The organism is Eubacterium sp. An11 (assembly GCF_002161065.1).
Classification (GTDB): domain Bacteria; phylum Bacillota; class Clostridia; order Lachnospirales; family Lachnospiraceae; genus Anaerobutyricum; species Anaerobutyricum faecale.
Window position 1 is genome coordinate 1 of sequence record NZ_NFLV01000003.1, and the last position, 115343, is coordinate 115343.

Genomic DNA, 115343 nt, shown 5'->3' on the forward strand with positions numbered 1-115343 from the left:
TCCATTGTTCGCAGCGGACTTTATGAGTAATTTTATCCATGAGTGCGATAACCCTCCCTGAAAAATCTTAGATTTTATAAAGGGATTATCTCATAAAAACTAGCATTTGACACGGTACTGAATATTCTGCGGTGGCAGAGCCACCAAATCTCCTGGAATAGAGCCATGGAATCCGTTATTGAGAGCCAGTCGTCCGATGGTGGGAGCCATGACCTGTGTCGTGGCTCCCAGTAGGATGATCTAGTTTTTGATCTTCCTTTTCCTTTGCCGCATGGAAACATCCCCGTCAATCCGCATGGTATAGGCAGATGGGATGATGCGGTCAAGGATGGAATCGGCAAGGGCACTGCCCCCTAATCTTTCATGCCAGCCTTCTGGCATGAACTGGGAACAGAAGATGGTGGAAACCTGGCCGCAGCGGTATTCCATCAGTTCCAACAGATCCCTTTGCTCCTGATCGGAAGCAGGGATCAAAAGAAATTCATCAAGAATCACAAGTGGGAGCTTTTGAAACTGCTTCATCACTTGATGATATTTTCCCTGTATCCTCGCTGCTTCCAGTTCGCTGAACAGTTCCAGCAGACGGATATATCTGGTCTTATATCCGGATTGGCAGGCGTTGACTCCCAGTGCATTAGCAATAAAACTCTTGCCGGAACCTGTGGCTCCGATCAGAACGACATTCAGCCCTTGGCGGATGTAGTCATTATCCGCCAGGCTCTCCAGAAGATCCCGGTTCAGATGCCGGTCCGGCAGATAATCAATGTTTCCAAGAAATGCAGATGAATCAGAGAACTTCGCGTTCTTGATCAATCTTTTGATATTGTTATTATGCCGGGAATCGTATTCCGCATCAACCAACAGCATGAGACGCTCATGGAAGGACATGGAGCCGTATTCAGCTTCCCGGTCGATCTGTTTTTCATAAGCTTCCGCAAAGGCAGGCAGCCTCATAGACTTTAACTTTTTCACTGTATCATTTTTCATGGCTGCCACCTCCGTAATAAGAAGCTCCACGGACCAGGGCATAGCTTTCGTCATGGATAGTCTCAGAGGATCGGTCTGATGGGCCAGCAGCCTTGTCATTGCCGGATTCCAGGATCAGGCGGATATTCTTATAACGCGGGCTGGGGATCCGCTCTAAAGCTGCTTTGCAGGCATGTTCCAATCTTTCCGGAGTATATTTATCCGCCAGTTTCAGGAGAGACAGGCAGCCCTTATAAGCCTGTTCTTCAATCCGGTAGGAATCAAAGATCCTCTGGATCACCTGATGGGTTGACTCACCGATACCAGATGCCCACTTAAGGAACCTCGCCTTATCCCATTCACTGTACAGCTGATGGTTGACAGGCATATGCTCCGGGATTGTGGAGTACTGCCCGCGGCGACCATAAAGGCGTTTGTGGCTGCAGATCCGATTCCCTTTGTAATAAACCTCAATGCTGCTCTTGGTGTACCGGACGTCCACTTTCTTGCGCACATACTCATAAGGGACCGAATAGTTCTGAAAATCTATGGCAATGTGATAGTTCAGCTGAACGGTAGCGGATTTCCAGTGGGCAAACTCATATGGATATCTGGGAAGCGGCTGTAAAAAGGGAAGTTCCTCTTCCAGAAATACAGAGTGACGGGAACCGTCTTTTTTCTGGAAAGGAGCCTCATTAAACTGATCCAGTTCCTTTCGGATCGCTGCATTCATGGTATGGATATCAAAAAATTTCCGGTTCCGCAGACGGGCAATGATGTGGGAAGTCAGATTCCCAACACTCCCTTCTACAGCTGCTTTATCACGCGGGGCCAATACCCGGGCCGGAAGCAATGCAGTGTGATAGTGATCCGCAAGCTCCTGGTAAGAGTGGTTTACGACTGGATCTTCGTATTTTCTGTTGCTGAGGATGCCAACCTTCAGATTATCCGGGGTCAGGATCCTGGTGGCACCGCCGAAGAACTCATACATAGCGATATGCGCATTGATCCAGTCCTCCTCTTTCATGGTCCGGCATGCCTGCGCATAGCAGTACATGCTGAAAGGCAGCGTTGCTACAAACAGATAAACCTTGCTGCTGTTCCCAGAGATCTTATCATAAAGGGGCAGCGCGGTCCCGGCCCAATCGACCATCAGTTTGTCACCAGGTTTATGCCGGATATGCATGGTAAGCTTATTTTTCAAAACATAATCCTGATATAACTTGCAGTATTGGGAGTAGCCGTATGGTGGTTTTCCGGCATCCCGGCAGGTATCAACATACTCCTGCCACAACAGCTTTAATGTTACGCCGCTTTTCAATAATTCCTTATGGATATAAGGAAAATCCGGTGTGACCAATGCTGGGAGCAATGCTTCTTCTGGAAAAAGTGTATTGTGGATTTCCATTTCTTCCATGGATTCCAGTGCCTCTTTCGATAACTGATGATTTGAGGCTGCTTTTACCACCTTAGCAACCGTATTCCTGGATACGCACAAAGTACTGGCAATGCGCCGTTGGCTATAACCGTCCTGCAGCATCTGTAAAATTTGTTTTTCTTTGGACATTTGATCGTCCTCCTCTCAAAGTATTACGGATTCATCCGTTAGGATGATTGTATTGCTTCAAGAGGTGGCTCTCAACAGCGGATTGCCCTTATAATTTAGGTGGCTCTATCGTTCGGAATAGATGGCTCTCTGTAACGGATTGAGTGGCTCTGAAGCCACGGAATACTCAGGTACTTGCTATTATGCGTTTACATTTTTATGAAATTGCTTTTGCGAAATTAATTATACATTATTAATAAATACCTCATAATTCTCCTTTCCGCTTCTGTACATCATGTTCAAAAGCAATAAAAAAGGCAGCTACAAATCTCTCGACTTATAACTACCCTGACGCTATGCTATATTATTGATAATATCAGCAAATATACCAACATTCACTTGTTATATCCAATATGTTTTTAAAATCATCGAACTCTATTTTTTTATCCAATCCAATTTTATATGTTGCTGCAGTATCCAAACATATGTCTAGATGATTTAGCGGATGCATTCTCCCATTTTCATGTTCCGAATCAATATCATATCGTATATATCCTAAATCATATTTTAATAAATGCGAAATAAGTAACCACATTTCTTTTGTAGTAAAATCATTATCATTTACCTCAGGTTCCATAATTATCTCAAAAATTGTTTCAAAATCCATTTCTTTTCGATTCATCTTCTCGAATGCTTCTATAAGAAATGACACCACCATTGGATTAATTATGGTTCCTGTAATATTATCATAAATTATAATATTATCTTGATTGCTACTATCATCAATACAAAATGGAAACTGCATTGAAAACATTTTTTCTTCAAGCAAATAAAATATACGATTCATTTTATCAATTGAAATTTTTACCTTTTCGCTACGCTCATCTGTCAAAAAAATACTAACATCAAACATTCTAATAGTATATAATAATAATAGAATTGCTTCTTCCCTTGTTCTTAGTGGCTTTATTGACATCTCGGAAATCTGTTTACTCATTCTAAACGTAAGTTCTTTTCCCATCTTACTGCTCCATCATAGAGAAATTAGTTTGAATAAATTCTTCTAATTTATCTCTATCCACTTCCTTATTAAACCTTGTCTTTGTCATTTCATGAATTATTTTACGATTCTCCTTATTAGTCACACCTATTTCATCCATAATTTCTGTAGCCATATCAAACAATGATTGATGCAAATTAGTTCTCTTAATTATTGCATTAGCAAGTCTTGTTTTTTCTTCATCCGATGGTTCCTCAACTTTAAGAAATCCTTCTCTATTAACAAAGTCTATTCCTGGCTTTAGTATTTTGATATTCTTTGCCTCACTTGGCAATATTAAATAAGAGGTTAAAAAGGACCTTGTTAACATCATATAAATAGAATTTCTTATTGAAAAATCATTTGTAAGAACATTTTGCATAATACAAATTACAAACGGAAATTCCAATCCCTTAACATTATTCCTATTACTTATAAAAAGAGTTCCCTTTCTCTTCTCCTTAGTTTCATATCCTATATTCACCGTCCAGTTATATTTTTCTTTTATCATGGATTGTAAATTTGATGCAAGTTTAAAGTTGGCATCAATATTTTCCATAAATATAATACCTATATCATCCGGAAGAACTGTTGGATTACATGCTCTTATATTATCAATAATACCTAACACTGTAGAAAGATACTTATCCTCTCCTGATGGAATAATTGTAATCCCATCGGATTTAGACGTATCTATATCTTCAAAACGTTTTAAGGGTTTTCTATATAATTCGATATACTGTCCTTCTCTTTTTACATCATATCCACAAGCTTCCCACTCATCATCTTTAAGCCATCTTAATTTTTTCTCAAATAATCCCATACCAATTGCATGGGCGCCCATTAATGTTCTAGGATCTGTTCTATAACATTTATTAAGCAAAAAATCCGGATTTACAACAGTTAATGACTTATTTTCAAATATATCTTGAAAGATATCACCTGCAACATATACACATTTCTTAGCTACTTTCTCGCATAATGCAAAAAAACCCTCAGAAAAATCCTGGCTCTCATCAATCAATATATAATCAAAGCAAGTTTGAAAATCTTCTATTTGATTTAGCCTTAATAATGCTTCCCTACATATAGTATCAAACGACTTATTATATGAAAATCCGCTAAACGGAATATCATAGTGATTGCAGATATAGCTATATACTCCAGAATCAGGATTTCTATATGATCCCCAGCTTCTCATAACCCAAAGTCTTTTTTTCCATTGAATCTGTTCTTCAACTTTCATAAAATCAAAAAATTCTGGCACTCTTTTTCTTAAACTATCAGCCAATATGACATTATGACAGGTGAATACTATTTTACATTCATTGTCATCAGTATATAATTCCTTTATTTTATGCAGTAACAACTCTGTCTTACCGGTTCCAGCAAGTCCCTGAATTGTTATACGCTTTTTCTTAGGCTCATCAAAAATAAATTTTGTTTGTTCTCCATCAAACAAAATAATTTTCCTTTTTATCTGATCCAAAATATTATCTGGGATACCTGTTCCCAAACGCTCGGCTTCATTAATGCTACCTGTAGCCAGAGAAATAAGAATATCACCTTTCCTTATTAATTCATCGCCCGTTATTTCATTTTCTTTTAATATATTTTTGAAAGAAAACTCTTCTGGTGAATATTGTATCTCTGATACAAATTCCTCTCTCCATTGTCTAGGTCTGCCCACTATATTAATAAAATCATATTTTTTTGCAATATATCCTATATCATCAATAAAATCATCTTGGAATTCTTCAAATAATTCTCCTTCATCACCAAAATTAATAAATATCATCTTGTGTCTTGGCATAAGAACCACAAATGCATCTTGATAGTCATAATCTGCTTTTTTGTCAATTATCGGTTTCTTAAGCAAATATATAGGATTCATAATATCATCTAATCCTATTCTTTTGATTGCTTCAACACACCTTTTTTGACTATTTGATGAAACTTCAAAGTTCATATAAAACATACTATTTTCTATCATCATTTCCTCCCATTTTTAAAAGTCTTTCCATTTTCATTTTATACTGCATAAGTCTTAAAACATAGTTTGGCATTTTTCTTTTTCCATGTTCCCAATCTTGAATAGTCCTATATGGTATCTCATAGTATTCAGAAAACTGTTTCCAGTTCATTCCACTTTTATTTTTCAATTCTATCAATTCTTCCCGTTTTCCCATCATCATCCCTCCATGTTGACTATTATATACCAGACAACGCACTGCGTCCACATGATTTTCATGAACTATATATGGCTTCAATTTTCTCAAAATAAGGACAGCAGCAAACCATTTGTTACGGCCCGCAACTGCCCCACGTTGTCATAATGAAAATTTATATAATCATATCTAAATTGTGACTTGCAATATTCCTTTTATTTTGGAAATCAATAAAAAATGCTTTAAACTCTCTCCTCTCCATTTCTCCATCGCCAAGATAATCATAAATCTTCGTCAAAAGTCCCATTGAAAAAGTGCATGTTAATGAAAAAGTTGAACTTCCATCAACTGGATTTCTGATAGGTTTTAAACATATTCCGTTCTCATTGAAACTGATATCCATTGTAGAATTATATGCATGTGTTTCATACGATAACTCTCCATAAATACTATCATAATACTTTTCATACCCGGTTTCCGTCATCAGACCTTTAAAATTTGTCACATTGCTGCAAACCTCATACCATTTTATATACTTCTTTTTTTCTTTTTTCCTTTTTCTATCTCTATCAATTTCCTGAAAAACGGGCTTAGATTTAACAATTCGTTCAAAAGCTTCTCTCTTTTTCAGAAGCTTATTCATATCAACATCAAAAGCCTCTTGACCTTTGTTTGCAATAACTTGTTTTTTAAATTCAGATTCGGTATTAAATTTTTTTTCTCCCATTTCTATTTCTTGATAATGATGTTCTAAACAATATGCCGATGCTCTTTTTTGTATGTCTTCTTTTAATATAAATTGCAAACTAACAATATTCTCAACAAGAGACCTGAAAATAATTTGAGTTTGCTTAAAGGAACCTATTGAAAACAACAAATTTATTGCATCAATTTGTTCCATAATTTTTCTGATGAATAAACATACAACTGTATCGATAAAATCATCTTTTCTTGATGTCCCATAGCACATTTCATTTTCTAATTCACCAAACTTAGTTATTATAGATGCCAACACATTGCTTACTTGTTCTATTGTATTTTTGACATTGCTATTGTTATTAACATTATAAAAAAGGTTGTCAAAGGTATTTAAATAACTATCGTTCATATTGAAGTCTCCTTATCCCAAATTTATTTGTATTATATTCCATCAGCTTATATTAGTAAATCCCGAAACTAATGTTTTATTATCTCGTTAAAAAAATAATAATTATATAAGTTATTAGCCAAACTGTACAAAACTTATACCTAACAACTTCTTTCTACTTCTAGACATCGTATCCTAAAATACAAAAATGCAGTTACAAGTATTATTTCTGCCTTTTCAAATCCAGCTTTTCTATTCAGAAATTCCTCTTGTTCTTGACTCTCTCCTGGTTCACATACTTCTGTTTTACCTTATCCCGGAACACAGCTAAAGGGCTTCTGCTCCTGTGGGAACTTCTTTGCAGAAAACTCCTTAAAGGCTACGGTCAGCGCGTCATTCTGCCGGGTGGTAACAGCCTGTTACACGGCTTCAAATACGTTCAATAGGCAAATTCTCCTGAAAATCAGCAAAGATGGACAGGACTGTCAACGACGGCACAGAGCGATGTTCATTTTATCGTGGATTGGTTCGGCTGACTTTATTATGCGTTGAATCAGTTTTAACTGCGAAAGGTACAAATCAAACTAGTTGCGCCTGGTTTCTTCATCTGTGTTATCGGGATTTGGCATATTCACTAGCTCTAGTTATAGCTTCCATCTGGTTTTCGGCCAATCAGACCATCTTCATTCAATGGCATTTAGCAACACTGTCAAACAAATTGCCATGGAGAACTCCAAAACGTATAGATTGACACATCAAAATCTTGTGATAACAGTTTTAAGGTATCTGTATTTGGCTACGTTTCACCTGTTTCCCATCTACTAACCGCCTGTCGGATAACTTGCACACGCTCTGCCAGTTGTTTTTGTGTAAGATTGTTTTTTTATCGCAATTTTTAAGAATATCTTGTATTTTCATGCTAATCCCTCCTAAAGGATAATTTTTACTCATTATAGCCTCAAAACAGGATTTTTAACAAGCAACTCGCTGTTACTACGGAATAGTGGGCTGCTATCTGTCAAATTCTTGTGTGTTACTTTAAGGTACATGAGCATTAACACAAGGGACATAATCTCTCGTCATATGACGCATGTGACAGATTTTTTATTTTTGGCGAACAATTCCAAATATGTATTTGCCTTTAGGTGGGATGCTTTCACCAGTCAGCTTCTGATTATAATAGATTAGGTCGTCAAGTCCCACATCATACAGTCTTGTCAGTGCATCGCAATTCAAAATGTCGGGTACTGACTGACCGGATTCCCATTTTGCAACAGCTTGTCGTGAAACACCAATTCGCTCTGCTACATCTTCTTGAGAAAATTTATTAAGTTGTCGCAGTATAGCTAAATTGTAAGCGATATTACTTTTCTGCATTTTCATATTTATAATCCACCTTTCTGCGAAAGGTACCAATGCATCATGAAACATGTTGGATGGCTTTCGCTTTTTATTTTCTTCTGATATTATCTCCTTATAAGACTGACACACTACTCAACACGCGGAGGTGAGTGGCGGGGCTGTATAGCGGCGACCCCGTATTTTTATTTGTGTCGGTCATCCGTTAAGGCATCAATGATTGGCGCATACCCGTAGCCCGCAAACTTATCTCTTCCAAAGTCGACTCGATTTTGCCGGATGACCAGTCCCTGTCAGTTTTATAGTTACAAAATATCAGGAGGTTATTTTGTGTCATTCAAAATCTTAAAAAAACATTGCTGCGGACTTGATGTCCACAAAACATGGATCTATGCCTGTATCGGTATTACGGATTCCAACAAACGTACGTTTTATAAGCAATCCCGCTTTTCTTCCTTCACAAAGGGATTACAAGCATTGTGTGACTGGCTTGCCAAATACAATTGTACTGACGTTTGTATGGAATCTACCGGAAAGTTTTGGATCCCTGTTTTCAATATCTTAGAGAAGAATAACATCTGGGTCACTCTTTCTCATCCTAAATATACCAAGCCTCAAAAAGGCAACAAGACTGACCGCAAAGATGCCGGTGGATCTGCGACCTATATATGTGCGGGATGGTGAAACCTTCTTTTATCCCACCTGCCGACATCCGTGCGTTAAGAGACCTTGTAAGATACCGATTCAAGCTCACCTGTATGATCACCGGCGAGAAGAATCGTGCCCATAACTGTCTTACTGTATCTAACTTAAAACTTGATGATGTCTTTTCGGATATATTTGGTAAATCTTCACGTTCTATCACTGAACAGATCTTACAACACCCGGGGGAAACTTTCGATGTGGCACCTTTTGTGGATAGCAGGTGTAAAACTCCGATTGAAGAGATACAGGATGCTGTTGATGGTGCCATTTCCACAGAACAGGCTGTAAAACTTAGACAATGTCTCAATCACATCGATGAATTAGAAAATCACAAAGCAGAAATAGAACGGGAAATCTTTCGTCTCAGTGATAAATACGAAGAAGTCCTAAATCTTATACGAACCGTCTCAGGATTCGATAAGAACCCAATGACTGCCATTCAGGTGCTCTCTGAAATCGGAGGTGATATGTCTGTCTTCCCCACAGCGAAAAACCTCGTTTCATGGGCTGGATGTTGTCCTCGCAACGATCAAAGCAATCAAAAAATCAAATCCACTAGGATTTCCCGTGCTGGTTCCTATTTTAAACCAGTTTTGGTGCAGATTGCAAATGCTTTGATCAAATCGAAGAAACATCCGGAATTTACTATCCGTTATCGACGCATAAAAGCACGCCGCGGGCACAAGAAAGCCATCATTGCCATCTGCCGTATGATCCTGACCGCTATCTGGCACATACTCACAGATCTAAAACCATATACTCCAGAAGGCTTTCTTGAACAACGTCCTGTGAAAAGATTAAAAATACTGACGACTTCACAAGCACTTAATCTGCTGAAACAGAGAGGTTATATCATCAAAGAGGATACCATTCCTGTTACCTGATTTGGTGTTGTGTCCATATTTCTCTTTTAAACCACCGAAAGATGGTTTATTTGCTATGCCCTTTATTTCTTGGCTGTCCACTATTTATTTGTTTCAAACTTTTCACACCTCCTTGCCTCATTATAATCTCAACTTTTTGAAAGTTCCACCAACTATGGAAATCAAAATATGTCATGTTTTGTTGTGCAGAATCTCACAACTTATTAAAAATCCTTTTAGAGTAAAAAGATATCAACAATGAGGCTGTCGCAGCTCCCATTAAAACCACCCATGTATGCATAGCAAAAATATCAAACAGAACACCATAAATCGCCTGCCCGACCGGTTGTCCACACATTGCAATGGAAATCAGTGCTGCCATGATTTTTCCGACTAATTGAGGCGGGGTCTGTGTTTGCACCAGTGTGTAGATTTGAACCATAAAGAGCGTGGAAGCTCCCATAGCAATGAAGCTCATGAAAGTGATTGCCCAATACGATACGATGGCGGGCATATTCAGGAAAAGGGAAATACCCATAACCGCTACGGCAATCGAACAAACCAAAAGCAGCACATACGAATTTTGGATTTTCAGCTTTTCCGATACGATGGCAGTTAAGATTCCGCCGCACAGACCTCCAAGCGCCAGCGCCCCCTGCGTGAAGCCATACATGGTATCAGACATCCCTAATACCTGCGTAATGAGAATGGGAGTTCCAACAATCATCACTGCGCTTAAAACTAGATTGAAGATGGACACCAGAAAAACTACCGAAAAGAAAATGGGCTTTTCTGTCTTTACAAATTGATAGCTTTCTTTCAGATCCATTTCGATTATCTGAAATACACCGACTTCACGCGGGCGTTTTTCGTATGGGATATGAATAAAAATCTCCATGATAGCTGAAAAAGTAAAACACGCTGCGCTCAAAAACAAAATCGGATCAATCCCCCAGAGAGTAAACATCACGCCACCGATCACCGGACCCAATAGTCCGGAAAGTGTATTGACCTGATTGATTACTGCATTTCCGGCCATCAATTTGTCTTTTGCTACCAGCAGTGGAACGCTCGCCTGTACTGCTGGCTGGTATGTGCCGGAAATACCATAGAGTAGCATCAAAACAACGATAAAAAGCGGAACTGTGGGAATTTTCCCCAGCGAAAAGTAAAACAGCATAATAATGGCTGCCGTAGAGAAATCCAGTCCTACCATTATGTTACGTTTATTCACACGATCAGCCAGTACCCCTCCAGCCATAGAAAGAATAACCATGGGAGCAAATGAACAGGCAGTCACAATACCAAACAAAGTGGAAGAACCTGTTTCCCGCAATAAATACAGCGGCAAGGCAAAACGCAAGATGGCATTGCCAAAAAGAGAAATGATCTGGCCGATCACCACGAGAGTAAAATCACGTCTGAAAAGTTTTGTCTTCATAAAATACCTCCATTATCTAACTATTAAACCGACCGTCGGTTTGATATATGTCTAAAATAAACTGCTCATTTAGAGCAGCTCATTTTAGGGAGTCAGTCCGTGTGCTGGGACTTGCAATAGCTGATATAGCCTTTTATCATTTCCTCGTCCAAAAGTTGATGGATACCAACACCCTCTAACATGTCATTAAATGTTTCGCAACGATTACGCATCCCCGCTTTGTCAGTCATACTGACCAGTGGATTGAGCCATACATTTGATAAAACCATGATAGCTTCTGCCAGTTCATGGGGATTATCCGCCTGAATGGAACCATCGTCAATCCCCTGCTGTAAGATCGGCTGGATGAACTTTGGAGCAACAATCTGATAGAGCTGGGCAATCTGCATTGCCAGAAAGCGTGGATTATCCAACAAGCATGGCGTAACTGTCAGCATTAAGCTCTGGTTGGAGTTAAATAAAGCAGCTTTAAAGATTGCCCGTAGTTTTTCCAGTCCATTCAAGGATTTTTCATCCCGTACTTTTGCCAAAGCAGTTGTATTTTCTTCGCCTATCCGATGAAATATTGCTTCAAAAATTTCTTCCTTGGACGAAAAGTGATGGTAAATTGCACCTTTTGAAAGCTTTGTTTCATTGATAATGTCCTGCAAAGATGTTGCGTCATATCCTTTTTCAACAAACAAATGGGTGGCAGCATCCAAGATTAGCTTCACGGTTTCCTCCGGGTATTTGTTTCTTGCCATCTGACACCTCCATACAAACCAACGGTCTGTATAAAGTATATCAATATCGATTGTTATTGTCAAGCAGGTTATAGCTTGAAAATATCTTCTTTTCTACTACCCTCACGCGCTATGCCAATATCTTTCCTCTTTCTGCGTCTTGGCGCCAAAAACAGCCTCTGCATTCTCATCGCTCGCCAGCTGTTTCAGCAGATTCACGGTGTCGCAGATATCTTTTTCTGTTGTCCTCGGATTGATGGTACACATTCTGAGCACTTTCTGTCCATTTAATTCCGTGGTGTAGATCTGTGCGAAACCGCTCTCCGTGATTTTTCTGGATATTTCCTGATTGTATGCATCAATTTCTGCCGGCGTTGTGTTTCCATGCGGCACATAACGGAAATTGATGACTCCCAGCTGGGCAGGGGAAATGATTTCCCAGCCCGGGGTTTTCTGGAGAAGCTCTTCTGTCAGTTCTGCCATGGCGCAGCCATGATCAATGACTTCGCCCATGGCGCGGCTTCCCATGGTCTGCAGGGTGAGCCACAGTTTTAAGCCGCGGGCGGGACGTGTCAGTTCCGGACCCAGATCCCAGAATTCCACGCCTTCTTCGGAGGTTTCTGCATCTTTTAAATATTCCGGATGTGCGGCGAAGCTGTGTACCAGCGTGGATTCTTTGCGCACCAGAACTGCGCTGCAGCTGTATGTCTGGAGCATCCATTTGTGGGCGTCCCAGCTCATGCTGTCTGAATATTCTATTCCGGACAGTTTTTCTCTGTATTTTTCTGAAAGCAGTGCGGAGGCTCCAAAGGCTCCGTCCACGTGCATCCATATGTCAAATTCTTTGCAGAGCGCGGCGATGTCATGCATCGGGTCCACGCTGCCGGTATTGGTTGTACCGGCTGAGGCAATAACTGCAAATGGAATCCGTCCTTCTTCCCGGTCGTTAAGGATGGCGGCGCGCAGTGCGGTAATGTCCATACGAAACAATGAATCTACCGGGATAACACGAATCTGATCTTTGCGGAAACCAATGATATGCAGGCCCTTTGCCACGGACGCATGGGTCTGCCCGGAAACGTAAATGACAGCGCGGCTTCGCTCTTCGTAAGTCAGTTTCTGGTCTCTTGCCGCGGTCAGAGCGGTCAGATTGGCCATGGAACCTCCGGAAACGAACAGTCCTCCGCTGGTCTTCGGATATCCTGCGAGGCTGCACATCCAGTTGATCAGTTTCTTTTCCACCAGCCCGGCAGCTGGTCCATTGACCCGGCAGCTGGCATGCGGGTTATAAAAGCCAGTCATGACATCGCCCATCCAGGAAAGCAGAGACGCCGTGGACGGAACGCAGGAAAAGCTGCGGGGATGCTGTCCGAGAATCGTATTGGAATAAATGTCCCGGAGCATTTCGGAATACACTTCCTGTACCGGACGCCCCTCTGCAGGAATCGTTTGTTTTTCAAGATGTTCCAATGTTGCTTCCTTCGCCGGGCGGCATACCGGCTGCTCTTTCATGCCGTCATAAAATGCAACGGCCTGCCCGGTGAATTCCTGTATCAAAGTACCTATCTGTGCATTTTGTATTTCTGTATTTGTCTTCATCTGCAGATGCCTCCTTGACTTTCTTCTGAAAGAAATGGTACCATGAATCGTAGCATTTGTATAATTCATAGTTTTGATGAAAATATTCAATTTTTTTGAACAGTAAAGTACGGAAGGGCAAGGAAATGGAAATAAGAAATTTGATAACTTTTATCCGAATTGCAGAAGTCAGGAATTTTTCCAAGGCTGCAGAGCAGCTGGGTTACTCACAGTCTGCGGTAACCATGCAGATCAAACAGCTGGAAAAGGAACTTCACGCGCAGCTGTTTGAACGAATTGGCAGACAGGTAAAATTGACACAGGCTGGAGAACGGTTGCTTCCTCATGCACTGGATATACTGAAAGCCGTCAGTCAGGCTGAAAATATTGTCCGGGAGCCCGGAGACATTTCCGGAAAGATTCGCATCGGTACCTGTGAATCCTATGTCATCAGCGTACTTCCCCATGTGATCATGGAGCTGCAGGAAATCTGTCCCCATGTGGAAGTCAGTACCTATACCGCGTTAGTACCTGATCTTTTCAGTATGCTCCGCCAAAATGATATCGACATTCTTTACTTTCTTGACGAGAAAATGTATTTTCCCGAATGGATCAAGGTCTCAGAACAGCCGGAAAATATATATTTTGTGGCGTCTGCGGATTCTCCTCTCGCCGGAGAAAAACAGATTCCCATAGAACGGCTCCTGCAGGAACCTCTTTATCTCACGGAGAAGGGCATCAGCTACCGGAATCCCATGGAACAGTTTCTTGCGTCGAAGGGCTATGAACTGCATCCCTTCTGGGAAGTGGGCAATACTGATGTCATCACCCGCTTTTTGCTGCAAAACAGGGGAATCTCTTTTCTTCCGGAATACGTGGTACGTGATTACATAAAAAACGGACAGCTGGTTGTTCTTGATACCGAATGCCCCGACATCGTCATGTGGAGCCAGATCGTACACCACCGTCATAAACTGGTGACGCCACAGCTGCATCTTTGTATGGAACTGATGATGAAATATATGGGACAGAGCGCATATCCCGCGAACTGTCATTTATAAAACGCCCAACGATAGCAGCGGCTGCACTCTATGCATTTTATTCGGGGGATGACTCAAGGGCAATTCCTTCCTCCGCCGGGCCGTCTATCCGGTTTCCCTTATAATCAAAACGAGAACCGTGACACGGACAGTCCCAGGAACGCTCGTCCGGGTTCCATGTCAGCTCACATCCCATGTGAGGGCAGACGATATCCACCTGAAAGAGCTGCCCATCTTCGGTCTTATAAACCCCGGTTTTCCCCTGCGAGGTGTCAATGACGCCGCCATGTCCCCGCGGAAGTTCGTCCACAGTCTCCTGCGGCATATGAAAGAATCGTTTTGTCAGCCCCTTCACGGACTTCCCGGTATCCTCCAGGAGCTGAGGGATTTCCTCGCCGGAGAACCGGGACGGCGCAAATACCTCTGTGTAAGGATTATTTATTCCGCAGATCATATCTTTAAGCAGTATGGCAGATACCATGGCAGAGCTCATTCCCCATTTGCAAAATCCTGTCGCCACGTACCAGTCCGGGCGATCAGCGGCATATAATCCGATAAAAGGAACACGGTCTGTGGTCATACAATCCTGCGCAGACCAGCAGGCGGCGATACGGCTCTGAAGATACATTCTTCCGGCAGCTTCTTTCAGTTTCTCATAGCGTCCTCTCTCCCGGTTCTCGCCGGTCCGGTGCGCCTGCCCGCCGAGAAGAAGATACTGCTTGTACTGTCGGAAGGAAAGAACATCCTCGCCCTCTCCGATATAGAGCCCATCTACCGTTCCGGCGTTCTCCAGAGCGAGCACATAAGAACGTTCCTGATGCATTCTTGCAAAATACATCCCGGGAAAGTTAATAAAAGGAAAATGAACAGCAAAAACAATTTTATCTGCTCTCACACTGCCGCCAGGCGTTTTCACCAGATGTTCCTCCACTTCTTTCACGGGAGTATTCTCATAAATCTCCAGTTCCTCAGCCAGCGCCCCGATAAACTTCAGCGGATGAAATTCTGCCTGACCGTGGAAGCACACGGCGCCTGCGCAGGCGACCGGAAGAGAAATCTGGTTCTCCAGTACAACATCGACACCAAGCTTTTTGGCGGCTTCCACCTCTTTGGCTAATGTATCACCGTCCGCTGAATAAACGTAAGAATCACACTCCCTCAGATCACAGGAGATCCCCTTCTCCCGAATGATTTTTTTGTACTCTTCCACCGCAGCCTGATTGGCCTGCACATATTTCCGCGCTGTTTCTTCTCCTTTATTCTCGATAAATGTATGACAGAACATTCCGTGCTGAGACGTGATCTTCGCGGTAGTATTTCCGGTCTGTCCCCTTCCAATCCGGTCTGCTTCCAGAACAACTGCCCGCACACCGGCCTGCTTAAGCTGCCATGCCGTCAGTATTCCTGTCATTCCTCCGCCGATCACAGCCACATCCGCCCAGATGTCGCCTTTCAGAGAGGCTCTCTTTCTAATCGTAAAGGTTTTCGTCCATATTGAATCCATTTGATGTCTCCTATGCTTACTATTTAACCGTTTTTTATTTAATATTTCTCATAGGGGACATTTTATGCATGGAATGGGCAGAGGTGTTACTTTAAAATATCCTGATCTCTTTAGCCAGACTAAACGGAATAATCTCTCCGGAAGCAGTTTCTGTATATGCTTTCTCTTCATGCATATATGCAATAATTTCTTTTGCTTTGTAATACTTGAACTTTGCAACTACTTTATCCAGGATTATCTTTTCGTCATCACTTAATATTGAATAATCCATGTTTTTGCTTGGATATATGTGAAGCATCGATCCATAATTATCACTTACTTCTTCCTGGACATTTAATTTTTCAAGATTCATCAGACTATAGTGGCCAATAGGCAATGCTCCCATTGCCTCATGCCTGTATACCATTCCCGTCATGGCAAATCCATTTTTTATATATGCCAAAACATCAGAATACCAAAGCATTTTCATAAGTTTAACTTTATACAAATTTGAAATTTTCTCAGCTAAATAAGATATTATTGCTTCGATTTTGTCAATATCCAGCGTCCGAAAACCATTAGAATCGGAAGGCTCCTCAAAATTTGCATATTCACCTTCCAATGCCCGTCGCGTCAAATATTCCTTACCATAAGCATCTAATTTTTCAATAATCCTGGAATGGATTTCTCTTCTTTTTATATTAGAAAATTTATCCGCATTTTTCTTAAGAAATTCTAATGCCTGAAGCGGATTATCTTTAACCAGACGAAGCATTGTGTCATAAGCTTCATCCTGAATCGCTTTGCTCTCATACCGTGAAATAGTAGCTTCCCCCCATCCAAGCAGTCTTGCCAGATCCACTTGAGACAAGCCATAACTTTCTCTGATAGCTACAATCTCATCAGAAGTAAGCAATCCATGTTTTATCCGATAGGCATTACGGGCATTAAGCAGATTTTCATTTGTCATTGCACCCGTTTCAAATTCATTTTCATCTTCATCAGAATTCGCACAGAAATAAAATCTCTCTTCATATGTTACTTCTTCGCCCTTAAGAATCATCGTTGTAAAACGTTTTCTTTCTTCGACTTCGTGGGTTTTGCCGCACAGCGGACAATTCATATGGACCTTTTTATGTAATTCCTCCCAAAAATCATTAACTTCCGTCTTTTTCGATTGTACACCCAGTTTGATTTTATTCACCTCCAAAAATGTACTTGCTATCAATTGATAGTATATCAATCATTTGATAGGGTGTCAACATTGAGAATTTTTAAAAATGTATTTTTCTTATATCGTGAATCTTTCCTGGACATATGAGATATTTTGCCGTCATCTTCCTCTCTCAAAAACGAAAAGGAAAAGCAAACGATTCTATTGATACATTCGCTTGCTTTCCCTTATAGCTTTATGTTCTGTTTGCTTTTTTGATTCGTGGCAATCTGATATAATTTATGTATTTTATCCCTGCAAATTTTCCAAAGCAGAAGGATTATTGGCTATAATCGCTCCCACTGTTGAACAATTTGCCAAATCCGAACAATCGCCGCAGGTAGTGACGCCTTTTTTCAGCGCGCATTGACGAACCGCACACATACTCTCGCAAAATACGGTTTTAGCTCCGCTCATGCGGCAGCCCTCACAGTTGATATGCTCAGGAAGAATCGGGGCGTTATTTAATCCCGCCCAAAGCTTCGCGGTTTTTTCACGCAGCACCTGATCATTATGAATTGTGGCAATATATGCATCACATTTTTCACAATCCAGCCCGCAGAATCCAATTATATCTTTCATAAATCTTATACCTCCAATTATACATTTGCCTTCTCATTTTATCGTACACTAGTGTTCTTTTATCATTTGCTTTCTTCCTTTTTTTGACGGGAACTGTGCGATAGACAAACATGCCAAGCCTATGCCCAACATACAAATTGCGTTATCAGACTCAATTTCATTTAAAAATGATAAGACGACAACCGCGATTCCCATTGCCAATGATACACCCTTTAGAGCCAGAGTAACCACTTCAGAAATATTTTTATTTGTCGTATCATCTTTTGTATCTGTTTTTACCTGCATAAGTTCATCGACAGTCACATTATAAATTTCAGCCAATTTAGGAATAGTATTTATATCTGGAAAAGATAAATCCCTCTCCCATTTTGATACTGCTTTATCTGTAATGCCCAATTTTTCAGCAAGCTCGGCTTGTGTCATTCCTTGTTTCTTACGCAATTCTGCTATCATGCTTCCGAATGTTTGCTTTTCCATTGTGTACACTCCTTTGCTTTAATAGTTGCATGATAACATATTCTCCGGTCTCTACTCAACCGACCGCCAGTTTAGTCTGCTCGTCTGACGGTTTAAAGGCAGTTTAGTTGGAAAAATTGATATGTTGCATCATAAAAAATCATGATATTTATATACAGCGTCGTTTGCAACGAAAATATATTTTGGAAATTATAAAAACTACTCTTCTTCATAAATTAAAATGATTTATTTGCAAAAACCAGCTGGCACGAGAAGACAGAAAGTACGTCATTTGCTGAACGGTTCGTCCGACTTGATCCGTCGCTATTTTACCCTCTCGGTCGTATATGGGAACATATCCAAAACAAACCATAATCTGTCTCATTTAATCTGTAGCAACAGTGGCAATAATGCAATTCCTACGTCTACGCCCTTATCTGCAATCCATTTAATAACGCCTTTTACATTTTCCCATTTCTTCGATTTTCGATCTGAAGATTTAACTATTTTTTCCAATTCATCTATCTTGTGCAAAATTTCCTCTATTTCCGCATCCGGTAATGCTGACATATTTTCAATTTTTCTTCGCACATCGTTAAAAGAAATATTGATATCAATTTTATTTTCATTTGTATTTGTTATCTGAACCATCGGGGCACCTTGTGGAATTGTTTCTTGTAGAGAAGGAAATCCTAATGCCTTAAAAGATAACATCTTATTATAAACTTGTCTAAGATTATGAAATAGTGAGTCGCCCGACACATCATCATAAAATGCTTGCGACGAAATATAGAAATATAGTCCATCGCTAAGTTTGGGTATATACGGATGATATTTTGCAGTTACATCTTTGTATAACTGTAATTTTGCAAACTCTGGTGTCTCTTTATTTGCAGAATCAGAAATAGCATTTTTTAACGACTCCAAATCTTCTTCATACATAACTTTAAAATCAAATAACGGATCTTTATCCTTATCCGTTGCAATAATCAACTCAAGTTTTTCTTTAATTGCATTCAATTCTGGTCTGTAACTGAATTCACTGTCTTCAATAGCTGCTTTTCCAAATCCTTCAAAAATCCCGTTATATTTGTCAATTAATGTTTGATATAATTTTTCTGTGCCCTTATTGGAACTTTGAGCATCTTCGCACTGTTTTATATCTTCTTTCATTATTTTTAATAATTCTGTAGTCATTGTATTGCCTCCCATAAATTAGTATCTTCTTAAATCTTAAACAAATTATATCAAAACACGCCTTCATTTACACTTCTGAATGATTGGCGCATCGCAGGCATTTGATTTATGCTCTACATGGGTGAGATATCGCCTCAGTAAGATTTAGAAGAAAGTTATGTTATTCAGATTGAATATAACACAGTATTTCGGCTGTGCGCTGTTTCGAAATGCCTGATAGTGTTGTTTTCTTTTCCATGTAGATACATCAAAAAAACGCATTATTTCCTTCTTTTCCTCACACCACCCGTACTATCTGCTCATACAGCAGAAAATCTTGTTTTGTGAATCTTTTGTTCATATGCATATGTCCCATAAACCAGTATTTATAGTCGATGGTGCATCGTATGTCTTCCAGGTATTTTGTCAGGATATCCTGTTTGTAGGAGCCGAATCCCAGCAGGGCGATGATGGAAGCAGGCGGTGAATGGGTGATGATATAATCGACATGGTTGCCGGTTTTGTCCAGATTAGCCAGACCGTTTTGCAGTTCTTTATCCGATGGCAGTTCTTCTTTCCACCAGCTTAGGCCGTCGATCCGGTACATGTATTTTCCGCGCCGGTCCAGTTTTTTGGCTTCTTCTTTCCAGTTTTCTTTTTGAAGGATTCCATCGGAAATGTCGTGGGAAGAGGCTCCTCCGAAGGCAAAGACAGTATTTCCATCAATGCAGAAGGTCTCTCCGCGCATCAGATGGAGAATGGACGGACGAATCACATGTACATTTCCACCGTAGCGGTTTTCGATGGGAAATGCGGACAGCCGGTCGAAATTCTCATGATTTCCGCAGACGAAAAGCGTGGTAAAAGGTTTTTGATCCAGCCAGTCCAGCCAATAGTTTTCATTTCTCATCGCTTTTTTGTTATCTTCCTGGCACCAGATGCCGCCGAAATCTCCGCAGATGATAACAAAATCATCTTTCGTCATTTCTTTTTGTTCCGGAAAAATGTCCGTGGAAAATCGACGGAAGTCTCCGTGGGTATCTCCCGTGATGTAAATCATATAACCCCTCCTCCCTGTGCTGGAAAATTAAATCTTCCTATTATAAAGTATAAATATTTTATCATTTATAAACATTTTACCATTAAGGGACGGGAAAACCAAGCTGAGGTTGAATAATACAGGGGAATTGGCAGTATGACGGAGCGCCGTTCCGGGCTCATGTGACCTCTTCCAGAAAGGCAAGAAATGAATTCACTTCTTGTCCTCAGAGGCAAAATAGTATAGAATAGCATCGAGAAAATTTAAAGGAGCTTTCATTATGAATTCAGAAAATAAAACTCTGGTGAAAAAATTGCTGGTGCTGGTTCTTCCTATGGCGCTGCAGAACCTTATGGCGTCGCTGGTGAGCGCCTCCGACGCGCTCATGCTTGGATTTTTAAATCAGTCTTCTTTGTCAGCGGTGTCGCTGGCGGGACAGGTGCAGTTTGTTCTGAGCTTGTTTTTAGGTGCGTTTACTATCGGAGAGTCTGTTCTTGCCGCCCAGTATTGGGGGAAAGGTGAGAAGCATCGTCTGGAGGAGATTCTCGGGATTGTGCTTCGGTTTTCCATCCTTGTTTCTTTCCTTTTTACTGTGGCTGCGCTGTGTGCGCCGGACCTTCTGATGCGGATTTTTACCAACGATGAGGAGCTAATTCGCCTCGGCGCTTCCTATCTGCGGATAACCTCATTTTCTTATTTCTTTATGGGAATCTCGCAGATTTATCTGTGTATCATGAAAAATACCGGACGGGCTTTACTGAGTACTCTCTACAGTTCTTCTTCCGTCATTTTAAATATTATCATAAACGCCATCCTCATTTTCGGTCTGCTTGGCTTTCCGAAACTTGGCATTGCAGGCGCGGCTATCGCGACGAGTATTTCCCGTGGTGTGGAGCTGGCACTCATTCTCTCTGAAAATGTACGGCAGAAAGAGATCAGGATCCGCATGAAACATATCCTGCGTCCGCCTTCCTGGCTTCAGAAAGACTACATACATTATACATGGCCGTCTCTTGCCAATCAGGTCATCTGGGGCTGCGGATTTACCATGACGTCCGTTATCATGGGGCATCTGGGAACTGACGCGGTGGCTGCCAATTCCATCGCGCAGATTGCGAAGAATCTGGCTGCCTGTCTGTGTCTGGGTATCGGAACCGGAGCCGGCATCATCATCGGCAATGAGCTGGGACAGGGCAATCTGGCGCAGGCAAAGAAGACGGGAAACAAGCTGTGCATTATCTCTCTCATTACCGGCGCGAGCTCCTGCGTGATTCTCTTTGCCTGCATCCCGGTCATCCAGGGATTCGCAGGCACGCTCAGCCCGCAGGCGCAGGATTACCTGCGGTTCATGCTGTTTGTCTGCTCCTACTATCTGATCGGCAAATCGTTCAGTGCCACCGTCATCGGCGGTATATTCAGCGCCGGCGGCGATACCCGGTTCGGACTGATCTGCGATACGATCAATATGTGGGCTATCATCGTGCCCGTGGGATGCATCGCCGCCTTTGTCCTGCATCTGCCGGTTCCGGTGGTATATTTCCTCCTGAATCTGGACGAGTTCACGAAGATGCCGCTGGAAATCTGGTACTATCGTAAGTATCGCTGGGTGAAGAATATTACAAAATAAAAAAAACTGCTGCAAGCCACAGTTCTAGCGGGAAGGAATCGCACGTATGTGTCAATACGTTCATGTTCCTTCCCGCCGTCTGTGTATATTGCGGCAGTTTTTATGATGGAGTGAAAAGCTCATCCACGGTGAGCTGCAGCTCTTTCGCGAGGCGAAAGGCCAGCGAAAGGGTCGGATCGTATTTATTATTTTCAATGGCGTTGACGGTCTGACGGGAAACGTCACATTTTCTGGCAAGCTGTTCCTGTGACAGGCCCAGCTCTTTTCTTCTTATTCTTATGATATTTTCCATCTCAGCCTCCATGCTTCCTTCTGTAGTACATCAGGGCCGCAAAATAAATGATGGCCGCCACTTCCAGCTCTATAAAAGGATTAGCGGTCATAGGCTGCGACCGAACCAGATTCTCAATGATGTCCAGCATCTTTGCTCCTGCTGTCCCAAGCAACGTAAAGGTGCTGGCTTTCCACACGATAATCTGATTACGCTCATCTCCCGGCCGGGATAGCGATACCAGCATAATAACGTCCAGAGCAATAAAAACAATGAAAATAACCCCTAAAAATATCATGGCTCCAATCGGCATATGGTTTTTCTCCTTTCTGCAAAACAAAATGTAAAATACTTTTGACATTTTTAAGATAACAAAAGAGGAGCAGAATGTCAAGAGTTTTTAACATTTTGCTCCCGCTCTTTTTTCACAGAAAATGTATTTATCAGAAAAACTATAACTTCTTCTTAATGTGTCTCCACATGATCACCGACAGCACAACTGCGATATAGTCGGTGATACTCTGCCCGTAGATCACGCCATTCAGCCCAAACAGCCTGTCCAGGAGGTACAGAAGCGGGATCAGCAGGATGCCCTGGCGCAGCACGGAGAGCACGGTTGCCGGGAAAGCGTGTCCCACTGACTGCATGCAGTTCATGTTCATGAACAGGATGCCGATGACCGGGCCGGACAGCATGTAGCCGATGAGCATCTGTACGCCATAAGCGACCACGTCGTTGTCGTTGATGAATATACGGATGATCGGCTCTCTGCATACATAATACAGGATAACCGAGGCAATGCCCACGACAATGCAGCATATTTTTGTAAAACGCTCCACCGCCTGAAAACGCTGCATATTTTCCGCTCCGTAATTATATCCCAGCAGTGGCTGCACACCGTTGGCAAGACCCATCTGCAGGAAAGTGATAAACATGTTTGCTTTGAACACAATGCCGATAGCCGCCACCGGCGCATTGCCGTAGACCACCAGAATCTGGTTAAGGATAATAGTGGAAATGCTCATGAGGCCGGAAAAAATCGCTGTCGGCAGTCCAATGGTGCAGACCTTGACGAGAATCTCCTCGCCGCATGTAAAATATCGGGGGCTGATGGAGAAGATCTTCGTCTTCTTCAGGAAATACCAGAGATAATACAGGCAGGCCAGTACATTTCCTATGGTAGTGGCAATGGCGGCGCCCGCCGCGCCCATACCAAGCCCGGAGATAAAAATCGGGTCCAGCACGATGTTGGCGATGGTTCCAATCATATTTCCAATCATGGCCTCCTTGCTGGCTCCCTCCACGCGGAGTATGAAACTAGAGGCCGCGGACCAGATGATAAACGGCGCGCCGTAAGAAATGTGCAGCGTATACCCCCGCGCAAAGGCGTAGGTCTCGGCATTGGCGCCGAACAGAGTTAGTATAGGGCGCATGAAAACAAGCAGCAGGATCATGAAGACCACGCCCACAGCCAGCGACGCAAAAAATACAAACGATGTGACGTTTTTTACTCTCTTTTCTTTTTTCTTACCCAGTGCCACAGACGCCACGGCGCTGCCGCCCATTCCCAGCATGTTGGCAAAGGCCATCAGCAGAATAAAAATCGGGTTTGTCAGGCTGACTGCCGCCACCTGCAGGGCGTCGCCGGTCTGTCCCACAAAAAATGTATCGGCCATATTGTAGATTACGGTAACTAAACTGCTGACGACGCTCGGCACGGCCATCTTCGCCACCGCCTTTGACACTTTCATCTCTGCCATTAATTCATGTTCATTCATCGTTGTTCTTCCTCTCTTGTCATCTTATAATATGTTTTTACGGCATCGTCACTCCTCAAGATTGTGAAACATTTTCTCTGCCAGACGCAGAAACATTTTCTGTTCCTCGTCGGTGATGCCGTCCAGGAGCCGCCGCTCGGTCTCCACGATCTCTTCCTCCAGAGCTAAGCGGATCTTGTCCGCTTTTTCGGTGAAAATCAGTTTTTTCAGCCGGCCGTCGGTCTCGTCGGGTACCCGGGAAATCATCTCCTGTTTCTCCAGACTTCTTAAAATACTGCTGGCTGTGGGAGGACGCAGATCGAACTCCTCCTCAATATCTTTCTGATAGACATTGCGCCGGGAGCCTTCCGCCAGAATATAGTTAAGAATCCGTCCCTGCGCTTCGCTGATGCCGATAGATTCCTGCACTGCCTGGGAACGCCGGCGGAGGCGGTGGGATATTTTGTTGATGATCATTCCCGTTTCCATAAATGTACTCCTTCCTTCTGGTTTGCGTCCAAATTACAATTACTTAGTTTTCTAAGTATTTTAATACTGGTTTCCGGAAATGTCAAGAAATGAAAAAAGAGCCAGTCCGCAAAAAGCAGACTGGCTCGATGAAACAGAGAATTTCGCTCCTCTGCATCTATTTTATAAAATAACATATTGAAATCATTTTTTATAGAAAGATATTTTTATATTCTATGCATCTGCACCGGCAGCAAGCTGTTCTGTCACTTCATCAATAATACCCATGGCATTTAAGCTGCGGGGATATCCGATGTATGGCATGCACTGTTCCACCACGCTGTACAGCTTTTCTTTGTCATTTCCGACGGACAAGTTCCCTGCCGTGTGGCCGCGAAGCTGATTTTCACAGCCGCCCTGCGCGAGGATAAAACAAAATGTGATCATTTCCCGTTCCTGGTCGTTGAGGCCGGTTCGGGTGTAGTAGTCGCCAAAGCAGTTGTCGGCCAGCCAGCGGTTGATATTGCGCCGCAGAGCCGGAGCATCGGTCTGCTGTTTTTTCATGCCCGGCCCGAACAGAGCGACCTGTTTGTCGAGTCCCGCCTGGAAACGGCTCTCTTCGGTGGTTGTGCTCTGAGGAGCGAGCGGCAGTGTCACCCCGCATTTTTCCATAATCCGGTTGGTGGCAACGAGGAAATCGTAGACGCGTCCGATGCCAAGATAGGCGGTTGCCTGGTATACGGTTTCCTTGATGGTTACCGGGTCAACGCCGCTTTTTAATGCGGCATAGAGCATATTCTGATACTCGCCCAGGCCCTGGCATCCCAGCAACGCCGAGAGGATACAGAGCATTTGCTCCTTCTGCGTCAGTTTGCTTTCCTTCACAGTTTCATTCTGAGAAAAATTTGCCACAATATCCACCCATTCCGGGTCAGTGGCAGAAAGTGTATTTTCTTCCATGCCCTCAAACAAATCCTGCACTCTTTTCTTTGCTTCGTTGTTCATTCTATCGCCTCCTGATAGTTACCGCAATAATAGAAAGATTTTATTATATAAAGCACATTTATTTTAACGCCTTTCCATCGGAAAATGCTTTTCCTACGCAGTCGCCAAGTCTATAATATTTAAGTCCTACGGTGTCATAGGTGATCGGAGCAAATTTCTCCAGACTGATGGTTCCCTCCTGATCGAGGATACTTTCATCGGCACTGACGTTGACAATCCGTCCGAGAATCAGGCCGTCCAGAACTTTGATCATCTCACACTCCAGCGTCAGTGGCAGTTCGTTGATGACAGGCGCATTGACAAAATCACTCTTTGTTGTGGTAAAACCGGCTTTTTCCATCTTGCGCGGTTCGTCTTTTCCGGAAACCAGCCCCACATAGTCGCAGGCAGCCACATGATCGACATCCGCCATGCTGACAGTAAATGCTTTGTTTGTCATGATGTTATCGGTGGTTTGATGGCTGCCGAGGGAGATGATAATCTCATCCATGCCAACGATACCGCCCCACGCGGCGTTCATGGCGTTGGATTCTCCTTTTTCATTGTAGCTGCCGATGATCATTACCGGCTGTGGGAACAGAAAAGGTTTCGCACCAAAATTTTTTCTCATAATATATACCTCCATTTTTTAACGATAAGATTCTTTATAAATAGACACACAGTCTTCGTCGGTCAGTTCGCAAGGATCGTTCAGGAAATTGATGCCAAGCGTTGCTCGGGCGTTCTTTGCCATTTCTTCAAATTCTTCCGGTCTGATGCCATAATCAGACATTTTCAGATCTGCTACGCCGCATTTTTCCTGAAGATTCATCAGTGCGGTGATAAAGTCTTCCGGTTTGTCCGCGTCTTTCATTCCCATGAGCTGTGCCATTTCAATGAAACGATCGTCGCACACATGGCGGTTGACGAAAAAGCTGTAGTATGCTTTGGAAATCATGATAAGTCCAGCTCCATGAGGCAGATTTTCATGATAAGCGCTCATGGCGTGCTCCAGTGCGTGGGCGCTGGTACAGGAACCTACGCACATCTGAATACCGGACAGGTAGCTGCCAAAGGCCACTTTGCCCATGGCGTCCAGATCCTGCGGATCCTCAATGGTTGTTACCAGATTCTCTGCCACATTGCGGATGGCTTCACTGGCAACCATCTTGCTCATTTCATTTCTCTGTCTGGAAATAAAACCTTCTGTGCTGTGGAACATGGCATCAAAGCCCTGATACGCCTTAAACTTTGACGGGACGGTTGTCATCAGTTCCGGATCGATGATGGCGAGAACCGGCATGGTGCCTGGACCAAATACGCCGGTCTTTTCCTTTGTTTCCGGATTAGTGATCACGCCGCCGGCATCCGTCTCAGAACCGGTGCCTGCCGTCGTGGTGATCGCGACGATCGGGAGACAAGGATTAGCCGGCCACTGTTTTTTCCCGCTTCCAAGCATCACGTAATCCCACAGGTCGCCGCCGTTGGTCGCCATGAGACCGATGGCTTTGGCTGCATCCATGACACTGCCGCCGCCCAGGGCCACGATGAAATCACAGCCATTTTCACTGGCGAATCGTCCTCCTTCTTCCACAACCGGTTTGGTCGGGTTGGCTCCCACTTTATCAAAAATCACATAGTCCACGCCAGCCTGGGACAGCTCGTTCTCCAGACGGTCCAGATACCCGTTGGCCCGTGTGGATTTTCCGTTGGAAATGACGACCAGGGCCTTCTTACCATGCACTGCACCCATGGGTGAGCTGATCTGTGTATGAAGTTCACTGAGCTTTCCCGGCCCGAAAATTGCATTGGTGGAAACAGCGAAATTAAAACTCATAGCATTGTCCTCCTGCTTATATTATAAATGTATTGCTGTGACAGTTCTGACGGAAATTCCTCCGTGAGGAACTGTCGTTTCTCAATTTCTGCTTTCATTATAATGAGCGGCTTTTAAAATGTACAATGCCAATTATACAGTCTGCTCTAACTAAAACGCATAGCAGAAAATGCAGGAGGGCAGACAGACAGGGGCGCAGCCACTTCCGCCTGGTTTGGGAAGTGGCTGCGCCCCGAAGTCCTTCTTACATATCTATTCTTTTTCTTCCATAGAATCAATAATGGCGTCGGCCAGCATATCAAGCTCTGCTGCCTTGCTGTCATGCAGAGCGGACGCCAGACTCAGACGTTCATTGAGTACCGTCATATTTTTCATCTCTTCATCCACAAACTTCTGCATCAAATCTCCGGATTTACATGCCCACGAACCATTTTCGATGATGGCAAAGGTCCTGTGCTGCAGGTTCAGCGCTTTGATGTGCATCAGATAATCGTGCATCACCGGGTAAATTCCCAGATTATATGTCACGCTGGCCAGTACGATGTGACTCAGACGGAACGATTCCGATACCAGCTGGGAAACATGGGTGTTGGAGACATCGTAAACCCACACATTGGTCATTCCCTTTTCGCAGAGCCTGGAAGCCAGCGCCTGGGCTGCCGCCTCCGTGTTGCCGTACATGGACGCGTAAGCGATCATGACGCCTTTTTCTTCCGGCTCATAACGGCTCCATTTGTCATATTTGTCAATGAAGTACATCAGATTCTCCCGCCATACCGGTCCGTGCAGCGGACAGATGTATTTAATCTGATCCAGGATACCGGAAGCTTTCTTCAGCAGAAGCTGCACATGAGGGCCATACTTGCCAACGATGTTGGTCAGGTATCTTCTGGCGTCGTCAATCCAGTCTCTGTCAAAGTTCATTTCGTCTGCAAAGAGTTTACCGTCCAGTGCTCCGAAGGAGCCAAAGGCGTCGGCGGAGAATAAAGCGCCGTTGGTGGTGTCGAAGGTCACCATGGCTTCCGGCCAGTGTACCATCGGAGCCTCCACGAAGGTCACCGTATGGCCGCCGAAGTTGTAAGTGTCTCCTTCTTTGACCTCGATGAGTTCATGGCTGTCCACATGGAAACCGAATTGCCGCATGAGCATGAAGGATTTTTCTGTGGAGATGATCTTCACATCCGGCCAGCGCAGAAGAATCTCCTCGATGGACGCGCCGTGATCCGGTTCCATATGGTTAATCACCAGGTAATCGAGAACTCTCTCGCCCAGGAGATGCTCTACATTTTCCAGAAGCTGCCGGCAGGCGGACCAGTCTACCGTATCGAACAAAACGGTTTTTTCGTCCAGCAGCAGATAAGCGTTGTAGGATACTCCGCGGGGAATCGGGTGAATATTTTCAAATAAATGTAATCTATGATCGTTTGCCCCTACCCAGTAGAGGTCTTCAGTTATATTTCGTACACAATACATCCTCTTTTCCTCCTTTACGCTTCAATAAATTTATCCTTGCCTTCCGCACATTCCGGACATACCCACTCTTCCGGCAGTTTTTCAAAGAGGGTTCCCGGTGCGATCTCAGCATCCGGATCGCCAAGTTCCGGAACATATTCATAGCCGCAGCCGCCGCAGACATATCTCTTGCCGATCGGTTCCGGCTTAGGAGGCGTCGGACGTTTCATCTTCACCATAGGAGGCGCCGGCTGTTTTTCTCCGGTATCCAGTGCCTTTGTGAGGAGCGGAAGAAGCTCATTCACATCGCCCACAATGCCGTAATCGCAGTTTTTAAAGATCGGAGCCCCGGCATTTTTATTGATGGCAACGATGGTGGAAGCATCTTTGATTCCTTTCAAATGCTGCACCGCACCGGAAATACCACAGGCAATGTACAGATTACCGACAAACTTCTGACCGGACATACCCACGTAGCGGTCAAGCGGTACATACTGGAGAGTTTCCGCCACCGGACGGGACGAGCCGATGGCCGCGCCACTGGCTTTCGCCAGATCTTCGATCAGTTTCATGTTTTCTTTGCTGCCGATACCCTGTCCGGCGGAAACCACCCGCTCTGCCTGGGAGATCGGAGTATCTATCGGAATACCAACAGTAAAATCATGGCCGTCTTTTTTCAGGTGCTCTACCAGCTCCGCAACCTTTTCTTCGGCAGAGCCATCCCGGAAAATGTGATTCTTCCTGATGCCGGTCACCGGGGCCGGTTTCTTTGGTCTGCTGGAAGAACCATGCTCACTTTTCGGCGGTTTTCCCATGATGGAGGAGGCGATAACCACTCTCTGAATCTCGTTGGTTCCTTCGTAAATGGTCGTAATCTTCGCATCACGGTACGCACGTTCCACATCCATACCTTTCATGAAACCGGCGCCGCCGTGAATCTGCATGGCGTCGTTGGTGACTTCCAGAGCGATATCCGAAGCGTACATTTTTGCCATGGCGGCCTCGGTGCCGTAAGATTCATGATGCTCTTTCAGCTCGGCTGCCGAATAAACGAGGAAACGTGCGCAGCGCAGTTTTGTTGCCATATCGGCCAGCTTAAAGGAAATGGACTGCTGGAATCCGATCGGTTTTCCAAACTGTACTCTCTCTTTTGCATACTCCACTGCCGCGTCGTTGGCTCCCTGAGCGATGCCCAGCGCCTGAGCCGCGATACCGATGCGGCCGCCGTCCAGAGTAGCCATGGCGATTTTAAACCCTTCGCCTTCTTTTCCGAGGAGATTTTCCTTCGGAACGATAACGTCGTTAAAAATTAATTCTGCTGTGGAAGAAGAACGGATGCCCATTTTGTCATAATGGTCGCCAAAATCAAAGCCCTTCCAGCCCTTTTCCACGATGAATGCCGAGATACCGCGGGTTCCGATGTCCGGCGTGGTAACGGCAAACACCACATAGGTATCGGCCTTCGGTGCATTGGTGATAAAGATCTTTCCTCCGTTTAATACGTAATGGTCTCCTTTGAGAACCGCCGTTGTTTCCGTGCCACCCGCATCGGAACCGGCATTGGTTTCTGTCAGACCGAAAGCGCCCAGCTTTTCACCTTTTGCCAGAGGTACCAAATATTTCTGTTTCTGCTCTTCTGTTCCAAAAGCAAAAATCGGCCAGGAGCCAAGTGAAACATGGGCCGATAAAATAACCCCTGTTCCGCCGTCTACTCTGGAAAGTTCTTCCACTGCGATAGCGTAGCTGATCACATCCAGTCCCGCGCCGCCGTATTCCTTTGGATAAGGGAGTCCCATGAGACCCATCTCTCCCATTTTTTTCACGGCTTCTTCCGGGAAACGATTCTCCTTATCCAGGAGAAATGCGATCGGTTTCACTTCTTTCTCCGCAAAAGCTCTCACTTTCGCCCGAAAATCTTCGTGTTCCTGTGACGTTTTAAAATACATACGGGTACCTCCTTTTCTTATGATTTCCTGTTGTTTGTCTGTCCCTCCTGTGTGGAAGGCCCAAATATCAAATCATACAGGCTGTGACTCTTCAGTTCATTGTCCAGATTCCTCTGAATCACAGATAATCTCTGATGAATCTGGCAGATCTGCCTGTTCTGTTCCCGCCAGCTGCACTCATATCCCTGCTGCATACAGGCGGACAGCAGCGTCACTTCATCCATTGCTACCATCAACTCATATAAAGAAATGTCATGCAAATCCACCTGCAGGCGGCATCCTCCCTCCGCCCCTCGGGTCACCGACAGGATACCGGCACGATGCAGCTTCCTCACGATCTTGTAAGCAAACTGCTGAGGAATCAAATGTTCTTCCGCAATGTGAACGACACTTTTCTGACTGCCATCTGAAACCGCGCGTATAATTCGAAGCGCATAATCTGTCTCTCTTGTAAGAATCATCCTTTTCTCCTCCGATTCTGTCTCTGTTTTTAGATCTGCTTTTTCTTTTCTCAGGTGATGAGCTCATCATATCAATCTGGACAAAAATAGTCAAGATTAAATGCAGAGAAAATAGTAACTTTGTATATTGTGTTAAAAATTACTCGCATGTTTTTAGTTATATTTACTCATTTACTTGTTTTCCGAACAGCTTTGACCCTCAGCTACAACTCCCGGTAAATCACTTTTCCATCTCTCATCTCCGACTTCATAAGCGACACTTTCTCCACCACCATCTCCGCTCTCGGGAGTTTCGCCTGATACGGCTTTTTGGCTGAAGATTTTCTGACCAGCGTGATATGCGGCACAAAATGGTCATGGTCAAAAGGAATCTCGTTTTGCTGCAATGCCGTCCGCAGCTCTTTGACGTAAGTTTTTAGCTTCTGATTCCCTTTCACGCCAGCCCAGAGGAGATTGCCGAAACGGCCCTGCTCTGAAAGCGTCAGGCGAAAATGTGGCATCGGAACCTGCTCTATCACTCGTTTCACCTTGTCCGGATCTCCGTATTCGCCGATGAAAGCCAGTGTCATATGCAGATTCTGTGCCGGAACATAACGGCCCTCCACGCCTTGCTTCTTTAATTGGTGCATATAAGCGATGAGAGCATTTTTCATTTCTTTAGAGAGTGTTATAGCTATAAATAATCGCATGGATACCCCCCTTTATAAAATTCTATTTCTTCGTCGCGGTTGTAATGTATGGTTAATTCATAGAAGTACCCATTTGCTCATGACAACACTAACGCCGGCCGGAAATTCAGATAATCCCCCGACACAAGCATATAGTTGACGCCGCGATACTCTCCCCGGATACTGTCCCCGAAGCGGCTCTCGCCGTGGCAGTGAGAATATACCACTGTCTCCACACCGTATTCTTCTGCAATCTCCGTAAACGGGGACGTCTTTTCCAGGATGTTTGTCGGCGGATAATGAAGAAACATGATAAACTTCCGGTATCCTGCCGCCTTTGCCTGCCGGAACGAATCCCGCAGACGTTCCATTTCCCGGGACACCAGTTTCCGGGCATGGGCTTCTTTCTCTTCGTCCCAGCCCATAATCTGCCCCCGGCGGTTCAGATAGAACGGTCCCTCAAAGGTATAGCCCTTGGTTCCTACCAGCGCGTAATCTTCATACGGGACAAAATTATTCTGCAGAAAAAACAGCTTTCCGCTGTACATTTCATTGAGGCGATTGGTCTTTTTGGCGTCCCAGAACATATCATGATTCCCCCGCAGAAGAATCTTCTGTCCCGGAAGCTGCTCGATGAACGCCAGATCCTCCTCGCACTCCGCCAGCTTTCTCCCCCAGGAATGATCGCCGGTGAGCACAAGAGTATCCTCCGGCTTTACGATTTTATTGACATATTTCTCTATTTTTCTTTCATGATTCTTCCAGACCCGCCCGAATTTGTCCATGGATTTATCGGCCTGGAAACTCAAATGCAGGTCGCCCAGCGCGTAAAGAGACATGGCTGACACCTTCTTTCTTTTTTGTCAATCTATTATTCCGTTTTTCAGCTCCGTATATTTCTCCTTACTCCCGTAGGCCTTCTCCACGGGATACTTCTCCGCGTTTTTCTTCACCTTTTCCCGGATAATCTCATCCATGTCAAGGCCGCAGGCGTCTGCCATCAGGATACAATAATTGAGCACATCGGCCAGCTCCTCCCGGATTTTATCCATCTTATCCTCACAGCGGACATCTTCCGCGCTCCACTGAAATACTTCCAGCAGCTCCGCCGCCTCCAGAGAAATGGAGATGGCAAGGTCTTTGGGGTTATGAAACTGTTTCCAGTTGCGCTCATCTCTGAAATGTAATACCTGATTGATGGTTTCCTGGTTCATTTTTAGTCCTCTTTCTGTTTGTGTTATCGTTTTGCCGCCTCCAAAAGAGCTTTTCGCAGCTCTTCATCGCAGGCATAAATGTACAGACCTTCCACGCCGCGGGTCATCAGCACCCGAACTTCATGTTGAATGAGGGTTTCTCCAAACTTTCGCTTGCTGCCATCAGACAGCGTCCGGTTCCGCACTGCTTTTGCATTGCAGCTTTCCGATGGGTCAAATATGATCTCTCCGTTCCGGTATTTCACCGACGGCCCGAGAATGACGCCGGCATAGTTCAGATCAAATCCCTGTATGGTAAATGTGGAGCCAACTTCATCGATGGTCTGCGGCTGTTCTGCCCAGGAAAGGGATTTGTTGGCTTTTTTTGTTTTCTTATCCATATTACGCTCCAATTCCCTGTTCCACGGCTTATGCCAGTTTCCGATGATAACCTCCCAATACTGGGACATTTCATCCGCCCGCGCATTTTTCTGATTATATTCCCAGTCATAAGAGGCAATGATTCTGGACAGCTTATGTTTTTCATCGGAGGCCTTTTCCCGCAAAGCAGCTTCCAGATTAGCAGGCGTCTCAAAGATCTGAATATCATACCCTCCAAGATTTTCCGGCAATTTGAAAAGCTGCTGCTCTTTTGTAAATGCATCGAGCCAGTCCATCATTTCTTTCGATGCTCGCAATCGGAGCTGCTTCGTCAGTTCAAAATAATTATTCTGCTTTTTGGCCAGCTCCCGGTACTCTTCCAGAATCTTTGCCTCCCAGTACTGCTCCGTGGTGAGAATCTGGTTTTCATCAAACATGACGACGGTAACCTTTGCCCGTTCAATAATATCCTTTAGCTGATTGCTTCCCTGATAAGCCTGTTTGCCCTGAGTCAGCAGCAAATGTGCCTCATCGATAAAAGCCACGTCCACAGGGTCTTCCGGCGAATGGTGATTAATAAACGTCGTCGGTTTGCAGACGACTTCTCCATATTCATCCGTGAGTCCCAGCTTCCTGGCAATCTGCTGATAGACGCCGACCTGTTCGTCATGATTGACCATCATAAAACAGGATAGCGACTCCATCTTACTTTCTTTTGCCCGGACAAAAATCTCATAAAATGTACTGCTGTTCAATACGGTTTTCCCGGTGCCAGCCTCTCCCTCAATGAAGATCAGTTGTCTGCCCTGTCCGGTTTTCAGCGCGTCAAAAACCCTGCGAAGAATACATTCTTTAATGTTTTCCTGATCTTCCGTCAGTTTGTGAAGAGGCGAAGCCTTAAATACAGCCGAATCTTTAATGGCACTTTCCGTCGGAAATAATTCTTTATTATCCCTGCGAAGCCTTCTCCATATCATCTGAAAGATTCCGTCAGTCTCTCCATCCGGATAGTATCTGTTCTGGGGATTGCCCCTGAGATTATGAATTTTCCGCACCCGATCTGCGCTCATCATATAGTGCATCAGCCGGTTTTCTATATCCAATGTCATCGATTTATTAAAATGTTCATGTCCGATAATATAAAGACTTGCTTTATTCTCAAACAGATCATGCTGCCAGCTGTCAGTTTTTCTCCGGTCATCATAATGCTGTTTTGTCCTCTGGACAATGTCATTGGACTCTCCGATGTATACCTCATATTCCCCGGTCTTCTTCCAGTTATGGATATACACGGTTGGAAAATGCAGCAAAATCTCCTCTTCTTTGGAAGGCTCCTGCTGAACCAGCTCATCCTGAAACCGCTGCAGCTCCTGTATATTATCCTCTATTTTTCTGACGATTGGTTGTATCTTTCCTGCCATAATGCTTCCTTACATTTCCACTTTCTCAAACCGGTATTTCTGCTTAATCTCCGGGTATTTCTCCCTGTCCACTTCACTCATAAACATGGCGTACGGTCTGGCGCACACCTTAAACGGCGCATACAACGCCTGGTAAATGACCAGCCGCTCGCCGGTCTCCGTATGCTGCGCAAAGGCCAGAACCTTATAAAGATACTCCGATGTCTCCGCAGACACCCATTCTCTTTTAAAATGTCTCACAATATCTCCCACATGGATATCCCGCTGGATGTTTTCTGCATTTTCTTCTTTCGGCGCCTCCGGCTCTGTATCCAGTTCCGTATATTCCTCTTTATCCAGAGATACCGGCACTCCGGTTCTGCCGGAAATATGCACGCCGCCGTACCAGGTTCCCTCTATCTCAAAAATATCGCCAATCTCATATTCCGGGCTGAATTCGTCGTTCTTTTTTATGATTCTGATTCTGCTCATTTTTACTGCTCCTGTTCTGTTTTGCAATTATTTAACATTTTTCTTCTCATCCGGCACAAAACTGTCAAAAATGATAACCTGAAAGATTCCCTTCGCCCTTTCCAGCTCATCCTGATTTCTGATGGTCCAGCCTACATTTTCCACATCATAGATCTTCCTGCACAAGGTGTAAGCCAGGCTGCCACTCCATATGTGGTTAAAAGCGATAAAATCAGGCCTGGCTTTGAAATTCAGCAGCAAATTAGTCAGAATAAATTTTTCTGACCATTTCCGCCTTGGCTCGTCCAGGAAAAAATTAGTGCTGAGCTGTCCTCGAATCACAGCCGGCCGGTTTTTTCGGAACCATTCCACAGCAAGAGGATGGAAGGACTCCATACAATAACAGCCGGAGTAACCATCCATAATCTCTGCCATGACTTTTGTCGTTTCTTTCCAGTTCCCCTCCGGTTTCACCTCGACAATTAACGGAACTTTTCCGTCCACAACCTTCAGAACATCTTCAAACAGAGGAATCCTCTCTCTGGATATTCCCAGAAAATATTCCTGCAATTCGGCATATGTACAATCACGTAACAGGCGGTCTGCGCGACACAGCCTCCTCAGTGATTCGTCATGAAATACTACCAGTTTATGGTCCATTGTCAGCTGAACATCCAGTTCAATGCCATATCCCTGATCCACGGCCCGCTTAAACGCCGGAATCGAATTCTCCGGTATGCCGTTTTCATTATCAAACAGTCCTCTGTGAGCAATATACTGCTTCTCAAAAACAGCCATTTCCTGCCGCCTTGAAGTATTTGGCCTGATGCAGTATAAAAATACAATTGCAATCAAAATTATTACGATGCATATTCCAATAATTATTGTTGTCATTGTTTAAATCCCCTTTGTTATTATCCATTTTCCGCGGCTTCTTCCGTTGACACGCTGCAGAATGTTTTTCTTTTTTAATCTGCTTATAATCCTTTGAATGGTTCGTATTGATTTTCCCGTCCTCTCAGAAAGCATCTTCTGTGCGATGTCAGGATTTTCTTCAATAAAACTTAAAACCAGATTTTCATCTGACGTAAGCTCTAAATCGTCATCCAAACCGCCATTTTGGCGGTTAGAAGATTTTTTATTGGCGGTTAGAACTTCAGCAGTATTGTCTGCATCCGGAAAATAATCCAAATGCAGATATCTGTTCTTCAATTCAAAATTTGTTCCCAAAAGCAGATTACTGAAAAACAGTTCCAGATATTTTGTTGTAGAATAAATCCCTTTCCGCAGATTGCTGTAATTAGCTCTTACCAGTGCGTTTCTAAAATACCAGGAATGTCTCTCAAACATATTATTATTAATCTGAAAACCAAGAGTATTCAAATACTTAATCATGAATACCGCTGTTGCCTGCGTATTTCCCTCATAAAAAGGATGAATCTGCCAAATATCACAGGTAAATTTTGATAAATGACCAATGATCTCTTCCATGGAAAGCCCGTTATAAGAAAATTGCTTTTCCGTATTAAAATCATATTCCATTGTTTCCCGGATATTTGTATAAGAAGAATACACAACCGATTCTCCTTTTAAAACCTACTCCCGTTTGGAAATATTATAATCACGAATTTTTCCTGCTTCCTTCAAAACACCCTCAACTAATCTTCTGTGAATACCAATCCATTCCACACTGGAAAAATTAAACGATTTCTCACCGAGCAATCTGGCGATCCTGGAAGAAACAATATCTGCCTCCCGGGTTTTTTCTTCTATCTGATTTCGTTCCTTCCGCTCCTCGTAATAACTGAAAAGTCTTTTCTCTGCTTCGTCAATCGATATTTTACCTTCGATATGATTTTTTGCAGTATCCAATAAATAAGGAGACGTCTGCAACCCATCCACATCCTGAAGACCTATGGCTGTCATCCATGCTTCGCTTTTTTCTTTCTGCGAAGGTTCTCCCTGTCGAATGTATTCACTTAAATCCATTTGCCAGTTATTCTTTGATGACATGTAAGCCTCCCTTCGTTTCACATTCAATCCACACATTCATGAAATATATTGTAATAAAAACATTACTACTGTCCATACGCTCCGTAAAGCACATCTCTCCTCAACAATTCCCCGCATACACCCACTTCAAATGTTTTTCGGCACTGCTTTCAGCCGATATATTTTCTCCACATCTGTCGCCGCTTTGTCCGTCATCTTGTATCGAGGGAAGAACCTGGTCACATGGAGGGGCATGTCGGGATTGATGGAGGCAATCCACTGTGCTTCCTGTTCCATTTCTTCTTCGGAATCGTTTTCTCCGGGTACGATGAGGGTGGTCAGTTCCACATGGCAGCTGCCGGCGGCCCGCTCGATAAAATGTTTCACCGTATCCAGGTCTCCGCCCAGTTTTTTGTAATAGCCTTCGCTGAATCCTTTCAGATCGATGTTCATGGCGTCAATGTAAGGGAGAATCTCGTCCAGAACGGACAGCTCCGCCGTGCCATTGGTAACCAGTACATTTTTCATGCCGCGGGCGTGTACCAGACGGGCGGTATCCCGGACGTATTCGTAGCCGATCAATGGCTCGTTGTAGGTAAAGGCCACGCCGATATTTCCGTACATTTTGCACTGCTCTGCCAGGTCTGCCAGCTCTTCCGGCGACATATGGCGGCAGCCGGTTTCCGATTCGCTGCACATGGAGATTTCATAATTCTGGCAGAATGGGCAGGACAGGTTACAACCGAAGCTGCCCACCGACAGAATCTGACTGCCTGGATGGAAGCGGCGCAGTGGCTTCTTTTCGATGGGGTCGAGCATCAGGGCTGTAAGTTTTCCATAGCTTGTGCTGATGATCGTTCCGTTTTCGTTTTTTCTTGCCCGACAGCGGCCGTACTGCCCTTCTGCCAGAGAACAATGATGAGGACAGACCGGGCAGATGATACGATTTCCTTCTCTTTGCTTCATTAGAAATGTCTCACCACCTCAAACCGTTCCAGTTGAACAGCATCATCGTAAGTAGAGATGCCTGCTTTCTGTTTTGCAATGGTGATCTGGTCTTCGACGGTGTCCACTCCGTCCAGATTCGGCAGCAGCAGTCCCCGCTTGCGGCCTTTTGTTACGATCACACCGTAGCGTTTGACATCCAGTTCGTCCGGAGAGGTGATTGCTTCCGGTGTGCCTAGGACATCAACGCTGTAAACCAGCTTGTCAAGCTCGTCCGACTGTACCGGATGGAAACGCGGATCTTTTGTGGACGCACTGATGGCGTTAGCGATGATTTCTTCCGCGATATTTTTCTGTACCGGAGCAATGGTGCCGATGCAGCCCCGGAGACGTCCTTCTTCTTTCAGGGAAACGAAGACGCCTGCCCGGCTTTCATACATTTCTTCCGGCAGGTCTCTTGGGATAGAGATTTGCTTTCTTTCGCCCACGTAAGCCTCGATGGTCTGACGGGCCAGACGAACATATGCGTCTTCCGATTCTTTCCGGCGTTTGGCTTCATCTGCGATTTTCTCCTCGTACTGACGCAGAAAGTCCCGTTCCGGCGCCCGGCCTTCCACCTCATAGGTACAGACGCCATACCCGACGCCGAAGGTTCCCTCGTGAGATAGCTTTTCCGCTTTTACTGCCAGGCGATCCAGCGTTCCGGCCATGATAACAAAGGAACGGTGCCCACATTCCGCCGCTTTATCGCAGAATTCTTCCGTAAAATCAAAAAGCTGGTCAAAGGCGGCGGCTCCCATGACTTCCATGATGCGGCTGTCGTATTCCGGCCCTTCCTTCTGGAAACCGTAAGGCCCGTCTTCTTTGAGTTTGTGAGACAAATCGCCGCTGCCGATAACGACAATATTTCTTCCACAAAGCTCCGCCGCTTTCTGTATACACTGCCCCAGCATGTAATGCTGCGACAGTGGCAGACCGGACAGTCCGATGCGCACTGTCTTGTAATCCGTATAATAATGATTGAGAAACCAGAGGGGAATCATAGTGGCATGATCGAGCCTGCTGTCCCGCTCCCCCATGGTTCCGGCAGGAATTTCTCTGGCTTCGGCTTCCTGAGACAGGGCTTCCACCAATTCCGTGTCATACTGCACCTGGATTTTTACCTGCGGCGCACGGAACTGACCGAAATCTCCCCGGGCTCCTGTCCCCGGTGAAATGTGAAAATAATCTGCATACATAATAGAATGTGGCGACAGCACCACCACGGTATCCGGCTGCCATGAAGCGATTTTTTTCGCTGCCTCATGATACGCGTCGATGGTCGCCTGAATTGCCTTCTCCTGTCCTCGTCCCACATCCGGTATGATCAGCGGCGGATGAGGAACCATCACTGCACCTTTTACTGCCATAGTAACCCTCCTGTTCCAAATGATATTTTCGGTTAAAAATCATACCGCAGCACAGCGCAGTTTTTCACGCCGAATGCGGCATATTCTTCATTGGTCATCTCATAAAAATACGACTGTACCACTCTGGCAATGCCGTTATGAGCCACCAGTATGTATGTTTTCTCATCGGACTCTGCTTTTACATCGTCCAGCAGATTGTAAATCCTCTGCGCCAGGTGGAGCATGGATTCGCCGCCGTCATAGCGGCAGCAAAAGTCTTCTTTCGCCTTCTTAAATTCCAGCCCGTCTCTGGCAGTGGACTCCCATTTGCCGAAGTTCTGCTCGATGAGCCGAGGTTCCATTCTGGCTGGAATACCGGTGATCTCGGAGATATGCCGGGCAGTCTCCGCCGCGCGGCTGAGCGGTGAGTAGAGGATTTCATCAGCCTGTATGCCTTCCTCCACGATCTTTTTTCCTGTCTCGATGGCCTGCTGATGTCCAAGCTCCGTCAGCGGAATATCCGTTGCCCCGCAGATTTTATTTTCCACGTTCCACACGGTCTGACCGTGACGAACAAAATATACATGTCCCATTATACTGTCCTTTCTCCTTACATAATCTCGAATATCAATATCTTCTCCCGCGGATCTTTCCCTTCAAACAGATCTCCGCAGTCTATCTCGTCCACAAACATCAGCAGCTCCTGCGTCATCAGATACGCCACATATTCATCGGACGGATAATAAAAATAAAGCTGAATGTTTCTGGAATTCTCATAGTAAGAATCCAGAATCCGCGCCATCACTTTCTGCAGGATTTCCACAGAAAATGGATTGAAAAAATAACACCGATCCACTTCAGCGGGAACCGGGTACTGCTCTGCATTTACCAAAACGAAGGAAGCTCTCCTTCCGGACACTGCCGTCTGCTGATTAGACAGCGCACGTTCATACATGCGAGGGTCGTACTCGATTCCCATGGTGCGGCATCGGGTCTGATAAGACAGGTAGAAGTCCACCCGACCTTTCCCGCAGCCATAGTCCAGAAGTACATTTCTTTTGGAAATGTATCCGCTGCCGACCAGCCGTTCCAGGACAGAGTACGGCGTCGGTTCATAAGGATACCGGTACTGGTCCGCCATGGAATCATCCCGCCCGGTGGTTTTGATACGGAGAAGCTTGTCCCATTGCAGGGATAAGCTCTCTTCTGACTGTTGTTTTCCCATAAACTAAAACTTCCTTCCACATTTCGGGCAGTATTCATAATCTTCCTGGGTCTCGAAACCGCAGTTGCCGCAGCGCTTGTACCTGCTTCTCCAGCCAGTCTGCACCTCCGTCAGATGCTCAGGTAAGATCTCGATGTCCTCGCCCCTGGCAATCCGTTTGCCAATAACCGGGTCCAGAGCATAGAGAGTATTGCAGCAGGACATCTGCACATAATATTGTTTGTTCCATTTGAAAACGGGAAGGAAAAACAAAGACAGGCACATGTAAGTCATGTACACCTGATATCTGCCATAAGACCCGCAGTGGCTGCAGATGACCATCTGATTAAAGTTAAAGTCTTTTCTTCCCTGGGTGATACCCATAATAAAAAACATTTGTTGTCGCTCCTGTGTTATTTATCTGTCAGGCTCTTCTTACATACCTTGCATATCACTCCCTTCGGAGTCACAAACAAAATCCGGGCCTTCGCCTTATTACCGATCTTGTCATAAAGGCGTCCTGCGCTCAAAGATTCGCCCAGTACAGTGTAAGGGCTGTTGGCCACGTAACCGATTTTACCAACCCCCTTCAGCAGCACTTTGATTGCCTCCTGATCGTATTCATTGTCCGGTTCTTTTACCAGCCTCACCTTCATGCCCGGTTCCAGAAAGTCGGAACCAAAATAATGCTTTGTTCCTGTTAGGGTAAAATATATCTTTTTCATGCTGTCCTCCTTCATGATCTGACAGACTGTTTCTCTCTGCCAGTAATTCTATTGGAATGGCCGATGGCGTCATAGTTCCAGTGATACAGTGATTACTTATTACTATACGCATAATCACAAATAATTTCAACAGCCGCATTTTAAAAATTCTCGTTACTGGTCACTGCGTGAACAATAACAAATTCCCTCCTCCTGCCGGAAGCCTCCCCTTTTTCCTTCTTGCCAAGGCGAACCGGCTTATGTTAAGATTGTCGTGGCCTGCTGCCCGGGGCGGCAGCAGCGGCCGAATATCGTCAGCGAACGCTGAAGGGAAAATTATGACGGGCTTTCGCGCAGGCGCAGCCCGGGAAAAATACACAGGAGGTTTATGATGCAGACCATAAAGAAGTTTATTCATTATTATGGCCCGTACAAGGCGGTCTTTTTTCTTGATCTTTTGTGCGCGGCCTTTATCAGTCTGGCGGATCTGGCTTATCCGCAGATTCTTCGAACAGCGACCAATACTTTGTTTACCAGAGACAGCGCGGTGATTCTCCGGGCGCTTCCGCTGATTGCTCTGGGACTTTTTGCCATGTATCTGGTGCAGAGTCTTTGTAAATATTACGTGAGTTATCAGGGGCATATGATGGGCGCTCATATGGAGCGGGACATGCGCCAGCAGCTTTTTGACCATTATGAGAAACTTTCTTTTTCTTATTACAGCCAGAATAATTCCGGTCAGATGATGAGCAAACTGGTGTCGGATCTGTTTGATATCGCGGAGTTTGCGCACCATGGGCCGGAGAATCTTTTTATTTCGCTGGTGAAGATCATCGGTTCCTTTATTTTCCTGTTCCTTATCAACTGGCGTCTGGCGCTGCCGCTGGTTTTTCTTGTTTTCTGTATGTTTGTGTTTTCCTTCCGCCAGAACCGTCGGATGCAGGAAACATTTATGGAAAACCGGAGAAAGATCGGAGATGTGAACGCCAGCCTGCAGGATACGCTGGCGGGCATCCGGGTGGTGCAGTCTTTTGCCAATGAAGACATCGAGCGGGAGAAATTTAAGAAGAGCAACCATGCATTTCTTCTTTCCAAACGAGATAATTATAACTGTATGGGAAGTTTCATGGGCTGGAACCTGTTTTTTCAGGGTATGATGTATCTGGTGACCCTCGTTTACGGAGGCTATCTCATCGCCAGGGGACTGATGGCTCCAGCGGATCTTGCCATGTATGCCCTATATATCGGTATTTTCATTAATCCGATCCAGATTCTGGTGGAGCTGATCGAGACCATGCAAAAAGGTATGTCGGGATTCCGCCGTTTCCTGGATGTGATGGAAACGGAGCCGGAGATCACAGACGCGCCGGATGCACACGAGCTGGAAAATGTACAGGGACACGTTTGTTACGAGGATGTTTCCTTCCATTATAGTGATGATAATACGCCGGTGCTCTCTCATGTCTCTTTTGAGATTCCGGCCGGAAAGTCCATCGCCCTTGTGGGGCCGTCCGGCAGCGGCAAGACGACCATCTGCTCTCTTCTTCCCCGTTTTTATGATGTGACGGGCGGAAGGATCACTATAGACGGCCAGGATGTGCGCACGCTGACCCTGAAAAGTCTGCGCAGTCAGATCGGTATGGTGCAGCAGGACGTGTATCTGTTCTGTGGTACCATCAAAGAAAATATCGCCTACGGCAAACCGGGCGCTTCCATGGAGGAAATTATTGCGGCGGCGAAGCGCGCCAACATTCATGACTTTATTGAAGAGCTGCCGGATGGGTATGATACATATGTGGGCGAGCGGGGCACCCGTCTGTCCGGAGGACAGAAACAGAGGATTTCCATCGCCCGGGTATTCCTGAAGAATCCGCCGGTGCTGATTCTCGACGAGGCCACCAGCGCGCTGGATAATGAGAGCGAACGCTGGATTCAGCAAAGTCTTGAGGAACTGTCCAAAGACAGAACTACCATCACCATCGCCCACCGTCTGTCCACCATCCGCAACGCGGACGAAATCATCGTGATCACCGAGGACGGCATCGCCGAGCGAGGCACCCATGAGAGTCTTCTGGAACAGGGAGGCATCTACGCTCATTATTACAATATGTAGAATAAAAGATAAAATATGGCACTGTCCGCTAAAAAATCGCTGGCAGACACAAAAAAACTACCCTTGAATATTTCATGGGACTTATCTTATAATGGAACGGCACAGATGCCGGGGTATCGTTCTTCGGATATCTGAAAATGTAACTTATGTGCAAAAGAAAGAGAGGACACTATGGAAAAATTTTTTAAGTTGAAGGAAAATGGCACCACATTTTCCACTGAGGTTATGGCAGGTCTTACTACCTTCTTTACCATGGCTTATATCATTGCGGTCAATCCGAGCGTATTGAGCCAGTCAGGCATGGAATGGGGCGCTGTATTTCTGGCAACAATCATCGCGTCGATCATCGGTACGCTGGTGATGGGACTTTTTGCCAATGTACCGTATGCACAGGCTCCGGGTATGGGTCTCAATGCATTTTTCGTGTACACCGTTTGTTTCGGTCTGGGCTTTACCTGGCAGCAGGCGCTGTCCATGGTATTTATCTGCGGTATCTTTAATATCATCATCACAGTGACAAAAGTCCGCAAGTTTATTATCAAGGCCATCCCAAACAGCCTGCAGAACGCCATCGGCGGCGGTATCGGCGTGTTTGTGGCATATATCGGCCTTTTAAATGTAGGCATTATCAGTTTTGATTCCGGAGTTCCGGCCATTGCCACTCTGAATCAGCCTGTTTTCTGGCTGTTCCTGATCGGTCTTGTTCTGACCATCGTACTTCTTGTGTGCAATGTAAAGGGAGCTATTCTGATCGGTATCGTGGTGACGACCCTGATCGGTATCCCTATGGGCGTTACGACAGCCAGTGATTCCGTGAGCTTCTCGGAGGCATGCGCTGCTCTTCCATCCACCTTTGGAGCAATTTTTACGTCAGAAGGACTTCCATCCCTGTTCAATGATGTTTCCAAGCTTCCGCTGGTACTGGTAACTATTTTTGCCTTCAGTATCTCCGATACCTTTGATACCCTTGGAACCTTTATCGGAACCGGACGCAGAAGCGGTATTTTCAGCGAGGAAGATGAAAAAGCCATGGATTCCAGTTCAGGATTTAAGTCAAAAATGGACAAGGCTCTCTTTGCAGACGCCATCGCCACCTCCATCGGCTCTATCTTCGGAACATCCAACACCACTACTTTCGTGGAAAGTGCTTCCGGTATCGGTGCCGGCGGACGTACCGGTCTGACCAGCGTTGTCGTGGCCATCTGTTTTGCCATCAGCGCCTTCCTGGCAACCTTTGTGAGCGCTATTCCATCTGCAGCCACCGCTCCGGCTCTGGTTGTTGTCGGCATTATGATGACCTCCGCCTTTAAGGAGATCCAGTGGGAAGACTTTTCCGAGGCGGTTCCTGCATTCTTTGCCGGACTGTTCATGGCGCTTTGCTACAGTATTTCTTACGGTATTGCCTTTGGCTTTATCTCCTACTGTATCGTAAAAATCTGCAAGAAAGAAGCAAATACCATCCATCCGATTCTCTGGGTGGCAACGGTTCTGTTTATCTTAAACTTCGTGCTTCTGGCAATCATTTAGGAATTATGTCATGGAAAAATTGTCTTACAGGAAAATAATCACAGTGGCCAGCATGCTGTTCGGCATGTTTTTCGGAGCAGGGAATCTGATTTTCCCTGCCTCCATGGGCCAGCTTGCCGGACGGAATATGTGGCAGGCGTCGGCGGGATTCCTGATCACCGGAGTCGGTCTGCCGCTTCTTGGCGTGGCCGCTCTGGGCATCAGCCGCGAAAACGGCCTGCTGGGTCTTGCCAGCCGGGTCGGAAAGAAGTACGGCCTCTTTTTTACCTGTGCGCTTTATCTGACCATCGGCCCGTTTTTTGCCATCCCGAGATGTGCCACTGTTTCCTACACGGTGGGAATCGAGCGTATTCTGCCGGGAACGGGACAGTCTCTGGGGCTGGCAGTATTTTCTCTGCTCTTCTTCGGAGCTGTTCTTTTCTTTTCCCTTCGTCCGGGAGAGATTCTCACTTGGATCGGCAAGGTATTAAATCCGCTGTTTCTGGTTTTTCTTGCCATATTAATCCTACGGGCGCTGACGGCTCCCATGGGAGAAATCTCTGCCGTTGATCCGCAGGGCGCGTATCTGACAGGAGCCTTCGCCACGGGACTTCTGGAAGGATATAATACGATGGATGCGCTGGCGGGACTTGCCTTCGGCATCATTGTGGTGGATGTGATCCGCAGTCTCGGCGTCACGGAACCGGGTGCTGTGGCCAAAAATACGGTGCGGGCAGGTATTTTCAGCTCTTTTCTGATGGCAGTGATCTATGTTCTTGTCACCGCGGTGGGTGCTCAGAGCCGCGGGATGTTTGCGGCTGCCGCCAATGGCGGGGAGGCTCTTGCGCAGATCGCGCAGCATTATTTTGGAAGCGCCGGCGCTCTTATTCTGGCAGTCACTGTCACAATCGCCTGCCTGAAAACAGCAGTGGGCTTAATTACCAGCTGTGGGGAAACCTTTGTGAACATATTCCCAAATGGTCCTTCCTACCGGGTATGGGCCATCCTGTTCTGCCTGCTGTCCTTCCTCATCGCCAATCTGGGGCTGGACGCCATCATCGCTTACTCCATGCCGGTGCTGATGTTTTTATATCCTCTGGCCATTGTACTGATTCTTCTGACCCTGTGCGGCAAAATGTTTCATAATAATCAGACGGTTCTTCAGTGGACCATTGGATTTACAACCGCAGCGGCGTTCTTTGATCTGCTTCGGGCGCTGCCGGAAGGTACAAAAGCTGTTCTTCATCTGAACGGAGTTGTGGAGTTTGCCGCCGATGTGCTGCCGCTGGCAGAGGCCGGGTTCGGATGGCTGATTCCGGCTGTGATTGGATTTATAGCGGGGCTTGCTGTATCCTCTGCCAGAAAAAAGAGACATTTCCAGTAACTGTACATTTGCTCATTTAAGGCGTGTACCCGGATATTCTTATGTTCCGGACACGCCTTTTCTATTTCTCCTGACAATAAAAGATCTGCGTTCTGAAAGAATCAATCCCCCCAGCGTCAGTGCGATGCCCGCCGCGGTCATCCATGTAAGGGGCTCCCGCAGAATCAGCGCGGAGGCCGCCACCGTGATGACCGGGTCCAGATAAATATAAATACTCGTCGTTACAGCTCCCAGCACCTTCACCGCATAATTCCAAGACACAAAGCAGAGCGCAGAAGCGCCCAATCCCAGAAAAAGAATATTAAACAGATACACCGGATTGGCAAATCTTTCCGGTGCAAAACGAAAATCAAAAATAAAAAGAGCCGGAATCATAAAAAGGATACCGTAGAAAAAGGTTCGCCGCGTCGTCAGAATCGTATGATAACCAAAGCCGCTGATTTTTTTTGTGAAAATAGAATAGCAGGCCCAGAGAAAAGCGGCCAGCAGCGCCAGCAGATCGCCAAGCGGATTCACATGCAGGGACGAGCCGTTAAAGCTGATGAGGGCGATTCCTGCCATGGCCGCCAGAAAACCTGCAAAAAAACCAGCGCCGAGCTTCTCTTCATTTTTTAAAAAAATGCGGGATAAGATGGCGGTAAAAAACGGCGCCACAGAAATAATAATCCCCACATTGGAAGCCATAGTATAAGTCAGCGCGATATTTTCCAACAGATAATAGAGACACACGCCGCACAGCCCTGCCACCGCAAAGGTGAGTTCCTGTTTTAACGTGGTTTTCTTCATCCGGTGCGGATATATGAGCGACAATACCAGCAGTCCCATGACAAACCGGAAAAAGAGAATCTCCACCGGCTGAAAATCTGCCAGCATCACTTTTGTCGATATAAATGTCGTTCCCCAGATGAACGTGGTCAGCAGGGCACACAGATGACCGGCTTTTGTCTGTTGATTCATATTATTTCTCTCCCGTCTCTCCATTCATTGTCTGAGGCCGGCACGACTGCGGCAGCCTCATCTCAATGAACGGCATTTTTTTGCAAAATACTTTTACAAGTATAGCAAAAAAGAGAAACGGATTCAATGTTTTCGATAGTTTTACAATGAATGGCCGCAATAATCGGCCAGAATCTCCATGGCAATCTGCCGTGCATCCGTACTGGAAACGTCTTCTCCCTCATTTTCTCCCAGATACACACAGAAATACACATTTCCTTCCGGCGTTTCTGTAAAGCCGGTGAACCAGGCGTCTACGAGCACCCCATGTGCCTTCCCTGTTCCGGTTTTTCCGTACACCGTACAGTCCGCGATGTTCTGCTCTTCTGCCCGCATTACATTTTTCAGTTCTTCTATTGTATTCCCGGAATATATGGTATCCTTTCCGAAAATGCGTTCCATCACTTCTGTCTGCTCTTTCGGTGAGATCTGCAGAGAAGATTCAATCCAGAAGCCAGTCAGCGCGCGGTTGTCATTATTGGTATTCTGCCGTCCTTCCCAGTCGGAAATGTCACAGTTACCATAGGAAAGCGTATCAAGCGCTTCCTGCATCCGCTCTTTGCCAATCTCGTCAATGACTTCCCGGAAATACCAGACGCAGGAGGTTCGGAACGCTTCTTCAAAATCAATATCTTTATTCCAGTCCTCATTCCAGAATTCCTCGCCACTCCACGAGCGGGTAGAATCTTCCGGTACGATCGTTCCGTCCTCCAATGCTGTGAGGGAAGAGATGATTTTAAATGTGGAGCAGGGAGAACGCCTCGTGTTCGCCAGCTCTTCATTATAAATCATATATTTATTGTTGGAAGGATCGTAAATGACTGCCGCTCCGTTCAGGCCGTCAAAATACGAAGACCAGTCCGCTTCTTCTGTCTGCGGAGCAGGCGCTTCTGTGTCGGATTCCGGCGATACTTTTTCTGCTTCTTCAACCGGGACGCCGCTCATTCCTGTCCCTGTATTATTTTCCACTTCTGTCTGCTCATCACCATTCATTTGCTCCTTTCCCTCGCGGGACGTTTCCGTGCAGCCCGCCGATAAAACAGCACAGAGCAGCACCATGCAAATACATAATAAAAAATTTTTCTTTCTCATCATTTCCTCTTTCCTGACGCATTTACTGCGTCAATGATGGTAGATTTGGAAGTTTACTTCAAACCTTCCTCCATCTTACATTTGTAGTATTTATAGTTATGCCTATTATCTTACACAAGTAAGATTACAATGTCAAGAAATCCGGCACTTTTCTCTTTTTAAAAATGTACCTCTCATTACTGGTCACTGCACGAACAGTAACTACCTCTCTTCTTTTCTTGACGTTCTGCCCAAAATCCTTTACCATGAATGTAGAATGTGTACCAATGGTACCGATCACTATTTCTTACAGGAGGAGTTCTCTATGAGAATTTATGTTGACGCCAATGCCGGACGGGACGGCAACGGCACAAAAGAAATGCCTTTCAGACAGATTAATGACGCGGCGCAGATGGCTGTGCCTGGGGATGAAGTCCTGGTGGCCCCCGGCGTTTACCGGGAATATGTGAATCCTCTTCACGCCGGAACGGAAGAAAACCGAATTATTTACCGCAGTACGGAGCCCCTGGGCGCTGTGATCACCGGCGCAGAAGAAATGAAGCAATGGCAGCCATATGAAGGAGATGTATGGGTCTGCCGGGTATCCAATTCCATTTTCGGAAAATATAATCCTTATACAACCTATGTCTACGGAGACTGGTATTTTGCCGGCCGGAACAAACATACCGGCGCAGTCTATCTCAACGATAAGATGCTGTACGAGGCAGACAGCCTGGAAGACTGTCTTAAGGGCGAGGTGTACGAGTATTCCTGGGAGCCGGAAGCTTCTGTCTATAAATGGTATTCCGAGCAGGATACCGCCCGCAATGAAACTATCCTCTACGCAAACTTCCAGGGCAAAAATCCTAACGAAGAAAAAGTGGAGATCAACGTGCGCCGGGAGTGTTTCTTTCCGGAGGAAACCGGCGTAAACTATATCACGGTCAGCGGCTTTCGCATCGAGAAAGCAGCCACCACCTGGGCGCCGCCGGCGGCTTTTCAGGACGGAATGATCGGCCCCCACTGGTCCAAAGGCTGGATCATCGAGGACTGTGATATCAGCAACAGCAAATGTGCCGGCATCTCTCTGGGCAAATATCTGGACCCGGACAACGAGCATTATTTTACTAACAAGCATGTCAAAAGTCCGACCCAGATGGAACGGGACGCCGTATGCCGTGGCCAGTATCACGGATGGCTCAAAGAAAAAGTGGGCAGCCATATCATCCGCCGCTGCAACATCCACCACTGCGAGCAGGACGGCATCTGCGGACGGATGGGCGGCGTGTTCTCGATTATTGAAGACAACCACATCCATCATATCAACAATATGATGGAGCTTGGCGGAGCAGAAATCGCCGGTATCAAGATGCACGCCGCCATCGACGTCACCTTCCGCCGCAATTATATTCATCACTGCACCATGGGAATCTGGTGTGATTGGGAAGCTCAGGGCGTCCGCATCACGCAAAACCTTTTCCATGACAACCAGCGCCCGGCTTACGCCAAACAGTTGAAGGGAAGCATGATGAGTCAGGATCTCTTTGTGGAAGTGAGTCACGGCCCGACCCTCATCGACAATAACATTCTGCTCTCCGACGCCTCTCTCCGACTGGCCACCCAGGGCGTCGCTATGGTACATAACTTAATCTGCGGCTCACTCACCGCCGTGGGCGCCGGCACAGACAGCATAGTGGAAGGCGTAAACCGCGCCCGCTACACGCCGTACCACATGCCGCACCGCACGGAAGTCATGGGCTTTATGACCATCCTTCACGGTGACGACCGTTTCTATAACAATATCTTCGTCCAGAAATGGCCGGCAGAACCATTCCTGATCATCCGGGACAGCGAGGAAGGCTGCGACGAAGAAAACCGCGAAGTAGGCACCCATGTACTGGACGAATACCCGACTTACGAAGAATGGATCCAACATTTTGACATGGATACAGACACCCCGGATATGAAAAAACTGGAACCGTTCCATTTCCGCCATCTTCCGGTCTGGTCAGACGGCAACGCCTACTTTGGCGGCGCAAAAGCATGGAAGAACGAGCAAAATTATCTGTTCGACGCAGACCGTGACATAAAAGTGGAGCTGATCTCCCGGGACGATGCTCCATGCCTGTCCACCAATCTTTACGATTACCTGAACGACTTTTCCGCGGAAATGATCCACAGCGACACCCTCGGATGCGCTTTTGAGCCGGAACAGCGCTTTGAGAATCCGGACGGCACCGCCATCACCTTTGACCGGGATTATTTTGGCAGCCACCGGGGCCTTACGATTCTTCCTGGACCGTTCGCCAGCCCGGAAGACGCGAAGAAGCCGTTGTGGTAGAAGGATTATAAATGTAACATATGCGCGCTTAGATAAAAAGAAAACTTTTATCCAGCGCGCATAACTGCTCTTTTAATTCACATCCAACTTTTTATTTAGTTTTTTATCAAAGCTGATTACATTATCACCCAGTTTACGATGTCTCGCAATGAGAATGCAGTCTACAAAGTCAAGAGATGTTTCCGCAAATAACTGCAAAGAAAAACTCATCACCTCTTTGTCTTTCATATGGATTTCTTCCAGAAAATCAATCAAGGTATTTGCAATTTCTATTCGGGAAATTCCATATACCCTTTTTAATACATACACAACTTCTGCAAGAACCTCGGGTATAGTAAATGCGCCCCTTTCTATAATCTGTTTTGATTGTTCTGACATTTGGGGATGATCCGCAAGAAGATATCGCAATATGACATTTGCGTCAATCAGACTCTTCATGTTTTTCAGCCATCGCTTTCTCAAAAGCTATTTTTTCCTGCTCCATTTTCAGATAATCTGCATATTTGGCAAGGCGGCCATAAGAACTGCTTCGATTTGCCGAAACAACAAAAGGCATGCCATTCTCAAGCACACTTTGTTTGGTAAAAATACGTACTGCTTCTGCCAAGGAAGTTCCCATCTCCCTATAAAGTGCTTCTGCCTGTTCTTTTAATTCTGCATCCATCCGAACTTGTAATGTTGCTTCTTTTGCCATTGTATCGCCTCCTTTTTTGTAATACAATTGTATTACAAAAGAAATACGATGTCAATTCAAAAATAAAAATAAATGCTCATTTGTTTTTTCAATATTGAAACGTGCATTCTTTCTTACTCAAAACTAATTTTTCTCTCTTTTAACAACTTTTACAGAAACCTCCCGGTCACGCTCTCCGGCGTATTTTTTATCTCCTCCGGCGTTCCGGCGGCGACGATCCGCCCTCCCTCGGTTCCGCCGCCCGGTCCCATGTCGATGATGTAATCGGCGTTTCGGATCACGTCCAGATCATGCTCAATGACAATGACTGTGGCGCCGTGCTCCATCAACGTCCGGAAAACGTGGAGCAGAGTCTGAACGTCCAGCGGATGAAGTCCTATGGTCGGCTCGTCAAACACAAAGACGGAGGCCGTCTGTAATTTTCCCATCTCGCTGGCCAGTTTCAGACGCTGGGCTTCGCCGCCGGACAGACCCGGCGTCTCTTCTCCCAGGGTGAGGTATCCCAGTCCCAGTTCTTTTAGAACCTCTAATCTCTGACAGACAGTTTTCATTCCTTTACAAACGGTAAGTGCCGTATTCACATCCATGGACATCAGTTCCGGAAGGGAAAAAGCCGTTTCCCTCATCTGTGTGGACACAGCCACGGCTTTATCTGTCTGCAGGGATTCTGCCTCATTTTTCTTCTTCCGGCGGACTGCAGATTCTTCCATGTGATATTTAATCTCATAAGCTTCCCTGGCGTAGCGGGAACCCCGGCATTCCGGACAAGGGATGTCCACATCCGGAAGGAACTGCACGTCCAGGCTGATAACGCCGGTACCATCGCAGACCGGGCAGCGCAGTTTCCCCGTATTATAGGAAAAATCGCCTGCCTTATAGCCGGCCTGTTTCGCTTCCGGCAGCTTTGCAAAGGTCTTTCGCAGCAGGTCATGGACATTGGCGTAGGTTGCCACCGTGGAGCGGACATTGATACCAATGGGAGCGGCGTCAATGAGTTTTACCTGCTCCACGCCTTCCGCTTCGATGCTTTGCACATGCTCCGGCAGTTTTTCTTTTCGGGTCATCGCTTCCAGAGCCGGAACCAGACTCTCCAGGATCAGCGTGGTCTTTCCGGAACCGGAAACTCCCGTGACCACGGTCAATCTGCCCTTTGGAATGGACACATTTAGTGGTTTTACCGTATGGATGGCATCGGTGGAAAGACGAATACATCCTTCACCAAATATCTCTGTGTTACATTGAGTTGCTGCGGACCCGGGAACCTCTTTTTCATTTTTTCTCTGCAGATTTGCAGCCGTTTCCCCTGTCTCCGGTTCTTTTGTCAACTGTTTTTCTCCATCCTGCGTCTTCTTAGCGTTATTTATGTAAACCTCTTTCAGAAACGGCCCAATCTTTGACTGCACATTTTTTGTGAGAGAGGCCGGGCTGCCTTCCGCGATCACCTGCCCGCCGTCGACTCCCGCACCCGGGCCCATCTCGATGATCCAGTCAGCCTCTGACAGAATCTGCGTGTCGTGGTCCACCAGAATAATGGAGTTGCCGTCGGCGATGAGATCATGCATCACTCCGGTGAGACCCACGATATTGGCCGGATGCAGACCGATAGACGGTTCATCAAGAACATACAAAACGCCCGTGGTCCGGTTGCGGACAGCCCGTGCCAGCTGCATTCTCTGGCGCTCTCCCGTGGATAAAGTGGATGCGGCACGATCCAGGGTCAGATAGCCAAGCCCCAGGTCCAGCAATCGTCTGGCCGCCGTTTCAAAAGACTCGCAGATGCTCTCTGCCATGGGACGCATTTCTTCCGGCAGAGAAGCCGGCACTCCTCTCACCCATTCCGTCACCTCCGACAGCGTCATCTGACAGACTTCATCCAGGGACAGTCCGCAGATTTTTGGCGCCCGGGCTTTCTCAGAAAGACGCGTACCGCGGCACTTCGGGCAAGGCGTCTGCTTTAAGAACTTTTCCACCCGCTTCATACCCTTTTCATCTTTTACCTTTGCCAGCGCATTTTCCACCGTATAAGTGGCATTAAAATAAGTAAAATCCAGTTCTGTCCCCTGATCTGCGTTTTTCGGCATATAAAAAATGTGTTTCTTTTCCGCCGGTCCATTATATACAATATCTTTTTCTTTCTCCGTAAGATCCCGGAAAGGCACATCGGTGCGGACGCCCATGGCCCGGCAGACATCCGTCATCAGTGACCACATGAGGCTCTTCCATGGCGCTACCGCTCCCTCGTCAATGGTAAGAGATTCATCGGGCACCAAAGTATTTTTATCTACCGTCCACACGGTTCCCGTTCCGTCACATTCCGGGCAGGCGCCCTGACTGTTAAAAGCCAGTTCTTCTGCCGACGGCGCGTAAAAGGAAACTCCGCACACCGGACAAGTCAGCGTTTTCTCCGCCGCCACCGCCAGAGTCGGCGGATGATAATGTCCGTTGGGACAACGATGGCTGGCCAGCCTGGAAAACATCAGCCGCAGACTGTTTAACAATTCTGTCCCGGTGCCAAAGGTGCTGCGGATGCCGGGAATCCCCGGTCTCTGGTGAAGCGCCAGCGCTGCCGGCACATGAAGCACCTCATCCACCTGCGCTTTTGCCGCCTGGGTCATCCTCCGTCTCGTATAAGTGGACAGCGCATCCAGATATCTTCGGGACCCTTCCGCATACAAAACGCCCAGCGCCAGCGAAGACTTGCCGGAACCGGACACACCGGCGATTCCCACAATTTTATGCAGAGGGACATCCACATCAATATTTTTCAGATTATGTACTTTCGCCCCGCGAATGATTATTTTATCAATCATAAACTTCTCCCTGTTTCCTTGCAAAATAATTCCCCGTTTTTCAAAGTCGTATCAAAAACCTGAAACAGTCCCGACAAAAAAGAATACAATGTATCATTGGTCATCTTATTGATCTTCTCATCTTTTAAAAGCTCCTGCATGGGTTCCATGGGACTGCACTCACCGCAGATATCCACACCGATCACATTTTGATGTTCAAACACCTGAAGAAGCAGCTTCTCAAGGATTCGAAGTGACATACTCCCCTGATTCCAGTTGGTCCGCGCGCCGTTTTTGTCCAGAACATCCTTATCAATAGAAATGTACACCGGAAGTTTCATCTGGATCCCGGACAACTTCCCGTCTATGACTTGCTCATCGATTTCCTCCATGCTGATGCAGACCAGCCTGTCCGCAAACTCTGACGGAATCTCTTCTATGCTTTTTTGTTCCGGCCCCACAAGAATCAGCTGTCTCAGACTGGAGTGACTGCGCAGCAGCTCCGCCGCCCAGTTTCCGCAGCTTAACATCCCCGGAAGCAGTGATGGCTGCATATCACTGTGATGATCGTAAAGAACGAGCGAAAACGGAAAAGAAACCTTTTCCGCAAAAAACTTCGTCGCATAATGATAATTTCCGTTATCCAGAAAATGAATCCCATGGGGGCTGCAGGCGGCCAGACGCCTGCGGATCTCATTCTCCGCCTCTTTTGTACAATACATGTTTGTGCCTTCAATGTCACTTAAATCAATTCTTTTTAATCCTCTGATCTTTGATTCAATGTCTTTAGGATAAATATGTGAAAAATCAAGAATAACATTCTCGCAAATCTTCAAACTTCTGTCCTCCTATTCTTCATTTTCCTTTTTTTATTTTACTATTTTCACCGCCGGTAAACAAGGCAGAAATATATCACGCAAATAATCCACAAATAATCGATACCGTCGGGAAAGTTCCGCCAGAACATTCGGACAAAAGATCATCCGGCGTCCAATTCGAACGCCGGATGATCTTATACACATCTCTTCTTCTGTATCATTTATTTATTTTTTATTCTGGCGCCTTTCCGAAAAAAGCCTCATAAATCTGCGGCGTAATATCTTTATCTGTCTCATATTTTTTGCTGCAGATCATCAACTGATGCTCGGTCACGGCAAAAGAAATAATTCTGTTTCCCGCAGTCAGTTCCAGGGGATAGCATCCGCTCATCTCCGCTCTTTGACTTTCCCGCAGATTCAGAGATTGCAGCAGAGAAAAAATGGAAGCTATGGTCTCCTTGTTCGTGGTAGTGTAACATCTGCCATTTCGCCAGAACGAAAGCTCCGTGGTGTCCTTTTCCAGCTGGTTCGTAAAAATCGCTTTGGCACTCCGGTACTCTTTCGCATTGGCATTGGCAAAATGAGACACGATAAATCCTGACAAAATGAGAATAATAGCTGCGGCCACGGCTGGAACCAGGAACGTGTGTGTTTTTACTTTTTTCATAGGCGCCTCATTTCTGTTGATTTTTTGCAAAATCAACTCTGCTGTTTGTTATTTGGTTGCATTTTTGTACTAATGTGTTGTAATATATTATACCATCTCATAAACAGACAGGCAATTATTTTAGTTCATACTTCTTTCAAAAGATTTTCGAAGAAAGAGTTCTTTAATGTCTTTATAATATAAACGTTTGAGGAAGCGATTTTGTGACAAAAAAATGCAATTTATTTTACATTACTTGCCGAATCTGCTCATATACATTTTCTGCGTCTATCACATGGTACGGTTCCGTATAATGATTCCCGTCGGCTTTCGCGGTGACAAGGATGTACTCTCTGCCGTTAATCTCTGCCAGACTGGCAAGACAGAGCCCGGCTTTCTCCGTGTACCCGGTCTTGCCGCCCAAAATATTGTCATCGCTGATACCGGCGTTGTCCATGGCCTGAAACATGGTGTTATAAAAAGTAAATCCTTCCGGATGTTCATTTGTCGGTGGAACACTGTAGCGCCTGGCGGTAAGAGCCTGACGGAATGTCTCGTTCTTCAGCGCATATCGAAGTAAGACAGCCATATCTTCCACCGTGCTGTAATGCTTTTTATCCTGCAATCCTGTCACATTGGAAAAATGAGTATCCCTCATACCCAGTTCTTCTGCCTTTTCGTTCATTATATCCACAAAGGCTTTTTCTGAACCGGCGATATGTTCTGCAAAAGTCAGGCAGCATTCCGCCCCGGACGGAAGCAGAATACCATAGAGTAAATCTTTCCATGTTACTTCTTCCCCCGGCTGAAATCCCGCCAGAGAAGCATCTTCTGCATATAATGAAGAAAAAATATCTGACGGAACCGTTGTCTTCTCTCCCATCTTATCTGTATGCTCAATGGCCACAATAGCTGTCATGATTTTTGTCAGGGACGCCGGATAGATTCGAGCTGTACTTTTCTGTTTTGCCAGCACATTTCCGGATTCCACATCCATAAGCACCGCATAGGGACTATTCAGTTTTTTCAGATTGACGCTGCCTTCCGGAAGCACATCAGAACCGGAGGACAGATTTTTTCCGCTTTCCGTAAAAAATGGGATTTGGGGAACAGAAGAAGAAATCTTCATTCCAGCAGCGATGATCATGACGGCAATCGCAGCGGCGCAAATTTTTTTCCATTTTGATTTTCTGTGTTTTTTCATAAAAATACCCTGCCTTTCCTTGGTATACGAGGGAATGTCTCTTGCCACGCCGGATTTCCCGGCATCGACAGGCCTGGGAGCATATCCCTTCTTATACTCTATAGAGCAGGGTTCAAAAAATCAGGTTCATCGGTATCAGACATAACGTTTATGGAAATTTACCCTTTTACAACGAAAACAGAACTTTCATTACACCCGCCAGAAGCATCACCGCCACCGGGCTTACTTTCGTTTTGCGGAGCAGAATGAAACACAGAATGAAAATAAGTACCATTTCCCACTGAATGCCATTCAGTGTTATTTTCTGCCCGTTCTGGAAAAAAGCGGTCAGTAAAATAGACAAGCCAGCAGATGCGATCATTGCCACCACAGCCGGCCGAAGGGTTGTGAGAGCACCGTTTAAAAGGCTGCCATTCCGATATTTCAGATAAAGATTTGCCAGGATGAAAATGATGATACAGGACGGAAACACACATCCCGCCGTGGCAGCCACTGCTCCGGGGATTCCCGCAATGCGGATACCCACAAAGGTGGCAGAATTGACGGCGATGGGTCCTGGAGTCATCTGAGATATGGTGATCAGATCCGTAAATTCTGAAACGGTCATCCAGTGATGAAGTGTGATCACCTGATTTTCAATGAGTGGAAGAGCCGCATATCCTCCTCCAAAACTGAACAATCCAATCTGCAAAAAACTCAGAAAAAGCTGCAGGTATATCATAATCCCGCCCTCCTTTCATCCATCCTTATCGAATGTCTGTTCTTACGGCTTCCATTTTTTGAAATTGTCTGGAAAACGCCCAAAGCCAGACAGATAAGAATCACATAAATGACGTTCACGCCGAAAAAACTGGTGGCGGCAAAAGATACGCCCATAATTATAATAGAAGAAATGCGTTTTTCCCTCATCACTCCCGCCGCCATATCGTAAGTCACAGAAGCAATCACCGCGCCCACGCCAGCCTGCATTCCCGTGAGCATCTGACCGATAAGTACATTTTCCCGAAAAGTATCATAACACACTGAAATCAGGGAAAGTATACCAAAGGGCGGCAGTATGGTGGCAGCCACGGCGGTGACCGCGCCGGCAATGCCAGCCAGTTTATATCCCACTACCACTGCTCCGTTGACCGCGATGGCTCCCGGCGCCGATTCCGCGATGGCAATCAGATCCAGCATTTCCTTTTCCTCTATCCAGTGATATTGATCCACAAATTTCTTTTTCATCAGCGTGACAATGACATACCCTCCGCCGAAGGTGAAGGCACTTAAATAAAGAGTCGATATAAAAATCTGAATCAATATTTTTCTTTTTTCTCCCATGGCAGTTTCCTCCTTCTGCCAACAGTATACCGCCCCTTGACTCATAAGAAAAATAGTATTATTTTATGATAAAGATAATATTTTTATTATATATTGAAAATATATTTTATTTCAAGCAAATGTATCCCATGTAAATATCTTCATTTTTTCATTGGACTTAAAATGTAATCTACAATAACAGGGAAGGAAGGATTCTCATGACACTTCGCCATATGAAAATATTTGTGACTGTATTTCAACAGGGCAGCATCACCGGAGCCGCCAGAGATCTGCATCTGGCGCAGCCTTCCGTAAGTCTCGCCATCAAAGAACTGGAAAACTATTATGGGCTCCGACTTTTCGAGCGCATCGGCAGGCACATTTCCCCCACAGAAGGAGGAAAAGAATTTTATGGCTACGCCGTACACATCGTTTCGTTATTCCAGGAAATGGAAAAGAAAATGAAAAATTGGGACGCCGTCGGTTCCATCCGCATTGGCACCAGCATTACCATCGGCACGCATATCCTCCCCGCGCTGACCCGCCGCTTTCAAAGGGAATATCCAAAACTGCACCTGGAAGCCATCATCAGCAAATCTTCCGACATCGAACAGCATATTTTAAATAACTCCATCGACATCGGCCTCATTGAAACCCAGCCGGAACATCCGGAACTGACCTTCATCCCTTTCATGGAAGATACCATGTGCGCCATCGTTCCCTGTCATCACCCCCTGACCCGGCAAACAGATGTCTCCCTATCCCAGCTGGCTGAATACCCTTTTCTCATGCGGGAACACGGCAGCGCCGGCAGAGAAATCCTTGACGCCGCCCTTTCTCTGCAGCAGATTTCTGTCCGACCGGTATGGGAAAGTTCCAGCACTCAGGCTATTGTCCGGGGTGTATCAGAAGGCATCGGCGTGGCTGTGCTTCCCTATTTGCTGGTAGAGAGAGACATCAGAGAAAAACTTGTCGCAATGGTTCCCCTGACCGAACCCATCCGGAGAAATCTCAATATCATCTACCACAAAAGCAAATATCTGACGCCAAATATGCTGGCCTTTATAGATTTGTGTCAAAAGGAATCCTTCTCCAAAGATTTTTCAGTATGATAAAGACTCCTGTATTGATATAAAAAGTGGCAGGGATGATAGATCATCTCTGCCACAAAAAACTATTCTTATCACAATACAATTATAAAAAGAGTTGTCATCAGCTTTTATGAAAGAATCTCATCTTTCTTCTCAAAAATCGCCTCAATGGCAGCGCAGGCCGGGCAGTCACAATATTTTCCTCCTGCCTCTTTGATTCCCTTTGCGTGAGCAGCCACTTCTTTTGTCTTTTCTGCTCCAAATACCTGTGCGCCGGCGTCCGAAGATGCAAAAGCGATGAGAGTATCAATCGGCATGATATCTTCTTCCAGCTCCGCCATCAGATTCTTTGTCTCTTCTTCCTCTTTATCCGTTCCGAGGGCGTCCAGCCATCTCTGTCCTGCCTCTTTTGCTTCCGCACAGCAGGAAAATGATCCCATCATCTCTTTTACCTTCTGTTCCGTATACTCTTTCACGTCTTGTTTCATGCTATCCTTCCTTTCTGCCTGTATATTTTTGACGGAAAATATCAGCAAACGATATTATCCGTTTCTTCCTTATCCAATAATAAGAAAATCCCACATTACTCTTCTTCCGGCAGCAGCCCAATGCCCTCCAGCACCTGGCGGGCCCTGCCAACATTGATGTCCGCCACATAAATCTCTTCCCCAAATCTGGAATTACCGGTATACATGTTCAGGAAACCGGCGTTTCCCAGATCTTTTTTGTAAGCGGGAATATTCTGATCCTTCAAGGCTGCCAAAATCATCTCCGCCTGCAGATTATCGACGGTAGTAAAAATCTTTACAGCTTTATGTTCTTCCATACAAATACCTCCTCCGCCACATTTTTTATATTGCATTCTCCGAAGATCATGCCAATATTATAGCATAGATCATCTTAATCTTCCAAATGTATCGGCGCTTTGGAAATGGATGACGTCAGTTTCTCTTTTTCTGCGTTTCGCATTTTCTCGGCGAACTGGACAATCTTATTCTCGATCCACATGTAGGCGGTCGTTCCTTCACTGTAATCCGCCTCAGCGTACATATCGATGCGGCCGTCCCGGCGCATCTGCTCCACCTGCTGGAATGCATCCAGATCCCCCTTTGGGTAAACAGCAAAAGTGGCGCCGCCATTTTTATTGACAACGGAAAATGCCGGGATATCGCTGGGGCCATCCGCTATGTATATCATGTTCTCAAACCGGACGCGCCGCAGTTCCTCCGGCACCTTGGAATTCACATCAATCTCCGGATGTTTCGGCACCCCTTTATTGATTTCAAAAATAGCCCTCGTCTTAGATGTGTTATCAATGGTGTAGCCAATTTCACTGATGACTGATTTGCCATTCTTTTCCTTTTCAATTAATTCACAGCCCCAGATGGCATCCACATATTCGGCCACCGGAGAACCTGCAATGATTTCCTTCATTCCGGTGCTGACAATGTAATGTTCCACTCGGATATCGTATTCCTGGTAGGCGGGATTTTTGCGGATGATCTGCCTGGTCTTCTCAAAAATCTCCGGAATCCCCGGATAAAAGGTCAGCTCAGAGCCGAACTTCCGCAGCATTTCATTATTCAGTCCCTCAAAAATCCCTTCATTGGCATACTGAATGAAATGATTCAGATAAATGCTGTCCTTATTGACCCGCACTCCCTGCTCTTCCATGTATTTCTGAGGAAGGGCATGAACTTCCTTCCAAAACTGCCTGGAATCCACGCCATAGTGTTTAAAGATCGGATCCTGCATGTATCCGTCCACCAAGGTTTTATCAAAATCCCAGATTATCGCGATAATGTTCGCCACTGACCATCCCTCCCGTCGTTACTCATTCATTTTCTCATACCCTGCCAAATATTTCCTTCATTATATCATATAAATCATTTCTTTAAAAACAAAAATATTATATTTCTTAAATTTCTATATGTTTCAAATTCTTCTCAGCAATGCCCACAGGCCCATCATGATTTCATTTGGAATAAATTTGGCGGCAATCCGGTGCAGGGTACAGACGATTCCCGGTGTTGCCACCGGAAGGCCCACTTTGGCAGCAAACAGAGCTCCTGCCACCACGTTTTTCTTTCGGGATGCCAGCGGAAAATGACAGATATACCGACTGTTGTTTGTCTGTTTTGACACGCCGATAAACTCCGTATCTTTCACCCAGTAAGGACAGACGGCGGTCACATGGATGCCCCGCCCGAAAAGCTCCACACGCAGCGCCCGGCTGTACCTGTAGAGAAATGCCTTTGTGGACGCATAGACATTCAGATACGGAAAGCTCTGGAATCCCGCCGTGGACACGATTTCCAGAATCCGTCCGCCTTTTTCCATATATGGCAGCACTAACTGGGTCATCTTCACCGCCGCCTTGCAGTTTAAATCAATCATATCCTCGCAATCCTGCAGTGAAATGTCTGACCATGCACCGATTTTCCCGAACCCTGCCGCGTTAACCAGGATTTTCACATTGGGATTTTCTTTTTTTAACAGCTCATCTATCTGCATAAAAGATTCCTTTTTTGTCAGATCACAGCGCATAGCACGAAAAGGATGCTTTAATTCCCTGCCAATCTCCTCAAGACGATCCTCTCTCCGGGCTATGCCCCAGATGGCGTCCAGTCTTTCGTTTCTGTCAATCTGCCGGGCAAATTCCGTACCCAGTCCGCTGGAAGCGCCGGTGATGATTGCGATATCCATTCTGTCATTCCTCCCTGTCCCAAAATGAAATGTCATTGCAGTATACTGACAATTCCCTTTGCCATACGATTAACAGCATCCTGAAAATGATTGCCGGGATTTTCCTCATAAATCGTATCAATCCCCTGTATCTGATACCATCGGTAAAGCTCCCTTGTCCGCTCTTCCACAGTCTTCATGACGGGATTCTTCGTCTTTGCCTCTTTATTGCCCAGTGAAAAATACAGCCGGACTGGCTTTCGGCAAAATCTATGCTCTTTGACAAAATCCAGAAAATCCGGATACCAGAACGAACCGGATGCACTTACTGCACGATCAAACAAATCCGTCCGGTACAAAGCGTAAACAGCAAAAAGGCCTCCCAGAGAATATCCCGCCAACGCCATATATTCTGGCTTTGCAGAAATCTTCGCAAGGATATCCGGCAGAATGGTTCCTGTCAGTTCCTTCAGATATCCATCGGCTTTCCCGGCAAAATCCTCTCCTCCTCGCATCACCGCCGGCGCCGGCCACGGAGTCATCTCTCTGTTCCAGTCAAGGTTTCCGATCGCGGCCATAGAGAAATCCACGTCTGCCATACTGACCACGGAGTCATAAACCTGTTCACCCTCATTTTGTACAGTATTTAAAAGAATGAGAGGAGCAGTGGAAGATGTGCTTTCGAATATTGTAATATCTTTTTGTATTGTGGACATGAATGATTCCTCCATCATAAAATAAAACTTTATTTCTTATTTTCTCTGTCTTTCAACTCCCGATACGCCGGAAAACCATAGGCGCTCTCCGTATTAGTCACCGCCCGCACGATAGCCGCGCTCATCACCTCTGCAGCCAGTGTTCCCACCAGATCCTGGTCAGCTTTTATCTTTCCCGTCTCATTTCCAACCGACACTGCATAAATACTATCCCCGTCGGCACTGGTATGCACCGGACGAATAGCACGGGCGTAACCATCCTGCGCCATACCGGCAATTTTACAAAGAGCCGGCTTTTTAAAATCTGCGTTAGTAATGACGACCCCAATCGTTGTGTTACCGGTAAATTTGTTATCTACAACATCTGTTCTGGCATACATTATTTCGACTGTATCCCGAAATGACTTTCTATCTTCTGTCAGAAGCCCGGCAATTTTTTCTCCGGTTTTCCAATTATAAATATCTCCCAATGCATTGACTGCCACTACAGCGCCCACCTGCAGACTTCCGATCTGCACCGCATAGCTGCCGATGCCGGACTTCATGCAATAATCCATTCCGGCAAACTTTCCTACCGTGGCACCGCATCCGGCGCCGTAACAGCCATCTCTGTAATTTCCTTTTTCTGCATTCACGCAGGCCTGATACCCCATGGCTTTATCCGGCCGCACCGACATATCTCCAACGGTCAGATCGAATAAATCCGCCTGACATACCAGCGGAACCTTTGTCACACCCACATCAAAACCAATCCCTCTCTCCTCCAGATACTGCATGACACCACCAGCTGCATCCAGTCCGAAGGCACTGCCTCCGGCCAGCACAATTCCATGGATTTCCTGCGCCGCCGCAAGAGGATTCATCAACTCCGACTCCCTCGATGCCGGACCGCCGCCCCGCACATCAAGTCCGGCCGCCATGCCATTCTCCGCCAGAATAACCGTACAGCCGGTGCCGGCCGATACATTTTCTGTCTGACCGATTTTGATATCTTTGATGGATTTTACATTTATTTCACGCAATCCTTCCATTCTTTTTCATTATCCTCCACTTTCATATTCATGGTTTCTGATGTTATTTTTCTTTTGTTTTCCAGATACTGTAACATCCACTTTATTGCTTTATTATCATCACTACCCGAAAAGCCGTGACCTGCACCAGGCAGCACATGTAAAACAGCGGAAGGATACGTCTTTTGTGCACGCTCCGCATATCCAACCGGCACAATCTCATCCTTTCCGCCGTGAATGATCAGTACGTCTCCCGGATATTTCTGAATATTTTCATAAATATCATATACAAACAACCTCTCATAATACGCTCTTCCCAGTGTCATTCCCATATGGGAAACCGTATCCGGAACATTTTCCAGAGAACCAAACATTCTTTTTGCATCATCAAACAATACAAACGCCGGATACAGCAAAATCATACCTGCGATATCCTCACAATGGCTGGATGCAGTCATTGCAGAAACAACTCCTCCCTGACTGGCCCCAAGAAGAAATATCTGATTTTCATCCACATAATCCAGATCCTTTACCATACAGAGCACCGATTCCAAATCTTTCTGTTCCGAAAAAACGGACATATCAAAGACTGAGCCTTCACTGCGGCTACCCATACTGCCGCCACAAAAATCAAAACAATAAACTACATAGCCTGCTTTTGCCAGAACAGCGGCATACTCTTCTCCATTTGAAAAAGAGCCGCCAATACCATGAGAATAAATCACCGCCGGGAATTTTACATCTGTATTATTTTCGTTGCCGACGGGACGGTATATGATGCCGAATATTTTATTGCCATCTCTTTTTGCAAAGAGAGCACTTTTCATAAATGAATTTTCATCGGATGTTTTCATAAAAAACCTCTTTTCTACTAAAAGTAAATTTCTTCTCTGACTGCACTATACGGTTTTTGATCAGCAAATGACTTGCCAGGCTTAGAAAAGGTGGCATGAAATATCTTTTTGTCTGCTTTCCCATCAATCATCATAATTAATTCGCCCAATCTTAAAAATAACTGGTCTTATCCTGTCCGAACAGCAGGCAATCATTTCGTTTTCACGCTCCATCCAACCTTTCATGATGGAACCTCCCTGCAGTCCGGTATAAATGTATCGGCTGATGGAGTCCCAAAGTTCAGCACAGCGGGACATCTTAGGTCCGCCTGCCACAGTATCGGGATCCGCTGTGAGATGTGGCAGCCTACCACACCAGCACAGCAGACCTCAAAAAAATTTCTGCTCTCACATCTCTGCGAGATGTGACGGAGGAACCGGAGGCAGAGCCGCAGGAAGAGACAGCATTTCTACTCTCACATCTCTGCGAGATGTGACACTTATTACGAAGAAAGTAATAAGTCATATATGAAAATTTCTACTCTCACATCTCTGCGAGATGTGACGGAGAAACCACCAGAAAAGAAGCACCACCAGACCAATTTCTACTCTCACATCTCTGCGAGATGTGACCTGTCAGATTGCCACTGCCTGTCGCCTGAGATATTTCTACTCTCACATCTCTGCGAGATGTGACTATTGCAGTATACATATATTACGGCAGATTAATAAATTTCTACTCTCACATCTCTGCGAGATGTGACATATTTCACAATTACCATTTACCTTTGCTTCTGATTTCTACTCTCACATCTCTGCGAGATGTGACCGAAAATGTTTTTTTGAATCTGGAAGAATTTGCTATTTCTACTCTCACATCTCTGCGAGATGTGACTTGATTGCCTCACGGGGAACCCGTGCCGGATTGATTTCTACTCTCACATCTCTGCGAGATGTGACGGCGACCCGGGAGCCGGCAAGACGCGGCTCGCGAAATTTCTACTCTCACATCTCTGCGAGATGTGACATGGAGTTCGGGGCGTTCGACGGCGGATATGACATTTCTACTCTCACATCTCTGCGAGATGTGACCTTCGTAATCTAAAGATTTCCGTGCATTATACTCATTTCTACTCTCACATCTCTGCGAGATGTGACTTTTTGCCCGGAGTTTACCGCATTGGTAAAATCATTTCTACTCTCACATCTCTGCGAGATGTGACACAAAAACAAGCGTCCGGCCATACCGGACAGACATTTCTACTCTCACATCTCTGCGAGATGTGACAATCTTTTGAGCATTATTTATCTGAGTATAGGATATTTCTACTCTCACATCTCTGCGAGATGTGACTTGTGACATTGCCACCGAACAATGCGGACATATAAATTTCTACTCTCACATCTCTGCGAGATGTGACGGAGCGGAAGTAAAGGAAAGAAAAACCACCAGAATTTCTACTCTCACATCTCTGCGAGATGTGACCTTCACGGACTATACCGTGGATGCCGAAGTACTGATTTCTACTCTCACATCTCTGCGAGATGTGACCATAATGGAATTATCACCTAGAAAACGAATCGATAATTTCTACTCTCACATCTCTGCGAGATGTGACTTTATTGATTCATACAATAACTTCATTTCTGGAGATTTCTACTCTCACATCTCTGCGAGATGTGACGTCGTACAGTGGGCCATATACCTCCAAGTCAACAATTTCTACTCTCACATCTCTGCGAGATGTGACGATGTTCGTTAAACAACGTGGCGAGGGTATGCAATTTCTACTCTCACATCTCTGCGAGATGTGACTGGCATAGACACATCGTGTCCTCCCCATCTTCAGATTTCTACTCTCACATCTCTGCGAGATGTGACTACACCGGGACGGGAGTGGAAGTGTTCAACACCGATTTCTACTCTCACATCTCTGCGAGATGTGACCTGGTAAATCCCACTGGGCAGGCAACTGATGCGGCATTTCTACTCTCACATCTCTGCGAGATGTGACCGCTATATATAGTGATTAATAATTTTCAAACTACAAAATATTCGAATAGTAAAAAAATATTATTAGATAAAACACAAAAGTTTCTAAAATACTTGCAAAAAAAGTAATCTTTTTGGCGAAGTCCTTAGATAATAAAGTATAACTACAGGTTCGCCTTTCTACGTGTAAATATATAGTTATTCTTCTACAATTAATTCAATATAACACAAATTTGTATCCGGTTACTGATCATACTCAAATTAGTATTCTCATACTCATTCAGACTTTACTCCTTAAAGAGTTGTCCTTCAAGCCATACTAATTATTTCTACTTCTATATCTCTCATGGGACATAACTAAACACTTCCACATACTCGATGATTCAATCTCCATTTTTACTCCCATGCCCCTCGCGGGGCATGACCGGAAGCCACACTAATCACGGTTGGTTGGATAAAAATTTCTACTCCCATGCCCCTCGCGGGGCATGACGGACTAAGCCTATGGTTGTTCGATTGGAAGGCAATTTCTACTCCCATGCCCCTCGCGGGGCATGACACCGGGTAACGATTGCTGTTCCACAGCTTACCGATTTCTACTCCCATGCCCCTCGCGGGGCATGACGTTATACACCAATTGAAAGGGGTGGAAGTCGTAGATTTCTACTCCCATGCCCCTCGCGGGGCATGACAAGCTCTCGACAAAGGATTCGCGGACACATTAAAAAATTTCTACTCCCATGCCCCTCGCGGGGCATGACGACGAGATCGTACTGCAGCCAACTGCCCCAGAGAGAATTTCTACTCCCATGCCCCTCGCGGGGCATGACATACAGCGGATTGTAAAATCCTGCATTGAATCTTTAAATTTCTACTCCCATGCCCCTCGCGGGGCATGACAGACCCCGGGCCCGAAGGACACCGGAGTACGTTCCAATTTCTACTCCCATGCCCCTCGCGGGGCATGACGATGTAAATATCAAGTATTTAGATGCTGTGCTAATTTCTACTCCCATGCCCCTCGCGGGGCATGACGGCAGCATCCGGATCATGTACTCAAAATCATTCCATTTCTACTCCCATGCCCCTCGCGGGGCATGACGAAAAGCTGAGAAAGGAACTGCAGGGTGTCTCGGATTTCTACTCCCATGCCCCTCGCGGGGCATGACTGGCGTTTACCGAATCCTTGGCATGCAGATCAAAATTTCTACTCCCATGCCCCTCGCGGGGCATGACGTATAAATAGTTTGAAAATTGTGATGGATTTAGATTTCTACTCCCATGCCCCTCGCGGGGCATGACCAGTATTTTCAACATGTAATCCATCATTATCAAATTTCTACTCCCATGCCCCTCGCGGGGCATGACAAAGAAAACCTTGCCGCAATCATTGAATTTACCGATTTCTACTCCCATGCCCCTCGCGGGGCATGACGGACAACCCGCAGAACACAACCAGCGTGTGCTGGATTTCTACTCCCATGCCCCTCGCGGGGCATGACGTATTAACCGGATTATTCACCGAGGCGATAAAAAATTTCTACTCCCATGCCCCTCGCGGGGCATGACAACACAGCAGCCACGGAAGGTGGCGGCGACCGCATTTCTACTCCCATGCCCCTCGCGGGGCATGACCACCGGTCATCGGCTCCCCGCAATGGCCACAAAAATTTCTACTCCCATGCCCCTCGCGGGGCATGACGCTCATACTCTGCAAGCCGCGCCGCCCTTTTGGATTTCTACTCCCATGCCCCTCGCGGGGCATGACAACGAGGAAGAAATATCAGAAACACAATCCTATGATTTCTACTCCCATGCCCCTCGCGGGGCATGACGGATAATTTCTTCCGGGTGCCGTGGAAGGTCTGGAAAATTTCTACTCCCATGCCCCTCGCGGGGCATGACGGCGCAGGTAATGATCCCGGCGGCCACCTACACCATTTCTACTCCCATGCCCCTCGCGGGGCATGACACGGCTGGCCGGAGAAATCAGTTCTCTTTCCGGGATTTCTACTCCCATGCCCCTCGCGGGGCATGACACAGTACCGCTCTGAAAGACATTCAGGATATGATCATTTCTACTCCCATGCCCCTCGCGGGGCATGACAAATACGATATCGGAGACACAGGCGGCCTGACATTATTTCTACTCCCATGCCCCTCGCGGGGCATGACCGCCACAGAGGGCGATTCTGCCATGGGAATGCTATTTCTACTCCCATGCCCCTCGCGGGGCATGACTGGAATCCGGGGCGCTGCATTCTACACCGCCAAAGAAAATTTCTACTCCCATGCCCCTCGCGGGGCATGACATTTTACACACGGCAGACTGGCATCTTGGACAATTCAATTTCTACTCCCATGCCCCTCGCGGGGCATGACTTTCTGGAAGATGGGAAGGAGGTGGAACAAATAGATTTCTACTCCCATGCCCCTCGCGGGGCATGACGGCGCGGAGGTCAAAGCGTACAGCCGAAGAAACATTTCTACTCCCATGCCCCTCGCGGGGCATGACGATAAAGCCGAAAGGCCGTATAAATACAGGGAGATTTCTACTCCCATGCCCCTCGCGGGGCATGACCAACAGAGGAATTGATAAATTGCTGACATTCGGAAATTTCTACTCCCATGCCCCTCGCGGGGCATGACGTGCGCCTGGAAGACTGCCGGATGATCCTGCAGATTTCTACTCCCATGCCCCTCGCGGGGCATGACGAGAGTAACAGAGTGGTATGACAATGGGCTGCGCGATTTCTACTCCCATGCCCCTCGCGGGGCATGACTTCGAGGCAGATTGAGTATGACTATGACGCGGCGAATTTCTACTCCCATGCCCCTCGCGGGGCATGACGCTGCTTGCGGTGGAACTGGAGACGATGGAACTGATTTCTACTCCCATGCCCCTCGCGGGGCATGACTTCCGGCCGGCTGCTGCGAGGAGCTCGTTGAAGATTTCTACTCCCATGCCCCTCGCGGGGCATGACCCGGTGATTCTGCCGATATGGTGGACACAGCAGAAATTTCTACTCCCATGCCCCTCGCGGGGCATGACGCGGCTATGTGATGGCCTATGAACGGAAGGACGATTTCTACTCCCATGCCCCTCGCGGGGCATGACTGTAAGCATATTTGCGGAAATAATATTTATGATATTTCTACTCCCATGCCCCTCGCGGGGCATGACATGAAATCGGCTGCCTCTTGTTTAATCACAACAATTTCTACTCCCATGCCCCTCGCGGGGCATGACCGCTACATTTCGTGAACAAAAGCAATCACGCCACCAAATATGGAGAGGCAGACTTTATTTTTTGATTTTTAATAGCAAAAATGAAAAATATTCAATCGTTTTTACTATAATTATCGGCGAACCTGCTGGTATTTTTCATATTACCACAGGTTCGCCGAAAGGTTCAAATGATGATTACTCCTTCCGGGTCGTAAGTTTCTTTTGCTCCAATGTGTTCGACGCGGCGTTTCCAGTTGTTACCCAAATAGTAGAAACGCAGGCTGTCCATTTTTTTGTCTATCAGTTTTTCCAGTCTGTCTTTGAGTTTCAGAAAAGCAGAATAGTCCAGGTCAGCTTCAAAAACAGAGTTCTGTACGCGCTGTGCATGATTTTGACATTCTTTCGCCACTTTTCGCAGGCGTTTACGTCCAGATGTAGTGGCTGTGTTCACATCGTAACAGATCAAAACCATCATATTTCTCACCTGCCTTTTCATTTTCGATTATTTCGATTGACCAATACTCACCCTGTTTCACCCGGCTACATCATTAATTTATCAGATTGACCAATATTTTCCTGATTTGCCCTGCTATTTCATCAGAAAAGACGGATATTCCTCAATGTCTCCACGAACATATTTTGCCAGCAGGTTGCTCTGTACGTAAGGCAGCAGTCCCAGCGGGATTTTCTGTTTCAAATAAGGATGCTGCATGGTGCTGCGTTTTTTCTCCTGCCAGCGGGCCAGAACTTTTTTGCGTCCTTCTTCATTGAGATATACGGCGCCTGATATCTGTGTTTCAAAGTCATTTTCTTTGATGATCTGGAGATTCAGGAGGGTGATGACAAACCGCTCAACAATACAACGGGACTCCTCTACCATATCGCAGGCGAGAGAAGTCCGGCCGCTACGCAGAGAATGACAGTATCCGATATAGCTGTCAAGGCCCACTGTTTCCAAAGCGGCGGCAAATTCGCTGGTTGCCAATGTATAGACGAAGGAAAGCAGCGCATTTACCGGATCGAGAGGCGGTCTTTTTGTACGAAGTTCAAAAGTAAACGGCACTTTTTCATTGGTAATAAGCCTGTCAAAAATGGAAAAAAAGCTCTGTGCACAGTAGCCCTCAATTCCCATGACCTCCTCCGTGTTTTGGGCCTGATATACATTTTCTATTCCGTTGGACAAAATGTTCTGTACATTCTGGATTTTCTCGTCCTGGCGAAGAGCAGGATTATCATGGAGTGTACGGCGGATAAGCTGCCTGGTATTGCTGAACTTAGCTGCCATGGTATTTTGAGCCAGCTGAAGACCGTTCTCCCTGAAACAGTCGATCTGAGCAACCCGGAGAAATACATTTCCTTTCGTCTCACCGCAGACTTTCGCCAGAAATTTTCCCTGAGGCGAAATGAAATTAATGGGGATGGTTTTGCTGACACATTTTCCCATGAGAGCCGGGGAGCATCCGATATAATTAAAGCAGACAATGTTTTCAATGTTTTCAAATGGAATACGGAGCTTTGTCTCTCCATCGATTTTACAGACCAGATTTTCTCCGTCCAGAGTGAGGTAAGCCATTTCATTGGTCACATAAATAGTATTCAAAAGTTTTCTCATAGCTTTTCCTCCCCCATTTTCCGCATTTCCTCCCGCAGATTCGGTACCTTCTTCATAGACGGCATGCATAAATCTTTCATGGAACAGCCGCTGCATTTTTGTCCTTTCCGAATGGGCGGAATTCTGCCGGCGTTCAGATATTCCCGCATCTGCGTCAGCAGAAGACGCAGGCGTTGATCATATTGCTCGTAGTTTTCCTTCAATGGAAGTGCAACCCGCTTTTTCGTATCGGCATAATACAAAACACCATCACATTCAGAACCGAATACATAATCCACACAGATTTTCTGGGCAAAAACCTGCATCAGATCTTCTTCTCTGTACGATCCATTTTTTGGTTGTGACGGTTTGTATTCCACAATACATAACCTGTATGTTTCATCGCTGCCGTCGATGGAAACCCCATTTTTATCTTTTGTAAGCTCCAGACAGTCTGTCACACCATACAGATTGTATTCTTCACCATCATGGTAAACAGGAACAGAAGTAAATACCCTTTTGCTTTTGGTTGTATATGTCCTGTCCGGATCATGAACCCGCTCGTGCATGAGATTGGCCCGCGTCACAAAGAAATTTTCCGCCCAGGCTTTGTCGATTTCCAGCAGACCCCATCGATGGGGACAATACATGAAATGCTGGATTGACCGGATGGTGATTTCTGCTGTACTCATAATTTCTGTATCAGCTCCACTCCTTCCGGCATTGCGGTATCCATCACAATCTCATAATCATCAATGGAACGAGGAATGACATTTTCTTTCTCTTTGACCGTCAGCTTTTCAAACAACAAATGAGACGGACAATTGCCCAGAATATTACTGTGCTTGAAAATGTACAGTTTCCTCATGCACATTTTCCCTCTTGCAGCGCTGTGGTCGTTTTCAAACATATTTATAATGGCTGTCCAGAGCAGTTCCACATCTTCTTCTGATAAACCAGTCAGTTTGTTGGCAAGGGCAGCGGAAATGTATCCTTCTGCACGGTAAAGAGCATAAGGTATCACGCTTTTGCGTCCCATTTCGGTCTCTCCGGTTTCCTTCCTGTCTTCTGTAGTGCGCGCCTGGCGAGTGATAGTCACATCCTGAATATTAATCGGAGAAATGCTTCGGGCAAAATTAAGCTGCACGGGTCCGCGGACAATACCACACGGATCATCACCGGTAGACATGACAGCTCCGAAAGCCCGTACGTCATAATAATTACGGCACATATAGTCTCTGGCCATGCGGACATCATCCGATTTTTTTCCTTTTTTTCCTGTTTCAAGATGAAGTTCCTCATAAGCTTCCGTAAACTTAGCATTGAGAGATCTATCTGGTTTGATCAGGATATTATATCCCGGTTCTCCTTCCTTCACCAGTTCCACATAATTCCTGATTTTCCGTTTCAGACACACATCGGTGATATAGCCGTAGCCGGACTCCGCATCCATTCGCGGAGCGTTTCCCGCATCCGGGTCTCCATTGGGATTTCCGTTTTCCACATCAAAAAGCATCATAAAATCATACCGGTTGTTCAGAGCCATTTTTATCCTCCTCCTTATTCTTTTTTTCAAAAAAGCTTTGATACTGTTGATAATATCCCACAATAAATTCGCCCTGTTCTTTTAGGAACAGAGTGTCCGGAAATCCGCCGTCCAGATGGCCAATGATCTCTCCGGTCAATTTATTAAAATATACCGGACTTTTTACTTTGTTTAAATGATACTGAGAAAGACGGATCAGCTTTGGAAATACCACAGACGGCCTTGCGGAAGCCGAAGCAAAATATCCATCTTTGATAGTCCGGTTCAGAGAATTGCCGGAAGCCTCCTGCTGTATTTTCTCCAGCACAGCAAATAGTCTTCCGCACAAATATGCCGGACGATAATTTTCTCTGTCTAAAGCCACTTTCAGTTCCTCCTTTTTTGATGCGCGGTTGATCCACGCTTTAATGATACCTGCACGAACTGCATTTACTTTCTGGTCTCCAGGATCTGCCTTCACCCTTCGCAGTACATTTTCCATCAGCGAAACCGGCAGGCGGGTTCCATTTATCATCGACTCCATAAGAGAAGACAGTAGCGCAGGATTCACTTTCTCATTTTTACTCTTCTGTGACAGCAGTTCTCTTTTGATACGCATAATGGAAACGGAATGAAATTCCTTCCCCATCTGCAGATCATTCTGGAACCTTGCAATATTCCAGAGAATATCTGCATATTTCTTCCGGACAAGGAATTTCAGAGACAGCCGGGAAGAATTCGGTTTCAGTCCCATCATATAAAAATCCACATTTTCATCAATGCCATCCAGAGTGAGCCGTTCACCGCCCACGGTTCCCTTCCCTGCATCCTGGAAAAGCTTTGCAAGCATTCGTTCTGTCTGTTCCGCTTTCATCTTGTCAGACTGCCCAAGCAAAATATCCATCAACAAATTTTCGCAGGCTTCTCCGGTGTCCATGGCCCAGAAAACCACAGTCATATCATCAAGGAGCACTTTGTGACGGTCGCTGCTCAGCAGATAATTCAAAGCCTCCGTATATTTATTCATGGCTGTCTCAGAAATGTTGCTGTTATAAGACTGTTCATTTCCATAAGAATTCTCCGACGGATTATTAAATCCCACAAGAACACTTCCCGTCGCCAGCCCGCCGTATACTCCTTTGATTTTGTTGTGAATCCTCGCGATGGACGTCTGTTCTCCGGAAATGGCATCCTGGGCAATATGGCTGTCTTTTTCTTTCGCCTTTTTGTCCTGATACCATTGCTCCCATTTCTCTTTAAATTCCTTCTCTTCATGCAAAAGACATTCCGGGTGCCCCGATAAACAAAATGCATAGCCGGATTTCCCATAATTTTTCCCCAGGCCCAGCAGCCACAGATTTTCCGTCTCATCCTCCGGCTCCCAGTTCATCAGAAAAGCACGAAAGGCATCAATCAGCGGAGAATGGAGTCCTTCAATGAAATCCAGATTTGCTTCTACAAAAGCCTGATGGGATTTTTTGGCCTTACTGGTCCTGTCATCGGGCGTCAAAATATCCTTGTCCAGATTTAAACCAAAAATATACAGGGGGCGATGTTCTGCAATGTTGGCATCTATTCCGGATTTTTCCGTCCGTTTCGGCATCCGCAGGTCTTTTGGCACCTCTTTTTTCTTCATCTTTTTACCGGAAGGCACCTGAACCGTATCCTGATGATTGATAATACGGTCCATCCTTCCATCTTCTGTAAGAGAAATCAGATAATGAATCTTGACGCTGGAATATCCCTCCGGAAGAACCTTTCCTTCTTTCGCGAGAATATCATAATAATCACAGAGTGCATGTATCAGCATCGCAATTCCTCCCTATATTTTTTCACATCAATAATCCCCTGTATCATGTGAGGCCGGTAATACATGGTTGTTGCCTTATCCGAAAACTTTGGATGCTCCCAGTCTCCGTTAACAGGCTTTCCTCCATCGTCAAAGACCACTTTATAACTCATATATCCCAGATCCACATCACCCATCTCTAAAATGCGGCTGCTGATCAGGTTCATATCAAACCCTTCCACCAATTCTATTTTTCTGACAGGAAACTCGCTGCACCCCAGGCATGGCATGCGGTACCACTGTCCTTTTTCCAGTCTCCGCTTGATAATATTGTAGTGCTTCTTTTCACTGTCCGTCTCCGTATCGCTTTTAAGTCCGGTTAGCTCAAAATGAAATTCCACGCCATATTTTACATTTTTTAACACCATGGACGCCCTCTGGCTCCGACTCTCTGAGGCATAAATGCTTGGGTCTGCATCCTTTCCGCTCATCTGCCCTTTCACAGCGCTGAGCAGAACCTTATCTTTCACCTCATTTCTTCGGATATTCGCGTAATCAATATCATGAAATACGATGATTTTATCAATGACATAGGCAATGGCCGGCTTCCAGTAAACGCTTTTCAGCATTCCTTCCAGCGCTCCGGGCGTAGGCACATCGTAGCTGACTCTTTCCACCTTCAATTCCGGTCTGGTAAAACAGGCGTAATCGCCTTCCACCATGATTTTAAATCCATAGCTCATAATACATCACTTCTTTCTATTCACTTTTCTTTTATAAAAAATAGTCCTTTGCTTCAAATGTAATTCCCAGCTCTCTGTCATAATAATCGGTATTAGTAAGGCAATAAATGCCTGTTCCAAAATCTTCGACCGCGTACTGGCGGATTAAATCTTCCAGCTCCCAGCGCTGTATGGTACAGCAGTATTTCTGTAATTTTCTGATATTCCCTGCTTTCGTATATCGCAATGCTTCCACCAGATTCCGACTGTACTCATCCTGAGGAACAACCAGAGAAAATGTTCTGGAATCAATGATTTCAAATTTCTCCGCATAGGATTTAAACGGAATGGATTCCAGACGGCTTCCTTCTCTGCACAAGGTATTCTTTTGAATCTGTTCCTCGTTCATAAAATACAGACGATCATAGTATTCTTCAATGCATTTGTTGTCTGCAATGTCCGGATATCCGTCAAGCAGTTTTCTGGCAATGGAACGTTTCTCATCTTCCGGACCCCTCTTCGCCTCATCAGCCAGATCAAAGATAAATACATCCGCCATAGCACGTTTTCCCTCCCGATTGCATCTGCCTCCGGCCTGCAGGATACTATCCAGTCCGGCAGTCTCCCGGTATACAGTATGCACATCGAGATCAACGCCTGCCTCGATGAGCGAAGTGGAAACTATCGTGATCCGGCGTTCTTCCGGCACATTTTCCAGATTCGGATAATCTTCCTCCAGCCGACGCAGTTCCGTCCGGATATCTCCTAGAACTCTGGTCCGGTCCAGAGAAGTCATATACGTGGACAAATGAAATTTCAAACCGGAACATTCCTGATACAACTTTCTGGCAGTGGCCTTTTTATTGACAATCATTAATTTGGATGGGGAATTATGCGCATGAGTAAGCAGAGAAATGCTGTCTATTTCTCCCAGATATGTATATCGACATTTTTGAAACTGTTTAAATTGTGACCTGTCTTCTATCAAATCTATAATATTGGCGTCCGGCAGTGCGTATGTCTGAATCAGTCTCCGGTAATCCGGCATGGTAGCCGTCAGAAAAACCGCCTCGCTGTGCAGATATCTTGTCAGAAAGGCGATAGCCTGCAGACAAGGCTGCAGATAATCCTGCGGCATCAAATGCGCCTCATCAAAAATCAAAATACTGTCCGCCATATTGTGCATCTTCCGCAGTTTTCCCCGTTTATTAGAATACACAGATTCAAAAAACTGCACCGCAGTGGTAATAATAAAAGGTGCATCCCAGTTTTCCATGGCCGTCTTTGCCGACTCCCGGTAATCCTCAGAAATATTTTCTGTATCTTCATAAGAAAAGGTCGACTGATGACGCAGAATCTCCATATCATCGCCAAACAGATTACCAAAAACCTCAGCCGTCTGCTCAATGATACTGTTATACGGGATCACATAAATAATTCGCTTTTTCTTCCCGGCAACGGCTCTCTCCAGAGCAACCTTCACACTGGCCAGCGTCTTGCCGCTTCCCGTCGGCATATTCATGAGATAAATCTCTCCGTCTTTCCGCGCCCGGGCAAAAGCCTGCTCCTGCAGAAGTGAACGCGCCTTCTGGAGCTTTGTCTCACAGACAAAAGAATCAAACTTCCGGATCACCTTATCAAGACATTCCTCGAAATCTGCCCGAAGTCTTTTTGGCAGTTCTTTCGCCTTGCAAAAATCAGCCGTATCCATCGAATCCGCATCCACCAGGCAGGAAAACGCATACCTGGTCAGAAAAGCAAACTTGTCCACAAGCATTTCCGGACGCCGCTCAAAATCCCGGACTAAAAAAGAAACCCACTCTTTGGCATTGACTTCTGGAAGCTCTAAATCATCTTTATAAATACCGAAATCTTCAAAAGTCCTCTTCAATCTTCCTGCCAGCGTCACCACATCCGCCGTATCATTGGCAAAACCACCATCCGGAATACCGGAATGATGCCCGGCAATGCAGTACGCCATCATCAGGCTCATCGGAACCGGATACTGTTCTTCCGCCGCCAGAGCTCCACATCCCGAGTGCTCCACTCTCACATTTGCTCCCCGGATCCTCTTCTGAAATGACCGCTGATACTTTCCGATATCATGCTGCAACCCCAGCGCATACATAAAATCCGCCAGCTCCGGAACAGAAAACTCCCGGCAAAGCTTCGCGGTATTCTCGCTGTGTTCTTTCACCGACTGTACCTGTCCACTGTACTCATTGATATGAGCAATATATTCCTTCGAAGAAATCTGTTTACTATCCTCTGACATATCTCCTTCATCCCTGTCACTTTCTGCATTTCCTTCACAAAATGCGATATAATGATACAAAAATTCTGATACATTGATTGAAATATAAATATATTAGAACAAAACTGTTTATTATCATATATCATAACACGTTTTAGGGCAGATTGTCTATATAAAATCATTTTATTTCAATTTTTTTATTAAAAATGACAGGAATAGAGGGGCGGTGAAAGGAGTAATCACTCGGTTAAGCAGGAAGTTTGGTTACTTGTAGCCATAGTCACTCACACATCTCTACGAGATGTGACATTAATTTTTGTTGGAAAAAACAGGAAATAAATGATTTCAACTCACACATCTCTACGAGATGTGACATAAACTGTACATCTTCCAGTTCTTCATATAACCATTTCAACTCACACATCCATTCAGCTTCAATCTTCAGAGGATTTTCACAATGAAGCACATTAGCCAGGCTAATCAGACGCACCCGCTCATTTTTAGGTATAGAATTGACAACATATTTATTCTTCTGATGTAATTTTCTCGCTACACATTCTACCATATAGCACAGAAAATAAAGATCATTCTCTGTTATTTGTTCATCCGGGAAAAATTTATTTGTCATAGTGAATAACTCCCTTCAAATCTTATAGCCTGCAATGCTTTCTCTGTACAGAACACCATCTGATGTGTCGGATACTTAAACTTAACCAGTTCCCAGAAAGCCTCTTTCGAAATTCGTTCAGCCATATAATCCTCAACATAATCCCAGATTGTATCATCCGCCATTGGCCCCTTGACAATATCATAATCATGTTTTAAACCAAGCCGGCAGTTTACAACAAACTACAGCCATTCTTCTGTCATCTCATCATACATAAAACTTTCCCTACAAGCCGAAAACTGAAGACTAAAACTCATACCTTGTTCCATGTGAAAATAACAGTCCATCGGTTAATTCTACGCATAAAATTATCGTATTCTCATCATCAAAATTATTATGTCCATTGTCGATCCACTCACAAAAGACATCTTTCAATTTTTCGGCAATCCAATAATTTTCCTTTTTCCCGAAATATCCCAAATTGATACTCTTTCCATGTGACGTGAACCATTCACCAGCTATGGCAACAGTAGAGTTGCTTTCTATATGCTTCATTTTATTTGAAAGTGCATATGTAATAATATAAAATGCACCGTTCTCATAATAAGCGTTTACATAACGCACAAAAGGTACCTTATTTTCTACTGTTGCCAACGCAATGATGGTATCTTTTCCAAACCGTTCCGCCATTATTTTTTCAATATCTTCACTTAATTTTTTCACATGTCCATCTCCCTCATCAATTCCAATCAGCCAACCAATTTTTCTTCATTATATCATTCGTTTATTTCCATGTCATTTCATTTCTATCCTGTGAAAAAAGAGTGGAATACTATCTGTCCACTCTATATCCAAACGTTTTAATAAATAAATTGTTATTCTCCCACGCCCGTATGGGCGTGACGCGCAGGGGCCGAAGGGCGACAAAATGACATATGATTTCTACTCCCACGCCCGTATAGGCGTGACCAGAATTTACACCCGCGAAGCCATTGCACAGCTATTTCTACTCCCACGCCCGTGTGGGCGTGACCTATTACAGCTGTAACACTTTGATGCGTATGCTGGATTTCTACTCCCACGCCCGTGTGGGCGTGACGGGAAAGGGCAGGCGAAAGGTTGCAGACCTATCGCATTTCTACTCCCACGCCCGTGTGGGCGTGACTGGGACGAGGTGGCGAGTGATTATCGCACGGTAATTTCTACTCCCACGCCCGTGTGGGCGTGACCTATTACAGCTGTAACACTTTGATGCGTATGCTGGATTTCTACTCCCACGCCCGTGTGGGCGTGACTCAGAATCGGAGTTGTTGACAATGTCAAATTCTAAATTTCTACTCCCACGCCCGTGTGGGCGTGACTAACAGGAGCAATTGATTCTGATCAAATCAAAAATTTCTACTCCCACGCCCGTGTGGGCGTGACAACTCCTAAACGTTTTCCCAGTTCAGTCTGTGTTATTTCTACTCCCACGCCCGTGTGGGCGTGACGCGGATACCATGCGCATGCTACGGCAGATTGGGCAATTTCTACTCCCACGCCCGTGTGGGCGTGACTTCCAGCCAATGGGTACCTAATGAAGACGGATATGATTTCTACTCCCACGCCCGTGTGGGCGTGACCCGTTCCGCAAAAAGTCGCGCCTTTGATTGTGTCATTTCTACTCCCACGCCCGTGTGGGCGTGACGATTTTTCCGAGTACCTTATCCCTGTTGTGGTTAATTTCTACTCCCACGCCCGTGTGGGCGTGACGGTTATTCCATGTTGGAAGGGACGGTGGGTAAATGATTTCTACTCCCACGCCCGTGTGGGCGTGACGAAGAGAACGTACAGGTGACAGTGCAATTTTTAGAATTTCTACTCCCACGCCCGTGTGGGCGTGACAGTCATCCTGTATGTATACATCCCGATGGGACTTGGATTTCTACTCCCACGCCCGTGTGGGCGTGACGATAAGGCGGTCACTATCACCAACGCACAGGCGGATTTCTACTCCCACGCCCGTGTGGGCGTGACTATTACTCGGAATATGACCGCCAGCCGGATAAAGATTTCTACTCCCACGCCCGTGTGGGCGTGACGTGGCACCGGACACGGTCGCCAGGATTGGGCAGATTTCTACTCCCACGCCCGTGTGGGCGTGACGATGCGATCGGCGATGCAACGGCCAGAATATTAAATTTCTACTCCCACGCCCGTGTGGGCGTGACCATTACGGTACTTTCTGCGACTTTGGCATCATTCATTTCTACTCCCACGCCCGTGTGGGCGTGACCACTATATTTTGTGTCAGTCAATCACTAACATACAAAATACAGCAACCTTATCTCCTTATATTTATTTTCGCAGCCAAAAATTGCAAAAAAATAGAAAGAAATATCTTATTTTTCATGCGAAGCCCCATTCTATTTTAATGTTACTGCAGCTTCGCCTTCCGTTATTTAACAGTATATCATCTTTTTATTATTTTTCCATTTTTAAAATTATAATATATATTTTCAAAAACATCTATTGGTTCTTTCAAGAAAGTGAATCTGCTATCCTGCTGGCGTCTGCCTTGTCCTCCGCTTTAAAGTAATCCCCCGGTATCACAAATCCACAGTCATAATTCCCGTTCTTTCTTTTATAATAATATACGGTTCCTCCGTGAAGTCGTACAATCTGCCTGGTCAGGCGCATACCCATGATGTGGGGCTGACTGACCGCATTACGGCGCTGGCTGTCTTTCTGCATCTGACTTTTGTCTTCTCTTTCAGCTTCCAGACAGGAGACAATTTCGTTGGGAATGCCCGGGCCGCTGTCTTCAAAAAGATAATGGAGATTTTCCCCGTCAGATGACAGACGGACATTGACCTGACAGCCATCGGGATTATGGCGAATACTATTTCCCAGCACGTTGTGGATGGCCCGTTTCATGAGAGGCTCGTCCGCCGGAAGGCGAAATTTTTCCGCTTCATCGGTGACGATCAGCTCGATAGAAAACTGTGGCTGCAATCCACGGTTGTAGATATCTGCGATGCATTCCCGAAGCGTTTGTGCCGGAGCGCAGGTAGTCAGATGAAGGGGAAATGTATCGTAGCTGAGCTTTGATGTCAGATTCAAATCCTCAATAAGCTGTTTGATGAGGCCGCTCTGTCTCTGTATAGTCTGTGCCATGGCTTTTTCTTCTTCTCCCAGGGAAGGATTCTCCAGCAGTCGTTCTGAATATCCGACGATCAGCGTCAGCGGAGTACGGATATCATGAGACACGCCGGCAATCCAGTCAGCTCTGGCCTGATCTCTTCGGGACAGCTTTTCTTCCTGATCCCTCAGAATATCAGAAGTAGAATTTAGTTTTTCCGCCAGTTCCCGCGCAGAACCTTTTTCTTTTAAATGCACCGGCTCTTTCCGGGACAGGCCTTCAATTCCTTCAGAAATCGGTTTCACCGAAGCATAGAAACGCCATCCGAAAATTATTACAAAGAGAAGAATCACTGCCAGATTCACAATCACAAAAAGCTGCACATAATATGGAAATTTGACGATCTGCTGCACGGATACAGGCAGATTCAGTATGGCAATCTCATCCGGAGACTGAGCGCAGACGAGAAGCAGATCATTGACATTCCAGACGCGGACCGGGTAATCATTGAGATACCATCTGGAAAAAGACGCCACGTCAAAAACCGAATACTGCCGTGGCATGTCATCGGGCAATTTCCATTCCCAGATCACGGTTCCTTCTTCATTTAATGCCATTGCCCAGACAAATCCATATTCTTTCAGTGCATTTTTTCCTTTTTTGGACATTTTATATCCGTTTTTCGTCAGAGAAATATCCTGTCCTGCGCTCTCCAACGTATTGCGAAGCGTAATACTGCTGGTACCGTCCCCTCCTGTCGTGGAATACATCATATAAAAAAGCACGACAAAATTGCTGAAAAGAATCAAGACAATGATTAGAAAGGCAGATACCAGGTAACGCCGTATACCACGAAAAAATGTTCTCATTATATATTTCCCTCTATCATAATTTTAGAATTAACTTTTTACAGATGAAACCATATTTTTTAAAGCAGATTATTTTGCCAGCCGATAGCCAAGCCCTCTCGCCGTCAGCAGCCATTTCGGATGAGAGGGATCTTCCTCAATTTTCTCCCGCAGATGCCGGATGTGTACCATCAGAGTATTTTCATATCCATAATAAGAATCCTGCCATGCCGCGTTACAGAGAGCATCAAACGTCACAATACGTCCCCGGTTCTCATAAAGTTTTCTTAAAAGAATCAGCTCTTTTGCCGTCAACGGAATCTCCTGTCCATTGACCGTTACCGTTCCCTCCGCAAAAGAAATCAGGCGATTGTCAAGCTGAAAGCTATCCTTTTTCTCCTCTATTTGTTCCTGTCTGGCATAGGTTCTCTTCAAAATCGCACTCACCCGCAGCACAAGCTCCTGAGACAGGAAAGGTTTTGTGATATAATCATCTGCTCCAAGACCAAGACCAAAGAGCCGGTCATTATCCTCATCCTTTGCCGATAAGAAAAGAATTGGAATGTTGGATGTCTCGTGAAACTTTCGAAAAAGTGTAAAACCATCCCCGTCCGGTAACATAATATCAAGAATCGCCATCTCAGGCTTTTCTTTCACAAAACATTCCTCTGCTTCCTTTACATTTTCTGCTGTAACGATACGGGAATATCCGTTCCTTCGCAGAGTATCCGCGATCATAACCAAAAGCTCCCGGTTATCATCCACCAAAAGAATCTTTTTATCATATATGTTCATAAAATGTTTCCCCTTTAATACAAAACTTTTAAATGTATTATATCATCTAATGCCAGCGGGAAAGCTTATTTTTACCTTAAATTTTAAGAATCCAAAAAATACCGCACATCTGTGCGCTGAGAGTGATCAGAGCGCATAAATACGCGGTATTTGGACCGTGTACACATTATCTCTGGAGTCTTTTTATTCGTTTGTCCTAGTATTATCGTATTCTTTTTCCATTCTTGCATAAATAAGGGTAGTTTTTTTATTTCAGCAAATCATCAATGCAGATTGTCAGGTCTTTGAAAATTTTAGATGTAAGAATATCGACATCAACAGATAAGAAAGAATACTGCAAAGCAGGATTCTCCGCCTACGGCGGGTTTGATGGGAGAAAGATAATAAAAAAATGGAGCATACGGGACTTGAACCCGTGACCTCCACACTGCCAGTGTGGCGCGCTCCCAGCTGCGCTAATGCCCCAGTGAATAAATTATAACATAAGCAGGAGATTCATGTAAAGAAGAAATGACGAAAAGACAGGCCATATTTAAATTTAAGGTAAAAATAAGCTTCCCTTCAGCCCCTTCTAAGGTCCCCGTTGTATGATAACTCCCGAAAGGAGTTGAAGGATATGAATAATATAATCACAACAAATGCTTTGACGAAAGAATATGACCACAAAAAAGTAGTAAATACACTGGATCTGAATGTGCCGGAGGGAAGCGTATACGGATTTCTGGGGCCAAATGGCGCCGGAAAGTCCACGACGCTCAAAATGCTTTTAGGACTTGTGAAACCCACCGGCGGTCAGATTCAGATACTGGGTAAAAAACTGGCGCCGGAGAACCGGCTGGAGATTTTGCAGCAGACCGGCTCACTCATTGAGGCGCCTGCCTATTACGGGCATCTGAGCGGGAAAGAGAATCTGCAGATCATCTGCAAGCTGAAAAATGTACCGGAAAAGGAAATCGTGCGGGTGATGCATCTGGTACGGATGGAAAATCAGATGGATAAAAAGGTGAAAAATTATTCGCTGGGTATGAAACAGCGGCTTGGCATTGCCGCTGCTCTGCTGGGGAGTCCGCGGCTTCTTCTTCTGGATGAGCCCACCAACGGTCTGGACCCGGCGGGCATTCAGGAAATCCGGGAGCTGATCCGGAGTCTGCCGGAACATGGAATCACAGTACTGGTCTCCAGCCATCTTCTGGCGGAGATCGATCAAATGGCCACCGATGTGGGGATCATTGATAAAGGACAGCTCATTTTCCAGGACAGTCTCATGATTCTCCATGAACACAGCCGCTCCCGGATCCTTTTCCAGACTTCTGATAATGCAGAGGCTTTCCGTTTGTTAAACAGCTCCGGCATGGATGTCAAATGGGAAAACGATACCTTTCACATGGACAATGTATCTGATGATGTGATCATGGAAGCCGTACGACGCTGCGTCAACGCAGATATCGGTGTTTTCCGCGTAACAGAACAACAGAAAAGTCTGGAAGATATCTTCCTCTCTCTTACCGGAAAGCAGGTGAGTTTATGAGAATTCTGACAGCTTTAAAAGCAGAACAAATGAAACACAGGCACAGAAAACTTCTGCTGCTGCCCGTCATTTTGCTTCTCTTTGAATTTATCTGGGCCGTCTGGAGCCTTGATCCTAAAAAGCCGTCGGATCTGGTCCAGGGGTATCTCAGTTCCTTTTATCTTTTTCCGATCATAAATTCACTGATTTACCCGATTTTTCTTGCGGTGCTTACAAACCGCATCTGTGATATGGAGATTAAAGGCGATACGCTAAAACTCCTTTATACGCTGGAAGATAAGAAAACCTTTTATAATTGTAAGTATTTCATGGCATTAAAATACATTGTGCTGACGTCCGCCGGAACCTGTCTGATTCCATGGATCGTCGGAAAAATGTACAGATTTACTGATACTCTGGAACTGCATATGCTGCTTCAGCTGGCTCTCTCCACCTTTGTGGTCAGCACGGCTCTTCTGAGCATCCAGCAGCTGTTGTCCCTGTTGTCTTCCAATCAGATTCTTCCTTTGGTCGTGGGACTGGCCGGATCATTTTTATCTCTGTTTTCCATGTTTTTTCCGCCGGCCGCCGCAAGACTCGTCCTCTGGGGCTACTACGGAATCTTTGGATTTGTCGGCATGGACTGGGAGCGCTCCACGAGAATCACCACCTATTATGAGGTGGATTTTAACTGGATGGGACTGCTCCTCTTCGCTGTCTTCTCCATTGCTCTTTATTTTATATGCCGGGCCATTGCCCTCAGAAAGGAAGTGTGATTATGTTACTGCGTTGTATACAGGCGGAAAATATGAAATTAAAACATTCCGTCATTTATCTGGCGTTCATCGCCATTCCGATTATTCCTGCCATCATGGGAACATTTAATTATCTCCAGAATCTGGAATTGCTGAAAAGCAGCTGGTATTCTCTCTGGACACAGATCACGCTTTTTTATGCTTCCTTTTTCTATGCGCCGCTCATCGGTATTTACTGTTCCTATACCTGGCGGCTGGAACACACCCATAACAACTGGAATCACTTCATGAGCATGCCGGTCTCCATCGTGGACAGCTATCTGGCAAAGCTTTTGTGCATCATGAAAGTGACCATTCTGACCCAGCTCTGGATCAGCGTTTTGTACTTTATCGGCGGAAAACTGGCCGGACTGCCGGGAATCTTTCCCCCGGAAATCGTTTTCTGGCTGATCCGGGGAACGCTGGCGGCCGCCGCCATCGCCTCCTTGCAGCTGCTGTTGTCCATGGTGATCCGGAACTTTGCCATTCCCATCGGCATCGCTCTGGTTGGAAGCATTGCCGGCACGTTGATGACCAACGCTGATCTGGGAAATTTCTGGCCATACTCCCTGATGATGCTGGGCATGAATTCCAATCGGAATGAAAATGTGCTGGCATCCATGTCAGACACCGTGTCCTATTTTATTTCTGTCATCGTCTTCTTTCTCTTGTTCTTTGGCATCGCTATCTGGCAGCTCAAGACAAAAGACGTACGCTCTTAACTTCCTAAATACCGAAAAAACAGCCGGGGAGACCTTCGCAGTCAGATTTTCCAAATGGAATCTGCAGCAAAGTCTCCCCGGTTCCTGTATGATATTTTGATTGAGTCAGCTGCTCCCTCGCTTCTCTGGCCAATTGACCCGATCTTTAAAGGGTATATTCCGGCGCTGTCTCACCAAAAACTGCTTTAATGTGGGCAAGCGCAGCCTCCTGCAAAGCGATAGATTCAATGATATCGGTGAGGGCCTGTTCCCTTGTTCCCGTTCCCGGTGTGATGATCGGCATTCCCATATGATAGTCTCCTTATTTTCATTTCTGTCAGTCAGACGCTGATTTTTTCCTCGAAAAAAGATGGCAGTGATTCTTACCCGCCGCCGGCGGGGAATCTTGTTCATCAGTATTTCTTCTTGTTCATCGCCTGTCTGTACTTCTATCTTATGCGAAAACTGCCCTTTTGCCACAAATTATCCCAAAAATCGAGTTTTATTTCAAATGCCAGATATCCCTGTTGTACTCTTCGATGGTTCTGTCGGAGGAAAAGAATCCTGCTCTGGCAATATTCACAAGCATCTTCATTGCCCATTCTTTCCGGTCCGCATATGCGGCCAGTGCTCTTTCTTTGGTCTCCTTGTAAGAATCAAAATCCAAAAGCGTCATAAACCAGTCTTTATTGATCAGCTCATTTTTCAGACGATCAAGATTTTCTTTCTGTCCCACTTTCAACATGGCATCGCTGGTGATAAAGTCAATGGCAGCCCGGATGGACGGGTTATTCTCATAGTACGTTCTTGCCACATAATCTCCTTTGGCATAATGTTCGATCACCTGATCGCTGGACGCTCCAAACACAAAGATATTGTCATCACCCACAGCCTCGTGGATTTCCACATTGGCTCCGTCCTCTGTTCCCAGAGTCACAGCGCCGTTTAACATGAATTTCATATTGCCGGTGCCGCTGGCCTCCTTGGACGCCAGGGAAATCTGCTCAGAAATATCGCAGGCCGGAATCAGCTTCTCTGCCTTGGTGACATTATAGTTTTCCACCATGACAACCTTCAGATATTTATTGGCTTCCGGATCGTTGTTGATGATTTCCTGCAGACAGAGAATCAGATGAATGATATCCTTGGCGATGGTGTATGCCGGAGCTGCTTTGGCTCCGAAGATAGCTGTCACGGGAGCTGCCGGAACATTTCCTTTCTTGATCTCCAGATATTTATCAATGATATAGAGGGCATTCAGCTGCTGGCGTTTGTATTCATGGAGACGTTTCACCTGAATATCAAAAATGGTATCCGGGCTGATGGACAGTCCCTGAGTCTCCTGCAGATACGCACAGAGCGCCTCTTTGTTTTTATGTTTGATTTCCAGAAGATTTTGCAGCACCTGATCGTTTTCTCTATAGTCAAGGAGTCTGGAAAGTTCAGCGGCGTCCTTCTTAAATCCATTCCCGATCAACGTCTCAATGTAATCGGCCAGCATCGGATTACAGTGGAGCAGCCAACGGCGGAAGGTGATACCATTGGTCTTATTGTTAAATTTCTCCGGATAAATCTGATAAAAGTTATGCAGTTCCGAATTTTTAAGGATCTCCGTGTGCAGCGCCGCCACGCCGTTGACGCTGAAACCATAGTGAATGTCAATGTGCGCCATGTGTACGGTGTCATACCGGTCGATGATGGCGACACTCTCGTCGTCGAATCTTCTTCTTACCTTATCGTCCAGCACTTCAATGATCGGTACCAGCTGCGGCACCACTTTTTTCAGATAGGACACCGGCCATTTCTCTAAAGCCTCCGCAAGAATAGTATGATTTGTATAGGCACAGGTTCTTGATACCACGTCGATGGCCGCGTCCATGTCCATGCCTCTTTCCACCAGAAGGCGGATGAGTTCCGGAATCACCATGGTCGGATGGGTGTCGTTAATCTGGATCACCGCATAGTCCGGCAGATCATAGAGATTGCATCCTTTGGCCACACATTCGTCAAGAATCAACTGAGCACCGCTGCTGACCATAAAATATTGCTGGTAAATGCGCAGAAGACGGCCGCTTTCATCAGCATCATCGGGATATAAAAACAGCGTCAGATTCTTCATGATATCTTCTTTATTAAACTGAATCCCATCCTGCACCATGGATTCATCCACAGAATCCAGATCAAAAAGATGCAGCCGGTTGGTCTGGTTGTGATAGCCGGTCACCTCGATATCATACATTCTCGCCTGCACATCAAAACCGTTAAAAGATACCGGGTAGGTCACATCGGTCTTCTTCAGCCAGGACTTTTCTTTGATCCACGGATTCGGCACCTCTTTTTGAAGATGATTGTCAAATTCCTGCTTGAAAAGTCCCAGATGATAGTTAAGTCCGATGCCGTCGCCGGAAAGTCCCAGGGTAGCGATAGAATCCAGGAAGCAGGCTGCCAGCCGGCCCAGGCCGCCATTTCCCAATGACGGCTCCGGCTCCACCTCTTCAATCTCTGCCAGATTTTTTCCGTTTTCTTCCAGGATTTCTTTCACTTCTTTATAAATGTCCAGGTTGATCATGTTGTTGGACAGCAGTTTTCCGATCAGGAACTCTGCGGAGATATAATACAGTTTCTTTTTACTTTCTGTATGCTCCTTCTCCGCCGCCATCTTCTGTACCATTACCAGCAGAGCGTCATAAATTTCCTCGTTGGTCGCCTGCGCAATCTCCTTACCGAGAATCTCTGTGATGGTTTTCTGTAAATGTTCTATTTTATTCATTACTTCGTCCTCCTTGAGTTTTCTTCATTATAGTCAGATTTTCAGTTTCTTTCTTGCAAAATACAGCTTTTTTATTGTACAATACTATCATCATAATCGAAAAAATGCATTGTTCAGGCCCTCACATCCATTATAGGAAAGGAAACATGATTTTATGAATCTCAATGAATATCAAAATTACCACGAAACCAAAAGCCATACGGTTTCTGAATTCCCCTACAATACCTATCTCTGCTCCATCCCGCTTGATTTCTCACTGGTTCCTCTTCACTGGCATGCAGAATTTGAGCTGATCGTCATAAAAAAGGGCCGCGGGCTGGTGTCTGTGGACTTAAACCGCCAGCCGGTGTCCGCCGGCGATCTGGTCTTTATCCGTCCCGGCCAGCTCCATTCCATCGAGCAGGACGGCAGCCATTCCATGGAGTACGAAAATATCATTTTCAAAAAAGAACTCCTGACTTCCGGCGACGATGATCTGTGCGCCCGGCAGTTTTTTGATCCTCTCATGGCCGGGAAAATTCCTTCTGTGTCTTTTTTTACTCCGGCAGCAGTCTGTTATGAAGAAGTCTCCGACTGTTTCCGGCAGATCGATCTTCTCTGCGCCACAAAGCCGGAAGGTTATCAGCTGGCTGTCAAAAGCTTCCTCTTCCGGTTCTTTTTTCTCCTCGTTTCTCATCAGCGCCAGAACAAGGAAGAAACCACTTCTCCGTCAAAAACTCTGGAAAAACTGAAAACGATCCTGAAATATGTGGAGGAACATTATCCGGAGCCAGTGACCATCGAGGATATGGCATCGCTCACCTATTACAGCAAATCTCATTTCATGAAATTCTTTAAAATGCACATGGGACGCAGTTTCATCGAATATCTAAACGACTACCGGCTCACCATGGCGGAACGGATGCTTCGCAGCAGCGACGATTCCGTGCTGGAGATTGCAGGCAAAAGCGGATTCGACAATCTCTCCTATTTCAACCGGATGTTTAAGCGAAAATACGGCTGTTCTCCCGGAAAATGGCGGACGGCCCGGAGAACTGTATCACAGAATACTCAGCAAATTTCTGTCTTATAAAAATGTTGACAAAATCTCTTCACAAAAAAGAAGACAGAGCTTTCCTCGATTCTCCGAAAGAGTATCCCCGGGAAATATCTGTCTTCTTATCTTTATAATATCCCTCTATTTTTTATGTTTCATTCACCCTAATCTCACCTGGTTTGCCAAAGCATTACCTCTGCCTCTTTCCGGTCCGGCCGTATCGTCTGGTGAGATCGGCATATTTCCGGCGGATTTCCGGAGAAAACTCGCCCGGCAGAAGACGCCATTTCCAGTTATCCCCTGTGGTGGACGGAGTATTGATCCTGGCCTCGTTGCCATACCCGAAAATATCCTGCATCGGAATAACACAGAGTCTTGCCACGCTTCGCATAGCACCGCAGATCAGCGTCAGGTACATTTCCTCATCGGGCGTATTCTCCGCGCAGAAATAGTCCCGGACCATCTGTTTTTCTTCCTCTTTTAGTCCGTGGCAGAACCACCCGGTTGCCGTCTCATTATCATGGGTTCCGGTGTAAACCACACAGTTGGTGGAATAATTGTGCGGCAGATAATCGGAAGCACTTCCGGTATCCCTGGAATCAAAGGCAAACTCCAGCACCTTCATGCCCGGGAAGCCCGTATCCTGCACCAGTTTCCGCACGGAATCTGTCACATAGCCCAGGTCTTCCGCAATGATTTCCTTACCCGGCAGCACTTCTTTTGCTTTGAGAAAAAGCTCCAGCCCCGGCCCTTTCTCCCAGTGACCGTTCACCGCTGTGGTCTCCCCGTAAGGGATGGAATAGTATTCATCAAATCCACGGAAATGGTCAATCCGAACCACATCGTACATGGAATAGCAGAAGGACAGCCGTTCCATCCACCAGCGATAGCCGGTCTTTTTGTGATATTCCCAGTCGTAAAGAGGATTGCCCCAGAGCTGCCCCGTGGCAGAAAATCCGTCCGGCGGACAGCCGGCCACCGCCAGCGGGTATCCATTCTCATCAAACTGAAAGAGTTCTTTGCCTGCCCAGGCGTCCGCGCTGTCTAAAGATACATAAATCGGAATATCTCCGATAATCTTGATCCCCTGTTTATTGGCGTAAGCCTTCAACTCCTTCCACTGCCGCTGGAATTCATATTGAAGGAATTCATAAAAACAGATATCTTCGGCCAGTTCTGTCCTCTTTTCATCCAAAAGTTGTGCATTCCGGAAACGGAGTCCGTCCTCCCACTGGGTCCACGGCCGTTCCCCGTTCTCTTTTTTGAGCGCCATATACAGCGCATAATCCGGAAGCCAGATGGTGTTGTCCGCTACAAAATTCTGAAAATCATCCACTTCCTCTATGCCGCTTCGCAGGAATGCCTTCCGCAGCAGCAGGAAACGCCCGCTATATAACTTCTCATAATCCACAAACCGGGGATTATCTCCGAAAGGAACCGCCGCACACTCTTCCTTCGTCAGCCAGCCATAAGAAATCAGACAATCCAGGTCAATGAAATAGGGATTGCCCGCAAAGGTGGAAAAAGACTGATAGGGAGAATCCCCGTACCCCGTCGGCCCCAGCGGCAGAATCTGCCAGCAGGACTGTCCTGCTTCTTTCAGTTGATCGATAAATTCATAAGCTTCCGCCGAAAAACAGCCGATGCCATACTTCGACGGAAGGCTGCTCACCGGGAGCAGTATTCCGCTTTCCCTCATGTCCGTGTCCTCCCTGTCTCTTCATCCTTTTTGTCTGCCATCCGCACAACAGGCACATCCATCTCCACGGCGACGCCAAAGTGATCGGAGATCACCGGTTCCGTGTTTCCGTGAAAAATCACCCGGGATGAGCGCACCCGTGCGTCCTGTGCTGTCCAGATATAATCAATCCTCATGCCTTTCGTCTTTTCCTCTTCCCAGCCGTCGATAGCTCCCGGAACGGTGATACCGTCATCTTTTTCTTCAGCCAGCTCCCAGGTGTCTTTCCACCCCAGCGCCTTTACCATGGCGTACCCCTCATCCGGAATATCTGCCGGACTATTAAAATCACCCATCAGAAATACAGCGGGTTCCTTCTGAGGAAGAGCGGCGTCCCCTTCTGACATACGATAATCTATTTTGCAGGAACAAAGTCCCGGCGGAAACACATTTCTGCATGTATCCGGACCAGAGAAAATGTGTCCCTGCAGCCGCCGCATCTGCTCCTGAAACGGCTCTTCCTCATCCTGCCACCATCCCATGTGGGCATTATAAAACCAGCAGACCGTCCCGTCTATCCGCACCGAGACTCCGAGAACTTTCCGGGTCTTCCAGTTATCGTAGGCGTCCTGGCGGGAAATCGTAAAAAAGTCTGTCTCCCGGATGGGATGCCGGCTGAAAATAGCGAGACCTTCGTCATATTTTCCATATCCCTGCTTCACACTGCCCCAGGTCCATTCACAGGGCTGACCTGCTTCAGCAAGAGCCCGGGCCAGAAGGCCCGCGGCATTATCTTCTTTTACAGCAATGCCGCTGCCGCAGGAATGAAATCCGTCGGGAATCTCCCCTTCCCAGACCGCCGCACAGCAAGTCTGCCCGCATTCCTGCAGCGCCACGATGTCTACCCGGTGCTCAAGAATATACTCTGCCAGGAAATGTATTGTCTCGTCCAGCTCCTCCCGGCGAAAATCCCGGGCATGACTGTTCATATTTAAAGTCAGTATGATCATTTCTCACACTCCCGTTCTATTGCAAAGAATTTTGTTATTATTCAGGATATCATTCCTTCCGGAATCTGGCAATATAAGCCGCCTGCCTCTCCATCATCCTTTATAAGATATCATTGATATCAGATTTCAGCACATCCGCCTTCGGACCGTACACCGCCTGGATCCCATTGTCCTTTTTGATCAGTCCCATGGCACCCTCAGCTTTCCATGCCGGCAGGTCAGCGACTTTATCCACATCTTTGACCGTCACACGAAGTCTTGTCATGCATGCGTCCACCAATGTGATGTTCTCTCTTCCACCCAGCAGCGCGATGATTCTTTCTGCCTTCTCGCTGCCCTGTCCGGCGGAAGCTTTTCCGCCTTCTTCTTCCTCTTCTTCCATATAGTTTCCAAGACGTCCCGGCGTTGCGTACTTAAACTTGCCGATCATAAAGTAGGCGACGAAATAACCAATGACAAAGAATATTACCACACAGATCAGGAAATGAATGATATCTCCGCCGAGTCCCGCCTTTATGGACATCGGGATTCTTGTGATAAACTCCAGGTTTCCGAAAGAATGCAGACGCAGATCAACGATACCCGCCATGGCGAAAGCACATCCCTGTAAAATGGCGTAAATGATGTATAACGGCAGCGCCGCAAACATGAACATGAACTCCAGAGGCTCTGTGACACCGGTCAGGAATACGGCTGCCACGGTGGAGAAAAAGATAGATTTATACTGTTTCTTTCTGCCCGGTTCTACTCTCCTGTACATGGCGAGTGCGATACCAAGAAGCAGGCCGGTGGCGCCGATCATCTGACCCACCTTGAAGCGGGCCGGGGTCACCGTTGTCAACAGGTTCTGATATGCCGCCATATCGCCGGCGTCTTTTAAGTTGATCAAATCTGTTACCCATGCAAGCCACAGCGGATCCTGTCCGAACACCTGGGTTCCGGCGTTGGCTCCCGTGAGAATCGTGTAAGTTCCTCCGAAGGAAGTATAGTTCATCGGGATGGTCAGCATATGATGAAGACCAAACGGCAGCAGCAGACGCTCCAGAGTTCCGTACACAAACGGCGCCAGGATCGGGGAGGTATCGGAGGAATTGGCAATCCAGATACCAAAGTTGTTGATTCCTGTCTGTACCACCGGCCAGATGATACTCAAAATGATGGCTGTCACTGCGGAATAAAAGACGACAACCAGCGGCACGAAACGTTTTCCGTTGAAGAACGAAAGGGCATCCGGCAGCTTGCGGAAGTTATAATATTTGTTATAAGCATTGGCTCCCACAAAACCGGAGATAATACCCACAAACACGCCCATGTTCAAAGCAGGCTTTCCTAAAATATCCACAAAATAATCCGCTACCAGAATCTCCTGTCCAAAAAGTGTGTGGGTCACAGCATTGGGATCTGCCAGCATGTCGCTGCTCACTCCCAGCACTGCGCCGGTAATTACGTTGATCAAACAGAACGCAATCACTGCGGCAAAGGCTCCGCCGGCCCGCTCCTTCGCCCAGGAACCGCCGATGGCAGCTGCAAACAGGATATGCAGGTTATTGATGATACCCCAGCCGATTTCCGATACCGTCGTACCGATGGTGTTGACCACGGAGATATCTCCGCCCACAATGACGATCAGGTTACCGATACTGATCATCAGACCAGCCGCCGGCATCACGGCGATAACGGTCATCAGTACCTTCCCCAGTTTCTGCAGGAAGTCAAAATTAATCGGAAACTTCTTCTTTTCTCCTTTATCGGCTCTCTTTTTTGTTTCTTTTGTAACTTCTTTATTTTCTTTTACGGCTTTTTTATTTCTCTTTATTTCCCGGCCGCCTTCTCCCTGACTGGCCCCGGCAGACTGACCGCTCCCCACCGGCTCTGCCGCCGGCTGAGACTCTTTCGTCCGGATCAGCACGTCCTTTGCCTCGGTTTCTCCGTACTGAAACATCAGTTCATCGTATGGAATGCCTCCGCAGACGATGACCGGAGTGATCGTCTCCACATGGTGATTTTTCAGGTAATCCAGATCCACTTCCGCCACCAGATCTCCGGCTTTCACCTTATCTCCGACCTTCACTTTGGAAACAAATCCTTTTCCCTTAAGATTCACGGTCTCCAGACCGAAATGCACGATCATCTGCACGCCGTCCTCAGTCTCAAACCCATAAGCGTGCAGAGAATCTGTGATCGTTGTGATAGTTCCGTCCACCGGACTGTAGATTTTTCCCTCTTCCGGAATAATGGCCACACCATCGCCAAGAACCTTCTCGGCAAAAACCTCATCCGGGACCTGCTCCAGGGGAATTACTTTTCCCTTAACCGGAGCCAGAATCGTTGTTTTTTTCATTTGCTCTCCTCCATTGTGCTTGTGCTAAGTTTTTTGTTGCATTATTTTTGCGTTATATTTGCGCTTTATTTGCATTAAATATACTCCTTAAACTTTCATTTTTCAATTATTATTTTCAATTTTCTTACAGATTCTGTGTTTTTCACAAAAAATCATAGTTAAATTTATTCAAAATATCCAACGACACAAACCCCAATATTATTTACGCAATTTTAATGCAAACATTACGCAAACGCATTTATTGACTTTTTCTTTCATTTTTTCTATAATGAATTATAGTACAGGCAATCAATGCAGCAGTACATTTCATAAGGACAACATTCGCAAAATAACATACCCTGTTTAAGATAAGATTTTCATTCAGAAAAATATCGCGATTCATATTCATACAGGAAAACCAAGAAACACAACACAGGAGGCATTTTTCATGAACGTTACCATAAAAGAAGTCGCAAAACTTGCGGGAGTTTCTCCCTCAACCGTATCGAGAACATGCTCCGACCACCCTTCCATCAGTGCCCAGACGAAGGAACGGGTGCGCAAGGCAATGCAGCAGCTGGGTTATGAGCCGGGAAACGGCAGTGTTTCCATGCCCAATAACAAGACCATCGGCATTGTCCTTCCTGTTTCCGAGGATGACACGTATGAGAATGCATTTTTTCTGGAAACCATGCGCGGCATCAGCCTTTTCTGCAACCAAAAACAATATTTCACCACCCTGATCACCGGTTCCACCAACGAAGAACTGCTGTCCGCCATCCGGACCATGGTCAAAGAGAATCATCTGGACGGCATTATCCTGCTCTATTCCAATGAACAGGATCCCATCATCGATTATCTCTATGAGAACGGGATTCTTTTTGTTCAGATCGGCAAGGCATCCCAGTATCCGGGTGAAACCATCTGTATTGACAACGATAATATCCTGGCTGCCAGAGAAGCGGTCAATTATCTGTATGCCTTAGGACACCGGAAGATCGGCTATGTGGGCACCGATTTAAAGCGGATTTTCTCTGCTGACCGGAAGGCCGGCTACATGCTCGCCCTGGCAGAAAACAATGTCCCTTTCGAGGAAAGTTATTATCTGGAAATGCCGCAGGTGCCAAAGGAAGAAAACGATGCGCTGCTTCATTTTCTTTCCGGAGATGACCGGCCCACCGCCGTGCTGGTCAGCGATGACATCCTTGCCATGGTTCTGGAAAAGACCGCTTTTATACTTCATCTGCATATACCGGAGGATTTATCCATCATCTCCTTTAATAACTCTCTCTTTTCCAAACTGTCGTCGCCGCAGCTGACTTCCATTGACATCAATTCCCGTCAGCTGGGCATTGAAGCCGCTTCCCAGATGATCAACCACATCGAGAATCCCGGACTTCTGGCTACCAAAATCATTGTGCCGCACTTTATGATCGAACGGCAGAGCTGCGCTGCGCCGGCCGACTGATGAAAACAGGAGGTATATATGAACATATACATTGATGAATCCGGTTCCATTGACCGGCATGCCGCACCGAATCACCATTTTATCATCGCCATGATCCACGTGCTGGACATTGACAGACTGTCCAAATCTTTTAAACGTTTTGTATCGTCCAATTATGCCCGCCTTCTGGAACTGGATGAAGACAAGACCGAACCTCATACGGGAAAGGTACTAAAGACCGGCGGCAAGATGTTCCGCAACGGTAAGTTTCGGGAATTGAAAGGCGTACAGTTTGACCGGGACATGAAACTCCGGTTTGTGGATTATTTTACCCGCAGCAAATATTTTGAGATTTATTACATACGGGTGGTCAATCACGAATTGCAGTCCCACTTATTTGAAAACAGTGCCCGTATTTTTAATTACTCCATCCGCCTGGCTTTGGATCATTTTATCCGGACAGGCTTGCTGCCTGATGAGGACTGCCACCTGCAGCTGGATGAACGCAACGAAAAAAAAGAAGCCAGGCATTTTCTGGAAAATTATCTGAATACGGAGCTGGTGGTGGGCGGTTCCGCCCGCGGCCATTTCAGCGTGGCCTATTTTGATTCCTCGGAAAACAGGCTCATTCAGATTGCAGACATCTTCGCCAACCTGCTTTATTCACAGGAACAGACTGGTCAGTACGCAAAGGAGCTCGGCATGCTGCGGAAAGCGGGAATTCTCAAATCCATTTTTGACTTTCCGTAAAAGTCATTCTGAAAAATGCATTGACTTTTTTATTTTACTGTGCTATTATAATTATAACAACAGTAAGTCCTGTTTCAGCGCCGTCATCTAGGTAAATGTCATGTGTTGGCATCGCTCCCAGGCAATTGATAAAAGAGTACGACCAGTCATCTGACTGGTCTATTTTTTATTGCATAGGAAATTGCATTCCGGAACATTTTTTCCTGTAAATATTTCAAAATGGCAGTTGACGGACCATAAACGCCGCGGTACAATGAATTTGCGAAAGAAAATTCACTTTTTTTACAAAATTATCTGCAATGTAGCATTTTTATAGCTGATATCATTTATTTTGTAAAGGAGAGCACTATGAAGCTGAAAATCAAATACTTTATGCTGTTGACCATCAGTACCATTATCATGGCGGCCGGTATTTACTTTTTTAAATTTCCCAACAACTTTACTTTCGGGGGGATCACCGGTCTGGCCGTTCTGGTAGCTAAGACGGGACTTATTTCCGCCAGCGACTTTTCTTTTGTGGCAAATATCCTGCTTTTAATTTTGGGACTCCTGGTCCTCGGAAAAGGATTCGCTGCCAAAACAGCATACTGCACCATTCTTTTATCAGTTGCCCTTTCTGCTCTGGAGCGGATTTATCCCATGTCAGCCCCGCTGACCAATGAGCCCATGCTGGAACTTGTATTTGCCATTGCCCTGCCGTCTGTCGGCTCCGCGATTCTTTTTAATCTGGGCGCTTCCAGCGGCGGCACGGATGTCATCGCCATGATCGTAAAAAAATATACCAGCTTTGATATCGGAAGCGCGCTGCTGGCTTCAGATTTTTTCATCACACTTGCCGGATGCTTTATATTTGATATCAAAACCGGTCTTTATTCCTTCGTGGGACTGGCGGTACGTTCTTTCATGATCGACGGATTCATCGAGAGTCTGAATCTGTCCAAGTATTTTAATATCGTCTGTTCCGACCCGAAACCGATCTGTGATTTCATCGAAAATACACTGCACAGGGGCGCGACGATCGTCAATGCAAAAGGTGCTTTTACCGGACAGGACAAGTATATTATCATGACAGCGCTGAGCCGTGTGGAAGCTGTCAAGCTCCGAAATTACATAAAAAGAAATTCGCCGGATGCTTTTCTTCTTATCTCAAACACCAGCGAAATTATCGGAAAAGGGTTCCACTCCGTGTAGAGCGGAACCCCTTCTTTTTTCTCATTTCCACAAATGTCATTGATTCATTTCGACAAGCATGGCTGCTTCCCCGTTACAAGAAACATTCTGTCTGACTGCCCATTCTCCTGTTCATTATTCAAAAAAGCCCGATAGATAATCTGCCGTCTCCTGCGGCACTTCCAGATTCACCGACAGATCCAGCACCGAATCCATCTGCACTGTCACACAGGAACTTTCCTTATAAACAGTCATTTCTGACGCTTTCACATACTTCCGGTCCTCTGGTTTCTGTCCTGCTTTCAAAGTCTCCTGAACATAAAATATAAACTTTCCATTCGGAACCGCATCTTCCGGCAGACTGCATGGTTTCCATCCGGTTATGTTGTCGGTGAGTTTATCCGCAAACTTCCGCACCTCATCTTTATCAGTGATGACAACCTCATTTTCTGTATCTTCTGACACAGCGCCTGACTCATCCTTGATCGGCACCACCACGATCTTCTGGGCTTTGGCGATTTCATTCACATTATCTGAAAATTCCCCGCTTTGAAAAATATCCTGTTTTTCCGTTGTTGTCTCCGGTGCATTGACGCGGCTGTGGCAGCCGCCGAGGCAGACCAGGGCACTCATCACACAAAAAACCCCTGATATTATCGCTGTTTTCTTTTTCATTTTCTTCTCTTTCCTTTCTGATTCTGAAAATTCTCATTGAAAAGAAGAAGTCTGTACGCCCGCCGCCAGCCGGCCATGCATGCACAGCAAAATACGCCGGCTCCTGCGAGGATCATTCCCATTCCCATGATCATCATATCCAGAGTCTCCTGCTCCGCCGGGATGATAACAGGACAGATCAAAAGCCCCACCGCGATGAAAACGATACCGGCCAGATTCCAGAAAGTATGCCTGCCTTTTCCTCTCTCATACTCTTTCCGGACTTTCTCCTCCGCTTCCCGTTCGAGAGCCAGAGGAGTCTTCCAGAAGTTCCAAAAGGGATCATCCATAAACCGGACAGAAAACAGCACGACCATCCCTGCGATGAAACAGATCAGGAACAATACAATGCCGGCATCGGCATCCAAAAAAGAAAATGCCAGACTGCCTATCAGCAATCCTGCGGCCGCCGCCGTTCGTTCCGTCTTTTTCTTCTGCAGATTCAGAAAACTTTCTGCAGATGCCAGATCAACAATCATCTGGTCTTTCCTCACCACTTCCGGATTCGGCACTGCGTCTGCTATTTCTGTTTTATCTGTCTCCGCTGCTATCGCATCGCCGTCGTCGGTCATCTTTCTCTTTTCCTGCAGCAGCTCGTCAAGTGTCACATCAAAGAGCTGTCCCATACGTATGAGTTTTTCTGTCTCCGGATAACTTTCATTTCTCTCCCATTTGCTCACTGCCTGTCGGGAGACATGCAGCCGTCCGGCCAGCTCCTCTTGGGAAAGCCCTGCCTCCTTTCGAAGTCTCTGTAATTTCTCACCAAATGTCATGGCTTCTCCTTTCCCTTACAACATACTGTTTTCTGCCATTTTTGGCCACCACCTTGCGGTTGCATCTTTGCTACCTGGGGTTGCACCCGCATTTTTCCTGGTTTATTTCCATTTTCAGGCCCTGACCGGTCACTCTTTTTTCCTGCTCTAATGCTGCACATTATCCGCTTTCAGCCGCGAAGCTCCATCAAAATACTGTTCATGGAGAGCGATCAAAGCATGGTCATAATTCACTCTCACTTCACATTTCTTGTCGAAGATCATGACCTGCTCTTTTCCTGGTTCGCAGACCGGCCATGCAGGGCATCCTGTTTCCGGTGCTTCTTTGTCATCTGTAAACGCCGGTGCTCCGGTGCGGGCAAACTGCGCCCAGGCAGAACTCATCTGTCTTTCCAGCACCTTTGTCTCCGGAGAATCATTGCAGACCGGAACTTTTTCTATATTTCGGAACACAAACGGAAGTTCCGAACAATGCCATGCCGGTTTTCCTCCGTCCAGAGCAAAATTGTAGGTGAACATATAAGAATACGTCTTACTCTCCGGCGATTTGCTCCGTTCTTTGATCAAAGCGATCTCTGTGGAACGGATGAAGTTATCCAGAGACAACAGATCGAGGATATGCTTGTCCGGATATGTTTCTTTAAAAAGTTCCGCCAGCGCCTCCGCTCCGTCGCCAAGCTGTGCCCGGAGCATCTGCTTTACATCTTCGTCGGAATACTTTTCTTTTCCGTTGATACCGTGATCAAAATCAAATTCACCAAACACACTTCCCACGATCAGTGGAATCTCCTTTGCTCTGTCACAGAAGCCATTTTTCAGAGGATTTCCCAGATAATAGTCATTCTGCACCGGGCAGCGGGTCACCACATATCCTTCTGCGGCAAGTTCCGCCTCTATACCGGTGTATACTTCCACCAGACGCCGGTACGGCATATTTTCCAGAGTTTCTCTGTCCGCCAGACCTCTTTCTTTTAACTTCTCCGTAAAAGCGTGGTTCACTGCCTTATCCTGGTCGAACATGTTCCCGATCACGCCGCTCTGCACGATTCCTTTATGAAATAAGGTATTGGCTTCCGGCGTCTGCATCAGCGTCAGCACCTTCATTCCTCCGCCGGACTGTCCAAATAAAGTAACGTTATCCGGATCACCGCCGAAAGCAGCGATATTATCCCGAATCCAGCGAAGCGCCGCTGTCAGATCTGCGTTGCCCAGATTGCCGGTGTTCCAGTAGCTTTCGTCAATCTCTGACAGATCCCAGTAACCAAGAATGTTCAGACGATGATTGACCGAAACCACCACCACATCTTCATGGATACAAAGATTCCTTCCCTCATAGGCCACCTGCTCGATGGAAGATCCGTCATCAAAGGCTCCTCCGTGAATCCATACCATCACCGGTCTTCGTGCGTCCTTCTCCATAGACGGAGACCAGATATTCAGATACTGGCAGTCTTCCCGGGATGGCCAGTACTGATGCGGTACCATAATTTCATTATTTGCCACCGGTTTTTTCATGATTTCCGCCACATAACCATAAGAAAGAGCGTCTTTGACGCCCTCCCACGCTTCCGGCTCCACAGGCATCTGAAATCGTTTCGCGTCGGCATACTTGATTCCCTGGAACATAAAACAGCCATCCAGATAATACCCTCTCAGCCTTCCATACTTTGTATCTGCCACCGGATAATCTTCTCTGCAAATAAACATTTCTCTTCTCTCCTCTGTTTCTTTTCTTAATGGTTTTATTATACGTAGATGATTTTCTTCTGTCAAATACAGACAAAGGGTTCCTTTTTTGTTCCGGACAAAAAAAGAACCGCCGCAAAGACATCCGGACCGGGGCGTACTGTATACCGGTTCCGGTACACCACAGCCGTGCGGACAGATCTCTTTGCGGCAGTTCTTCTGTTTCAGTTCTGTTCCCCTGCATGTTCACGTTTAGCTTCCTGCAGTTCTCTCCTCCGATCCTGCAGCATGGCGTCCAGTTCTTCCAGCACTTCCTGCGAAGGCTCTTCCATACAGCCCGGATACACTTCATATTCAAATCCGAACCAGTTTCCAATGCCGGAAAAAAGAGCGCCGGCAATGAGAAAAATAATTGTGAGCACCTGCGCGACTGTCTTACCAAAATGAAGAAAAGCAATCACATGGGGCGCAAATAGGAACATCAAAATAAATAAAAAATAGGACAGAAATGATAACGTAATATAAAAATCCGGATTTTTCCATCTGCCTGTTTTATTCTGTTTTTTTAACGTAGAGTGCATCCATATACCTCCTGGAGTATGTGTATTATCGTTGGTAAAATAGCGGTCAGGGATAGAATAAAAATATTAAAATAATTAAAAAATCACAAATTAATTAATATCTATTATTAGTATTTTATATCCTTTTGCGATTTATAGCAACCCATTCTTCAAAAATATTTATATTTTATTTTATAAAAAAATGTATTTTCTCTAATTTACCAAATTTTTTAAAGACAAAACCGTATGTTCCATGTACGACCTCCAATTTTCCGCACTGACATTTTGCTCCATCGCCTGATAGACCTCTGTTTTTTCTTCCTCGGTAAAATAATTTTTCTCTGCGTAAATAAAAAACAAAAGCAGTACCAGACATAAAGCCAGACGCACACGGAAAAAAATGCCATAGGGAAGGTACTCTTCCTCCTCGCCGGCGTATCTGCCGCCCTGATAGGACAGCGTATCCCTTCCCCGGTTTATGGATGACCGGTTTTGCCGTTCCCCATACCTTTGCCGGTTCATGCTCTTTTTTCGAAGATTATACTCTCTCTGGGTCATAGAAAATTCCTTTTTTTACACTCTATGAAAAAAAAGAAAAAAATATGTGCCAGGCATTCTGCCTGACACATCACTCTAATTTTTAAAACTGTGGATCGGAGCCGGAATCCTTCCTCCGCGGTTGATAAACGCCTCGCAGCTGAAGGCATTCACCGGCATGATCGGTGCGTAGCCGAGAAGGCCGCCGAATTCTACCGTATCACCGACAGTTTTTCCAATGACCGGAATAACACGGACCGCCGTTGTCTTCTGATTCACCATACCGAGGGCCATCTCATCAGCAATGATACCGGAGATGGTCGCCGCACTAGTATCGCCCGGAATGGCGATCATGTCAAGTCCCACGGAGCAGACACAGGTCATCGCCTCCAGCTTCTCCAGGGTAAGCGCTCCCGCTTCCACAGCATCGATCATCCGCTGATCTTCGCTGACCGGAATAAAGGCGCCGCTCAATCCTCCCACATAGGAAGACGCCATGACACCACCCTTTTTTACCTGATCATTGAGCATCGCCAGAGCCGCTGTGGTGCCCGGTGCTCCCGCATACTCAAGTCCCATCTCTTCCAGAATCTCGCCGACGCTGTCTCCGATAGCCGGAGTAGGGGCCAGAGAAAGGTCAATGATACCGAACGGCACATGGAGACGACGGGAAGCCTCCTTTGCCACCAGCTGTCCCACACGGGTTACCTTGAACGCTGTCTTTTTGATGGTCTCGCAGAGCACCTCAAAGTTCTCTCCGCGCACCTGCTCAATGGCTCTTTTCACCACACCAGGGCCGCTGACACCCACATTGATGATGCAGTCCGCCTCTGTCACACCATGAAAAGCGCCCGCCATAAACGGGTTATCATCCGGAGCATTGGTGAACACCACAAACTTCGCGTTACCGATTCCATCCTGATCTTTGGTGCGCTCTGCCGTCTCAAGGATAATCCCTCCGATCCGCTTCACAGCGTCCATATTGATACCGGTCTTTGTGGATCCGACATTCACGGAACTGCACACACGCTCTGTCACAGCCAGCGCTTCCGGAATAGAATCCAGAAGATATTCATCTGCTCTGGTCATTCCCTTATTGACCAGGGCAGAGTAGCCGCCGATGAAGTTCACACCCACTTCCCGCGCACAGCGGTCCAGCTCCTTCGCAATGCGGACAAAATCTTCCGGTCCCTTGCAGCAGCGTCCTCCCACCAGTGCGATCGGCGTCACGGAGATACGTTTATTGACAACCGGGATTCCGTATTCCCGCTCAATCTCATTGCCCACCTGGACAAGATTCGCCGCCTTGGAAATAATCTTTGTATGAATGTTCTCACAGACTTCCTCCACGTCATCTCCCACGCAGTCCAGCAGACTGATACCCATGGTAATGGTCCGGACGTCCAGATTCATCTCGTGGATCATTTTATTGGTCTCGATAACCTCGTTGATATTCAGCATAATATCCTCCTGTTCCTAAATCCGATGCATCATCTCAAAGATTTCCGCGTGCTGTGCCTGAATCTTCACGCCGATCTCCTCGCCAATCTGTTCCAGTTCCATGGCCATATCCGGAAATGTCTTGTGTACCTCGTCAGATTCCACAATCATCATCATATTAAAATATCCCCCGGTGATAGTCTGGTTGATATCCAGAATATTAATCTTATTATTTGCCAGATAAGTGCAAACCTTTGCGATAATTCCCACAGAATCTTTGCCAATCACAGTGATAATCGTTTTTTTCATTGTATTTCCTCCATATTATATAAACGGCGGCACTGCATCCGTCAATGCCATCATAAAAACCGTTTTTGTTACAGCACAAAGGTCGGCGCATATCTATCCGCCACCCGCATTGTGAAATTCTCTTTGTCCATATCAATATTATGAGCCAGCAGCTCGACCTTGACCGTCTCATAGGCCAGCTCACCATAATTATTCTCTTTGCTCAAATGTCCCAGAAAAATATTCCGGCAGTTCTTTCCGATCACCCTGGACAGAAACTGCCCGGCGCGCTCATTGGACAGATGCCCGGTATTCCCCATGATTCTTCTCTTCAGCGGATACGGATACGGCCCTACCATCAGCATGTTAAGATCATGGTTGGCCTCCACCAGCAGAGACTCACACCCCTGCATCTTGTCCACCAGATAATCATCATAAGTCCCGAAATCTGTGGCAATGCCCACCTTGGACTCCTCATCCTGAAAGGTATAACAGACAGGATCCGCCGCGTCATGATAGACACTGGACGCCTCCACCTTCACATTTCCCACCTTCACAGGATGATCCGGGGATACAGAGACAAACAGATCCGGATCCACCTTCCCGAGAGACCGGGTCTTCAGAATACAGTCGATGGTCTTTCCCGTGGCATACACCGGCACCGGATATTTCCGCAGGAATACGCCCAGTCCGCTGATGTGGTCCATATGCTCGTGGGTGACAAAAATCCCGTCAATATTCTCCGGTTTGATCTCCATCTCCTCCAGGCCTTCCACAATACGCTTGCGGCTGATCCCCGCATCCACCAGAAAATGGGAGTCCCGGTTGCCTATGTAAATACAATTGCCGCTGCTTCCGCTGGCAATACTTGCTAATTCCATGTTTTCTCATCCCTTTTGTTATCCGACTTTTTACAGGTGTTCATTATATAACAAAATTTATTCTGCGTAAACCTTCCTGCACAAATTCTTAAAATAATTTCTTTTCTTCAAAGATTTGTGTCAGCTGCACCCTCAGGCTGTCCACATCCTGATTATTGTCAATGACCCGGCTGCAGTGGCTGCGAAACTCCCCGTCTCTAAGCTGTTGTTTCATGATGGAGCGGCTCTTCTCCTCGCTGTAGCCGCGGCCTTCCATCAGACGATGGATTCTCGTCTCTTCCTTTACATACACATACCAGAGTTCATCGAGTATTTCCTCAAAACCGTTCTCGATCAAGAGCGCCGCCTCCACAGCGACCATGGAAACCTTTCCCTCTTCCCGGAAACGGGCGATACGGGCAAGGATTTCTTCCTTGACATTCGGGTGCGTGATCTCATTTAACCGTTTCAGACGTTCCGGATGTCCAAACACAATTTTTGACAGGGAAGGACGGTGAATCCGTCCCTCCCCGTCAAGTATCTCTGTGCCAAATTCAGCCACAATCTGCCGATAGCTGACGGCGCCCGGCTCCATCAGATCGTGGGCCACCAGGTCCGCCAGAATGACAGCCGCGCCAAACTCTTTCTCCAGAAGATCCATGACGACACTCTTTCCGGAACCTACGCCGCCGGTGATGCCGATGGCGGGAATATATTTTTTATTTTGCTTCATACCATGTTTTTCCTTTTTCGATATCTACCAGGAGCGGCACACTCAAATCCGCAGCTCCCATCATCTCTTCTTTCAGAATGTTGTACACTTCCCCGATCTCTTCTTCTTTTGTCTCCACGAGCAGCTCATCGTGAATCTGCAGAATCAGACGGGAGGAAAGATTCTCTTCCCTCAGCCGGCGGCTTACGCGGATCATGGCAATTTTGATGATATCCGCCGCCGTTCCTTGGATGGAAGAATTCATGGCGGCCCTCTCCCCGAAACTTCTCTGCATGAAGTTACTGGACGAAAGTTCCGGAATCGGACGGATTCTTCCGTATAACGTCTTCACATATCCATGTTCTTTCGCGAAAGCGACATTGCCGTCCAGATAGGTTTTGATACCCGGATAGGTGGCAAAATACCGCTCGATATACTCGTTGGCTTCCTTCCGTGAGATATTGAGGTCCTGGCTGAGTCCGAAGGCGCTGATCCCATAGACGATTCCGAAATTTACCGCCTTGGCGCTTCTGCGAAGAAGCGGCGTCACTTCCTCCACCGGCACCCCGAATACCTGGGAAGCGGTGGCGGTGTGAATATCCGCATTGTGCCGGTAGGCGTCAATGAGATTCTTATCATCCGCCATGTGGGCCAGCACTCGCAGTTCAATCTGCGAATAATCGGCACTGACAAACACATATCCCGGTTCCGGCACAAACACTTTCCGGATGGCCCGTCCCAGCGGCATCCGGATCGGAATATTCTGAAGATTCGGATCGGAACTGGACAACCGTCCGGTGGCGGTCACCTTCTGGTGAAAAACGCTGTGAATCTTCCCGTCTTCTCCGATAAAGGCAGCTAGTCCGTCCGCATAAGTCGATTTCAGCTTTGTCAACTGCCGGTACTCGAGAATATCTGACACAATGGGATAATCCGGCGCCAGTTTCTCCAGGATGTCCGCGCTGGTGGAATATCCCGTCTTTGTCTTCTTGGCAAAAGGCATCTTCAAATCTTCAAACAAAACCACCCCCAGCTGCTTTGGAGAATTGATATTAAAATCTTTTCCCGCCTGGGTATGGATGGATTCCTCCAGCTCCTCAATGCGCCCGGTCAGCTGTTCGCCATATTCTTTCAGAGCATCCTTCTCCACTGAAATCCCGTATTTTTCCATGTCATAGAGGGTCGCTGTGGTAGGCCGCTCAATCTGCAGATAGAGCTCCTCCATGTCATGTTCCTTCAGTTTTTCTTTAAGAATCGGGCAGGACTTCCGCGGGACGTAGGAAAGAAGCCCGGCCATATTCACTGCTTTTTCATTTTCAGCAGAAAATACCTCTGACAATTCCTGTTTTCCGCACACTTCTTTTCTGGACGGCACCACCAGATCCAGATAATCTCTGGCAATATCGTCATAGTCATACGCTGACTGCAGCGGATTGAGCAGATAGGCGAGAATACCTACGTCCTCAATCTGCTTCTCATACTCCCGCAGACGCTCATCAAAATGCAGCAGCGCCTTATAGTCAAGCACATACAAAGACATGCCGGCAGCCAGGAGAGCAAGCACTGAATCTTTCAGCTGATCTTCCGTCAGCAGCCCTCCCGTCAGAAGAAGGGCCGTTTTATCGTTCCAGCTTAAGGAGATGCCCCGGCAGTCTCCAGCGCTTCCGATGACACCATATCCGGCGGCTTCTCCTTCTTTTCCCGCTGCGCGCACCGCATCAAAAATGGCATCCGCCTCCGCCAGATCGCTGGTCACCGTAATCTGCAGTTCATTTTTTTCTTTCTGATCTTCCTCAAAATATTTAAACAGGCTCTTTAATTCCAGCTTTTTGAAAAGATGATAGGCATCTTTTGTAAAAATGTCGCCGACCACCGCATCCTGGAACTGATAATCCAGGGAGCAGTCCGTCTTGATGGTGGCCAGATCTTTGCTCAAAAGAGCCTGATCATAATATTCTCTCAAATTATTTTTGGCTTTGGCCGGCTTAATCTCTTCCAGATGATCGTGGGCATTCTCAATGGAATGATAATTCTGTATCAGCTTTGCCGCTGTTTTTTCTCCGATGCCCGGAACACCCGGGATATTATCGGAAGCGTCTCCCATAAGTCCTTTCATATCAATGAACTCTGTGGGCGTCACACCGTAAAGCTTTTCCACATCGGCTGCGAAATAGTCTTCTGTCACCGTGCCGCCGGCCCTGGTCTTCGGAATCTTGATCTTGGTATGTTCCGTCGCCAGCTGTAAAAGATCCCGATCGCCGGATACAATGACGACGGAAAAATCTTCCTTTTCCGCTTCCCGCCCGATGGTTCCAAGAATATCGTCCGCCTCGATGCCTGCCTGTGTCACCACCGGAATGCCCATGGAAGAAAGCACCTCTTTCATGAGAGGAACCTGTTCCCTCAATTCTTCAGGCATCGGTTTTCTTGTTTCCTTATATTCTTTATATTTCAGATGCCGAAATGTCGGCTCCTTTCTGTCAAAAGCCGCCAGAAGATGAGTCGGCCTCTCCTCCTCCATATATCGGAGCATAATATTCAAAAAACCGAGCACCGCATTGGTATGTTTTCCTTCTGCGTTGGTCAGTACCGGCAGACCGTAGTAAGCGCGGTTCAGCAGGCTGTGCCCGTCCAGAAGCATGATTTTATTTTCCGCCATGATGCTGTGTCCTTTCTTCTACTTAAAAATCTATACAATAAACGCAAGTACTTTGCCCAGAATCCACAAGAACAACGAAATGAGGAAGGCAGCAAGGATGACCCGGATCGAACGGCTTCTCTCCTCCTCCCTGACAGCCTCCTTATATCGCATATCCATGTCTTCTTTCAGTTTTTTTCTGAAATCCACCGACAAAATCTCTCCATCATCCAGCTGCTGCAGACCAACCATCACAATATAATTAATCTCCAGTTCATCCTGGCAGTTGGGGCAGGAATAAATATGCTCAATAAATTCCTTCGTCTGCTCATTGCTCAGATTGTGGTTGATATAGTTCATGATATTTGACTGTGCTTCCTGACAATTCATTCTCATGCCTCTTTCAGAAATGCTGCATAACCTTTCTTCGCCTCATATAAGTCTGCCTTGCTGATGATCTCACAAGGAGAATGCATGCTGAGAACCGCCACGCCGCTGTCCACCACTTCCATGCCGTAGAGGGCAGCGATATACGCGATGGTTCCGCCTCCGCCATAGTCAACCTTACCCAGTTCCGCTGTCTGGAATGCTACCTTATTGTTATCAAAAATCCTGCGAAGCTGTGCCAGATATTCTGCGTTGGCGTCATTGGAGCCGGATTTACCTCTGGAACCGGTATATTTATTCAAAACCAGACCCTTTCCGAAGTAAGCGCTGTTTCTTTTCTCAAAGGCTTCGCTGTAGGCCGGATCATAGGCGGCGCTCACATCGGAAGAAAGCATCTTTGACCGTGCCATGGTGCGGCGCACAGCCAGATTGGAATCCATGCCTGCGAGGGCCAGAAGTTCTGCCACTGCATTTTCAAAAAACATGGACTGCATACCAGTGGCGCCTACACTGCCGATTTCTTCTTTATCCACAAGGATACAGCAGGATGTCCGCTCCGGAGCCTCTGTCTCTATCATAGCCTGGAAAGACGGAAAAGCGCAGACACGGTCATCATGGCCGTATCCGGCAATCATACTCCTGTCAAGACCGCAGTCTCTGGCCGGTCCTGCCGGAACCACTTCAATCTCTGCAGAAAGGAAATCATCCTCTTCCATGTCATATTTCTCTTTGAGAAGACGCAGTACATTGGCTTTCACCGCATCTTTTTCTTCTCCCTCCAGCGGACGACTTCCCACCAGGATATCCAGATTCTCACCGGCTACCACCTCGCTGCCTTTTTTCGCCAGCTGTTTCGATGCCAGGTGTACCAGAAGATCCGTCACATAGACGATCGGGTCTTCCGGGTCTTCCCCGATATTGACTTCCATCACTGAACCGTCTTTTTTGGCGATGACGCCGTGGAGAGCCAGGGGAATCGTCACCCACTGATACTTCTTGATACCACCGTAATAATGGGTATCCAGAAAGGCCAGTTCCGTATCCTCATATAACGGCACCTGTTTCAGATCAAGCCGCGGGGAATCAATATGAGCGCAGAGAATATTCATTCCGTCTGTGAGCGGCTTCCTGCCCACCTGGAACAAAGCGATAGTCTTACCCATGCCCACGGCGTACACTTTATCCCCTGCCTTGACGGATACTCCTTCTGCAACAAGATCCTCCAGGGAACGGTATCCGGCCTTTTCGGCCTCCTCTTTAAAAAATGTTGTACATTCTCTTTCCGTCTTGCATCTGCTCAGAAAATCTTTATATTCGCCGGAGAGTTTTTCCAGCGCTTCCATATCCTTTTCATCATATGTTAACCATGCATTTTCTTTCATCGGTTCTTCCTCCTGTCTTTCTTCTATATTATATAATTTGAATTCCATTATGATAATATTATGAATCCCACGGCTGAAAGGATACATCCGTTCCAACGGATCTCATCCCGGTGTCCTGCCGTCCCCATCCTGGCGACAAGCCAAAAAAAGCCGCCGTCCGCTTTTTCCATTCCCCATCATACCACAAGCAGGTAATTCCGTCAAAACAGAGTAAGCGGCGGCGGCAAAATCCACGGCAGCATTCTCCCTTCCGGATGATTATGTACAAAATCCGGCTTCTATTCTTTTTTCTCAATTTCACCATCTATGGAAACGGTCTTAAAATCATCTTCATAGAGGGAGGCCAGATCCATTTCCGGAAGTTCCGGATGAGTGACATTTTTCATCTCTTCCTCATCAAGAATGAAAGATACCAGCAGCGCATCCTGGTTGACCTCATCGCCCTCGGAAACATAGATCTTATCCACAACGCCGGAAACCCGGGAAGTGACCGTCGTCTCCATCTTCATGGCTTCGATGGTCATGAGCGGCATATTCTTCTTCACCACATCGCCCTCCTTAATCTTGATATCACTGATGATACCAGGCATAGAGGCCCCCAGATGTCCCGGATTTCTCGGATCCATTTTCAGACGGCGGTCTGCCTTCACCTCAAAATTCTTATCAAGAACACGGGTCTCCCGGTAGAATCCATTCACCTCAAACTGAAGCGTCCGGTATCCTTTTTCGTCCGGTTCTGACATCTGTACAAATTTGATGAGGATATCATTGCCCTCCTCAATCTGGATGACTGTCTCCTCCCCGGGACGCAACCCGTAAAAATATACATGGCTTTCCAGTTTGGACACATCATTGTAGGCCTGGAAATGCTCGCAGTAATCCTCATAAACTCTCGGATACAGCGCATAGCTTAACACCTTCTGTTCCATGACCTCTGGTTTCTCCATGGTATCCATATAGTAATTCTCCCGGAGGAATTCCGCAATCTTATCAAAATCCACATCGGGGAGAAGCGCGCCCGGCCGCCCTTCAATCGGCGTTCTGTCTTTCAACACAATGCGCCGGAACTCTTCCGGAAAACCGCCTTCCGACTGTCCGAGCAGTCCCTCAAAGTATTCCACCACGGAATCCGGATAGGACAGTTCTCTTCCTTCCGTAAAAATATTCTCTTTCGTCAGATTGTTCCTCTGCATGAAAATGGCCAGATCGCCCACCACCTTGGAAGTAGGGGTCACCTTGATGATATTGCCCAGCAATTCATCGGCCTCTTTATATAATCTGCGTATCTCCTTAAAATTATTGACTACGCCCATTTCTTTTAACTGGGCCGTAAAGTTGGAATATTGTCCTCCCGGCATGCCATACTGATAAATGGCCGTATCCGGCGCGTCGATGCCGCTCTCGAAAACCTTATATACTTTCCGCTCATGGGCATAATATTCATCCAGCACCAGAAGTCCCTCCGGATCAATCTGGGTATCTCTCTCCGTTCCCCGCAGCGCTTCCACCAGAGAGTTCATGGACGGCTGGCTGGTCAGGGAACTCATGGAACCGATGGCGCAGTCCACGATATCCACGCCGGCCTCGGCAGCCATCAGGTAGGTTCCGATCCCATTACCGGCGGTATCATGCGTGTGCAGATGAATCGGCACATGCACTTCTTTCTTCAGAGCCTCCACCAGCTTCTTCGCCGCGTAAGGCTTTAACAGGGAAGACATGTCCTTGATGGCAATGCAGTGGCAGCCCATGGCTTCCAGTTCCGCCGCCTTCCTGCAATAATAATCAAGGGTGTAAGTGGTCTCTTTCGGATCCATCATATCGCTGGCGTAGCAGATGGCTCCCTCCACAATTTTCCCGGTCTTTAATGCCTCTTCCACCGGCAGCTTCATATTTTCCATCCAGTTCATACTGTCAAAAATCCTGTAGACATCCACGCCATGGTCGCTGGATACCTTGATAAACTTCTTGATCACATTGTCCGGATATGTGCTGTATCCCACCACATTGGAGGCCCGGAGGAGCATCTGGATCAAAACGTTCGGCATCCGTTCTCTCAGAATATCCAGCCGCTTCCACGGGGATTCTTTCAGAAAACGATATGCCGTATCGTAGGTGGCGCCGCCCCAGGCTTCAATGGAAAATGCGTCCTTCAAGTACAGGTTGGTGGCTCTTGCCGCTCCCGCCACTTCCTTGGTCCGCATACGGGTCGCCAGCAGAGACTGCTGGCCATCCCGCATGGTGGTATCCGTCACATACAGCTTCTTACTCCGGTACACCTTCTGGGTGAACTCTTTCGCGCCCAGCCGCAAAAATTCGTCCCGGGTTCCCCGGATCTCTTTTTCCGTGTCGATGACCGGCACCTTTCTGTCCTCAAGATCCGGCTTCGGTCCCGGATTCACATTGACCATCTTATTGGCCAGAAACTCCAGAATCTTGGTAGTCCGGTCCAGTTTGTTATGCATCTCAATGAGCTCCGGCGTCTCGCTGATAAAGGTCGTATAACATTTTCCTTTCTGAAACACCTCATGATTTAAGACGTTGATCAAAAAGGTCATATTCGTCTGTATCCCGTGGATCCGGAACTCTTTCAGAGCGCGGACCGATTTGCGGATAGCACCCGCAAACGTCCGGTCGTGTGACACCAGTTTCACAAGAAGACTGTCATAATGAGCGGTGATCACGGCTCCGGTGTAGGCGATGCCCCCGTCCAGCCGGATGCCGTTTCCCGCACTGGAACGGTACAGATCAATCTTGCCGTGATCCGGCAGAAAGTGATTGGATGGATCCTCCGTGGTGATTCGCACCTGGATGGAATATCCGATGCTTTTCACTTCATTCTGCGAATAAATGTGGATATTCGGACTGTTTAACGGATATCCCTCCGCCACCAGAATCTGGCAGATGACGATGTCGATGCCTGTGATCATCTCCGTTACCGTATGTTCCACCTGAATCCGCGGATTCATCTCAATGAAATATGGATTCTCCTCCTCATCTACAAGAAATTCCATGGTTCCGGCGTTGGTATATCCCACTCTTCTGGCCAGACGTTTGGCGCTGTCCAGAATTTTCTTTCGGATCTCATCAGAAATGGTCCAGGCCGGCGCAAATTCAATGACCTTCTGATTATTTTTCTGCACGGAACAGTCCCGGTCATATAAATGTACGATATTCCCGTAATTGTCTCCTAAAATCTGTACTTCGATATGTTTCGGCCGGATCAGATACTTCTCCAAAAACAGTTTGGATTCCCCAAAAGCCCGTTTTGACTCATTTTCCGACTTGGCGAAGGCTTCCTCCATATCTTCTTTCCGCTCCACAATACGCATTCCGCGGCCGCCGCCGCCGTTGGATGCTTTTAACATCACCGGATACCCGATGCGGTCTGCCTCAGCCATGGCCGCCCCGGCGTCCGGTAAAATGAAGTCGCTGCCGCTGATGATCGGCACATTACTGTCGTGAGCCGCCTGTTTGGCTGAAAGTTTATCCCCCATAATATTCATAGCTTCCACTGTCGGCCCGATAAAGACAATATCATTTTTCCGGCAGGCTTCCGCAAAAGCCGGATACTCTGACAAGAAACCGTATCCCGGATGGATGGCATCCGCCTTTTTCTCCTTGGCGATACGGATGATCGTCGGAATATCCAGATAAGCGTCCACCGGCCCCTTGTCCGGATCCAGCGGATACGCCTCATCCGCCTTGGAGCGAAACAGCGCGTACCGGTCTTCTTTGGAATACACGGCGATGGAGCCGATTCCCAGCTCCTCCAAAGCCCGGAAAATACGTATCGCGATCTCCCCGCGGTTCGCCACCAGGACTTTTTTAAACTTATGTACCATTACATGCATATACTGCTATCCTCCCTCACGTTGTCCTTCTCATTTTTTCCAATATTTTATGGAGATCTTCTCATATATCTCTGTATCCTGCGCATGATCTCATGACTGCATCCGCCGCCCGAAGACTCTGATCTCCTTTTTTATTTTGAAGGCGCCCGGATCTCATCCTTCATCATGACAAAAAAATATCCCCTGTGATTTTCTAGTATATATAAATTTACACAGAAAAACAAGGCACATTCATATTTTTTTCATATACATTTCCATCATTTCATGATATAATTTCTCATAAATAGTGAATTTACAGACATTTTAGCATATTTTTACCTGTGATTGTTCTCCGGATCCGCAGAAGGGCTTCTATGTTTTTCTGTTTTTCGTGATTGGAAAGAACGTTCACATCCAGAAAGGATGACACCCATGAAAGTATTATTGATAAACGGAAGCCCACACCCGAAGGGCTGCACCTGGCGGGCACTTTTGGAAGTGGAAAAGACGTTACATATGGAAGAAATCGAGACCGAATGGCTCCACATCGGACTGGACCCGATCCGCGGCTGTATGGGCTGCGGGATGTGCCGCAAGAATAAGCTGGGCAAATGTATTTTCGGAGAGGACGCCGTCAACATAGCTATCGCCAAAATGGAACATTGCGACGGCCTGATCGTCGGCTCACCAGTTCATTACGCCGCCGCTGCGGGAGGCATCACTTCTTTTATGGACCGGATGTTTTATTCCAGCAAAGGATTTCCATACAAGCCGGGCGCCGCTGTGGCCAGCTGCCGCCGGGGAGGTTCCATCGCCGCTCTGGACCAGCTTAACAAGTATTTTACCATCAGCAACATGCCTCTGGTTCCGTCCACTTACTGGAATATTGTCTTCGGCAATACCCCGCAGGAAGTGGAGCAGGATAAGGAAGGCATGATGGTCATGCGCACCCTCGGCCGGAATATGGCGTGGATGCTCAAGTCCTTTGCCGCCGGACGTGACTCAGGTCTTGTCACTCCTCAGCCGGAGAAGAAGGTTCGGACCAACTTCATCCGGAAACTGGAATCC

Annotated in this window: 106 protein-coding genes, 1 tRNA gene and 3 CRISPR repeat arrays (1 of these 110 running past the window's edge); of the genes, 17 read left to right on the forward strand and 90 right to left on the reverse strand. The window is 46.3% G+C overall.

The genetic code is table 11. The features are described 5' to 3' along the window. Positions 1–240: 240 nt before the first annotated feature. The 8 genes from B5E53_RS03345 to B5E53_RS03380 all read right to left on the reverse strand — a co-directional run bounded on the left by B5E53_RS03345 (position 241) and on the right by B5E53_RS03380 (position 8189). Positions 241–987, reverse strand: a complete 747-nt coding sequence (locus B5E53_RS03345) for an ATP-binding protein (protein ID WP_087312640.1) — start codon at positions 985–987, stop codon at positions 241–243. Beyond that, entirely contained in the window at positions 977–2533 is a 1557-nt protein-coding gene (gene istA / locus B5E53_RS03350; protein WP_087312641.1) for an IS21 family transposase, read from the reverse strand. Before istA ends, B5E53_RS03345 begins: the two co-directional genes overlap by 11 nt. A gap of 355 nt (positions 2534–2888) precedes the next feature. Further along, positions 2889–3533, reverse strand: a complete 645-nt coding sequence (locus B5E53_RS03355) for a hypothetical protein (protein ID WP_087312642.1) — start codon at positions 3531–3533, stop codon at positions 2889–2891. A 1-nt stretch (position 3534) separates the two neighbouring features. Beyond that, a complete protein-coding gene (locus B5E53_RS03360; RefSeq protein ID WP_162611773.1) occupies positions 3535–5520 on the reverse strand; it encodes a DEAD/DEAH box helicase family protein in 1986 nt (661 codons plus the stop codon). 10 nt (positions 5521–5530) lie between these two features. Continuing rightward, positions 5531–5746 carry a transcriptional regulator gene (locus tag B5E53_RS03365; RefSeq protein WP_343215579.1) on the reverse strand — a complete coding sequence of 72 codons (216 nt, stop codon included), beginning with the start codon at positions 5744–5746 and terminating at the stop codon, positions 5531–5533. 148 nt (positions 5747–5894) lie between these two features. Continuing rightward, positions 5895–6827, reverse strand: a complete 933-nt coding sequence (locus B5E53_RS03370) for a DUF5677 domain-containing protein (protein WP_087312645.1) — start codon at positions 6825–6827, stop codon at positions 5895–5897. A 775-nt stretch (positions 6828–7602) separates the two neighbouring features. Beyond that, positions 7603–7653 carry a hypothetical protein gene (locus tag B5E53_RS19650; RefSeq protein ID WP_242963508.1) on the reverse strand — a complete coding sequence of 17 codons (51 nt, stop codon included), beginning with the start codon at positions 7651–7653 and terminating at the stop codon, positions 7603–7605. Between the two features lie 257 nt (positions 7654–7910). After that, the gene (locus tag B5E53_RS03380; protein ID WP_204245484.1) at positions 7911–8189 is read right to left on the reverse strand and encodes a helix-turn-helix transcriptional regulator; all 279 of its coding nucleotides are present in this window, start codon (positions 8187–8189) and stop codon (positions 7911–7913) included. A 306-nt stretch (positions 8190–8495) separates the two neighbouring features. Between B5E53_RS03380 and B5E53_RS20045 the strand changes: the two genes are divergently transcribed. Next, positions 8496–8849 (forward strand): transposase, encoded by a 354-nt coding sequence (locus B5E53_RS20045; RefSeq protein WP_343215580.1) that lies wholly within the window; start codon positions 8496–8498, stop codon positions 8847–8849. After that, positions 8843–9754, forward strand: a complete 912-nt coding sequence (locus B5E53_RS03390; RefSeq protein ID WP_343215581.1) for an IS110 family transposase — start codon at positions 8843–8845, stop codon at positions 9752–9754. The genes B5E53_RS20045 and B5E53_RS03390 overlap by 7 nt, the downstream gene beginning before the upstream one ends. Positions 9755–9947: 193 nt before the next feature. Here B5E53_RS03390 and B5E53_RS03395 read toward each other — a convergent pair whose 3' ends face one another. From B5E53_RS03395 to B5E53_RS03405, 3 genes are all read right to left on the reverse strand, one after another. Beyond that, positions 9948–11174: an MFS transporter gene (locus tag B5E53_RS03395; protein WP_087312648.1), complete on the reverse strand. Its 1227-nt coding sequence runs from the start codon at positions 11172–11174 to the stop codon at positions 9948–9950. 92 nt (positions 11175–11266) lie between these two features. After that, positions 11267–11917, reverse strand: coding sequence for a TetR/AcrR family transcriptional regulator (locus B5E53_RS03400; protein ID WP_087312649.1), 651 nt, complete (start codon positions 11915–11917; stop codon positions 11267–11269). 102 nt (positions 11918–12019) lie between these two features. After that, entirely contained in the window at positions 12020–13495 is a 1476-nt protein-coding gene (locus B5E53_RS03405) for an aspartate aminotransferase family protein (RefSeq protein ID WP_087312650.1), read from the reverse strand. A 125-nt stretch (positions 13496–13620) separates the two neighbouring features. Here B5E53_RS03405 and B5E53_RS03410 point away from each other — a divergent pair, with 125 nt between their 5' ends. Further along, entirely contained in the window at positions 13621–14535 is a 915-nt protein-coding gene (locus B5E53_RS03410) for a LysR family transcriptional regulator (protein ID WP_087312651.1), read from the forward strand. Between the two features lie 37 nt (positions 14536–14572). Here the strand turns inward: B5E53_RS03410 and B5E53_RS03415 are convergent, their stop codons facing one another. The 6 genes from B5E53_RS03415 to B5E53_RS03440 all read right to left on the reverse strand — a co-directional run bounded on the left by B5E53_RS03415 (position 14573) and on the right by B5E53_RS03440 (position 20484). Then, the gene (locus B5E53_RS03415) at positions 14573–16018 is read right to left on the reverse strand and encodes an FAD-dependent oxidoreductase (protein WP_087312652.1); all 1446 of its coding nucleotides are present in this window, start codon (positions 16016–16018) and stop codon (positions 14573–14575) included. 91 nt (positions 16019–16109) lie between these two features. Then, a complete protein-coding gene (locus tag B5E53_RS03420) occupies positions 16110–17120 on the reverse strand; it encodes a type II TA system antitoxin MqsA family protein (RefSeq protein WP_087312829.1) in 1011 nt (336 codons plus the stop codon). Between the two features lie 339 nt (positions 17121–17459). Next, positions 17460–17792 carry a DUF3795 domain-containing protein gene (locus tag B5E53_RS03425; RefSeq protein ID WP_087312653.1) on the reverse strand — a complete coding sequence of 111 codons (333 nt, stop codon included), beginning with the start codon at positions 17790–17792 and terminating at the stop codon, positions 17460–17462. 48 nt (positions 17793–17840) lie between these two features. After that, positions 17841–18269 carry a helix-turn-helix transcriptional regulator gene (locus tag B5E53_RS03430; RefSeq protein WP_087312654.1) on the reverse strand — a complete coding sequence of 143 codons (429 nt, stop codon included), beginning with the start codon at positions 18267–18269 and terminating at the stop codon, positions 17841–17843. Between the two features lie 360 nt (positions 18270–18629). Continuing rightward, positions 18630–19445, reverse strand: a complete 816-nt coding sequence (locus tag B5E53_RS03435; RefSeq protein WP_087312655.1) for a hypothetical protein — start codon at positions 19443–19445, stop codon at positions 18630–18632. A gap of 277 nt (positions 19446–19722) precedes the next feature. Beyond that, positions 19723–20484: a metallophosphoesterase gene (locus B5E53_RS03440; RefSeq protein ID WP_087312656.1), complete on the reverse strand. Its 762-nt coding sequence runs from the start codon at positions 20482–20484 to the stop codon at positions 19723–19725. A 259-nt stretch (positions 20485–20743) separates the two neighbouring features. On the opposite strand from B5E53_RS03440, the gene B5E53_RS03445 reads away from it, so the two are divergent. Beyond that, on the forward strand, positions 20744–22090 hold the full coding sequence (locus B5E53_RS03445) for an MATE family efflux transporter (RefSeq protein ID WP_087312657.1): 1347 nt from the start codon (positions 20744–20746) through the stop codon (positions 22088–22090). A 100-nt stretch (positions 22091–22190) separates the two neighbouring features. Here the strand turns inward: B5E53_RS03445 and B5E53_RS03450 are convergent, their stop codons facing one another. From B5E53_RS03450 to B5E53_RS03560, 24 genes are all read right to left on the reverse strand, one after another. After that, entirely contained in the window at positions 22191–22382 is a 192-nt protein-coding gene (locus B5E53_RS03450; RefSeq protein ID WP_204245485.1) for a helix-turn-helix transcriptional regulator, read from the reverse strand. Position 22383: 1 nt separating this feature from the next. Next, positions 22384–22659 (reverse strand): hypothetical protein, encoded by a 276-nt coding sequence (locus B5E53_RS03455; RefSeq protein ID WP_242963497.1) that lies wholly within the window; start codon positions 22657–22659, stop codon positions 22384–22386. Between the two features lie 154 nt (positions 22660–22813). Beyond that, entirely contained in the window at positions 22814–24139 is a 1326-nt protein-coding gene (locus tag B5E53_RS03460) for an MATE family efflux transporter (RefSeq protein ID WP_087312659.1), read from the reverse strand. A gap of 48 nt (positions 24140–24187) precedes the next feature. Continuing rightward, positions 24188–24607, reverse strand: coding sequence for a MarR family transcriptional regulator (locus tag B5E53_RS03465; protein ID WP_087312660.1), 420 nt, complete (start codon positions 24605–24607; stop codon positions 24188–24190). A 213-nt stretch (positions 24608–24820) separates the two neighbouring features. Continuing rightward, positions 24821–25591, reverse strand: coding sequence for a carboxymuconolactone decarboxylase family protein (locus B5E53_RS03470; RefSeq protein WP_087312661.1), 771 nt, complete (start codon positions 25589–25591; stop codon positions 24821–24823). A 58-nt stretch (positions 25592–25649) separates the two neighbouring features. Then, complete coding sequence (locus B5E53_RS03475; protein ID WP_087312662.1) at positions 25650–26201, reverse strand: flavin reductase family protein; 552 nt, start codon at positions 26199–26201, stop codon at positions 25650–25652. Between the two features lie 18 nt (positions 26202–26219). Further along, positions 26220–27407 carry an iron-containing alcohol dehydrogenase gene (locus B5E53_RS03480; RefSeq protein ID WP_087312663.1) on the reverse strand — a complete coding sequence of 396 codons (1188 nt, stop codon included), beginning with the start codon at positions 27405–27407 and terminating at the stop codon, positions 26220–26222. A 252-nt stretch (positions 27408–27659) separates the two neighbouring features. After that, positions 27660–28880, reverse strand: coding sequence for an FprA family A-type flavoprotein (locus B5E53_RS03485; RefSeq protein ID WP_087312664.1), 1221 nt, complete (start codon positions 28878–28880; stop codon positions 27660–27662). 14 nt (positions 28881–28894) lie between these two features. Continuing rightward, positions 28895–30805 carry an acyl-CoA dehydrogenase family protein gene (locus B5E53_RS03490; RefSeq protein ID WP_087312665.1) on the reverse strand — a complete coding sequence of 637 codons (1911 nt, stop codon included), beginning with the start codon at positions 30803–30805 and terminating at the stop codon, positions 28895–28897. 17 nt (positions 30806–30822) lie between these two features. Then, positions 30823–31266, reverse strand: a complete 444-nt coding sequence (locus tag B5E53_RS03495) for an Rrf2 family transcriptional regulator (RefSeq protein WP_242963498.1) — start codon at positions 31264–31266, stop codon at positions 30823–30825. A gap of 203 nt (positions 31267–31469) precedes the next feature. Beyond that, on the reverse strand, positions 31470–31955 hold the full coding sequence (gene thpR / locus B5E53_RS03500; protein WP_087312666.1) for an RNA 2',3'-cyclic phosphodiesterase: 486 nt from the start codon (positions 31953–31955) through the stop codon (positions 31470–31472). 77 nt (positions 31956–32032) lie between these two features. Continuing rightward, the gene (locus B5E53_RS03505) at positions 32033–32773 is read right to left on the reverse strand and encodes a metallophosphoesterase (protein ID WP_087312667.1); all 741 of its coding nucleotides are present in this window, start codon (positions 32771–32773) and stop codon (positions 32033–32035) included. A 24-nt stretch (positions 32774–32797) separates the two neighbouring features. Beyond that, positions 32798–33148, reverse strand: a complete 351-nt coding sequence (locus B5E53_RS03510) for a nucleotide pyrophosphohydrolase (RefSeq protein WP_087312668.1) — start codon at positions 33146–33148, stop codon at positions 32798–32800. A 23-nt stretch (positions 33149–33171) separates the two neighbouring features. Further along, positions 33172–34929 (reverse strand): DUF2075 domain-containing protein, encoded by a 1758-nt coding sequence (locus B5E53_RS03515; protein WP_087312669.1) that lies wholly within the window; start codon positions 34927–34929, stop codon positions 33172–33174. Between the two features lie 9 nt (positions 34930–34938). Next, positions 34939–35400 (reverse strand): DUF1653 domain-containing protein, encoded by a 462-nt coding sequence (locus B5E53_RS03520; protein WP_087312670.1) that lies wholly within the window; start codon positions 35398–35400, stop codon positions 34939–34941. Between the two features lie 27 nt (positions 35401–35427). Beyond that, positions 35428–36177: a glycerophosphodiester phosphodiesterase family protein gene (locus B5E53_RS03525; protein WP_162611774.1), complete on the reverse strand. Its 750-nt coding sequence runs from the start codon at positions 36175–36177 to the stop codon at positions 35428–35430. Between the two features lie 99 nt (positions 36178–36276). Beyond that, positions 36277–36954 carry a winged helix-turn-helix transcriptional regulator gene (locus tag B5E53_RS19655; RefSeq protein WP_275532663.1) on the reverse strand — a complete coding sequence of 226 codons (678 nt, stop codon included), beginning with the start codon at positions 36952–36954 and terminating at the stop codon, positions 36277–36279. A gap of 21 nt (positions 36955–36975) precedes the next feature. After that, positions 36976–37392 carry a hypothetical protein gene (locus B5E53_RS19660; protein ID WP_242963499.1) on the reverse strand — a complete coding sequence of 139 codons (417 nt, stop codon included), beginning with the start codon at positions 37390–37392 and terminating at the stop codon, positions 36976–36978. 126 nt (positions 37393–37518) lie between these two features. After that, positions 37519–38337, reverse strand: coding sequence for an AmmeMemoRadiSam system radical SAM enzyme (amrS, locus tag B5E53_RS03535; protein ID WP_343215582.1), 819 nt, complete (start codon positions 38335–38337; stop codon positions 37519–37521). Next, positions 38337–39725 (reverse strand): AmmeMemoRadiSam system protein A, encoded by a 1389-nt coding sequence (gene amrA / locus B5E53_RS03540; RefSeq protein WP_087312672.1) that lies wholly within the window; start codon positions 39723–39725, stop codon positions 38337–38339. Before amrA ends, amrS begins: the two co-directional genes overlap by 1 nt. Positions 39726–39757: 32 nt before the next feature. Then, positions 39758–40297: a histidine phosphatase family protein gene (locus tag B5E53_RS03545; protein WP_087312673.1), complete on the reverse strand. Its 540-nt coding sequence runs from the start codon at positions 40295–40297 to the stop codon at positions 39758–39760. A 17-nt stretch (positions 40298–40314) separates the two neighbouring features. Further along, entirely contained in the window at positions 40315–40929 is a 615-nt protein-coding gene (locus B5E53_RS03550) for a class I SAM-dependent methyltransferase (protein ID WP_087312674.1), read from the reverse strand. 3 nt (positions 40930–40932) lie between these two features. Then, positions 40933–41304, reverse strand: a complete 372-nt coding sequence (locus B5E53_RS03555) for a zinc ribbon domain-containing protein (RefSeq protein ID WP_087312675.1) — start codon at positions 41302–41304, stop codon at positions 40933–40935. A 17-nt stretch (positions 41305–41321) separates the two neighbouring features. Beyond that, positions 41322–41633 carry an HIRAN domain-containing protein gene (locus tag B5E53_RS03560; protein ID WP_087312676.1) on the reverse strand — a complete coding sequence of 104 codons (312 nt, stop codon included), beginning with the start codon at positions 41631–41633 and terminating at the stop codon, positions 41322–41324. 370 nt (positions 41634–42003) lie between these two features. Between B5E53_RS03560 and B5E53_RS03565 the strand changes: the two genes are divergently transcribed. The 3 genes from B5E53_RS03565 (at position 42004) to brnQ (ending at position 46615) form a co-directional block, all read left to right on the forward strand. After that, a complete protein-coding gene (locus tag B5E53_RS03565) occupies positions 42004–43725 on the forward strand; it encodes an ABC transporter ATP-binding protein (RefSeq protein WP_087312677.1) in 1722 nt (573 codons plus the stop codon). A 171-nt stretch (positions 43726–43896) separates the two neighbouring features. Beyond that, positions 43897–45252: an NCS2 family permease gene (locus B5E53_RS03570; protein ID WP_087312678.1), complete on the forward strand. Its 1356-nt coding sequence runs from the start codon at positions 43897–43899 to the stop codon at positions 45250–45252. Positions 45253–45262: 10 nt separating this feature from the next. After that, entirely contained in the window at positions 45263–46615 is a 1353-nt protein-coding gene (gene brnQ, locus B5E53_RS03575) for a branched-chain amino acid transport system II carrier protein (protein ID WP_087312679.1), read from the forward strand. A gap of 39 nt (positions 46616–46654) precedes the next feature. Here the strand turns inward: brnQ and B5E53_RS03580 are convergent, their stop codons facing one another. After that, positions 46655–47572, reverse strand: coding sequence for a DMT family transporter (locus B5E53_RS03580; RefSeq protein ID WP_087312680.1), 918 nt, complete (start codon positions 47570–47572; stop codon positions 46655–46657). 141 nt (positions 47573–47713) lie between these two features. Continuing rightward, on the reverse strand, positions 47714–48604 hold the full coding sequence (locus B5E53_RS03585) for a penicillin-binding transpeptidase domain-containing protein (protein ID WP_087312831.1): 891 nt from the start codon (positions 48602–48604) through the stop codon (positions 47714–47716). 403 nt (positions 48605–49007) lie between these two features. Between B5E53_RS03585 and B5E53_RS03590 the strand changes: the two genes are divergently transcribed. Then, complete coding sequence (locus B5E53_RS03590; protein WP_087312681.1) at positions 49008–51023, forward strand: right-handed parallel beta-helix repeat-containing protein; 2016 nt, start codon at positions 49008–49010, stop codon at positions 51021–51023. A 72-nt stretch (positions 51024–51095) separates the two neighbouring features. On the opposite strand, the gene B5E53_RS03595 is transcribed toward B5E53_RS03590, so the two are convergent. The 8 genes from B5E53_RS03595 to B5E53_RS03630 all read right to left on the reverse strand — a co-directional run bounded on the left by B5E53_RS03595 (position 51096) and on the right by B5E53_RS03630 (position 58497). Further along, a complete protein-coding gene (locus B5E53_RS03595) occupies positions 51096–51461 on the reverse strand; it encodes a PIN domain-containing protein (RefSeq protein WP_087312682.1) in 366 nt (121 codons plus the stop codon). Then, positions 51445–51717, reverse strand: a complete 273-nt coding sequence (locus B5E53_RS03600) for a type II toxin-antitoxin system RelB/DinJ family antitoxin (protein ID WP_087312683.1) — start codon at positions 51715–51717, stop codon at positions 51445–51447. The genes B5E53_RS03595 and B5E53_RS03600 overlap by 17 nt, the downstream gene beginning before the upstream one ends. Before the next feature lie 149 nt (positions 51718–51866). Then, on the reverse strand, positions 51867–54527 hold the full coding sequence (locus B5E53_RS03605; protein ID WP_087312684.1) for an excinuclease ABC subunit UvrA: 2661 nt from the start codon (positions 54525–54527) through the stop codon (positions 51867–51869). Next, positions 54524–55342 (reverse strand): arginase family protein, encoded by an 819-nt coding sequence (locus B5E53_RS03610; protein ID WP_087312685.1) that lies wholly within the window; start codon positions 55340–55342, stop codon positions 54524–54526. The genes B5E53_RS03605 and B5E53_RS03610 overlap by 4 nt, the downstream gene beginning before the upstream one ends. A 214-nt stretch (positions 55343–55556) precedes the next feature. Beyond that, positions 55557–55991: a hypothetical protein gene (locus tag B5E53_RS03615; RefSeq protein WP_087312686.1), complete on the reverse strand. Its 435-nt coding sequence runs from the start codon at positions 55989–55991 to the stop codon at positions 55557–55559. A gap of 226 nt (positions 55992–56217) precedes the next feature. Continuing rightward, the gene (locus tag B5E53_RS03620) at positions 56218–57174 is read right to left on the reverse strand and encodes a serine hydrolase (protein WP_242963500.1); all 957 of its coding nucleotides are present in this window, start codon (positions 57172–57174) and stop codon (positions 56218–56220) included. Positions 57175–57340: 166 nt separating this feature from the next. After that, on the reverse strand, positions 57341–57895 hold the full coding sequence (locus B5E53_RS03625; RefSeq protein ID WP_087312687.1) for a chromate transporter: 555 nt from the start codon (positions 57893–57895) through the stop codon (positions 57341–57343). Continuing rightward, positions 57892–58497 (reverse strand): chromate transporter, encoded by a 606-nt coding sequence (locus B5E53_RS03630; protein WP_087312688.1) that lies wholly within the window; start codon positions 58495–58497, stop codon positions 57892–57894. Before B5E53_RS03630 ends, B5E53_RS03625 begins: the two co-directional genes overlap by 4 nt. A 212-nt stretch (positions 58498–58709) precedes the next feature. On the opposite strand from B5E53_RS03630, the gene B5E53_RS03635 reads away from it, so the two are divergent. Next, complete coding sequence (locus B5E53_RS03635) at positions 58710–59588, forward strand: LysR family transcriptional regulator (RefSeq protein WP_242963501.1); 879 nt, start codon at positions 58710–58712, stop codon at positions 59586–59588. 107 nt (positions 59589–59695) lie between these two features. Here B5E53_RS03635 and B5E53_RS03640 read toward each other — a convergent pair whose 3' ends face one another. The 21 genes from B5E53_RS03640 to B5E53_RS03740 all read right to left on the reverse strand — a co-directional run bounded on the left by B5E53_RS03640 (position 59696) and on the right by B5E53_RS03740 (position 83750). After that, positions 59696–60055, reverse strand: a complete 360-nt coding sequence (locus B5E53_RS03640) for a molecular chaperone Hsp90 (RefSeq protein WP_087312690.1) — start codon at positions 60053–60055, stop codon at positions 59696–59698. Positions 60056–60150: 95 nt separating this feature from the next. Next, positions 60151–60393: a DUF2007 domain-containing protein gene (locus tag B5E53_RS03645; RefSeq protein ID WP_087312691.1), complete on the reverse strand. Its 243-nt coding sequence runs from the start codon at positions 60391–60393 to the stop codon at positions 60151–60153. A 74-nt stretch (positions 60394–60467) separates the two neighbouring features. Then, positions 60468–61379: an HAD family hydrolase gene (locus B5E53_RS03650; RefSeq protein WP_087312692.1), complete on the reverse strand. Its 912-nt coding sequence runs from the start codon at positions 61377–61379 to the stop codon at positions 60468–60470. Positions 61380–61502: 123 nt separating this feature from the next. Beyond that, positions 61503–62273, reverse strand: a complete 771-nt coding sequence (locus tag B5E53_RS03655) for an SDR family NAD(P)-dependent oxidoreductase (protein ID WP_087312693.1) — start codon at positions 62271–62273, stop codon at positions 61503–61505. A gap of 32 nt (positions 62274–62305) precedes the next feature. Beyond that, positions 62306–62968, reverse strand: coding sequence for an alpha/beta hydrolase-fold protein (locus tag B5E53_RS03660; protein ID WP_242963502.1), 663 nt, complete (start codon positions 62966–62968; stop codon positions 62306–62308). Between the two features lie 29 nt (positions 62969–62997). After that, positions 62998–63990, reverse strand: a complete 993-nt coding sequence (locus B5E53_RS03665; RefSeq protein WP_087312833.1) for a P1 family peptidase — start codon at positions 63988–63990, stop codon at positions 62998–63000. Continuing rightward, positions 63978–64832, reverse strand: a complete 855-nt coding sequence (locus B5E53_RS03670; protein WP_087312695.1) for an alpha/beta fold hydrolase — start codon at positions 64830–64832, stop codon at positions 63978–63980. Before B5E53_RS03670 ends, B5E53_RS03665 begins: the two co-directional genes overlap by 13 nt. A 123-nt stretch (positions 64833–64955) precedes the next feature. Next, positions 64956–65129, reverse strand: coding sequence for a TIGR04076 family protein (locus B5E53_RS03675; protein ID WP_204245487.1), 174 nt, complete (start codon positions 65127–65129; stop codon positions 64956–64958). A gap of 80 nt (positions 65130–65209) precedes the next feature. Beyond that, positions 65210–66826: direct repeats of the CRISPR family, unit length 32 nt; unit sequence ATTTCTACTCTCACATCTCTGCGAGATGTGAC. 370 nt (positions 66827–67196) lie between these two features. Then, positions 67197–70054: direct repeats of the CRISPR family, unit length 33 nt; unit sequence ATTTCTACTCCCATGCCCCTCGCGGGGCATGAC. A 163-nt stretch (positions 70055–70217) separates the two neighbouring features. Next, a complete protein-coding gene (cas2, locus tag B5E53_RS03680; RefSeq protein ID WP_087312697.1) occupies positions 70218–70508 on the reverse strand; it encodes a CRISPR-associated endonuclease Cas2 in 291 nt (96 codons plus the stop codon). Between the two features lie 114 nt (positions 70509–70622). Next, positions 70623–71645, reverse strand: coding sequence for a type I-C CRISPR-associated endonuclease Cas1c (gene cas1c / locus B5E53_RS03685; protein WP_087312698.1), 1023 nt, complete (start codon positions 71643–71645; stop codon positions 70623–70625). Further along, entirely contained in the window at positions 71642–72316 is a 675-nt protein-coding gene (cas4, locus tag B5E53_RS03690) for a CRISPR-associated protein Cas4 (protein WP_087312699.1), read from the reverse strand. The genes cas1c and cas4 overlap by 4 nt, the downstream gene beginning before the upstream one ends. After that, entirely contained in the window at positions 72313–73170 is an 858-nt protein-coding gene (cas7c, locus tag B5E53_RS03695; protein WP_087312700.1) for a type I-C CRISPR-associated protein Cas7/Csd2, read from the reverse strand. Before cas7c ends, cas4 begins: the two co-directional genes overlap by 4 nt. Beyond that, a complete protein-coding gene (gene cas8c, locus B5E53_RS03700) occupies positions 73148–74959 on the reverse strand; it encodes a type I-C CRISPR-associated protein Cas8c/Csd1 (RefSeq protein ID WP_087312701.1) in 1812 nt (603 codons plus the stop codon). Before cas8c ends, cas7c begins: the two co-directional genes overlap by 23 nt. Further along, a complete protein-coding gene (gene cas5c / locus B5E53_RS03705) occupies positions 74953–75681 on the reverse strand; it encodes a type I-C CRISPR-associated protein Cas5c (protein WP_087312702.1) in 729 nt (242 codons plus the stop codon). Before cas5c ends, cas8c begins: the two co-directional genes overlap by 7 nt. Before the next feature lie 31 nt (positions 75682–75712). Continuing rightward, positions 75713–77935 carry a CRISPR-associated helicase/endonuclease Cas3 gene (locus tag B5E53_RS03710; protein WP_087312703.1) on the reverse strand — a complete coding sequence of 741 codons (2223 nt, stop codon included), beginning with the start codon at positions 77933–77935 and terminating at the stop codon, positions 75713–75715. 259 nt (positions 77936–78194) lie between these two features. Continuing rightward, positions 78195–78542, reverse strand: coding sequence for a hypothetical protein (locus B5E53_RS20050; protein ID WP_204245488.1), 348 nt, complete (start codon positions 78540–78542; stop codon positions 78195–78197). Then, positions 78539–78706, reverse strand: coding sequence for a DUF3990 domain-containing protein (locus B5E53_RS19670; protein ID WP_242963503.1), 168 nt, complete (start codon positions 78704–78706; stop codon positions 78539–78541). Before B5E53_RS19670 ends, B5E53_RS20050 begins: the two co-directional genes overlap by 4 nt. 121 nt (positions 78707–78827) lie before the next feature. Beyond that, entirely contained in the window at positions 78828–79244 is a 417-nt protein-coding gene (locus B5E53_RS03725; RefSeq protein WP_087312704.1) for a pyridoxamine 5'-phosphate oxidase family protein, read from the reverse strand. 150 nt (positions 79245–79394) lie between these two features. Then, positions 79395–80796: direct repeats of the CRISPR family, unit length 31 nt; unit sequence ATTTCTACTCCCACGCCCGTGTGGGCGTGAC. 245 nt (positions 80797–81041) lie between these two features. Continuing rightward, positions 81042–82511: a HAMP domain-containing sensor histidine kinase gene (locus B5E53_RS03730; RefSeq protein WP_087312705.1), complete on the reverse strand. Its 1470-nt coding sequence runs from the start codon at positions 82509–82511 to the stop codon at positions 81042–81044. Positions 82512–82580: 69 nt separating this feature from the next. Next, positions 82581–83285, reverse strand: coding sequence for a response regulator transcription factor (locus tag B5E53_RS03735; RefSeq protein WP_087312706.1), 705 nt, complete (start codon positions 83283–83285; stop codon positions 82581–82583). 392 nt (positions 83286–83677) lie between these two features. Beyond that, positions 83678–83750: transfer RNA gene (locus B5E53_RS03740), tRNA-Ala, on the reverse strand. 151 nt (positions 83751–83901) lie between these two features. Between B5E53_RS03740 and B5E53_RS03745 the strand changes: the two genes are divergently transcribed. Genes B5E53_RS03745 through B5E53_RS03755 form a run of 3 tightly spaced genes read left to right on the forward strand, consistent with a single transcriptional unit; the run spans position 83902 to position 86308 of the window. Next, complete coding sequence (locus B5E53_RS03745) at positions 83902–84813, forward strand: ATP-binding cassette domain-containing protein (RefSeq protein ID WP_087312707.1); 912 nt, start codon at positions 83902–83904, stop codon at positions 84811–84813. After that, positions 84810–85568 (forward strand): ABC transporter permease, encoded by a 759-nt coding sequence (locus B5E53_RS03750; RefSeq protein ID WP_087312708.1) that lies wholly within the window; start codon positions 84810–84812, stop codon positions 85566–85568. The genes B5E53_RS03745 and B5E53_RS03750 overlap by 4 nt, the downstream gene beginning before the upstream one ends. Positions 85569–85570: 2 nt before the next feature. Beyond that, positions 85571–86308 carry an ABC transporter permease gene (locus tag B5E53_RS03755; RefSeq protein WP_087312709.1) on the forward strand — a complete coding sequence of 246 codons (738 nt, stop codon included), beginning with the start codon at positions 85571–85573 and terminating at the stop codon, positions 86306–86308. Between the two features lie 145 nt (positions 86309–86453). On the opposite strand, the gene B5E53_RS19075 is transcribed toward B5E53_RS03755, so the two are convergent. Continuing rightward, positions 86454–86597: a hypothetical protein gene (locus tag B5E53_RS19075; RefSeq protein ID WP_162611772.1), complete on the reverse strand. Its 144-nt coding sequence runs from the start codon at positions 86595–86597 to the stop codon at positions 86454–86456. 192 nt (positions 86598–86789) lie between these two features. Then, complete coding sequence (locus B5E53_RS03760; protein WP_087312710.1) at positions 86790–89057, reverse strand: glycogen/starch/alpha-glucan phosphorylase; 2268 nt, start codon at positions 89055–89057, stop codon at positions 86790–86792. A gap of 154 nt (positions 89058–89211) precedes the next feature. Here B5E53_RS03760 and B5E53_RS03765 point away from each other — a divergent pair, with 154 nt between their 5' ends. Beyond that, positions 89212–90129: an AraC family transcriptional regulator gene (locus B5E53_RS03765; protein WP_087312711.1), complete on the forward strand. Its 918-nt coding sequence runs from the start codon at positions 89212–89214 to the stop codon at positions 90127–90129. Between the two features lie 154 nt (positions 90130–90283). On the opposite strand, the gene malQ is transcribed toward B5E53_RS03765, so the two are convergent. From malQ to B5E53_RS03780, 3 genes are all read right to left on the reverse strand, one after another. Beyond that, on the reverse strand, positions 90284–91792 hold the full coding sequence (gene malQ, locus B5E53_RS03770) for a 4-alpha-glucanotransferase (protein ID WP_087312712.1): 1509 nt from the start codon (positions 91790–91792) through the stop codon (positions 90284–90286). Further along, positions 91789–92781 carry an endonuclease/exonuclease/phosphatase family protein gene (locus B5E53_RS03775; protein WP_087312713.1) on the reverse strand — a complete coding sequence of 331 codons (993 nt, stop codon included), beginning with the start codon at positions 92779–92781 and terminating at the stop codon, positions 91789–91791. The genes malQ and B5E53_RS03775 overlap by 4 nt, the downstream gene beginning before the upstream one ends. A 100-nt stretch (positions 92782–92881) precedes the next feature. Then, positions 92882–95122, reverse strand: coding sequence for a PTS transporter subunit IIBC (locus B5E53_RS03780; protein WP_087312714.1), 2241 nt, complete (start codon positions 95120–95122; stop codon positions 92882–92884). Positions 95123–95549: 427 nt separating this feature from the next. Here B5E53_RS03780 and B5E53_RS03785 point away from each other — a divergent pair, with 427 nt between their 5' ends. From B5E53_RS03785 to B5E53_RS03795, 3 genes are all read left to right on the forward strand, one after another. Next, positions 95550–96569 (forward strand): LacI family DNA-binding transcriptional regulator, encoded by a 1020-nt coding sequence (locus B5E53_RS03785; protein WP_087312715.1) that lies wholly within the window; start codon positions 95550–95552, stop codon positions 96567–96569. An 18-nt stretch (positions 96570–96587) separates the two neighbouring features. Beyond that, positions 96588–97298, forward strand: a complete 711-nt coding sequence (locus tag B5E53_RS03790) for a DUF3800 domain-containing protein (RefSeq protein WP_087312716.1) — start codon at positions 96588–96590, stop codon at positions 97296–97298. Positions 97299–97646: 348 nt separating this feature from the next. Then, positions 97647–98489 (forward strand): YitT family protein, encoded by an 843-nt coding sequence (locus B5E53_RS03795; protein ID WP_087312717.1) that lies wholly within the window; start codon positions 97647–97649, stop codon positions 98487–98489. Positions 98490–98603: 114 nt separating this feature from the next. Here the strand turns inward: B5E53_RS03795 and B5E53_RS03800 are convergent, their stop codons facing one another. The 13 genes from B5E53_RS03800 to B5E53_RS03860 form a co-directional block, all read right to left on the reverse strand. Further along, positions 98604–99143 (reverse strand): hypothetical protein, encoded by a 540-nt coding sequence (locus B5E53_RS03800; protein WP_087312718.1) that lies wholly within the window; start codon positions 99141–99143, stop codon positions 98604–98606. After that, positions 99140–99955: a helix-turn-helix transcriptional regulator gene (locus B5E53_RS03805; protein ID WP_087312719.1), complete on the reverse strand. Its 816-nt coding sequence runs from the start codon at positions 99953–99955 to the stop codon at positions 99140–99142. Before B5E53_RS03805 ends, B5E53_RS03800 begins: the two co-directional genes overlap by 4 nt. A gap of 147 nt (positions 99956–100102) precedes the next feature. Next, the gene (locus B5E53_RS03810) at positions 100103–101662 is read right to left on the reverse strand and encodes a carboxylesterase family protein (protein WP_087312720.1); all 1560 of its coding nucleotides are present in this window, start codon (positions 101660–101662) and stop codon (positions 100103–100105) included. Positions 101663–101865: 203 nt separating this feature from the next. Continuing rightward, a complete protein-coding gene (locus tag B5E53_RS03815) occupies positions 101866–102222 on the reverse strand; it encodes a hypothetical protein (RefSeq protein ID WP_087312721.1) in 357 nt (118 codons plus the stop codon). Positions 102223–102414: 192 nt separating this feature from the next. Further along, the gene (locus tag B5E53_RS03820) at positions 102415–102759 is read right to left on the reverse strand and encodes a hypothetical protein (RefSeq protein ID WP_087312722.1); all 345 of its coding nucleotides are present in this window, start codon (positions 102757–102759) and stop codon (positions 102415–102417) included. A 75-nt stretch (positions 102760–102834) separates the two neighbouring features. Then, positions 102835–104199 (reverse strand): PFL family protein, encoded by a 1365-nt coding sequence (locus B5E53_RS03825; RefSeq protein WP_087312723.1) that lies wholly within the window; start codon positions 104197–104199, stop codon positions 102835–102837. Between the two features lie 15 nt (positions 104200–104214). Further along, positions 104215–104487: an ACT domain-containing protein gene (locus B5E53_RS03830; RefSeq protein ID WP_087279757.1), complete on the reverse strand. Its 273-nt coding sequence runs from the start codon at positions 104485–104487 to the stop codon at positions 104215–104217. A 68-nt stretch (positions 104488–104555) separates the two neighbouring features. After that, on the reverse strand, positions 104556–105347 hold the full coding sequence (locus B5E53_RS03835; protein WP_087312724.1) for an MBL fold metallo-hydrolase: 792 nt from the start codon (positions 105345–105347) through the stop codon (positions 104556–104558). An 88-nt stretch (positions 105348–105435) separates the two neighbouring features. Beyond that, positions 105436–106059 carry a dephospho-CoA kinase gene (coaE, locus tag B5E53_RS03840; RefSeq protein ID WP_087312725.1) on the reverse strand — a complete coding sequence of 208 codons (624 nt, stop codon included), beginning with the start codon at positions 106057–106059 and terminating at the stop codon, positions 105436–105438. Then, positions 106046–108697, reverse strand: a complete 2652-nt coding sequence (polA, locus tag B5E53_RS03845; protein WP_087312726.1) for a DNA polymerase I — start codon at positions 108695–108697, stop codon at positions 106046–106048. Before polA ends, coaE begins: the two co-directional genes overlap by 14 nt. Before the next feature lie 30 nt (positions 108698–108727). After that, positions 108728–109072 carry a zf-HC2 domain-containing protein gene (locus tag B5E53_RS03850; RefSeq protein ID WP_162611775.1) on the reverse strand — a complete coding sequence of 115 codons (345 nt, stop codon included), beginning with the start codon at positions 109070–109072 and terminating at the stop codon, positions 108728–108730. Then, entirely contained in the window at positions 109069–110445 is a 1377-nt protein-coding gene (locus B5E53_RS03855) for an aminopeptidase (RefSeq protein ID WP_087312834.1), read from the reverse strand. The genes B5E53_RS03850 and B5E53_RS03855 overlap by 4 nt, the downstream gene beginning before the upstream one ends. 278 nt (positions 110446–110723) lie before the next feature. After that, on the reverse strand, positions 110724–114287 hold the full coding sequence (locus B5E53_RS03860) for a pyruvate carboxylase (protein WP_343215591.1): 3564 nt from the start codon (positions 114285–114287) through the stop codon (positions 110724–110726). A 420-nt stretch (positions 114288–114707) separates the two neighbouring features. Here B5E53_RS03860 and B5E53_RS03865 point away from each other — a divergent pair, with 420 nt between their 5' ends. Continuing rightward, a protein-coding gene (locus B5E53_RS03865) for a flavodoxin family protein (protein ID WP_087312729.1) crosses the window boundary here: on the forward strand, positions 114708–115343 show its 5' portion. 72 nt of this gene lie beyond the right edge of the window; 636 of the gene's 708 nt are visible here — the first part of the coding sequence; the start codon lies at positions 114708–114710; the stop codon falls past the right edge of the window.

Excerpts from the sequence above, each read along its gene's own strand:
- cas4 (WP_087312699.1), bottom strand. The coding sequence starts at position 72,316 with ATGAGTACAGCAGAAATCACCATCCGGTCAATCCAGCATTTCATGTAT.
- B5E53_RS03645 (WP_087312691.1), bottom strand. The coding sequence starts at position 60,393 with ATGGAAGAACATAAAGCTGTAAAGATTTTTACTACCGTCGATAATCTG.
- B5E53_RS03855 (WP_087312834.1), bottom strand. The coding sequence starts at position 110,445 with ATGAAAGAAAATGCATGGTTAACATATGATGAAAAGGATATGGAAGCG.
- cas5c (WP_087312702.1), bottom strand. The coding sequence starts at position 75,681 with ATGAGCTATGGATTTAAAATCATGGTGGAAGGCGATTACGCCTGTTTT.
- coaE (WP_087312725.1), bottom strand. The coding sequence starts at position 106,059 with ATGAAGCAAAATAAAAAATATATTCCCGCCATCGGCATCACCGGCGGC.
- B5E53_RS03630 (WP_087312688.1), bottom strand. The coding sequence starts at position 58,497 with ATGGGAGAAAAAAGAAAAATATTGATTCAGATTTTTATATCGACTCTT.
- B5E53_RS03355 (WP_087312642.1), bottom strand. The coding sequence starts at position 3,533 with ATGGGAAAAGAACTTACGTTTAGAATGAGTAAACAGATTTCCGAGATG.
- B5E53_RS03525 (WP_162611774.1), bottom strand. The coding sequence starts at position 36,177 with ATGGCTGTTTTTGAGAAGCAGTATATTGCTCACAGAGGACTGTTTGAT.
- B5E53_RS03505 (WP_087312667.1), bottom strand. The coding sequence starts at position 32,773 with ATGTCTCTTTACGCGCTGGGCGACCTGCATTTGAGTTTCCAGGCCGAT.
- B5E53_RS03400 (WP_087312649.1), bottom strand. The coding sequence starts at position 11,917 with ATGGCAAGAAACAAATACCCGGAGGAAACCGTGAAGCTAATCTTGGAT.
- B5E53_RS03820 (WP_087312722.1), bottom strand. The coding sequence starts at position 102,759 with ATGACCCAGAGAGAGTATAATCTTCGAAAAAAGAGCATGAACCGGCAA.
- B5E53_RS03415 (WP_087312652.1), bottom strand. The coding sequence starts at position 16,018 with ATGGATTCAATATGGACGAAAACCTTTACGATTAGAAAGAGAGCCTCT.
- B5E53_RS03615 (WP_087312686.1), bottom strand. The coding sequence starts at position 55,991 with ATGAAAAAAGTAAAAACACACACGTTCCTGGTTCCAGCCGTGGCCGCA.
- B5E53_RS03800 (WP_087312718.1), bottom strand. The coding sequence starts at position 99,143 with ATGAAAAAGAAAACAGCGATAATATCAGGGGTTTTTTGTGTGATGAGT.
- B5E53_RS03825 (WP_087312723.1), bottom strand. The coding sequence starts at position 104,199 with ATGCTGAATATCAACGAGGTTATCGAGACCAATAAAATGATCCACGAG.
- B5E53_RS03485 (WP_087312664.1), bottom strand. The coding sequence starts at position 28,880 with ATGTATTGTGTACGAAATATAACTGAAGACCTCTACTGGGTAGGGGCA.
- B5E53_RS03830 (WP_087279757.1), bottom strand. The coding sequence starts at position 104,487 with ATGAAAAAAACGATTATCACTGTGATTGGCAAAGATTCTGTGGGAATT.
- B5E53_RS03675 (WP_204245487.1), bottom strand. The coding sequence starts at position 65,129 with ATGTCCCGCTGTGCTGAACTTTGGGACTCCATCAGCCGATACATTTAT.
- B5E53_RS03755 (WP_087312709.1), top strand. The coding sequence starts at position 85,571 with ATGTTACTGCGTTGTATACAGGCGGAAAATATGAAATTAAAACATTCC.
- B5E53_RS19075 (WP_162611772.1), bottom strand. The coding sequence starts at position 86,597 with ATGGGAATGCCGATCATCACACCGGGAACGGGAACAAGGGAACAGGCC.
- B5E53_RS03595 (WP_087312682.1), bottom strand. The coding sequence starts at position 51,461 with ATGAAGAGTCTGATTGACGCAAATGTCATATTGCGATATCTTCTTGCG.
- malQ (WP_087312712.1), bottom strand. The coding sequence starts at position 91,792 with ATGAGGGAAAGCGGAATACTGCTCCCGGTGAGCAGCCTTCCGTCGAAG.
- B5E53_RS03465 (WP_087312660.1), bottom strand. The coding sequence starts at position 24,607 with ATGGAAACGGGAATGATCATCAACAAAATATCCCACCGCCTCCGCCGG.
- cas8c (WP_087312701.1), bottom strand. The coding sequence starts at position 74,959 with ATGCTGATACATGCACTCTGTGATTATTATGATATTCTCGCGAAAGAA.
- B5E53_RS03790 (WP_087312716.1), top strand. The coding sequence starts at position 96,588 with ATGAACATATACATTGATGAATCCGGTTCCATTGACCGGCATGCCGCA.
- B5E53_RS03585 (WP_087312831.1), bottom strand. The coding sequence starts at position 48,604 with ATGAATGGTGATGAGCAGACAGAAGTGGAAAATAATACAGGGACAGGA.
- B5E53_RS03785 (WP_087312715.1), top strand. The coding sequence starts at position 95,550 with ATGAACGTTACCATAAAAGAAGTCGCAAAACTTGCGGGAGTTTCTCCC.
- B5E53_RS03425 (WP_087312653.1), bottom strand. The coding sequence starts at position 17,792 with ATGAAAGATATAATTGGATTCTGCGGGCTGGATTGTGAAAAATGTGAT.
- B5E53_RS03795 (WP_087312717.1), top strand. The coding sequence starts at position 97,647 with ATGAAGCTGAAAATCAAATACTTTATGCTGTTGACCATCAGTACCATT.
- B5E53_RS03780 (WP_087312714.1), bottom strand. The coding sequence starts at position 95,122 with ATGAAAAAAACAACGATTCTGGCTCCGGTTAAGGGAAAAGTAATTCCC.
- B5E53_RS03565 (WP_087312677.1), top strand. The coding sequence starts at position 42,004 with ATGCAGACCATAAAGAAGTTTATTCATTATTATGGCCCGTACAAGGCG.
- thpR (WP_087312666.1), bottom strand. The coding sequence starts at position 31,955 with ATGCGATTATTTATAGCTATAACACTCTCTAAAGAAATGAAAAATGCT.
- B5E53_RS03440 (WP_087312656.1), bottom strand. The coding sequence starts at position 20,484 with ATGATTTACATCACGGGAGATACCCACGGAGACTTCCGTCGATTTTCC.
- B5E53_RS03810 (WP_087312720.1), bottom strand. The coding sequence starts at position 101,662 with ATGTTTATTTGCAGAGAAGATTATCCGGTGGCAGATACAAAGTATGGA.
- B5E53_RS03410 (WP_087312651.1), top strand. The coding sequence starts at position 13,621 with ATGGAAATAAGAAATTTGATAACTTTTATCCGAATTGCAGAAGTCAGG.
- B5E53_RS03850 (WP_162611775.1), bottom strand. The coding sequence starts at position 109,072 with ATGAGAATGAATTGTCAGGAAGCACAGTCAAATATCATGAACTATATC.
- B5E53_RS19660 (WP_242963499.1), bottom strand. The coding sequence starts at position 37,392 with ATGTCATCAAAGAATAACTGGCAAATGGATTTAAGTGAATACATTCGA.
- B5E53_RS03495 (WP_242963498.1), bottom strand. The coding sequence starts at position 31,266 with ATGATTCTTACAAGAGAGACAGATTATGCGCTTCGAATTATACGCGCG.
- B5E53_RS03835 (WP_087312724.1), bottom strand. The coding sequence starts at position 105,347 with ATGGAATTAGCAAGTATTGCCAGCGGAAGCAGCGGCAATTGTATTTAC.
- B5E53_RS03560 (WP_087312676.1), bottom strand. The coding sequence starts at position 41,633 with ATGAAAAAGATATATTTTACCCTAACAGGAACAAAGCATTATTTTGGT.
- B5E53_RS03445 (WP_087312657.1), top strand. The coding sequence starts at position 20,744 with ATGAATTCAGAAAATAAAACTCTGGTGAAAAAATTGCTGGTGCTGGTT.
- B5E53_RS03765 (WP_087312711.1), top strand. The coding sequence starts at position 89,212 with ATGAATCTCAATGAATATCAAAATTACCACGAAACCAAAAGCCATACG.
- B5E53_RS03580 (WP_087312680.1), bottom strand. The coding sequence starts at position 47,572 with ATGAATCAACAGACAAAAGCCGGTCATCTGTGTGCCCTGCTGACCACG.
- B5E53_RS03605 (WP_087312684.1), bottom strand. The coding sequence starts at position 54,527 with ATGATTGATAAAATAATCATTCGCGGGGCGAAAGTACATAATCTGAAA.
- B5E53_RS03860 (WP_343215591.1), bottom strand. The coding sequence starts at position 114,287 with ATGGTACATAAGTTTAAAAAAGTCCTGGTGGCGAACCGCGGGGAGATC.
- amrA (WP_087312672.1), bottom strand. The coding sequence starts at position 39,725 with ATGGCAGTAAAAGGTGCAGTGATGGTTCCTCATCCGCCGCTGATCATA.
- B5E53_RS03710 (WP_087312703.1), bottom strand. The coding sequence starts at position 77,935 with ATGTCAGAGGATAGTAAACAGATTTCTTCGAAGGAATATATTGCTCAT.
- B5E53_RS03570 (WP_087312678.1), top strand. The coding sequence starts at position 43,897 with ATGGAAAAATTTTTTAAGTTGAAGGAAAATGGCACCACATTTTCCACT.
- B5E53_RS03660 (WP_242963502.1), bottom strand. The coding sequence starts at position 62,968 with ATGTCCACAATACAAAAAGATATTACAATATTCGAAAGCACATCTTCC.
- B5E53_RS03750 (WP_087312708.1), top strand. The coding sequence starts at position 84,810 with ATGAGAATTCTGACAGCTTTAAAAGCAGAACAAATGAAACACAGGCAC.
- cas1c (WP_087312698.1), bottom strand. The coding sequence starts at position 71,645 with ATGAGAAAACTTTTGAATACTATTTATGTGACCAATGAAATGGCTTAC.
- B5E53_RS03670 (WP_087312695.1), bottom strand. The coding sequence starts at position 64,832 with ATGAAAACATCCGATGAAAATTCATTTATGAAAAGTGCTCTCTTTGCA.
- B5E53_RS03655 (WP_087312693.1), bottom strand. The coding sequence starts at position 62,273 with ATGGATATCGCAATCATCACCGGCGCTTCCAGCGGACTGGGTACGGAA.
- B5E53_RS03430 (WP_087312654.1), bottom strand. The coding sequence starts at position 18,269 with ATGGAAAAGCAAACATTCGGAAGCATGATAGCAGAATTGCGTAAGAAA.
- brnQ (WP_087312679.1), top strand. The coding sequence starts at position 45,263 with ATGGAAAAATTGTCTTACAGGAAAATAATCACAGTGGCCAGCATGCTG.
- B5E53_RS03380 (WP_204245484.1), bottom strand. The coding sequence starts at position 8,189 with ATGAAAATGCAGAAAAGTAATATCGCTTACAATTTAGCTATACTGCGA.
- B5E53_RS03395 (WP_087312648.1), bottom strand. The coding sequence starts at position 11,174 with ATGAAGACAAAACTTTTCAGACGTGATTTTACTCTCGTGGTGATCGGC.
- cas2 (WP_087312697.1), bottom strand. The coding sequence starts at position 70,508 with ATGATGGTTTTGATCTGTTACGATGTGAACACAGCCACTACATCTGGA.
- B5E53_RS03435 (WP_087312655.1), bottom strand. The coding sequence starts at position 19,445 with ATGACTACAGAATTATTAAAAATAATGAAAGAAGATATAAAACAGTGC.
- B5E53_RS03745 (WP_087312707.1), top strand. The coding sequence starts at position 83,902 with ATGAATAATATAATCACAACAAATGCTTTGACGAAAGAATATGACCAC.
- B5E53_RS03620 (WP_242963500.1), bottom strand. The coding sequence starts at position 57,174 with ATGAAAAAACACAGAAAATCAAAATGGAAAAAAATTTGCGCCGCTGCG.
- B5E53_RS03420 (WP_087312829.1), bottom strand. The coding sequence starts at position 17,120 with ATGAATTGTCCGCTGTGCGGCAAAACCCACGAAGTCGAAGAAAGAAAA.
- B5E53_RS03490 (WP_087312665.1), bottom strand. The coding sequence starts at position 30,805 with ATGTATTTTAAAACGTCACAGGAACACGAAGATTTTCGGGCGAAAGTG.
- B5E53_RS03545 (WP_087312673.1), bottom strand. The coding sequence starts at position 40,297 with ATGGGACATGTATATTTTGTTCGTCACGGTCAGACCGTGTGGAACGTG.
- B5E53_RS03450 (WP_204245485.1), bottom strand. The coding sequence starts at position 22,382 with ATGGAAAATATCATAAGAATAAGAAGAAAAGAGCTGGGCCTGTCACAG.
- B5E53_RS03600 (WP_087312683.1), bottom strand. The coding sequence starts at position 51,717 with ATGGCAAAAGAAGCAACATTACAAGTTCGGATGGATGCAGAATTAAAA.
- B5E53_RS03520 (WP_087312670.1), bottom strand. The coding sequence starts at position 35,400 with ATGAGCAGAATCAGAATCATAAAAAAGAACGACGAATTCAGCCCGGAA.
- B5E53_RS03390 (WP_343215581.1), top strand. The coding sequence starts at position 8,843 with ATGGTGAAACCTTCTTTTATCCCACCTGCCGACATCCGTGCGTTAAGA.
- B5E53_RS03815 (WP_087312721.1), bottom strand. The coding sequence starts at position 102,222 with ATGCACTCTACGTTAAAAAAACAGAATAAAACAGGCAGATGGAAAAAT.
- B5E53_RS03760 (WP_087312710.1), bottom strand. The coding sequence starts at position 89,057 with ATGAATAAAATAGAACATTTACAGAAAACCATCACAGAGATTCTCGGT.
- B5E53_RS03405 (WP_087312650.1), bottom strand. The coding sequence starts at position 13,495 with ATGAAGACAAATACAGAAATACAAAATGCACAGATAGGTACTTTGATA.
- B5E53_RS03360 (WP_162611773.1), bottom strand. The coding sequence starts at position 5,520 with ATGAACTTTGAAGTTTCATCAAATAGTCAAAAAAGGTGTGTTGAAGCA.
- polA (WP_087312726.1), bottom strand. The coding sequence starts at position 108,697 with ATGGCGGAAAATAAAATCATGCTTCTGGACGGGCACAGCCTGCTGAAC.
- B5E53_RS20050 (WP_204245488.1), bottom strand. The coding sequence starts at position 78,542 with ATGACAAATAAATTTTTCCCGGATGAACAAATAACAGAGAATGATCTT.
- B5E53_RS03345 (WP_087312640.1), bottom strand. The coding sequence starts at position 987 with ATGAAAAATGATACAGTGAAAAAGTTAAAGTCTATGAGGCTGCCTGCC.
- B5E53_RS03590 (WP_087312681.1), top strand. The coding sequence starts at position 49,008 with ATGAGAATTTATGTTGACGCCAATGCCGGACGGGACGGCAACGGCACA.
- B5E53_RS03775 (WP_087312713.1), bottom strand. The coding sequence starts at position 92,781 with ATGATCATACTGACTTTAAATATGAACAGTCATGCCCGGGATTTTCGC.
- B5E53_RS03625 (WP_087312687.1), bottom strand. The coding sequence starts at position 57,895 with ATGATATACCTGCAGCTTTTTCTGAGTTTTTTGCAGATTGGATTGTTC.
- B5E53_RS03730 (WP_087312705.1), bottom strand. The coding sequence starts at position 82,511 with ATGAGAACATTTTTTCGTGGTATACGGCGTTACCTGGTATCTGCCTTT.
- B5E53_RS03510 (WP_087312668.1), bottom strand. The coding sequence starts at position 33,148 with ATGAACCAGGAAACCATCAATCAGGTATTACATTTCAGAGATGAGCGC.
- B5E53_RS03480 (WP_087312663.1), bottom strand. The coding sequence starts at position 27,407 with ATGAGTTTTAATTTCGCTGTTTCCACCAATGCAATTTTCGGGCCGGGA.
- B5E53_RS03370 (WP_087312645.1), bottom strand. The coding sequence starts at position 6,827 with ATGAACGATAGTTATTTAAATACCTTTGACAACCTTTTTTATAATGTT.
- cas7c (WP_087312700.1), bottom strand. The coding sequence starts at position 73,170 with ATGGCTCTGAACAACCGGTATGATTTTATGATGCTTTTTGATGTGGAA.
- B5E53_RS03550 (WP_087312674.1), bottom strand. The coding sequence starts at position 40,929 with ATGGGAAAACAACAGTCAGAAGAGAGCTTATCCCTGCAATGGGACAAG.
- B5E53_RS03365 (WP_343215579.1), bottom strand. The coding sequence starts at position 5,746 with ATGATGATGGGAAAACGGGAAGAATTGATAGAATTGAAAAATAAAAGT.
- B5E53_RS03640 (WP_087312690.1), bottom strand. The coding sequence starts at position 60,055 with ATGAAACAAGACGTGAAAGAGTATACGGAACAGAAGGTAAAAGAGATG.
- B5E53_RS19670 (WP_242963503.1), bottom strand. The coding sequence starts at position 78,706 with ATGGCGGATGATACAATCTGGGATTATGTTGAGGATTATATGGCTGAA.
- istA (WP_087312641.1), bottom strand. The coding sequence starts at position 2,533 with ATGTCCAAAGAAAAACAAATTTTACAGATGCTGCAGGACGGTTATAGC.
- B5E53_RS03555 (WP_087312675.1), bottom strand. The coding sequence starts at position 41,304 with ATGTTTTTTATTATGGGTATCACCCAGGGAAGAAAAGACTTTAACTTT.
- B5E53_RS03475 (WP_087312662.1), bottom strand. The coding sequence starts at position 26,201 with ATGAGAAAAAATTTTGGTGCGAAACCTTTTCTGTTCCCACAGCCGGTA.
- B5E53_RS03515 (WP_087312669.1), bottom strand. The coding sequence starts at position 34,929 with ATGGCAGGAAAGATACAACCAATCGTCAGAAAAATAGAGGATAATATA.
- B5E53_RS03455 (WP_242963497.1), bottom strand. The coding sequence starts at position 22,659 with ATGATATTTTTAGGGGTTATTTTCATTGTTTTTATTGCTCTGGACGTT.
- B5E53_RS03735 (WP_087312706.1), bottom strand. The coding sequence starts at position 83,285 with ATGAACATATATGATAAAAAGATTCTTTTGGTGGATGATAACCGGGAG.
- B5E53_RS03460 (WP_087312659.1), bottom strand. The coding sequence starts at position 24,139 with ATGAATGAACATGAATTAATGGCAGAGATGAAAGTGTCAAAGGCGGTG.
- B5E53_RS03635 (WP_242963501.1), top strand. The coding sequence starts at position 58,710 with ATGAAAATATTTGTGACTGTATTTCAACAGGGCAGCATCACCGGAGCC.
- B5E53_RS03805 (WP_087312719.1), bottom strand. The coding sequence starts at position 99,955 with ATGACATTTGGTGAGAAATTACAGAGACTTCGAAAGGAGGCAGGGCTT.
- amrS (WP_343215582.1), bottom strand. The coding sequence starts at position 38,337 with ATGAAGCAAAGAGAAGGAAATCGTATCATCTGCCCGGTCTGTCCTCAT.
- B5E53_RS03470 (WP_087312661.1), bottom strand. The coding sequence starts at position 25,591 with ATGAACAACGAAGCAAAGAAAAGAGTGCAGGATTTGTTTGAGGGCATG.